The sequence below is a fragment of the Acinetobacter sp. ACNIH2 genome (genome assembly GCF_002934965.1).
In the GTDB taxonomy this organism is placed as follows: domain Bacteria; phylum Pseudomonadota; class Gammaproteobacteria; order Pseudomonadales; family Moraxellaceae; genus Acinetobacter; species Acinetobacter tandoii.
In genome coordinates, this window is record NZ_CP026412.1 from 1,091,359 (window position 1) to 1,206,701 (window position 115,343).

Genomic DNA, 115,343 nt, shown 5'->3' on the forward strand with positions numbered 1-115,343 from the left:
GCATCTGCGCCCTTACCATGCTGTACAAGAATCAAGCCAATCATTAATACGGCAAGAATAATATGCACCACTAGCACAAAAGTATGCATGATGAACTCCTCGTTATTTTGTATGCGCAAAGGCCTGAGCAATTTGATAAAAAGATGCAGCATTCAAAGATGCTCCACCCACTAAGGCGCCATTAATATCTGGACAGGCCGCTAACTCTACTGCATTTTCTGGCTTAACACTACCGCCATATAAAATTGGCATTGTGCTGCCCAGTGTTGTGAGCTGTTTTAAACCTTCACGAATTTTAGCATGCATGCTTTGTGCATCTTCTGGTGATGCAGTTTTACCTGTTCCAATCGCCCAAATTGGTTCATAAGCAATCACGATCTGGTGCCACTGCTCTGCTGTTACACAACTTGCAATATCACAAATCTGTTGTAATACCACTTGATCAGCTTGACCATTCTCGCGCTGCTCAAGGCTTTCACCGACACAATAAATGACCGTTAGACCTTCTGCCAAAGCATGTTTTACTTTTTCACGAATGACGTGTGGCTGATCACCAAAAAATTCACGTCGCTCAGAGTGACCAATCAACACATGTTCAATCGCGCTATCTTTTAATAAAGCCGCACTCACCTCACCCGTATATGCACCAGTCCCTGCCATACGAGAGACATCTTGTGCAACCACATGAACAGTACGATTCGCTTGTTTTAATTCGTCTTTTACTAAATGGAGTGCGATTGAAATCGGTGCAACCGCTAAATGGCATTGCGCTTGAGAAATTTCATTCTTGTTCAATAATTCTTTAAATTCATTTATAAGTTGTTTGGCATTCACCTGCATTGGATTCATTTTCCAATTACCTACAACCCAAGGCGTGATCGTCGAATCCGACATACTTAACCCATTCACAAAACAATTGATTTAAACGGCGACATTCTACACGGAATTCCTGATTGAGAAGATAATTTTCTTGACAGTTTAGTATTAACTTCACTTTTTTATATTTTTTTCAGTCATTAAAATGGCAAAAAAAATCAGTTTCATTAGACTAGTTCATGCTTTTCATGAATAGTTGGCGAAACACGACACTTTCAGATATGGTATTTTTATACAACAAAAGTATAATTTTACGATACCAATTATAAACAATTTAATTGAAGTAGGCATTAAGCGAATGACAGCACTACAAGGTTCTCCACGATTTACAGGTTTTATTCGCCGCTTGGTCGAAGATGGGATTGTTTCTACTGAAAACATGCAGGCTGCAGTTAACAGCGCAAGAAAAACAAACCAAGATATTGTCCCTTATCTAATTGAAAACCTAAAACTCAAACCGATTGTCATTGCCGAAAAAATTTCAGAAGAATTTGGTGAACCCTTATTTGATCTTTCGACTTATGACTCTGCCCATATTTTAAGAGATGTCGTTGAAGACAAATTGATTACTAAATTCCGCGTGTTGCCGATTTTCCGACGTGGACATCAACTCTTTGTAGCCACCAGCAATCCAACGCATATGGATGCCATGGATGCTATGCGCTTCAACAGCAAACTCAGTATTGAAGCGATTATTGTTGAACATGACAAATTAGAAAAAATTATTGAACAAAATTATGCAGAAGAAAGCACTTTCGAGTTTGATGATGACTTTGAATTGCACGTCCATGAAGAGCCTACGGATCAAGAAGACAATGATGAGCAACCTCAAGAAGATGAAGCTCCAATTGTCAAATATATCAATAAATTATTGATTGATGCGATTCGTATGGGCGCATCCGACTTACATTTTGAACCCTATGAAAAAGTCTATCGTGTGCGCTATCGTGTCGATGGGGTTTTACGCCAGATTGCAACTCCTCCTCTACAGTTAGCCAACCGTCTAGCTTCACGCTTAAAAGTCATGTCACAAATGGACATCGCTGAAAAACGTGTGCCACAAGATGGTCGTATTAAGCTAAAAATTTCAAAATCCAAAGCGATTGATTTTCGTGTCAACTCACTACCAACCCTATTTGGGGAAAAAATTGTACTGCGTATTTTAGACCCTTCGAGTGCAATGCTAGGAATTGATGCACTAGGTTATGAACCTGAACAAAAAGCCTTATTTATGGAAGCACTGGAAAAGCCACAAGGGATGCTACTTATCACAGGCCCGACTGGTTCTGGTAAAACGGTTTCTCTCTATACAGGCTTAAATATCCTGAACAAAGAAGATACCAATATTTCAACCGCAGAAGATCCTGTCGAAATTAACTTAGAAGGGATTAATCAGGTTAACGTTAACAATAAAGTTGGCTTGACGTTCTCTGCTGCATTAAAGTCTTTCTTACGTCAAGATCCAGACATTGTTATGGTCGGTGAGATTCGAGATTTAGAAACGGCTGAAATTGCGATTAAAGCCGCGCAAACAGGTCATATGGTGATGTCTACCCTACATACCAACAGCGCACCAGAAACATTGACTCGTTTAAGAAATATGGGTGTCCCTTCCTTTAACATTGCAACCTCTGTAAACTTAGTCATTGCGCAACGACTCGCTCGTCGACTCTGTTCACAATGTAAAGTACCTGCTGAAATACCAAAAAATAGCTTGTTAGAAATGGGCTTCACTGAGCAAGAGATCGAACAACCAGACTTTAAAATTTTTCAGCCTGTCGGTTGTTCAGAATGTCGAGACGGCTATAAAGGGCGTGTGGGGATCTATGAAGTAATGAAAGTTACACCTGAAATATCCAAGATTATTATGGAAGATGGCAATGCAATTCAAATTGCAGAAGCATCGGCAAAATTGGGGTTTAATAATCTACGTATTTCAGGTTTAAAGAAGGTCATGCAAGGGGTAACTTCACTACAAGAAGTCAATCGTGTGACCAGCGAATAAAGTACGTATTTAAAATAAGGATAAACGCATGGCTGTCAAAAAAGCACAGATGATGCCAACCTTCAGTTATGAAGGAGTTGACCGCAAAGGGGCAAAAATTAAAGGGGAACTCCCTGCACGGAATATGGCTTTAGCTAAAGTCACCTTACGCAAGCAAGGGGTTGCGATTAAAACCATTCGAGAAAAACGCAAGAATATTCTTGAAGGTTTGCTAAAAAAGAAAGTCAGTACACTGGACATCACCATTTTCACACGCCAATTGGCAACCATGATGAAAGCGGGTGTACCCTTGGTACAAAGCTTTGAAATTGTGGCTGAGGGTTTAGAAAACCCAGCAATGCGTGAAGTCGTCCTCGGAATTAAGGGTGAAGTCGAAGGTGGTAACACCTTTGCTGGCGCATTAAAAAAATACCCACAATACTTTGACAATTTATTTTGCTCGCTGGTTGAATCTGGTGAACAATCAGGTGCGCTTGAAACCATGCTAGATCGCGTCGCGATTTATAAAGAAAAAAGTGAACTCCTGAAGCAAAAAATCAAAAAAGCCATGAAATATCCAGCAACAGTGATTGTGGTGGCGGTTATTGTCACCATCATTTTGATGGTGAAGGTTGTTCCTGTATTCCAAGATTTATTTAGCTCATTTGGCGCTGATCTTCCAGCTTTCACCAAAATGGTCGTCAATATGTCAGAGTGGATGCAAAAATACTGGTTCATTCTGATTATTGCGATTGGCGTATTGATTGCCGTATTTCTTGAAGCGAAAAAACGGAGTAAAAAATTCCGCGACTTTTTGGATAAAGCAGCATTAAAAGCACCTATTTTTGGTGATCTGGTTTATAAAGCCATTATCGCCCGTTACAGCCGTACTTTAGCCACGACTTTTGCTGCCGGCGTTCCACTGATTGATGCTTTAGAATCGACTGCTGGGGCGACCAATAATGTTGTCTATGAACAAGCAGTACTTAAAATCCGAGATGATGTTGCAACTGGTCAACAATTGCAGTTTGCTATGCGGGTCACTGATAAATTCCCTGCGATGGCAGTACAAATGGTTGCTATTGGTGAAGAATCTGGTGCATTGGATGCTATGTTGGATAAAGTCGCCACACACTATGAAAATGAAGTCGATAACGCCGTTGATGGCTTAACCTCAATGATGGAGCCCCTAATCATGGCGATTCTTGGCGTACTTGTCGGTGGTCTGGTGATTGCCATGTACCTTCCAATCTTCCAAATGGGTTCTGTGGTTTAATGCAAGATTTACTTTATTATTTTATTCAAAACCCAACTGCACTTTATATCGCGGTTGGGATTTTTAGTTTATGCATTGGTAGTTTTTTAAATGTTGTCATCTATCGTACTCCCAAAATGATGGAACAAGAGTGGCGTCAAGACTGTCAACTGCTCCTTCACCCTGAACAAGCCATTTTGGATGAGAAAAAACTCAGTCTCAGCCAGCCAGCTTCCACCTGTCCAAAATGTAAGAAACCTATTCGTTGGTATCAGAATATCCCTGTCATTAGCTGGTTAGTATTACGTGGTAAATGTGGAACCTGTAGTAACCCGATCAGTATCCGCTACCCTTTAGTTGAATTGCTGACTGCCATCTGCGCTTTGACAGTCGTCGTAGTCTATGGTCCAACCCTTCAGATGCTATTTGGTTTAATTCTCACTTATACTCTGATTGCACTGACTTTTATCGATTTCGATACCCAGCTTCTACCTGATCGCTATACCTTACCATTGGCAGCATTAGGACTGGGAATTAACAGCTATTCTATTTATACCTCACCAAGCGTTGCCATCTGGGGCTATATCATTGGTTTTCTTTGTCTTTGGATTGTGTATTACCTGTTTAAAATTATTACAGGTAAAGAAGGCATGGGCTATGGTGACTTTAAATTACTGGCTGCTTTAGGGGCTTGGATGGGTCCTTTACTGCTGCCATTGATCATACTGCTGTCTTCTTTGGTTGGAGCAATCATTGGAATCATTCTTCTCAAAATCCGTAAAGAGAATCAACCTTTTGCTTTTGGCCCCTATATTGCCATTGCAGGTTGGGTTGCCTTTTTATGGGGTGAACAGATTATGAAAGTTTATCTAGGACAATGAGCATGCAAGCGCCATTCATTCTTGGTCTTACAGGTGGAATTGGTAGCGGGAAATCAGCTGCCAGCCATTGGTTTGAAACACAAGGCATTCAAGTGGTTGATGCTGATATTGTCGCGCGTGAAGTGGTCGAACCCGATCAGCCTGCCTTACATGCCATTCAAGCCGCTTTTGGTGACTGGGTACTCGATAAAACAGGTGCACTCAATCGTAAAGCCTTACGTGAACATATCTTTCAACATGCCAATGCACGTAAAGTTTTAGAAGGCATCACCCACCCAGCTATTCGACAATCAATTATTCAGCAACTGCAAGATGCCACAAGTCCTTATGTGATTCTTGTCTCTCCGTTACTGCTAGAGACAAATCAGCATGAGTTGACTGATCGTGTCTTGTTAATTGATGCATCGGAAGACTTACAGATTGAACGCGCCAGCCAAAGAGATCGCCAAAGTATTCAGCAGATCCGACAGATTATTCAAGCACAAATGCCTCGAAAGCAAAAACAACAGTTAGCGCATGATATTGTGCTCAATGATGGTCATCTCAGCCATCTTTATGCACATCTTGAACCTTTACATCAAAAATATTTAAGTATGGCAGAGAAAAAGAAGTCACTTTAAGATGACTTCTTTTGTTGATCGAGTTGCGCTTGTAAGGTGTCTTTACGCAACCAGCGCCACGGCTGCAAAGCTCCAAATCCCATACCTAACAAACCACAGATAATTGCCAAACTTAAGGGTTCATGTAACAAAGGAACTGCCAAAATCGCCGCAATAAATGGTGCTAAAGTCACGATACTGCCTGCTTTGAACGCACCTAAGCGTTTAATTGCCTCCACATAAGTCAGCGTTGCAACAATCACCACAAAAATGCCATGAAATAATGTTTGCAATACCAAATGCATAGGCTCAGGCTGATCCAGATGTTTCGGTAAAAATAATAAATAAATCGGTAAATAGATGATAGCAGACCAAATCGCGACACTCGCCATGGAATGCCAAGCGGAAAGTTTCCATTGCCGCAATAGAACCGTAAAAATCCCCCACCACATTGCACTCAACAGAAACAATAAGTCACCAAAACCAAAAGCAACCCCAGTTTCCTGATACATCAGATAAGACATTGAGCCAATTGCGGTCAGCATAATAGCTAAACTCAACCATGTATGGCGATCAAAAGGATGTTTAAACAGTACATAGGCTGCAATCGCCGTGCATAGTGGTAAACAGCCATTCAAGAAAATCGCGGCATGTGCCGCTGGGACATAATGAAATGCGCTATATGACGTTAAGCAATATGCCACACCACCAATGAGCGCTAAAATAACAGGTTGCTTATGCCACAAAAATGCCGTGTCTTTTTTATAAATTAAAATCGGCATTAAAATGCAAAACGCCAGTGCAAAACGTAGTGCAGTGATATCCCACGCACTGATATGCCATTGCGCACTTAAACGGGAGGTTAAAGTAAAACCGCCCCAAATGCACATTGTTATAGCAACAAATAAATAACCTTGGGAGCGGTGTGAAATCATGATTTAAACAATATTTTAGAAAATAACGGCGAATCAAACACTTTGGCGTTGGCGACAAGCTTCATACAGTGCCATGCCTGTAGCGACACTCACATTTAAACTTTGCAGGTTACCCGCCATCGGAATATACACAGTTTGATCACATTGCGACTGGGTAATTGGGCGTAGACCTGTATCTTCAGCACCCATCACCACACATACCGCGGTTCCAGTAAAATCGAACTGTTGTAATGGAAGTGCTTTCTCATCAAGCATAGTCCCCACCACACGCACATTAAACTCATCTTTAATTTGCGCTAAAGTTCGCGCCAAATTAGTCACTTGGATAAACTTCACCTTCTCCGCACCACCCGCTGCCACTTTACGCGCTGTCGGAGTCAGACTTGCAGAACGATCACGTGGCACAATCACGGCTTCCACCCCCATTGCTGCTGCAGTACGGATACATGCACCCAGATTATGTGGATCCGTCACTTGGTCTAAACCAAGCAACAAACAGTTTGGCGATTGTTTAAGTAAAGCTTCGAGATCTTTTTCATTTAAAGTTGGATGCGGACGTACAGCAGCCACAACTCCCTGATGGAAAGGCAGACCTGCCAATTTTTCCAGACTGTCTCGACTAGCTTTCTGTACGCTGATACCAAAAGGTTCAGCCAATTGCAGAATCTTCTGTAGACGCTGATCATCACGACCTTTTAAGGTGAACAAAGTTAGAACACGTTCAGGCTCCAATTCTAAGAGCGACTCTACTGAATGAACCCCATAATAATATTCAGGTTTTGCCATGAACAACCTCAAGTAAGCAGAAAGACAGGGAGAAAATACAAATAGAAAATCCTGCAAAGTTGCCTTTACAGGATTTTGACTTAAGCTATAGTTTAACTGATTTTGGTTAAAATAGCTTTGCTTATCCGTCCTAGACTTAGCCTTCTAAATGGCAAACATAATCCAAGACTTCATCTGTTTCGATTTTAAAACGGCTATTGCCTGGTACATAGAAAGATTGTCCTGCACGGAACAATTCACTTTCTTCGCTATCCGCAATTTTTACACGGCACTCACCAGAAATAATTTCCATACGCTCAGGCACATGTGTTTCAAACGTTAAGGCTTGTTCAGTTGGAAGAATAACGCCTAGGGTTTTTTTGGTTCCATCTTCAAATTGAACGGTATGGCTAATGCATAACCCACCAAAGTAAACGTTCGATTTTTTGATAACTGATACATGATCAAACTGAGCTGACATGCGTATTCTCCAGATGATGCGCATAAATATCTTAATGATTGATGTAGTTTAAATAGGCAATAGCAACTAATCAATCGGTGTTTATCTGTAAACAGCATTTTTCCTAGAAAACCTAGCGTCACACTTTTACAGCCCCATTTTAACTGAAAAAGTGTATCTGATTGATGTCTTGGACTCAAATTGCTTTAGTCTTAAATCTTTACTATGCAATTGAAAAATTTACGCTAATATAGCATCCAATACAGTTTCAGCATTGTCTGTAACTTGTGATAATTAAAAAACTTGACTATCTTACAGAAACCAAACTTTTCGCAGCTTGGACGCGTTTATGCTGACACATTTAACTCTCATCAATTTTGCCTTAGCTGATCACTTAGCCATTGATATTGATCAAGGTTTTAATGTTCTTACAGGTGAAACTGGCGCAGGAAAATCTTTATTACTGGATGCGCTCTCGGCGAGCTTAGGCGAGCGTACAGACACCAATTACGTCCGCTATGGTGCAGATAAAGCAGATATTACCGCCATATTTAGCTATGAACCGCATAGCCCTGAAGCCTCTTGGTTACAGCAACATGAGTTAGATGATGATACAGGCGAAATTCATTTAAGACGTGTCATTTTTGCAACGGGTCGTAGCAAAGCTTGGATTAATGGCCGCCCAAGTAGCTTGTCCGAACTTAAAGAATTAGGACGACTTTTAGTTCAACTCTACAGTCAGCATAGTCAGCAACAACTTTTAGAGCCACCTTATCCGAAGCACTGGCTTGATCGTTACAGTAATTTTGCGCAACCTGCACAACAGGTCAAAGAAGCCTATTCAAATTGGCAGCAAACCATCCGTCAGCATCAGGCTGCACTCGATGCACAAGCTAGCCGCAAGCAACGTATTGAAACACTTGAGTTACAGCTTGAAGAATTAGAAGAAGTAGTGCAACTGCAATATAAAGAGATTGAACAGGAGTTCGATCGTCTCAGTCATCATGAACACATCATGCAAGATTGTAGTTATGCCTTAAATACTTTAGATGAAGCTGAGCAAAACATTAATCAGGAATTGTCTGTGCTCATTCGTCGCTTAGAGTCCCATGCGGGACGCAGCGAACAATTGGCAGAAATACATAACTCAATTCTGAATGCGCAAAGCGAATTGGAAGATGCAACGGCAAATTTACGTCAGTTTATTGACCGTCAGAGCTATGACCCTGAACGCATGGAAGAATTAAATGCTCAACTTGAAGTTTTTCATCGTTTTGCCCGTAAATATCGCACCCAACCAGAAGCTTTAAATCAGGAATACCAAGGCTGGCAAGCAGAGTTAGCACAGTTGCATGCCCTAGAAGATCCTGAAACTTTAGCCGAACAAGTCGAACTGGCGCATCAGGACTTTTTAAATAAAGCACAACACTTAGATGAAATACGACGTGCAGCCGCAACGCCATTGGCCAAACAATTGACCGAACAGGTGAAGCAACTGGCGCTGCCAGAAGCCCATTTTGAGTTTAAGTTTGAACCGCTGGAACAAGCTTCTGCCGATGGACTAAGCTTTATCCAGCTTTTATTTACGGCCAATAAAGGCATTCCGGCGCAACCTCTGGCTCGTGTGGCTTCGGGTGGTGAATTGTCACGTATTGCCCTCGTGATGCAAGTCATGAATGCAGAGAAAACTGAAGCCGAGGTCTTGGTCTTTGACGAAATTGACGTAGGCATCAGTGGTGGTACTGCCGAAATTGTGGGTCGTCTACTGGCTGATTTAGCACAACATGTGCAAATTCTCTGTATTACTCATCAGGCACAAGTGGCAGCACAGTCAGATCAGCATTTACTGGTGAAAAAACAGCAAACCGATCCTGCAAGCAGCACCATTATTTCACTTGAAGAACAGCAGCGAATTTTGGAATTGGCACGTATGACAGGTGGTGTAGAAATTAGTGAAACTACGCTACAGCACGCAAAACAACTCAGACAATTAAAATTTCAACCCGTATAAATTTAATGTCAAAGCTGTAAAAAAAGATTGGTGAATAGCACAAAGTCTTGTAAGTTGAAAGCATATGGACTGTTGTCTTCACATAAATGACTTTTTTAAGGAGAAATGCTTAGGTGACCAAACAATATCTCACGCATCGTTGCCTGATTGCCCCGCCAGAAATGAAAGATGAGTTTTTTGCTCATACCGTCATTTATTTGGCTCGACATGATGACGAAGGTGCGCAAGGCATTATTATCAATCGACCTTCTGGCATTTCCGTAAAAGAATTACTTAATGATCTAGAAATTGATGCAGATAATGTACATCCGCATGATGTTTTACAGGGCGGACCGTTACGCCCAGAAGCGGGCTTTGTATTGCATACAGGACAACCGACTTGGCATTCCTCGATTGCCGTCGGAGAAAATGTCTGCATTACCACATCTAAAGATATTTTAGATGCGATTGCCCATAACGAAGGTGTAGGACGTTATCAAATTGCTCTAGGTTATGCCAGTTGGGCCAAACATCAACTGGAAGATGAAATTACTCGTGGCGATTGGCTCATTTGCGATGCCGATATGGATCTAATCTTCAACTTGCCTTATGGCGACCGTTGGGACGCAGCGTACAAAAAAATGGGCGTCGACCGTAATTGGTTATCTTCAGAGATTGGTCATGCCTGATTTATCCCCGTCGCAGTTAATCATGGCATTTGACTTTGGTACACAAAAGATGGGCATGGCAGTAGGACAATCTATCATTTCCAGTGCCAACCCATTGCCTTTGTTCCCCATGAAAGATGGTATTCCCAACTGGGACAATTTACTTAAAGTGGTCAAACAGCATCAACCGAACTTATTTTTAGTCGGTTTGCCATTGAATATGGATGATAGTGAATCGGAGCTTTCAACCCGTGCACGCAAATTTGCTCGTCGTTTGCGCCATCAAACTAATATCGAAACCTTGATGGTCGATGAGCGCCTAACCACCCGCGAAGCACGCGATGAACTCGATCATTATCAAGCACAAGGTCGTGGAAAAAAACTTTCTGCCGATAGTCTTGCCGCCGCACTACTGATTGAAAGTTGGTATCGTCACCCCGAAGGTGTACAGCCTTAAAGCTTGATCTGGAAAAGGGTTTTATAATCCTTTTCCATATTTATTACTGCTTGGTCTGGATATGAATAGTGGCTGTTCGCCCTGCAACAAATGCCAATTGGTTTTTCGGCATTTCATCTAACACAATTTTCACAGGTACACGCTGGGCCAAACGCACCCAAGTAAAGGTTGGATTCACATTTGCCAACAAAGTAGAGCTACTCGAACGTTCACGATCTTCAATCCCCGAAGCAATCCCCTGCACATGACCTTTAATTTTCTGATCATCACCCATCAACTGAACTGTTGCAGGATCTCCAATTTGAATATGGTTCAATTTGGTTTCTTCAAAATAGCCCACCACATACAATTGCTGACGATTGACTAAGGCAGCAACGGCATCGCCAGGTTTGACATAATTACCCACCTGTAAACTAAAGTTAGATAAACTTCCATCCGCGGGAGCAACTACCTCGGAACGGGTCAAATTGAGTTGCGCTAAATGTAAATTGCTGTTTGCCACTTCAATTAACGCTTTTTGTTGCACAATATTGGCTTTGGCCTGTTCAATAGCTGCCAACATTTGTTCATGCTCGGCATGTGATTGATCACGTGCTGCAAACATTTGATCCTGTTCTTGTTTAGAAATTGCCCCCTCCATTAAATTGCCATAACGACTGGCATTTTTATCTGCCAAATTGGCATTGGCTTGAGACTTAATCACGTTGGCTTTCGCTTGGGCCAATGCAGCTTCTGCTTCTGCCAAACCTGCATGGGCTTTTGCTAAATCTGATTTTGCCTGCTCTACATCCAGTGCCTGACGTGCGATATCGATTTTAAACAGTACCTGTCCTTTTTTAACAGTTTGGTTATCTTGAACCAAAACCTGAGTGACTAAGCCAGAAACGTCCGAAGATACTTGCATGACATCCCCTCGAACACGACCATCACGTGTCCAAGGCGCTGAATTATAATAATTCCATAAATGTACCACTACGTAGATTGCGGCCAATAACATCACAGTAGTGATAATAGGACGTATGACTTTACGTGTATCTAAGGTATTCATTTCTGTTTCCTCTTCTCTAATTCATTCATCTGTATGGCCTAAATACCCCAAAACAGTAAAAACACTTCATGTACGCCCATTAATAAAATGATATAGAGGCAGATATTGAAGATACCCGGTAATGCAACCCAACCTTTATCCACCCATGGATTGGTCAAGATTGAAACCATTTTAAAGACTAAAAATGCAACAATTGCTTGAATCAAGAAAACAGGAATATAAATTCCATACGCATTTAACTCGCCCATTTCAAGCTCCTGTCTCTGTCGCATGTATCATTTCCGCTGAGGGTGGCTCATGGAAAATACTGCTGCGGATATTATTGATATTCATTTTTACCCGCATACAAAAATCCGCATTCGGTTCGGCTGCTAAGCACTGCTCTACATGCTGCAACTCGGCAAAAACCTGCTGCTTTAAGCCTTCAGGTAAAATCTGTTGCTTTTCTTGCACCAAAAAGGCTTGTTCTAAACTGTGTTGTAAGGCAATAAAAGCCTGCTGTAAGCTCACACTGACGTTCGGGTTCTGGATAAATTCAGCCAACCGACTCAGATTGATGACTGCACTGGTTTCAATCAATGCTAAATTCATAGCCTGCTTAAGCTGCTCAGATTGAACCAATTTGGTATTCAACACCCCAATACGATCAAGCATACTGCGTAAATGGATCCGGAACTGAACCCCATAAGGAATAAACAAAGCCTCACGCATGGCTCGGTAATGCAAAGTCAAAATTCGACTAGCACTGGTTTCTGGCGACATGGCTCGAATAAAATAAATAGCAAAAATTGAGATAATTGGCCCCATGACCCCTGCTAAAGCGGTATCAATGAGTAAAACGGCATCGGTGCTATAACGATTTTGCAAATTTAAACTCATGATGAAGTTAATCAACATTGGCAATGCCAAACCCATTAAAGGCGGATTCGGCAACATACTCAGCAAGTACAACGATAACGGCGCCAGTACAAATGCCAACTGCCAGAATTCATGTACTTCGGGCATAATCACAAATGCATAGAACATGGTAATGATTGCCGCATAGACTGAACCACGAATAAACAAGCGCAACGCAGGTACAGGGTTGTCTAAGCCTGACAAAATACATACCGTAACTGCGGTCAACTGCGCCATCATATAGCCCGCATGCCAACCACTATAAATCCAGAGCAAAAATGCAATCGTCGTCGCAATCACAGCGGCGACAGCACTGCGAACAGCCATACCATGGTCTCGATGCAAACTTGGGTACGAAGTAGTTAAAGTGACAATCTGCTCTGGAATGCGCTTATCGCCTTGCTGAATCAAATCCCATAAACATTTAATGGTCACTACATTTTCTACAAAATGGCGAACGTCCATTTTCAAAGCATGCAGAATAATCTGTTGCTCAGCCACGGCCAATTCTGATAACGCAGTAAAATCTTGTTCAAAGCTCTCTGGTAGTTGTTTGAGTTGATCAACTTGCACATGTTGCTGTGCGCGTAAAAACTGTAATACATGCTCATGTAGCACTGGTAAAACTTGCCGATAACGGGTATCTATTTGATCTAGCTGAGCAACCCGTTCAGACATGGCCACCAGATTAGCCACCGTCATGCTGACTTGGTGCAATAATTCTTGCAGTGACTTAGTCATCCCTTGTAGGGCGCCACGTTCATAACTTAAATGTACCGCCAAACCATGAATATCGGAGGTATCACGGGTAATGGCTGCCAACAATTGAGTATAGCGATGGCTGTGTTCCGGATCGGTTAAAATGCTGTGAAAAACTTGGCGGGTATCATCCAAAGTTTTTTGGACCCGCTTTTGTACCAAAGCCCCTAAATGTACAGGAAATAGAGTGCTCGACACCACTGCACTGCATAATACAGCAACCGAGATTTCTAAAATTCGCCCCAAAGCCATATCGAACACGCTATGGGTACTAATACTATTAATTGAACTGCACACTACCATGACCGTGGTATAACCTGCCAACATAAAGACATAACTACGTGGCGTACGATCCAATAAGGAGATATACAGACACAGCCCCACCCACCCTGCTAAAACCAGTGTAAAAAAGATAGGAAGATCAATAAATTGGGGAGTCAGTACAATCGCAATAATCCCACCGATTAGCGTACCCAAAATACGGTAAACCGCCTTAGACGACACCATACCTGCATACGGATGCGCCACAATAATCACTGTGCCTGCCGCCCACATGGGATAGGTCAGGTCGAGTGAGAATGCAATAAAAAGGGCCAATAGCATTGCAATAAAGGTTTTAACGGCAAAAACCATATCCATACGACTTGGACGAAAGGCCAAAATCGGCTTAATTAACAACATCGCCCCATCCTTTAGACGAAATGAACAGGATCATCTTTTTCAAAGCCACACCAATGTCGACAATATTAATATGCAAACGCTGTCCTATCCGCAGAATTACGGTAACAGAAGATATTCATGCAATAAGAGGGCAGGTTTTGACGTTAGGAAAACGTCACAGCTGCAATTCAAGCGTAAATTTCGCACAACAAAATTTACAGTGAGAAGTTCAATCGCGTTATTTTCATAATAATTACGATAAAAGTCAAACAAAATATCTTATTGTGATAATTTGATTTATATTTATAAAATTATTGGTGTTAAATTTAATCAAATTATCGACGGTTTCTTAATTTAGAATCTGCTATTGTTTTATTACAAAAGCTCTGCATGACCAACAACAATTTGTTATAACATCATTTTAAATGTCTTTTTCTTTTTGACGTTGTGGCTTCTTATGACACTTTCTAGTTTTGGTAAAATTCTCACCGTTTTAGACCTGTTTTCAGTGTCTCGCCCAATCATTAATGTCGATATCATTAGTGAAGAACTTGGCCTTTCTAAACCAACCAGCTATCGCTATTTAAAAGAATTGGTTTCTGCTGAACTGTTACAGCGCCTAAGTGGTACATCTGGTGACTATACGCTTGGCTCAAAAATTGCCGTGTTAGATTATATCTCGCACAAATCTAATCCATTGATTCAAATCAGTATTCCGTTCATGAAAGAAATTGCTGAGCGGACAGAATTTTGCTGCCTCTTAACGCATTTAAATCATGATTCTTGTATCGACTTACATCATGAAGTCACCAAAGGGGTAACATTATTATCCTATGGTCGAGGCTGCCCTCGCCCAGTCTATGTGGGATCCTCTCCAAAAACGATTATTTCGCATTTACCCAAGCAAGGTATTTTAGATTATTACCGACGTTTTTCGGCCCAATTGGCGGAAGTTGGTTTTGCTCAGAATGATCAAGATTTCTTAAATAAAATGAAGAAAATAAAGAAACAGGGCTATTATTTCTCAAATGGTGAAGTCGATCCAAACGTATCAGGATTGTCTGTTCCCATCAAGTTTTCCAGTAAAGAACCTCCTTTGGCGTTGACCGTACTCGGCTCCAGAAACCGTTTTGAATTTGTGAACCTAGATAAACTCATTGAAGTCTTACATAGCAATGCCGCCTTGATTGAACAACAATTTATTGCTTTATCGACGGCACCCGCTGAATTGTAAGTGGTGTCACGTATACAAGAATTGAACAAAGCTATTTAGCTTTTCTGGTTGATAAAATCAACATATTCTCATAATATGATTATAGCTCTTCAGCAGCTTTATGTTTCCATGACGTATTGCATGCGCTATTCTCCTCAAAGTTAAAAAGCTCAAGCAATGTCTTGGGCTTTTTAATCTATAGAGCCTTTTGGCTTACAATTTTCAATTTAAAGACATAAAAAAACTCCATATCTGGAGTTTTTCTAGGACCAATTAAGGCTGCTTTAAATACGGCCATGCCGCTTTTAAATAAATGAACATCGACCATAAAGTCAGTACGACTGCCGTGTACAAAAGTAAATAAGCCAAAGTTTCTAAAGGTTGCCAATTGAGTAAAAACACTGAAATTGCAATCATTTGAAAGGCTGTTTTGTATTTCCCCACGGTAGAAACAGCTACATTGGTTCGTGCTCCAAGCTCCGCCATCCACTCTCTTAATGCGGACACCGTAATCTCACGCGAAATAATAACAATAGCTGCAAAAGCCATTGAAATCGACGGTTGCCATTGCACCAAAACAATTAATGCTGCTGCGACCATCAACTTATCTGCAACAGGATCAAGGAAACGACCAAAGGCAGATGTCTGATTTAAAGTTCGCGCTAAATAGCCATCAAACCAATCTGTCACTGCGGCAAGGACAAAAATAGCAGTCAAAATAAGATGCCGCGTAAAGCCCCCATCATGTCCTGCAACCCCAATAGCTGGTGGCCAATAGGCAATTAATAAAAATACAGGAATCAAGGCGATACGCGCCAAGGTCAAGATATTTGGAATGTTCAGGATTCGACCTGCTGTCATAGACACCGCCAACTTTTCCCCTTTGTGAGCGATGATGCTATGGTTCAAACGACCACATCTAACTCATCGTATTTAGCGCCACTTTATACGAATTGAGATAGAGTGTCACTAGGCAAACACGGTAACTGTCTGTCTGGAAATCGCAATTAAGCGATTTTCTGCATCCCATAAATGTGCATATTCTGTGGCATAACCTTCCGCAGCGTAGTCCGTAAATACTTTATATTTAAACCAATCATGCAAATTTTGCTGTAATGGATTCACATAGGTCACATGCCAGGTTAAAGAGCTGGCGGGTGCAAATGTCTTAAATAGCGGTAAAACCCCCGGTGGCCAAATATCAAAAAGCGTCATTAAATCGGCAACCTCAAAAGGCCGATCGCTATGCTTTTCGGGATGAAACCGACACCAGCCACCAAAGTCACTTTGTGCACTGCCAGTACATGGTGTTTCACCTTCAGCCCAACGCACATCAAACTGCTGATAACATTGCGGAAACTGAGTATTGAATTGCATGCTTTGTAATTGTTGAGGAGCGATATAATTTGGTGCGGTGCGTTCTTGGCGCACTTGAATTTCAGAAGATCGAGCAGCACCAAAGCTGGCAATTAAAATACTTTGTACGGCATCATCTTGCCATAAACGTACCTCAATAGTGGTCACAGACTTACCCTGACGTAAAATCTCGGCGGTCAGTCGTGCCGAGCCCTGTTGAACTGGTCCAACAAAAGTGACACTGGTACTCAATAATCGCTTGGAACGATCGGCAATACTGAGCAACGCCTTTTGCATCATCAGACCTGCAACCATACCACCGTAAATAGTTCGCCCCTGTAACCAGCCTGTCGGTATTTCAATCCATTCATTCTGCTCAAGTGCTTGATACACAGCTAACAGTGTCATGCCTGTCTCTTATTTTATCCTTTGAAAAATATTGTTCACCATGTATCTGCATTTGTGAATGTCATATGACTCACGCGTCACTGAGCATTTTGGCTATTTACGGATCGTTATTCATGTAGAATTTTATAAATGGTGCGCGCCATAACTTCACCCAAACCAGGCACAAGCATCAACTCATTTTCAGAAGCTTTCAGTACCCCTTGAATCCCCCCAAAATGCGTGAGTAAATCACGACGGCGTTTTGGTCCTAGCCCTGGAATCACTTCTAAAATCGAAGAGCCTCGTTTTTTATCACGTTTGGCACGATGCTTGGTAATGGCAAAACGGTGTGCTTCATCACGTACTTGCTGAATCAAATGTAAAGCCTTGTGATCTTCAGGCAATTGGATTTTAGTGCCATCGGTAAAATGCAAGGTTTCTAGTCCAGGTTTACGCCCCTCACCTTTCGATACCCCCACCATAAAAGCATCCAGTCCAAGCTCTTGCATCACATCCATCGCCATATGCAATTGCCCTTTTCCGCCATCAATGAGTAATAAATCAGGCAGCATGGCTTTTTTATAACGGCGGGTTAGTGCTTGGCGCATCGCTGCATAATCATCGCCTTCGGTAATATCCTGAATCGAGAACTGACGATAATCGCATTTTCGGGCGCCTCCTGCATCAAACACGACGCAAGAAGCAACCGTAGCTTCACCCATGGTATGGGAAATATCAAAACATTCAATCCGATCAACAGGACGCCCGACCACCTGCTCAAGTTGATGAAAACGCTCATTGAGTTCTAAATGATTGGCCAATTTACCTTTAATGGCGTGTTGCACATTCATCTGTGCCAACTCTAACCATTCTGCACGCGTTTCACGTACATTATGTTTAATCTGGATTTTTTGTTCAAAATGCTGCTGTAAAGCCTGTTCCAATTCTTTTCGATTGGGAATTTCGACATTCACAATCAATTCATTCGGCACTTCATCCGCCACCTGAAAATAGAAGTTGGCCATAAAGTCTGACAGCATTTCACCCAGATCATCACCTAACATATCGGGGAAATACGCTTTTCCGCCTAGCATTTTGCCATTACGGACATGCATAATTTGCACGCAGGTCACGCCCGCCTGATAGGCAATTGCCAAAATATCGGCTTCGCCCTTAATTTTATAAATGGCTTGCTGCGCCTGCACATCACGTAATAAGGCCATACGATCACGATAAAATACGGCTTTCTCAAACTCCAAAGCTTCAGCCGCAGCCTCCATTTTCTGAATCAATTCCTGATTCAATTCTTTGGTATCACCCTTTAAAAAGCGGATAGAATTATTGACATCTTCCTGATAATCCTCGGGACTAATCAAGCCGACACAAGGGGCCGAACAGCGCTTAATCTGATATTGCAAACATGGACGCTTACGCTGCGAAAAATAGCTATTTTCACACTGCCGAACATTGAACAGTTTCTGAAGCACCAACAGCGTATCACGTGCATTATATGCACTGGGATAAGGTCCAAAAAACTTGCCGATTTGATGTTTCCCTTTCCCGCGTCCACTGGCAATGCGCGGATAAGGTTTGTCTGCCGAAATAAAGATATAGACATAGGATTTATCATCGCGCAGCATAATATTGTACGGCGGACGATGCAGTTTAATCAGGTTTTGCTCAAGCAGAAGTGCTTCGGTTTCAGAACGAACCACCAAAGTTTCAATATCATAAATCCGTGCTACCAGCGCCTGAGTTTTAGGATGCTCAATGGTTTTCACAAAATAACTCGACACCCGATTTTTCAGATTTTTGGCTTTGCCCACATACAGTAATTCCCCCTCTTTACCCAACATCCGATAAACACCGGGCAAGGTGGTCATATTGGCCAGAATCTTTTCGATATGTTCGCGGGCGTTTTCGTTCACAGTGCGTTAAAACCTTGGAAAGTTATTCAATGATGTGGATGTGCAAAGGGGCTTTTTCAAGCCAGTCGATTAAATCGTTTGATCGACAATCTTATTCTGATGATTTTAGAGCAATACAGCGTGCTTAAAGTTACAAATCTCAAGTTGGCTCTACAGCTTGAGATTGTGGCATCACTTGTCCATACAGATCCATGTGCTCATCTCCCCAAGCTTTTAGCGCCAATAAAATTTCACGTAAGCTCATACCCAAAGGCGTCAAACTATATTCCACTTTTGGTGGAACTTGCGGATAAACCTCACGATGAATAATTCCATCCTCTTCCAGCTCACGCAGTTGATTGGTCAGCATGCGTTGGGTGACATTGGGAATCCGGTTACGAATTTCACCAAAACGTAAGGTATGCTCGGTCAACAAATGCCATAGAATGATACTTTTCCACTTACCATCTAAAATGCCAATTGCAGCCTCAACCGCACAGCCTGGACTGCAATTAAAGCGAGAGTGCTTTGCTTTACTCATTTCAATAGTATCCTTTTCTACACTATATGTAGAATTTAACTGTATATACCGAATTTAAAACTACGTTAAGATTTTAATCATAAACCCAATTTGAGATTAAAAATATGAAAGCTGTTGGATATTTACAAGCCGGTACTGCCGAACAATTACAAGATATAGAACTCCCAACGCCCACCCCAAAAAACCGCGAAGTCTTGGTGGCAGTCCAAGCTGTTTCGGTGAATCCTGTCGATTGTAAAATCCGCACTCGCGTTTCACCCGAACAGGGACAATATAAGATTTTAGGTTGGGATGCCGCAGGTGAAGTGGTTGACGTTGGTTCAGAAGTAGAACACTTTAAAGTGGGCGATCAGGTCTGGTATGCAGGTGACTTGACCAAAGCAGGCACCAATGCCGAATTTCATGTGGTCGACGAACGAATTATCAGTTTAAAACCGCAAAATCTATCTTTTGCTGAAGCAGCGGCATTACCGCTCACAGCGATTACTGCTTGGGAAATGTTGTTCGACCGTCTACAAGTGCAACAGCATGATCACCCTCATGAATCCATTTTGATTATTGGCGGTGCAGGTGGTGTGGGTTCTATGGCCATTCAACTGCTCAAAGCCAAAACCCAATTGCAAGTGATTGCCACGGCATCTCGTGCAGAAACACAGGCATGGGTGAAACAGTTAGGTGCAGACATTGTACTTGACCATCGTCAATCCTTGGTTGAGCAACTACAGGCACAAAATATAACGGCACCACGTTACGTATTTTCCACCACGCACACAGGCAATTATCTTAGCCAGATTGCTGAACTGATTGCGCCACAAGGTCGGTTTGGTCTAATTGATGATCCTGAACAGTTAGATATTAATCTGTTTAAACGTAAATCAATTTCAGTACATTGGGAGTTTATGTTTACCCGCTCGATGTTCCAAACGCCTGACATGACAGCACAATCCCATCTTCTGCAACAGGTCGCACAACTGATTGAAACAGGGAAAATTAAAACCACCCTCAATCAGGTCATGGGCAGTATCAATGCGGAGAATATCCGTCAAGCCCACCATGCGATTGAATCAGAACGGATGCAAGGTAAATTGGTGCTTGAAGGTTTTTAAATGCTAAAAAAGCCCGCTGTCTAACTGATGAGAGCGGGCTTTTATGTGATTCAATCAGAGACCGATTTAACTGATCGACTGTTGTGCCTGTTGTAAAGCTAGCGTAAAAGCCTGCTTATCTTTAGGTGAAATGAGAATGAATTTGGCTTTGCCCTGTTTTTGATAATCAATTCGCAAACGATCCAAAGAAAGTGCAGGTGAAGAAACTGAATTACTGCTAGGACTAATTTTCTGGATGGCCGATAAGGGAATTTTCCAAGTCAAAAACATACTGGTAATGACCAATTGCTCTGCTTCAATCCGATATTGTGTGCTCCATACAGGCCACCACAACACCACTATGGTCAGCACATAAGTGAAAGTATGCACTGGATATTGCACCATGTTTCCTTTGGCATACATGGTCAATAACAATTGAAGCAATAAGCCCGTCATGGCAATAATGAAACCGAGAATCCACCAATCTTTTTTTGAACGAAATTTTTGCATATTCTCCCCCATTTGCTCTTATCTTACACAAAAAATAGCAAACTGTAAGAGCAAGTGCCCACGACTTTCAGACCTAAAAAAACGTCCCGCAGGACGTTCTGGTTTAGCAAGGCTTAGAATACATAAGGACGTACAAAAATCAGGAAAAAAATACCTAACATCAGGAACCATTTTAAGAAATAGTACAATTTGCGATTGGTTTTCTTTAAGGCTTTGGCCTTTAACCGCCCTTGATAAACTGTTCCAAAAACCTTATTCAAACCACCCGTTTGATCACCTGTTTCATTGGGTGAACTGGCAGCTGTCATGACATTTTTACCAAACCAATGATTAAACTTTTGCATCAAACGCGTCTTTAAAGGACGTTCAACATCGGCAAAGAAAATAATGCGGTTTTGTTCCGTTTTATTCTCGGCATAATGAATATACGTTTCATCGAACACGACGCTTTCACCATCACGCCATGAATAACGTTGCCCATCAACATCAATAAAACAGCGGTCATCATTCGGGGTGATTAAACCCAAATGATAACGCAGTGAACCTGCATAAGGGTCACGGTGTCTTACCAAACGGCTGTCAGGTGCCAACTCGGTAAACATTGCGGCTTTAATGCTGGGTAAAGTCTTTAATAACTCGGTGGTTTTGGGGCATAGCTCGGCAGCGGACGGATGCGCTGAGTCATACCATTTTAGATAAAAACGCTTCCAACCTGTTTTGAAAAATGAGTTAAAACCAAGGTCATCATAACTGCTGGAGGCTTTAATACCACCACGTGCATATAATGCTTGTGCTTCATCTCGAATCATTTCCCAATTTTCATCCAAGACTTTCAAATCATTAAAATATTGCGTGTCAATATACGGTTGATTAGGCACCTTGGAAAAGAGGTACATTAAAAAGTTGATGGGCGCCAATAAGGTCGAATGGTCAAAAAATTGACGGTAAAAAGAATGACGCACTTTACCGCGATTTTGGATATACAACGCAGAAATCACAAAAATCGCCAAGATAATCCACTTAATCATACAGCACTCTTTTCATTGCTTCTGAGGGTCACGTCATACAACGTGACCATGGGGCTAGACATTAATTTTGGCGAAATTCTATCAAATCTAATTCAAAAATTCATGTCCATATCCGATGATTGCCCTCTAAGCAATCTGCAAAACATATTATCGAATAAAGTTTAAAGTCGACAATTTGTCTGCTGCAACTTGGTTATAGATGAAACAGCCTCGTTCCAAATTGGCAATCGTTAGTTTAGAATTTCTGAGTTGTTCAGGATTATCTTGATAAACACCATAGGCAATGCTGTCTTGTTCAAACTGAATTTGATTCTTTGCCATCCATTCACTGGCACTATTCAAATTGGCAGCATAAACCTGATCATTGAATTGCACTTTGCCTAAACCTGCAATTTCCTGTCCCGTCACACTGCTAATAACAACGCTCCAATTTAAGCGAGTTGCCCATTGTCCCGTAACATGTTCTATTCCCAGCTTAGGCCACTGTTTTTGTGCCAAATTGGTGGTCAACTGGTTTTGTGCTTGAACCTGAGCAAAGGTTTGTGTTTCTGCACGATTAGTTTGAAAGCTAAAATAAGCTTGATTATTCTTCGTGGAGATCAAACGGTAACAGGTACTGCCTTGTGGGAATTTTTCTGCACCATGTGAAGCTAAAAAGATTCGTGCATTGGCATATGGACTTTGCGTATCAAAACGTAAATCGCGATAGCCTGGCATGACTGTATCAAAGATGTTTTTTCCACTTAACGCGACCTTTTCGAATTTCCAGTCTGTTTTCAAATCGGCTATTAAATTTAAAGTCCAGTGTGACATTGAATGCACATCAATGTCCGCTTGATAGCGCTGAGATGGCTCATACACTGCTTGTTGAGTCACAATATATTGATTCAATGGCTGACGACTGTCAGCGGTGACAATTTTTCTATTTTGCAATTCAAAATGGGAAGCAGTGAACGCATCACCTTTATCATCAAAATAATACTGGATGCGATAATATTTGGTGCCATTAGCAGTATCTTCTGGTGCAGGTTTGAAGTTGCTAGCACCATCGCTCCCCCCTCCACAAGCACTGAGCAACAATGAGATTAAAGGTAACAGCAACAAATGTTTATTTTTTAAAGTCATGATATTTTCTTTTTTGAATGGTTGTTAAAATAAAACCCGCACAAATTTTAACTTTTCTTAACAGATAATCAAGTCATATAAAATAAAGTTGTCTTCTTTATTATTAGTGGAAACTTCCAAAATTCAATTGACTTTTTTGACACAAATTGCATAGTGATGAATGGTGATTTTTCATTCTCCATCAAGTACAACAAAAGCATAAGCAGTACATTTTTTTTATAAAAAACAGATGGATCTTATTGAACAATTTTTAGTACGGTTTTTACTTCAATAATTTTTGCTGTAAATGAAATTAAAATTGATGACCATTGCGTCACGGCTTGATACAACTTGTTATGTTCTTTTTGGATATAGTTATCGTAAGATTAGCGAAGCATTTTCGTGCGCAGAACAAGCGAACACGCTTCAAAACATCAACTTAGAAGTCCTCCAAAATAAAGGAGATCAGGCATGATCCACGCTGGCAATGCCATTACCGTCCAAATGCTTTCGGACGGAATTGCAGAATTCCGCTTTGACTTACAAGATGAGTCGGTCAACAAATTTAACCGTGCAACGATTGAAGATTTTAAAGCTGCCATTGCTGCTGTAAAAGCAGACAGCTCAGTAAAAGGCTTGGTCGTTACTTCGGGTAAATCTACATTCATCGTTGGTGCAGACATCACAGAATTTGGTGAAAACTTCGCGCAAGGTGAACAAGCGATTATCGACTGGGCACTGCCTGTTCATGACATCTTCAACAGCTTTGAAGATTTAGACATTCCTAAAGTTGCTGCAATCAATGGTATGGCATTGGGCGGTGGTTTTGAAATGTGTTTGGTGTGTGACTATCGTGTCATATCTGAACAAGCTCAAGTCGGCTTACCAGAAATCAAACTCGGGATCTTCCCTGGTTTCGGTGGTACAGTTCGTTTAAGCCGCGTGATTGGTATCGACAATGCGGTTGAATGGATGGCGATGGCTGCGCCGAAAAAACCTGCTGCTGCATTGAAAGACGGTGCCGTAGATGCGGTTGTGGCTGCGGACAAACTTCAAGAAGCGGCAATTGACTTAGTAAAACAAGCCATTGCTGGCCGCCTAGATTGGAAAGCAAAACGTCAAGAAAAACTTGACCCAGTAAAACTCAACCAACTTGAACAAATGATGGCGTTCAACACGGCGAAAGGTGCGGTTCTTGCAAAAGCAAACCCAGCACAATACCCAGCGCCAAAATTAATGTTGGATTCATTACAAGCAGGTGCAGGCCTTCCACGTAATGATGCATTAAAAGCAGAAGCAGCGGGCTTTGCTAAAGCAGCGATTACACCACAAGCAGGTGCATTGATCGGTTTATTCATCAATGACCAAGTGGTAAAGAAAACTTCGAAGAAATATGAAAAAGGTGCACATCCTGTAAACCAAGCGGCTGTATTGGGCGCGGGTATCATGGGTGGTGGTATTGCTTATCAAGCGGCAAGCAAAGGCACACCAATCATCATGAAGGATATTGGTAATCCGCAACTTGCTTTGGGTATGAAAGAAGCCAATGGCTTACTGACCAAACAAGTTGAACGTAAGAAGATGAAACCTGCACAAATGGGTGAAACTCTTGCGCGCATCCGTCCTACTTTAAGCTATGATGAGTTTAAAGAAGTCGATATCGTGATTGAAGCAGTAACTGAAAACCCTAAAGTGAAGGGTATCGTACTAGCTGAAACCGAGAAAAATGTTCGTGAAAATACGATCATCGCATCAAATACATCTACGATTTCAATCACACGTTTGGCTGAAAACCTACAACGTCCTGAAAACTTTGTCGGGATGCACTTCTTTAACCCTGTACACATGATGCCATTGGTCGAAGTGATTCGTGGTGAGAAGACTTCTGCTGAAGCGATTGCAACGACTGTCGTACTTGCTCAGAAAATGGGTAAAACACCAATCGTGGTGAATGACTGTCCAGGTTTCCTTGTAAACCGTGTATTGTTCCCTTACTTCGGTGCATTCGACCTTCTTCTTAAAGATGGTGCTGATTTCCAACAAGTCGACAAAGTGATGGAAAAATTCGGCTGGCCTATGGGTCCTGCTTACCTTATCGACGTGGTCGGTATCGACACGGGCGTTCATGGTGCAGAAGTCATGGCTGAAGGTTTCCCTGACCGTATGAAGCCAGATTTCAAAGGCGCGACTTTAACCATGTACGAAAACAAACGTCTTGGTCAAAAGAACGATGTTGGTTTCTATAAATACGAACTCGACAAGAAAGGCAAAAAAGCCAAAGTGGTTGATCCAACTGCATACGAGCTGGTTGCTTCTGTGGCGACTGCGGAAAAACATGAATTTGATGCTCAAGAAATCATTGACCGTATGATGCTTGCTTTCTGTAACGAAACTGTTCGTTGCCTAGAAGACAACATCGTAGCGACTGCGTCTGAAGCAGATATGGCGATGATTATGGGTGTAGGTTTCCCTCCATTCCGTGGTGGTCCATGCCGTTACATCGACCAAACAGGTGTTGCTGAATACGTTGCACTTTGCGACAAATATGCACACTTAGGTAAGGCTTATGAAGCGCCACAAATGTTGCGTGACATGGCTGCTAACAACAAAAAATTCTACGGTTAAGGAGCAACGTGAATGGCTACTTTAAATCCACGTGACGTTGTCATCGTTGATGGCGTACGTTCAGCAATGGGTAAAACCAAAAACGGTATGTTCCGCAATGTACGTGCCGACAGCTTATCTGCTGAATTGGTTCGTGCACTCGTTGCTCGTAACCAGTTTGACACCAATGAAGTTGAAGACCTGATCTGGGGCTGTGTAAACCAGACTTTAGAACAAGGGATGAACATTGGTCGTAACATCGGCTTATTGGCTGACCTTCCAAAAACTGTGGCAGGTCAAACGGTAAACCGTCTTTGTGGTTCATCTATGCAAGCGCTTCACACGGCTGCTGCACAGATTGCTACTAACCAAGGTGATATCTTCATTATTGGTGGTGTAGAGCACATGGGTCACGTAGGTATGATGCACGGCATCGATCTGAACCCAGAAGCATCTAAACACTATGCAAAAGCATCTAACATGATGGGCTTAACTGCTGAAATGTTAGGTCGTATGAATGGTATTTCGCGTGAAGAACAAGATGCTTTTGGTGTTGAATCTCACCGCCGCGCTTGGGCTGCAACTCAAGAAGGCCGTTTCAAAAACGAAATCGTGGGTGTTGAAGGCCACGATGCCAATGGTTTTAAAATCCTGTGCGACATCGACGAAGTAATCCGTCCAGATGCCAACCTTGAAGCATTTAAAGCATTAAAACCAGTTTTCGATCCTAAAGGTGGTTCAGTAACAGCAGCAACATCTTCAGCTTTGTCTGACGGTGCATCTGCAATGTTATTGATGTCTGCTGAACGTGCCCTTGCTTTAGGTCTTAAGCCACGTGCTGTAATTCGCTCTATGGCAGTTGCAGGTTGTGATGCTGCGATTATGGGTTACGGTCCTGTTCCTGCAACGCAAAAAGCACTTAAACGTGCTGGTTTAACGATGGCGGATATCCAAACGATCGAGTTAAACGAAGCATTTGCGGCTCAAGGCTTATCAGTCATGAAAGGCTTAGGTGTGTATGACAAGCAAGACATCATTAACTTAAATGGTGGTGCGATTGCGTTAGGTCACCCATTGGGTTGTTCTGGTGCGCGTATTACAACAACATTGTTAAACGTGATGGAACAGCAAGATACGCAAATTGGTCTTGCGACCATGTGTATCGGTTTGGGTCAAGGTATCGCGACAATTATCGAACGTGTTTAATCCACTAATTTGATGAATAAAAATCCTCGCTTTGGCGGGGATTTTTTATTATGGTTCTCTCAAGATTTTGTAAATATTACTTTATTAAAGCTTAACAATAAAATGAGCAGGAGAACTTGATGTTTTCATCACCAGTAAAAACCATCATCAGTGCAGGCATCATAGCGACACTTTTCACAGGCTGTGCCACCAAAACCCTGATGACCAAAGACAATAAAACTTATACCCGTTCCAACAAAGTCACTTTAGTCGAAGACCAAGTGGTGGCATTCGGTAAACCCGCTCAAACGCTCAACACCCTGCCTGCCAATAGTCTAGTGATTGCAGGGCAGAAAAATAGCTATATATTGACCCAAGGCGGGACTCAGTTTGTCTCGCTGATCACCAAACTAGACCCGAAAAATATTCAAATGACCAAAGAACTCAGTTTTTATTCAGAGAAAAATGATGGTCATTTCACAGGTACACTGCCACTATCTTACGTCAAACTCAAAGAAGACATCAGTAAAAAAGACCTCGAATTCTTTATCGAAAATGGCGCAAAAGAGTGTTCAACTTATAGTGATGAACGCATGAAGGCTCAACGCTTCTGTTTCGACATTGCTTTGGCTGGTGTGGTCTACCCTGCTGCAAATAATTTGGCATCGTTAAAAGCACTGAGTAAGCCTTATCAGGTCAGCATTTATACCTATCAAGAGGAAAGTTACAAATCAAAATCAGGACTCAATCCTTTTGAGAAACTGGTGTTACTGCCTTTTGCTGTAGCGATTGATGTGGTCAGCCTGCCGTTCCAAGCAGCCGAAAAAATCTTTGATTAATATTATGAATAACTAGAAGTCCAAACTAAATGGATGGACTTCTAGAACTCGTGTCACCTGTTAAGCCAGTAGCTCTGCCATCAACCATGCCATGTATTTTTCTTGATCCATAAAATCAGGGGCATTGCCTGTATCCAAACTGTAATACTGCTGATTAAACTCAATCACAATTTGTTCAGTATGGTGCCAGTCTTCAATTAAACGGAAATATTGACTAAAGAAGAAACGGTTTTTACCCCAATTACTCAAACTCTCCAGTTTGGGATAGGCTTTATTTTGTAAAAATTCTACATATACCTGTTGAATATCATCAAAGACCTGAATGGTTTTCATTGCTGTACCTGCTTTAAATCTGATGCGTAAAGGTGTTCAACAGTTCTAACTTAACGCAATCATTTTAAAGTTATATGACACTGATCCAGCATTTACTCATGCTTTTGTTCAAGTGCTTGTTGATTTTTCTGCTGAATCTGTTGCATCTGTGCATTCAGTTTTAATACGTCCTGATACAGCGTATTAAATTGTTTTAGGGCCACATCATCATAAAACATGAAGGTATTATTTTTACTCTGCCAACGGTTATTCTTTAACACCAAAAAAATTTGATCCGCTTTTTCAAGCACCTGTTTCTCTATTTCAAATAATGCCAGAGCCTCATTTTGCTTTTCACTTTCCCGCAAATTTTCTGCCAATTGATGGCGATAACGTGATTGAATCGGTAGTTGTTTCGCTTGCTCTAGGGCATTTTGTTGCGCTTGTTCAATCTTGACCTGATATTCCGTTGCCAAGGCATGTGCTTGCTGCAACATTAAATCCGTTTCTTTGTAGTCCTGTTTTTTATCTTTGCTTAAACGGTCAATATTTAAAAATTCATCCCAATGAATCGCTTTTAACTCACGTAAATAAGCATTACGTGCTTCGGCACTTTGAATCATCTGGCTCAAAACAAAACTGGCCATGACTTTATAATCACCCTGTAAGCGTGCATCGGTCACATCGACGTCTATGGGCTTGTTCCAGTCTTTGGCTTGGGCATAAATTAAATCAGTTTTTTCGTAGAGCACCTTTTGATATTGTTCGAGTTGAGTTGCTTCTTTTTGTTGCTCGTAATATTGATAAAATAATCCACCAAACACCACAGTGGTCGCTAATCCTAAAATCAGAAAGATACGTGGCATAGTCCGCTCCGAGTCCCCTTTGTTTCTATCATAGCAAACATCAGAATATGCTGAATATTTCAGCAATTTTTCACATTTAAAAAAATATGCTCCACTATAAATTTATTAAAATTAACAATGAGTTATAATTAAAATACTAAACGTTTTATTTTGTATTTGGTACGCGAGGCACTTGTGTATTGGGTTGGTTACCCTGGATAAAATTATAATCGACTTGTCCAATAGAAATTTGCTCACGGACAATCTGGACATTTTTTGCATTCCGATCAATACCAAAAGGTTGCAACATGATATACAAGCCTTCAGTCGGGTCAGATGACTGTAAACCCGCGGCAATATTTAATATATGTTCACGCAATAATGGAGGTAATGAACCTAGATCGGGTGTCGCAGCTGGCGCTAAAACATCTAAATTGTGAACAAGAGTCGGGTCTACGACAAAAGACTGGGTATCATCCTGTAATTGCATCATCCGATGCTGTAAGGCCTTACGAATATTTTCGTCCTGCTGATAAGGAATGATTCCTGATTCTGCGCGAAGTTCTGACTCAGCCATGACTTTAAATGTCGGCAAACTCACGATTTCACCGTTGGCTTGAACATCAGTTGACAGTAAAACCCCAATAAAAGAAAGTGCTAGAAAATATTTCATCAAATTCATAAAACCATCCCAAAAGTAGAGATATCAACAAGATTATGTATTATATAGCTCAAACTTTATTGTATATTTTTTCAGCTACATCCAGTTTATTTGTCAGATAAGCGGTCAAATATGGATCAACTAACACGATGTCAACAGCATCCAACAACAGGCTTTTTTCATCATATTCGCTTTAAATTCTATAAATCATCCCCATCTTTCGTTCTATTGCTATTTTTACTTTTTGAGAAATCACATGCGTGTTGATATCTGGTCCGATGTCGTTTGTCCATTTTGCTATATCGGAAAAAAACGTTTAGAAGCTGCGGCAGAGCAAGCGGGTGTAGAACTAGAAGTGCATTGGCACAGCTTTGAGCTTGACCCTGAAGCACCGCTACGCCAAGAGATTTCAAACTCTGAACGTTTAGCACAAAAATATGGTCGTACACTTGCAGAAGTTGAAGACATGCAACGTAATATTGCAGCAATGGCCGCAGCAGAAGGTATTGAGTTTAATTGGGAAAATGCCAATTCTGGCAATACATTTAATGCACACCGTATTATCCACTTAGCACAAAGTAAAGGCTTGGGTTCTGAAGCGAAAGAAGCCTTTTTCTACAGCTATATGACCCAAGGTTTGCCAATTGGTGAGCGTGAAACCATTGAAGACGTTGCTGCACGTATTGGACTAAACCCTGTTGAAGTCGATGATGTGTTGAATTCAGATGAATACGCAGACTTTGTTAAATTTGATCAGGAAGTCGCACGCGATCAGCTCAAAGTCACTGGCGTACCTTTCTTTGTGTTTGATCAGCGCGTTGCTTTAGCTGGTGCACAGCCTCGCGAAGTCTTCTTACAAGTCTTAGAAAAAGCGATGGAAACAGCACACGATACAGATACAGCGCCTGACGTAAATCAATGCGATGCCGATGGACAATGTGACTCAACTATAGAGTAATCCAAATAAGCCTCTCATAATTTAATTGCTATCATTTTTAAACCTCCTGAGTACTAACTTTGGAGGTTTTTTCTGTCAACACAATTTAGACATTACCCTGCAAAGCGATATCACCGAATTCATACAGCGACCACATTTTAACCAATAATCACAACAATTCACTTGTATAAAGTCAGCCTAGGCTACACAGGAACCTGACAATCGTTACACAACCTTGCGATAGGCTAGAACAGTACAGTTACTCAGCTAACTTTGACATGAGGTCCATATGAAATATCAAGCTATTCTCGATCAAACTACTGACGCGCCAACCACGCAAGATTTTTCCTGTGCTAGATCAACCCAAACCAAAAAGAAATCTCGTGTTTCACCTGCTTTTGCAGGTGCTGTGATGGGTGCAATTGCAGGGCGTTTCCTTCCTAAACTTAGTCCTTTTTCAGGTGCAGTCATCGGAATTATGAGTGCAAAAATGTATCAAAAGCATCAGTCTAAACACCGTTAAATGTTTTATTTTTCAATGTTTTTCCACCCCTACAAGATTGTCTTAATTGTTAAGACAATCTTAGAGCAATAACTCTATTATATTGATTTACAACAATAATTTGACCAAGCATTCATTCTTTTTTTGGCTGAAATTCGCCCCATTTTGATCATTTTTTGATATTATTAATTCGCTTATTTTTTATCCCTATCCAATTTGGATGTTCTCTCTGTTATCAAGGTGATTTTTATGTCAATCATGAAATCTATTTTGGCTATTGCTGCGTTTGCGATTTCTGCTCAAGTTTCTGCTCAGGTAGTATTTGTACCTAATTTCCCAGTAGAAAAAGAGGTGAAAGCACAAACTTCAACTGCGACACCAACTGAACATATTGCTCAAGATGCGTCAGCGCCTGCAAAAGATGCTGCTTAAGACAAAATATTTTGCGCAATAAAAAAACAGCCCTTAATCGGGCTGTTTTTTTATGATTAAGTTATTGCTACAACACGAAAACCAACAATCACAACGTGGCAGCAATCTGCTATTTTCCATAACGGTTGTCGTTAAGTTTCACTAAAAAATGAATTGTTACGAATATTTTTAATGAAAAATATTAAATAAATGTCATATTCATATAAAAATGCGTCAAATATGACAAAAAATTTCATGTTTTTTTCTTATAAATCCATATAATCAAATCATCTAGATCATTGAATCAAGAGTTAAATTTCATGCAGATGCAAGATATTCAAGCGCTCATTCAAGGAAAAGTTGCACCTCAAACCATCAATCTGGATGAATTGATTGTGATGGCTGAACGCTATCCGCAACACACTTCAACTGAATATAAATTATTAGAAATAGCCGCCAATATTGTTTTGGCCAGTTATTTGGAAAAGGCACAACAGCATCTTTAAAGACAGCCTATGAATGTTTTAGAAAAAGCCCATTTAGCCAAGGAATTACAAGGTCTTATTCATAGCTTAGACCAACGGTCTTTGTCATTTTATGAAATTGCCAAATCCAAATGCCGTCTGAAAGAAATTTTTATTCATTGTGATGAACCGATTTTTAAAAAACAAATTTTAAATTTTAAATCGCATATGCAGCCTGAACTTGCCGCGCAGGAATTTGCTCAACATTCATTATATGTACAAACTTTTCGAGGCGTATTTAAGCAAGATTTAGCCTTGGAGCAGGCGCTTGAGCAACACCCTGAAATGGGTTGGGCAATTCTACATCGTGCTAATTTAGGCTTTCAAATCTGGTATATTCCAGCCCCGAATCGTACCGCACTGTTGAGTGACTGGGATGGACTGGAAAAAAATTATGCATGGATGTTAGAACAACAAGAAATTTATGCAGCATTAAAAACCGATACCGAACTAAACCAAGAAACCTTAGAAACAGGCAAAACTTTTAAAATGAGCCGAAACAGTGTGGTTCCTTTGCAGAATTCAAGTCAATCGATTCCAGAATCTCATAGCATAAATCGTCCATTTTCTTTTGAATCGCTGATACCACAAGGCACATCAACGCAAAATACAGATTGGGATGCAGCAGCTCTTTCAATGGAAAGTCTTTCGCTAAGCCCTAAACAAGAGGATACAAAACCCTCGTTAGCTTCCGCTGAACCCCAAACAACAAGTGGATTACTTCTCAAAACAGCAACTGCAGCACTTGAACCCAATTCTTTACTTCCACAAATTGTTGAACTGGGCGAGTGGAAATGTCGTTTAGCCGCATTACAATTTCCACAAGCACAAGAATTAGAGCTTTGCCACTTAACGTTGGACAATGTTTCCGAGTTAATGCCTTTATTGGAAATCATTGTTTCAGCAAGTCAACTACAACAATATAACAATCAGCCTGTGTATTTAGCTGAACAAATTAATGCTCAAGGACGCTTTGTCAAATATATCGTGATTTTAGGTGCAGAAGATCAGTTACATGCCATACGGCTTGGTAATATTGTCAGCCAACATTATGCTTACGAACTCGTGGCACTCAAATTACTACCAAATGAGCAATTACTTAAGCAATGTAAAAACGCACAGCAATTTTTCGAACTGTATAGTGAACAAGCCGAATTAGGCTGGAACACTGAAAGTTATCAACCATTTATTCCCGCAAACTGCATTCAAAAGCATAAATTAATTGCATTTGAAGAAACTTCAGCCAACTACAGAACCCCAATTATCTTACTCAAAGAACGGCAGAAAATTCGTGTCATTCATGGTCAATCTCGACTACAGTTATTACGCGAAGAAACAGCTTATCCTTATATTCTCTTAGACCGCCATCAAGGGGTATCGTGGCAGTTGATTCAAAAGATTATTCAAACTCTCCCTCAACCCATTTCAGCATCAAAATTGTATGATGCCATTCAAATATACATTGGCAGTTAATTTATTTTATTTTGTAGCAAAAGCTTGATTTTCATCCCTAAAATTTACCAAACTTGAGATGTAAATTTAGAATAAAAGATCATGATAATGCCTACAATGAGAAAAACTTTTACCCAGCCACTTGTGTTGATGGTTGCCTTGGGGATGGTCCACACCTCAAGCTGGGCAAATACGAGTGAACCTCAAGAAGCCTCCCCTGCTTCACCCCCTTATACGATTGAGCAAGCACCCACACCAGAGGATAGCTTGTTCTATACTATTCCACGTTGGATCGATTCAGCCCCAACGGTTCTGCCTGAACAATCCGATGAGCAAATTGTACCTTCAACAGTGGTCACTGAAAATCAAACTTGGGTGGATCGTCAACAAAAGCTCATTCGTAACTGGGCTGATGATACCTCTCAAACCATTGATGGTTGGTTTGGTGCAAAAAATACCGAAACCCCAGCTTCCGCAACCTTAAGGGTATTAATTGATAACCGCTGGAATAAACACGATGAATACGACATTAAGCCGCGTATCCGCGGTAAGATCAGTTTGCCCAACTTAGAAAAAAAACTCAGTCTGGTCTTTGGTGATGACTCTCTAGATAACGAATTAGCCAATAACGTCGCCATCACCAATGAGAACCCACCGAGCCCAGACAATGACAAAGCCTATGATCGGCGTCAAAACCGAGATGCCAACAGTTCATTGGCTTTGCGTTGGTCAGATATTTCCAAGCGCTTACCATTTGAAACCGACTTTGATATCGGGGTTCGTTCAGGCGATGATATCTATCTACGTTTAAAAGCGAAAAAAGATTGGGCGCTAGAAAATGACTTTTTCTTTCACGCGGAACAAATTTACCGTTACGGGGTCGACAGTGAAAATTACTTGCGGACCAACTTAGAGTTGACTCATGCACGTCCTAACGAAGCTTTTTTGAGTGACCAATTCAGCTTAACCTATGCCGATGCACAAAAAGATGATTTAAATTGGGACAACTACGCTTTCCGTCAACATCAATTCTTTCAAGGCAATCGATTTAACTACGGAATCTACACAGGTGGCTATTTGGATAATTCAGATTTACGTCTAAATAGTTGGGGACCATTCATTTCATGGCGGCAGCCTTTATGGCGTGAATGGTTTTATGTGCAAACCGATCTCAATTATTACAATGATCATCGTGCAGACCGTAGTCATTATCTAAGTACTTTATTACGCTTAGAAGCCTTGTTCTAAGTTTTTTGTGGATAACTTTTGCGTTATCCACAAAAATGCTCAATAAAAAAGGCAACCTTTTACAGGTTGCCTTTTTACATCAATTCAGGTTTTATTTAAGTAACAACTGATTAATACGCTTTACATATTCAGCTGGATTTTCAGGTAAACCACCTTCTGCAATTACCGCCTGATCAAAGATCACATTAGCAAGATCTTCAAAATGGGTACTACCATCTAACTTTTTCACCAATGGATGCTCAGGGTTGATTTCCAGAATTGGCTTGCTTTCAGGCACTGCCTGACCTGCTTGTTTCAACATGCGGACGAGTTGAGGTGAAAGTTCACCTTCACTAGTTACCAAGCACGCTGGTGAGTCTACTAAACGCGTAGTCACACGGACTTCTTTGGTTTTTGCTTTTAAAGCATCCGACAATTTATCCACGACAGGTTTAAATTGTTCAGCGGCAGCTTCAAGCGCTTTCTTCTCTTCCGCATCTTGCAAATCACCTAAATCCACTGCACCTTTAGACACATTTTGCATTGGCGTACCATCGAAGTCCTGAACAAAATTCATTGCCCACTCATCTACTCGGTCAGCCATTAATAACACTTCAATGCCTTTTTTCTTGAACAACTCTAATTGTGGTGAGTTCTTCGCAGCATTCAAACTTTCCGCAGTCACATAATAAATAGCTTTCTGCCCTTCCTTCATGCGTGCTTTGTAGTCTGCTAAAGAAGTACTGATCTCATCGTAAGTAGATGTCGCAAAACGTAGTAACTTTAAGATGCGCTCACGATTACCAAAGTCTTCACCCAAGCCTTCTTTCAAGACCGAACCAAATTCAGTATAGAAAGTTTTGAATTTCTCTTGGTCTTTTTCATCTTCCGACTTTGCCAAACTATCCAACACGGTCAAAATACGGCGTGCATTACCTTCGCGAATGGTACGGACATCACGGCTTTCTTGTAACAGTTCACGGCTAACATTCAGCGGTAAATCTGCACTATCCACTACACCTTGCACAAAACGAAGATAATTTGGAATTAAATTATCTGCATCATCCATAATAAACACGCGCTTCACATACAGCTTGATCCCTGCTTTAGCCTCACGCGTGAAAATATCGTGCGGTGCCTTGCTTGGGATGTACAGTAATTGCGTATATTCGGTACTACCTTCGACACGGTTATGTGCCCATGCCAATGGAGCATCAAAATCATGACTCAAGTTCTTATAAAACTCGATGTATTGCTCTTCAGTGACTTCATTTTTACTACGTGTCCATAAAGCACTGGCAGAGTTAATTGCTTCCCATTCATCCGTTTTGACCATCTGACCGCCTTTCGGTGTTTCACCTTCGGCTACTTCTTCTTCCTGCCAAACCTCTTTTTGCATTTCAATTGGCAAGCTAATATGGTCAGAATATTTATTGACAATTTGTTTAACTTTATAGCTTTCTAAATAATCTAAAGCATCTTCACGTAAGTGCAGAATAATGTCTGTACCACGAGTTACTTTTTCAATTTGCTCAACTTCAAAGTCCCCTGTACCACCACTAATCCAGCGTACCGCTTCCTGCTCAGGCACACCTGCATGACGTGATTCTACTGTAATCTTATCCGCGACAATAAAGCCCGAATAAAAACCTACACCAAACTGACCAATCAACTGTGCATCGGCTTTTTGATCACCTGTCAATTTCGACATAAAGTCCTTGGTACCCGACTTGGCAATCGTTCCAAGGTTATCAATTGCTTCTTGTTGCGTCAGACCAATACCATTATCAGAAATAGTCAGTGTTTTTTGTTCTTTATCTAAAATAATCCGTACATGTAAATTCGGGTCATTCTCATAAAATTCAGGATGATTAATACCTTCAAAACGCAGTTTATCGCAGGCATCAGAAGCATTCGAAATTAACTCACGCAAAAAGATCTCTGGGTTTGAATAAAGTGAGTGAGTCACCAAATGGAGTAATTGTGCCACTTCAGCCTGAAAGCTATGTTTTTGTGTATTGTGTTCGCTCATACAACCTTCCTCGAATTCATTCACACAGTGTTTTTATCAGATGCTTAATGAATTGGAGTGACTCGATGATTTTTCAATAGCAATTGTTCTTTTTTTAATCATTTATGTTTTTTAATACGGTCCACGTTGATAAATTTGCTGTAAATATAAATCTATTCGTTGCTGCCGCATGGCATATACATCGTTTAAACAACGTAGATTATCCCGACATTGATCACGTAAACGCAGCCATTTCACTTGCTCATCCTGAATCACTGAACGCGTTCCCATAGGCACCAACCGTTTTAAAATATTATAACTTGTTGCCATTTTCACATCGGCATCATTCAAGCCAAGCTGGTTACAGATCTTATGTTCAGTGACAGTTACTGCACGCGCACAATCAAAACTGGCAGCATAGCTTCCCATTGCAGTGAATGAAGACACTATTAATAAAGTTATTTTTAAAATTCTCATGTTTAAACACTCTATTTTTTGTTCAATTTAAACAAAATCAGTAGGATAAAGTGTAATCTTTTGCGTCTGCATAGTGAAAGATTGTTGAAGATACTCAAACAAAGAACATAAAAAAACCCCATCCAAGGATGAGGTTTTAGCGCTGTTATTATTATTGTTATTTTTATTACTTAGAATTTATAGCTATAGCCGATGGTATAAACCATTGGGTCAATATCTAGATCAAATTTAATTGGTGTATTCTCTACACGCACTTCTGGGCTAAGTTGTGCATAACGTGCATCTACAAATACACCCCAGTTTTTCGCATCTGCTGGTTGGAAATTAAAACCAACTTGACCCGCAAAACCATAATCTTCTTTAACTTTAACCGATGCACCAGAAAGAGCACCTTTAGTTTCCTCATCCCAAGCAATAAATGCTGTTCCACCTACCCCAATGTATGGTGTAAAACGGGTTGAATTTTTAAAATTATATTTAACAGTTAATGTTGGTGGCAAATGCTTAATTTTAACTGCATTCTCACCATTGATTGACACATCATGGTTGACTGGAGCAGCTAATAATAATTCAGCAGAAATAGGAGAATCACCAAAGAAATACTCTACAGAAGGGGTAAATGCCAATTCACTTTCTGCTTTTACAACACCAACACCAGCAACTGTTGTGTCTTGAGTTGGAGCAATTGTAGATCCACCGACTTTGACCTGCCAGCCACCTGCCATCGCAGATGCAGAAACCCCTAATAATGCAATAAGAGCAGCTTGTTTCAACATATTAAACAACCTTTTATAATAAGAAACTTAACACTTAATTAATATTAAACAAGACCATTATTAATATGCAATACCCATTAATTAATATAAATTTAATTTATTTTTAAATACATGATTAATATAATTATTTATTTTAATTTGACCAATACGGTTGGTATTTAAAACCAACCATATTAATCAGATATTTATTATTATATTCAGAGTATATTACTCAGGTTTAATATAAAGTATATTTTAAATATATTTTATATTATAAAATTGAAATATAAAATAAATTAAAACACTCAAAATTATATTAAAGAACCATGGCCGCAATCCAACCAAAGACCAATAAGGGAATATTAAAATGAATAAATGTTGGTACAACCGTATCCCATATATGATCGTGCTGTCCATCTACACCCAAACCGGCAGTTGGACCCAAAGTTGAATCTGATGCAGGTGAACCTGCGTCACCAAGTGCAGCAGCCGTACCAATTAAAGCCACCGTCGCCAAAGGAGAAAAGCCGAACTGTACACAAAGCGGAACATAAATAACGGCCAAAACAGGCACGCTTGAAAAAGATGAACCAATTCCAATCGTTACAAATAGACCAATAAACAACATCAAGAATGCTGCTAATGCGCGGTTGTCACCGATCAGATGCACTACACCATTCACTAACTGATTAATATCACCTGTATGTGTCATCACCGAAGCAAAACCTGCCGCTGAAATCATAATGAATCCAACTAAAGCCATCATGCGCATGCCTTGTACAAAAACATCATCTGCTTCTTGCCATTTGAAAATACCTGCGGCAGATAACACGGAGAAACCAACCAAACCACCCAAGATCATCGAACCCGAATATAATTGTGCAATGAGGGTCAAAATAATCGCTAAAAGTGCCATAAAGATAGTCTTTTTCGCAATTACAGGTACATTCTCCGCTTCACGTTTCAGCTCTTCGGCATCTTGCTCGAAATTCACTTCACCTGCACGAATTGGTTTATCCAAATCAATCGTGGTGACACGTACCACTTCACGATCAACATAATGACGTGGCTTGCGGTAGCTGACAAAGACGGCTACTAATGTCCCAAGCACCATCCCTACCACTGGAATAGCCATACCGACTGGCATCATCCAACGATCAACATGTAAATGATATGCAGCACCAATCTTGTTGATATTACCCATCAAAATTTGTTCTAAGAAAATTGCACCAAAACCCACAGGCAAGAAAATATATGTTCCCACCAAACCTAAAGTTAGGACACAAGCCGCAGCACGGCGGTCCAAATTTAAGTGATTCATGACTTTTAATAAAGGTGGAACCAAAACAGGAATAAATGCGATATGAACTGGAATTAGGTTTTGTGAACAAATTGCCGCGACCAGTAAAATACTCAACAGCAAATATTTCACCTTACGTGCTCGCTGATGTGAAACTTCGGCCCCTAATAAACCAATCAGTTTATGTGCCAATAGGTCTGGTAAACCGGACTTAGACAGTGCTAATGCAAAAGCCCCTAACACAGCATAGGCTAAGGCAACTTCAGCACCATCCCCTAAACCGGCATTAAATGCACTTACGGTATCGGACAAACTGAGCCCTGCAACCAAGCCACCAATAATTGCTGAAATGACCAAAGTCAGAACAACAGAAACTCGTGCCAGTGACAAAAGAAACATCACGGCAATCGCAATTACTACTGCATTCATGAAAAACTGAAGATGATAAAAAAAGCGCTATCTTAGCAGATTCGATACATTGAAACTGTAATTTGATCGGGTTTCTCAGGACTCAATTCTCGATTGAAAGGAACTGCAAACATCGAACTCGTTGTCTGTCATCTTGTCACAACCAACGAGTTCTCTAGCCTGTTCTATGTGCGAGCAAAATTCGCGATTAACTGCGCAATGGCCTCAGGCTGACTTAATATTGCCCAATGGTTTGCTTCTAAATCGACCCGCTGAAAATCAGGACTCCATTTTGGTATTTCATCAATCAATGCAGGACTGACAAAATTATCTTTCTTCAACACAATGGCTTGTACTGCACATTGGGCAAAACGTTGTCGTGGCTGAGTCAGTCTAGGCAGAAAGTTCGCCCGATACAGCCCCACACCATACTGACCATCTTTAGCAATATGCGTATTTAAAGGTAAATCTTGCGCCTGTTCCAACTTTTGTAGCACGCGTCCCCAATACTGAGGCTTAAAGAAACGCCAAACCGTAGGCGCCACGAGTGGTAGATGAAATGCCATGATGTACCATGACTTACCAAGCTGTTTCAAAAACTGTTGTGGTTGTGTCTTAAATTGCTCACGCATCCAAAATGCAGCGTGATCTAAACACGGACCAGAAATGGTGGTATAAGACAAAATCCGCTGCCCAAAGTGCTGATCCGTAACCGACTCCCAAGATTGTATAGATCCCCAATCATGCGCAGCCAGATGAAATTCACGTTCTGGAAGTACCGCATCGACCACCGCCTGCAAATCTGCTGAAAGTTGTGACAATGCGTAAGCTTGAATGGATTTCGGTACAGAAGATTGACCTGCTCCACGGACATCATAGGTAATGATATAAAACTGGTTGGCTAATAAACGAATTACAGGTTCCCAGACTTCCTGATTATCTGGATAACCATGCACCAAGACTAAGGCAGGATTCAGCACCTCTCCCCACGCTTTGACATAAAGGCGCTGTTGATCGGTGGTGGTCACCCATTGAGTTTGGACTTGCATATTATGTTTCCTTTTTGTTTTATCGTATTTTTTCTACAATCAGACGAGTTACCGCTGCTTGATTTGCATTTTTTGGGTGTCAGGTTAAGATGAGGACAAGCTCTTATAAAAATATTTTGCATCATGAGTATTCTCAAAAGATTACAAAGCGTTCCTACCATCACCAAATTTATTCTAAATCGTTATGCTCCATACCGTGGTGCAGGCATTCAGGTCGAAAAGATTGACTTTCCCAACTACCATATTCGGGTCAAAATGCCCCTGACACGCAAGAACCAAAATATTGTTGGGGTACATTTTGGCGGTAGTCTCTATTCGATGATTGATCCATTCTACATGTTGTTGCTGATGCATCACCTTGGCTCAAAATACATCGTCTGGGACAAAGCTGCCAAGATTCAGTTTTTATCTCCTGGGCGTAGCACTGTCTATGCAGATATTCGAATTGATGCAGCAGAAATTAAACAAATTAAAACCTTGGCAGAAGACTATTCTCCAGTAAATCGTACTTATCAGTTAAGTATTTATGATGAGGCTGGGGTGCGCATTGCTGAAGTAGAAAAAACAGTCTACATTCGACGTAAAAAGGCCAAACCGGATTTAAAATAAAAAAGGCGCTATATTCAGCGCCTTTTTCCAATCCTTAAAATCTCAATTGTGATGCAACAGAGATTTAACGTTTATTGTTTTCTATTGCGGCCCCAGCACCACCACCAATCGCCCCGCCAATTGCGGCACCTGCATCGCCACCAAATACCGACTTACCAATTACAGCACCTACACCTGCACCTACACCACTATACGTTGCATTCTTGGTCGAACCACTTTGGGATTTACTTCCTACCGCGGCACCTGCACCTGCACCAAGAGCAGCACCCGTACTGCCACCTACACGGCTACCAACGCTACCACCAACTGCACCACCCAAGGCTGCTGCACCCACACGCTGCTCTGATGCAGACATATTGCTACATCCAGTGAATACGAGTGCAGAAACTGTCGCAATAATGGCTAAATTCATTAACTTTTTCATGAGCGTATCTCCATTTCCCATTGTCCCAGTAGCAACTCTATAAAAGTATTAAGGAGCGAAGATGAAGTTTTATGTAAAAATCCCAATAAAATTACGAGGATTTTGTAACCTGAAAGACTACATCAACTAACTACTTCTCACTCATCTTTAATCACCACCACATCTTTAGTTGTTTTTCCATCATTTTGAATGACTGCATGGGTTGCACTTTTACTATGTTCATGATTTTGAATTTGATTAATCTTCAAATTTTTCTGTACAGGTTCCTGCCCTTTCTTAAACTCAACTCCAGAAGCGTCTAATTGCTTTCCTTCAGCAACGACCTCACCATCTCTGGTCACTTTTGAATCTACTTCAATTTTTGAAGTCGGCACAATTACACTACCCTTTTGCACCATAGGTGCTTTCATTTTTTCATCAGAAAATTGGGCTTTGTCATCCACAATCACGACATCACGTGCAACGACATCCTTACCTTTGTTGGTTACTTCAAAAATGGTGGCATTCACGGTGCGAACAGGCTCTCTACCCGGCATAGTTCGAATCACTTGAGTTTTTACAATAGGTACCACTGCTTTATCTTCAATCACGATAGCATTGGGCATGGGCGCTGCGAATACAGAACCTGCTGCCAGCATCCCCAATACACTTAAAATTAATTTATTGTTAAAATTCATATTCTTAATACCTTATATTTAATTATGGATTTACGTTTAAGCATAGAACTTTATCCATTTAATTATGTGATTTTTTTTAGTCGTTCTGCTTCAGAATGTAAAAAAGCCACCCGAAGGTGGCTTTTCATCATGATTTAAGGACTAATTAAAGACCATTAAACTCATCACTAAATGCTTGGCTAAGCGCTTGGTCTACATCAGAGAAGTCATTATGAAGCTCAAGCTCTGCAGCTTCTGCTTCTTGACGACGACGTTCTAAATGGTAAGCTAAACCTGTACCTGCAGGAATCAAACGACCTACTACTACGTTCTCTTTCAAGCCACGTAAATCATCTTCTTTACCTGTTACAGCCGCTTCAGTTAACACACGTGTTGTTTCCTGGAACGATGCAGCAGAGATGAACGAGTCAGTAGAAAGTGACGCTTTGGTAATACCCATCAACTGACGTTCAAACTTCGCTGGGAACTTGTTTTGTGCAAGCACAGCTTGGTTTTCACCCACAACACGGATGTAATCCACTTGTTCGCCTTTGATGAAGCTCGTATCACCACCATCTGTGATGTCTACTTTACGTAACATTTGACGCACAATGACTTCAATGTGTTTGTCGTTGATTTTTACACCTTGCAGACGGTAAACGTCTTGAACTTCGTTCACGATGTAGTTGGTTAATGCAACTTCACCTTTCAAGCGTAAAATGTCATGTGGGTTTTGTGGACCATCAGAAATGGTTTCACCACGGTTCACATGTTCACCTTCAAACACGTTGATTTGACGCCATTTAGGAATTAATTCTTCGTAAATTTCAGAACCATCATCTGGAGTAATCACCAAACGGTTCTTACCTTTGGTCTCTTTACCGAAGCTCACGATACCTGACACTTCAGCCAAGATTGCATGTTCTTTCGGTTTACGTGCTTCAAACAAGTCCGCAACGCGTGGAAGACCACCGGTAATATCACGAGTACGTGAAGATTCTTGTGGTACACGACCAATAACATCACCCACACCAATTGTTTCGCCATCACGGACAGAAAGAATTGTGTTTTGTGGCAAGAAGTAGAACTGTTCGCCGCCATCAGCTGTATCTAATACCACCGCAGGACGTAAATCTTTACCAGAAGCAGGACGTGCTGTTACAGGTAGGATTTCAACAGTTGTCATCCCTGTTGCATCATCAGTTTTAGAAGTTGCCGTCACACCGTCAGCGATTTGGCTGAAACGGATTTTACCTGCAACTTCGGTAACGAGAGGATGTGTATGCGGATCCCAAGTCGCTACGATACCGCCTGCTTCTACAGCTTCGCCATCTTTCAATAAGATTGACGCACCGTATGGCAGTTTATAACGCTCACGCTCACGACCTAAGTCATCTGCAATACCGATTTCACCTGAACGTGAAACAGAAACTAAGTGACCTTTAGCATGTTGTACAGTTTTCACGTTGTGGAAACGTACAGTACCTTTGTTGCGTACTTGTACACTGTTTGCAGCAGAAGTTCGGCTCGCAGCACCACCCACGTGGAAGGTACGCATCGTTAACTGTGTACCTGGCTCACCAATCGATTGAGCAGCCATTACACCCACAGATTCACCTGGGTTCACCAAGTGACCACGTGCCAAGTCACGGCCGTAACATTTCGCACACACACCAAATGTAGATTCACAGTTTACAACTGAACGAACTTTAACTTCATCGACACCTGCTTCTTCAAGGAAGTTTGCAAGTTTTTCGTCAATTAAAGTGTTACGTGGAAGAATAACTTCGTCAGAACCTGCTTTTTTCACGTCTTCTGCAACTACACGACCCAGTACTCGAGTACCTAAGTTCTCGATTACATCACCGCCTTGAATGAACGGAGTCATGACTAAGCCACCTAAAGTGCCACAATCAGGCTCAGTGATCACCAAGTCTTGTGCTACGTCTACCAGACGACGTGTTAAGTAACCAGAGTTCGCTGTTTTCAATGCAGTATCGGCCAAACCTTTACGTGCACCGTGCGTCGAAATAAAGTACTGAAGTACCGTTAAGCCTTCACGGAAGTTCGCCTTAATTGGCGTTTCAATGATCGAGCCATCTGGTTTTGCCATCAAACCACGCATACCTGCAAGCTGACGAATCTGTGCCGCACTACCACGGGCACCAGAGTCAGACATCATGTAGATACTGTTGAATGATTTTTGCTTCTCATCTTCACCCTGTTTGTTTTTCACAGTGGTGTAAGACAAGTTGTCCATCATCGCTTTCGCAACTTGGTCATTGGTACGTGCCCAGATATCGACAACTTTGTTATAACGCTCGCCCGCAGTTACAAAGCCTTGTTCGAACTGTTGTTCAATTTCACGAACTTCAGTTTCTGCTTTGTCAATAATCACTTGCTTAGTCGGCGGAATAACCATGTCTTCCATACCTACCGATACGCCTGAACGTGTCGCTTGACGGAAACCAAGGTACATCAATTGGTCAGCAAAGATAACTGTATCTTTTAGACCCAATTTACGGTAGCAAGAGTTGATTAACTTCGAGATGTTTTTCTTGGTCATCTCAACGTTAATTTGTTGGAAATCCATACCTTCAGGAACAACTTCCCAAAGTAAGCAACGACCCGGTGTAGTATCTACAACGATGGTTTGCTGTTCACGGTTACCATTTTCATCAATCACAGTTTGGTGTACACGAGCTTTAACGCGAGCGTGTAATGCAACCTGACCTGTCGCCAATGCACGGTTAACTTCATGCGTATCCGCAAATACCATGCCTTCACCTTTGGCATTGATTGCATCACGTGTGATGTAATACAAGCCCAATACAACGTCCTGAGAAGGAACGATGATTGGTTCACCATTTGCAGGTGACAAGATGTTGTTGGTCGACATCATTAACGCACGAGCTTCTAATTGAGCTTCAAGTGTTAATGGTACGTGAACCGCCATTTGGTCACCGTCGAAGTCGGCGTTAAACGCAGCACAGACGAGCGGGTGTAAACGGATTGCCTTACCTTCAATCAGGATCGGTTCAAATGCTTGAAGACCCAAACGGTGAAGTGTTGGCGCACGGTTCAACATCACTGGATGTTGACGAATTACCGATGCAAGAACGTCCCAAACTTCTGGAGTTTCACGCTCAACCATTTTCTTCGCAGCTTTAATGGTTGTTGCCTGACCAGATGCTTGTAATTTCGCGAAAATAAACGGCTTGAATAATTCAAGTGCCATTTTCTTCGGAAGACCACATTGATGTAAACGTAAGTTAGGACCTACCGTAATTACCGAACGACCCGAGTAGTCAACACGCTTACCAAGTAAGTTTTGACGGAAACGACCTTGTTTACCTTTGATCATGTCTGCCAAAGATTTTAATGGACGTTTGTTCGAACCAGTAATTGCACGACCACGACGACCATTATCAAGCAACGCATCTACAGACTCTTGTAACATACGTTTTTCGTTACGTACGATAATGTCTGGCGCAGCAAGATCAAGAAGACGCTTCAAACGGTTGTTACGGTTGATTACACGACGATAAAGATCGTTCAAGTCAGAAGTCGCGAAACGACCACCTTCAAGTGGAACCAACGGACGAAGATCTGGTGGAAGTACTGGAAGTACATTCATCACCATCCATTCTGGCTTGTTGTTCGACTCTTTGAATGCTTCCATCAACTTCAAGCGCTTAGACGCTTTTTTCAACTTCGTTTCAGACGTTGTTTGTGGAATCTCTTCACGAAGACGAGAAATCTCAGCTTCAAGATCGATATCTTTCAGCAAGTCTTGAACCGCTTCCGCACCCATTTTCGCAGTGAATTCATCACCGTGTTCTTCTAACGCATTGAAGTATTCTTCATCGTTAAGAAGTTGATATTTCTCAAATGGAGTCATACCTGGGTCAGTTACTACATAAGATTCGAAATACAATACGCGTTCGATATCACGTAGAGTCATATCAAGAAGCAAACCGATACGGCTTGGTAATGATTTCAAGAACCAGATGTGCGCAACTGGAGAAGCCAATTCGATGTGACCCATACGCTCACGACGAACTTTCGCAGTTGTTACTTCAACGCCACATTTTTCACAAATGACGCCTTTGTATTTCATACGCTTGTATTTACCACACAAGCATTCGTAATCTTTGACTGGACCAAAAATTTTGGCACAGAATAAACCATCACGTTCTGGCTTGAACGTACGATAGTTAATTGTCTCAGGCTTTTTAACTTCACCGTGAGACCATGACTTAATCATTTCTGGTGACGCAAGACCAATACGGATGCGATCAAACTCAACTGGAGCATGACCGTCTGAGTCCGTCTTTTTGCGCATGATATCGAGCAAGTCTTTCAATTTTTTTCTCCGTGTGTCGAGGAGATTTTCACTTCTCGACTGGGTCACAAATATTGTTTTTTCACTGAATAGGGAATCTCAAAAAATCCCCCTAAATCCCCCTTTACTAAGGGGGACTTCTCCCCTCTTTCTTAAAGAGGGATCGGGGGAGATTTCTTAGTCACCATTTTTCAGTTCAATGTTGATACCTAAAGAACGGATCTCTTTGGTCAATACGTTGAACGATTCAGGCATACCTGGGTCCATATAATGGTTACCATCTACAATATTCTTATAGATACGAGTACGACCTTCAACGTCATCCGACTTCACAGTGAGCATTTCTTGAAGTGTATAAGCTGCGCCATAAGCTTCAAGTGCCCAGACCTCCATCTCACCGAAACGCTGACCACCGAACTGAGCTTTACCACCCAATGGTTGTTGCGTTACTAATGAGTAAGAACCTGTAGAACGGGCATGCATCTTGTCGTCAACCAAGTGGTTCAACTTAAGCATGTACATATAGCCTACAGTTACAGGACGGTCGAAACGTTCACCTGTACGTCCATCATACAATACGGTTTGACCCGAACGTGGAATTTCAGCCAGCTCTAGTAACTCTTTGATTTGGCTTTCTTCAGCACCATCAAATACAGGAGTTGCTAAAGGTACACCTGCACGTAAGTTACCTGCCAACACCAAGATTTCATCATCTGTTAAGCTGTCTAAATCTTCTTGCTGACCGCCCACTTTGTTGTAGATTTTGTCTAGGAAAACACGTAGTTCAGCAATTTCACGCTGTTGTTTGAGCATCTTATCAATTTGCTCACCCAAACCTTTCGCAGCCATACCCAAGTGAGTTTCAAGAATCTGCCCCACGTTCATACGTGACGGTACACCCAACGGGTTCAATACGATATCGACTGGAACACCATTGGCATCATGCGGCATGTCTTCGACTGGTAGGATGTTAGACACAACACCTTTGTTACCGTGACGACCCGCCATCTTATCACCAGGCTGGATACGACGTTTAACTGCAAGGTAAACCTTCACAACTTTCAATACGCCAGTTGTTAGTTCATCACCTGTAGAAAGTTTGCGTTTTTTCTCAGCAAATTTCTCGTCAATTTCAAAGCTCTTCTCTTTCAAGAACACTTGAATTTGGGTTAAACGTTCAGCAATCGCTTCATCACTTGGCTGGATTTCAAGTAAATCAACCAACTCTAAGCCAGACAACATATCTTCTGAAAGTTTGTCACCACGCTTCGTGCCGCCACCGCCATTCGATTCTTGACCGCTCAACAAGCGAACAATACGTTCACGTGCTGCTTCTTCGAAGATTTTATATTCTTCTTTCAAGTCTTTACGGTAAGCATCTAATTGCGCTTTTTCAATTGCTTGCGCACGTTCGTCTTTTTCAAGACCATCACGTGTAAACACTTGAACGTCAATTACTGTACCTTTCGTACCAGATGGAACACGTAAAGAAGAATCTTTAACGTCAGCTGCTTTTTCACCAAAAATTGCACGAAGCAGTTTTTCTTCTGGTGTTAATTGCGTTTCACCTTTAGGCGTTACTTTACCAACAAGGATGTCGCCCGCTGCAACTTCAGCACCGATATAAACAATACCTGATTCATCAAGCTTAGAAAGTGCAGCTTCACCCACGTTCGGGATATCCGCAGTAATTTCTTCAGCACCCAATTTAGTATCACGTGCAACACACGATAACTCTTGGATATGGATCGAAGTTAAACGGTCTTCTTGAAGAACACGCTCAGAAAGTAAGATCGAGTCTTCGTAGTTATAACCGTTCCAAGTCATGAACGCGACGCGCATGTTTTGACCAAGCGCAAGTTCACCACCATCAGTCGATGGACCATCAGCCAATACATCACCACGAGCAACTTTGTCACCCATGCGAACTACGACGTTTTGGTTGATACATGTATTTTGGTTAGAACGTGTATATTTGATCAGGTTGTAGATATCTACACCCGCTTCACCCGCCACCATCTCTTCTTCGTTTACACGAATCACGATACGAGAAGCGTCTACGTATTCAATCGCACCACCACGGTTTGCAATGACACACACACCAGAATCACGTGCTACATTTGCTTCCATCCCTGTACCAACAAGCGGTTTATCCGCCAATAATGTCGGAACAGCCTGACGTTGCATGTTCGAACCCATTAATGCACGGTTCGCGTCATCGTGTTCAAGGAACGGAATCAATGATGCTGCAACAGATACAACCTGTTGAGCAGATACATCCATATGCGTCACTTTTTCAGGTGGCATACGCACGAAATCACCTTGGTGACGTACAGAAACAAACTCTTCCGTCAAGTGATTGTCTGCATCGACTGCAGAGTCGGCTTGTGCAATGACAGTGCCTACTTCTTCAATCGCAGATAAGTATTCAACTTCATCCGTTACACGTCCATCAACAACTTTACGGTATGGAGTTTCCAAGAAACCGAAGTTATTACATTTTGCATAAACAGATAGCGAGTTGATCAAACCAATGTTTGGACCTTCAGGCGTTTCAATCGGACATACACGACCATAGTGAGTTTGATGTACGTCACGTACTTCAAAGCCCGCACGTTCACGTGTTAAACCACCAGGACCAAGTGCAGATACACGACGTTTGTGTGTAATCTCAGACAATGGGTTGTTTTGATCCATGAACTGAGATAACTGGCTTGAACCAAAGAATTCTTTGATTGCCGCTGCAACTGGTTTCGCATTGATTAAATCTTGCGGAGACAAGTTATCTGCTTCTGCTTGGCTTAAACGCTCTTTTACAGCACGCTCAACACGAACCAAACCAACACGGAATTGGTTTTCTGTCATTTCACCAACAGAACGAACACGACGGTTACCCAAGTGGTCAATATCATCCACTTCGCCTTTACCGTTACGAATTTCAACCAATGTTTTTAATACATCAGTGATATCGCTGTTCGAAAGGATACCTTCAACTTCACGTGACTTCTGATCAGTACCGACTTCGTAAGGACGACCCAAACGACGGTTAAACTTCATACGACCAACTGGCGATAAATCGTAACGCTCAGAAGAGAAGAATAAGTTATTAAATAAGTTTTCAGCTGCTTCTTTTGTTGGTGGCTCACCTGGACGCATTACTTTGTAGATTTCAACAAGCGCTTCTTCACGACCTGTTGTTGTATCTGCACGTAGAGAATCCGCAATGAACGAACCACGATCGATGTCATTCGTAAACAGAATATTAAACTGCTTCACGCCACCTTCAGCCAGCTTCACCATCACTTCATGGCTTAGCAAGGTATTCGCAGGAATCACTTCGCCATCACGTAAAGTGATATCTTGGGCAGTAATACGCTCATATAAATATTCGTCTGGAACAGAAAGCTTCGTTAAGCCTGAGGCTTCCATTTGACGTACATGACGCGCGTTAATACGCTTACCTTGTTCAACAATCACTTTACCGTCATTATCGGTAATGTCGAATTGAGCCATTTCGCCACGCAGGCGTTCTGGTACAAGGTCAATTTGGTAGCTACCCATGTCTAAATAGACAGGTACTTTCTCGTAGAACAAATCTAGAATTTGTTCATTGCTGTAATCCAATGCACGTAAAACCACAGTCGCAAGCAATTTACGACGACGGTCAATACGGACATAGACTAAATCTTTTGCATCAAATTCAAAGTCTAACCATGAACCACGGTAAGGAATAATACGTGCCGAATAAAGCACTTTACCGCTTGAGTGAGTTTTACCCTTATCATGATCAAAGAACACGCCTGGCGAACGGTGTAAGTGAGATACGATTACACGCTCAGTACCATTAATAACGAATGTCCCGTTATCCGTCATGAGTGGCATTTCACCCATGTACACTTCTTGCTCACGCACGTCTTTGATTGATTTCGTTTCACGATCTTTAATGATCAAACGAATTTTTACACGCATTGGTGCCGCATAAGTTGAGCCACGAAGAATACATTCGCGAACATCAAACTCCGGCTTACCAAGGCTATACTCAACAAATTCTAGAGCAGCATTGCCAGAATAACTTTCTATAGGAAAAACTGAACGAAATGCGGCTTGGAGACCGATATCTTCGCGGTTTTTTGGTGATTTGCCATCTTGCAAGAACGTTCTGTACGAGTCGACTTGAATCGCGAGCAAGTACGGAGCATCCATAACACTAGGCAATTTACCAAAATTCTTACGGATCCGTTTCTTTTCGGTATATGAGTATGCCATCTGGAGTCCTCGGAAAGTAAACTAAACCCGCCTGCAGAACGGGTTTAGAAGGAATTACGCAGGCCGATATGGCCACCACTGTTTACAAATGCTGCAATTTTTAGTGGTATTAAAACGCTTAACAATATTTTTTGAATAGAAAAATATTGGTAAGCGTTTAAAGATTGTCTTTATTGTTTAAATTTGATGATTTTTAAATCAGTCAAATTGGAGTCGAGCCGATTATTGTAACGCAAAAAGGCTGATGACCCAAGAGCCATCAGCCATTTTGTGGAGCCGATTATAAAAAATCGACTCCTCTTAAGATTACTTAAGAGTAACTGTAGCACCAGCTTCTTCAAGTTTCTTCTTAAGTTCTTCGCCTTCTTCTTTAGACACGCCTTCTTTAAGAACAGCAGGAGCACCTTCAACCATATCTTTAGCTTCTTTAAGACCAAGACCAGTAGCTTCACGAACTGCTTTAATTACAGCAACTTTGTTAGCACCAAAAGAAGTCAACTCTACGTTGAATTCAGTTTGTTCTTCAGCAGCAGCAGCAGCGCCAGGAGCAGCAGCAACAGCTACAGCAGCAGCAGATACGTTAAATTTTTCTTCGAAAGCAGAAATTAATTCAACAAGTTCAAGAACTGTTTTTTCAGCAACTGCGTTTAAGATTTCTTCGTTTGTTAAAGCCATGAGAATAACTCCAAATGGATATTGAATGGTGTGGAAATAGGATTAAGCCGCTTCTGACTCGTTTTTCTCTTTGAGCGCTGTAATAAGGCGACCCAATTTCGAAATAGGAGCTTGAAGAACAGACGCAAGCATAGTAAGCGCTTTTTCTTGGTTCGGAAGGTTTGCGATAACGCTAACTTCAGCACCTTGATAAACTTTGCCATCAAAGGCAGCAGCTTTAAGTTCAAATGCTTTGTTAGTTTTTGCAAATTCTTCGAACAAGCGTGCAGCAGCACCCATGTCGTCTTCAGAAGTTGAGAAACCGAGAATGGTTGGGCCAACAAGGTCGTCGTTCAAGATGTCGAATTGAGTATCTTGAAGAGCGCGTTTAGCCAAAGTATTACGCACGATACGTGTAGTAACACCCAACTTACGAGCTTCAACACGAAGTTGTGTTAATTGCTCTACGCTTGAACCTTGATAGTTAGCCACAACAACAGAAAACGCTTTAGCAGCAACTTCGCTTACTTCAGCAACAATCTGTTTTTTGTCTTCGATAAGAAGAGCCATTGTAAAACCTCCTAACGGTGATTTATGCACCTAACAGGTACACCCCAATTCGTAAGCCCTTTCAAGCTTACACGCGGAGGAGGAAATAAATCACACCACCGCGTCTACTCAGACTGGGTTATTAAGAGAGAAGCATAAAACTCCCCTCGCCTGAGGTCTTTGACGCTGATAAATATACATTTATCAATTCAAAGTTTGCCTAAGTTCGTAAGTAGTCCGAAACCGGTCTCTCTTACGTAATATTTAAAGCAGTGCTTCAAATATTACTCAGGGCTTTAAAATTCTGTCTAAGTAAAACTTAGTTAGAAACGTTGTTTACATCAATAGTAAGACCAGGACCCATAGTTGAGCTCAAAGTGATCTTTTTGATGTATACACCTTTAGAAGTTGCAGGCTTTAACTTTTTCAAGTCTGCAATCAAAGTTTCAACATTTTGACGAACAGCTTCAGCAGAGAAGTCTACTTGACCGATCGCAGCGTGGATAATACCTGCTTTGTCAACACGGTAACGTGCTTGACCAGCTTTCGCATTTTTAACTGCACCAGCAACGTCTGGAGTTACAGTACCCACTTTCGGGTTTGGCATCAAACCACGTGGACCAAGGATTGTACCTAACTTACCTACAACGCGCATTGCATCTGGAGCAGCAATTACTACGTCAAAGTCAAGGTTACCTTGTTGGATGCTTTCAGCTAAGTCATCAAAACCAACAATGTCAGCGCCTTCAGCTTTAGCAGCTTCAGCAGCCGCGCCTTGAGCAAACACAGCAACACGTACAGTTTTACCAGTACCTGCAGGAAGTGTAGTCGCACCACGAACAACTTGGTCAGATTTACGAGGGTCAACACCTAGGTTTACCGCAACATCCAAAGATTCTTTGAATTTCGCAGCAGGAAGACCAGCTAGAACAGCAACTGCTTCTTCCAAAGTGTAAACTTTGTTAGCTTCAATAGCAGCAGCGATGGCTTTTTGACGTTTAGTTAACTTTGCCATGTCTTATAGCTCCACTTCCAAGCCCATAGAACGTGCAGAACCAGCAATGGTACGAACACGTGCGTCTAAATCAGCACCAGTTAAATCTGGTTCTTTAGTAGTCGCAATTTCTTCTAATTGAGCACGAGTCAACTTACCAACTTTAGTTTTGTTAGGTACAGATGAACCCTTTTGAATACCTGCAGCTTTCTTAAGAAGAATAGATGCAGGTGGAGTTTTCATGATAAATGTGAACGACTTGTCGTTGTACACAGTAATCACTACAGGAATTGGAAGACCTGGTTCAACTTTTTGTGTAGCAGCATTGAATTCTTTACAGAATGCCATGATGTTAACACCACGTTGACCTAGTGCTGGACCAATCGGTGGAGATGGATTCGCTTTACCAGCTGGAACTTGCAGCTTGATATAGCCGTCAATCTTCTTAGCCATTTCAAATTACCTCTGGGTACAAACGCCTTTTACAGCTCCCCAATATTTCATGCAGTGACAATCACTACAACAACAATGCCCGATTGAATAAATCGGGCGTTTTTAACCAATCCAGATTAAATTGTTTTTTCGACTTGGCGAAATTCCAATTCAACTTGAGTTGGTCGATTAAATACATTAATCGTCAATGTTAAACGTGACTTATCGTATAGAACTTCTTCCACCACGCCTTTAAAGTCGGTGAATGGACCGTCAATTACGAGTAATTCTTCGCCTGGTTCAAACATCGTCTTCGGACGAGGTGCTTCACCAGTATTGCGTACACGAGCAAGAATCGCATCTGCTTCTTTTTGCGTAATCGGTGCAGGTTTTTCTGCTGTACCACCGATAAAACCTAAAACTTTAGGACACTCTTTTACAATGTGCCAAGTTTCATCATTCATTTCCATTTCAACTAACACATAGCCAGGAAAGAACTTACGCTCAGACTTACGTTTCTTACCATCCTTCATTTCTACCACTTCTTCGGTAGGAACAAGGACTTCACCAAAGCTATCGGCTACAGCGCTACGCTGGATTCGATCATTAAGTGAACGCATCACCTGTTTTTCATAGCCTGAGTAGGCATGAATAATGTACCAACGTTTCATAGCTCTCTTACCCGATAATAAACTTCATAAACCAGCCTAAAATATAGTCAAAACACCACAATAAAATGGATGCTACAACGACTACAGCAAGAACCTGCCACGAGGTGGTCACAGTCTCTTGCTTGGTTGGCCATGTGACACGACGCAATTCAATACGCGCATCTTTTAGCAAACGAACAAAGCCTTTGCCTTGATGGGTGGCGTATAATAAACCTAAAGCCACAATGATACAAGACAAAATTACACCAACACGCACCCAAATATCATTCGCTGGTGCCCAATATGCTGGCAAGTGCTGATTTACCATGGTTGCACCAATGATTAAAATCAATGCAATAATCCATAGCACAACATCTAATGGTGAGCCAGAACCGACAACTTCAGCAGAGGTATTTCTTTGAGGGATAGGCGCGTCGCTTAATGCGTCACGCGATTTATCATTCGACATTTTTTTACTCGTCGTAGAATTCGCGATTTATTATATGACTAGTTTAGCCAGCATCAAGCTCTTTTACGAAAAAAGTGGCAGGCCAGGAGGGACTCGAACCCCCAACATTCGGTTTTGGAGACCGACGCTCTACCAATTGAACTACTAGCCTGCAGAGTAAGTCGAGAATCGAAATTCTCGACTTAAATTTTGTATACTTAATTATGCAGTTACTTTCGCAACAACACCAGCACCTACTGTACGACCACCTTCACGGATCGCAAAACGTAGACCTGGGTCCATTGCGATTGGGTGGATTAATTCTACTGACATTTCAACGTTGTCACCTGGCATTACCATTTCAACGCCTTCTTGTAATTGGATTGCGCCAGTTACATCAGTCGTACGGAAATAGAATTGTGGACGGTAACCGTTAAGGAATGGAGTATGACGACCACCTTCTTCTTTAGAAAGTACGTATACTTCTGCGTCGAATTTAGTGTGCGGCTTGATTGTACCTGGTTTAGCAAGTACTTGACCACGTTGTACGTCTTCACGCTTAGTACCACGTAGAAGAATACCACAGTTCTCGCCCGCACGGCCTTCGTCAAGAAGTTTACGGAACATTTCAACGCCAGTTACAGTTGTTTTAACTGTATCTTTGATACCAACGATTTCAACTTCTTCGCCTACTTTCACGATACCAGCTTCTACACGACCTGTTACTACTGTACCACGGCCTGAGATAGAGAATACGTCTTCGATTGGCATCAAGAATGCTTTGTCGATCGCACGTTCTGGTTCTGGAATGTAAGTGTCAAGCGCTTCAACAAGAGCAAGAACTGAAGACTCACCATACTGACCAGCGTCGCCATTAAGCGCAGCAAGAGCAGAACCACGGATAACTGGAGTGTCATCACCTGGGAAGTCATAAGTAGAAAGAAGTTCACGAACTTCCATCTCTACTAATTCAAGTAACTCTTCGTCGTCAACAAGGTCGCATTTGTTTAAGAATACGATGATGTAAGGTACACCAACCTGACGTGAAAGAAGGATGTGTTCACGAGTTTGTGGCATTGGACCATCAGTCGCAGCACATACAAGGATCGCGCCATCCATCTGAGCAGCACCAGTAATCATGTTTTTAACATAATCGGCGTGGCCCGGGCAGTCTACGTGAGCGTAGTGACGGATTGGAGAATCGTATTCTACGTGTGAAGTATTAATTGTAATACCACGTGCTTTTTCTTCAGGAGCAGAGTCGATTTGTGAGTAATCTTTCGCTTCACCGCCGTAAGTTTTTGCACAAATAGTTGCAATCGCAGCAGTTAAAGTAGTTTTACCATGGTCAACGTGACCGATTGTGCCCACGTTTACGTGTGGCTTATTACGTTCAAACTTAGCCTTAGCCATGTTTATATTCCTCGTTTACGTCGAACACAATTCTGAGAAAAGCTCAGCATCGACATATCGCCTAAAAAAGCAGACACCCAATACTTGAAAAGCAGACTAATAAGCCTGCTTTTTAAAATCTTTGTAGAACATCTACTAAACTGTATCTGGAGCTCTTATCGAGATTTGAACTCGAGACCTCTCCCTTACCAAGGGAGTGCTCTACCACTGAGCTATAAGAGCAATCATCTTCGATGGAGCGGGAGACGAGGGTCGAACTCGCGACATGTAGCTTGGAAGGCTACCGCTCTACCAACTGAGCTACTCCCGCTTAATGTTGGTAATTAACCACTTCAATCGAAGTTAATGGTGGTGAGGGAAGGATTCGAACCTTCGAAACTTTCGTAGCGGAGTTACAGTCCGCCCCCTTTGACCGCTCGGGAACCTCACCATTTCACACTTATTTCAGTGTTGTTCTTTACTTCACAACTACACACCTTTAAGATGGTGCCGGCACACGGATTCGAACTGTGGACCTACTGATTACAAGTCAGTTGCTCTACCAACTGAGCTATGCCGGCTCTTTCTTAGTGTTTCGTACGTTTCGTATCGGAACGGTGTGCAGTTTAGCAAAACTTGAAATCCATGCAAGTGTTTTTTTCAAAAAAAACGCTAAAAACTCATAAAATCAATCCATTTGATGATAATTCAACCGCCTTGATCACTGCGCGAGCTTTTATTTGGGTTTCATTCCACTCAGATTCAGGATTTGAGTCCACAACGAGACCCGCACCAGCCTGAACAAAGACCTTATTTTCACGAATAACACAGGTTCGAATCGCAATCGACATGTCCATTTCGCCATGCCAGCCTAAATAACCAACAGCACCACCAAAAACACCACGTTTTACAGGCTCTACTTCATCAATAATTTCCATAGCGCGGATTTTTGGGGCTCCAGATAAAGTACCTGCTGGAAAAGTTGCTTTAAAAACATCCAAAGCATCTACATCATCACGAACTTCGCCTTGCACATTGGAGACAATATGCATCACATGCGAATAACGTTCGATCACCATTTGATCAGTCACTTGCACTTTGCCAATTTTAGAAACGCGCCCCACATCATTGCGTCCTAAATCAATCAGCATTAAATGTTCGGCAATTTCTTTTTCATCTGAAAGTAAATCTTTTTCTAAGGCCAAATCTTCTTCTTTAGTTTTGCCACGAGGACGTGTGCCCGCCAAAGGGCGCACCGTAGCAATGCCATTTTCTAAACGCGACAAGATTTCTGGAGATGATCCCACAATATGAAATGGCTTTTGATCTTGCAAAGTTTGACCTTGCACCAAGAATAAATACGGTGATGGATTTAAATGACGCAAGGCACGATAAACCTGCAAGGCTTCTCCATCAAAATCTGAAACCATACGATGCCCAGGAACCACCTGCATCACATCCCCTGCACGGATATATTCTTTAACCGTTTCAATTGACTCTAGGAATTTCTGTTTGCCCGTGAGTGACTCAAAATGCGGTGCACTGTGTTTTTTTGCTTGTAAACTCACTGGTGTAGCAAGTAACTGCTCCAAAGCATCTAACTGGAGCTGTGCGTTAAAATACGCCTCTGCATCGTTGACATCGGCGTGCACAATCAAGAATAAAGTATCTTTTAAATTGTCAAATACAATCACTGTTTTAGATAGCATCATCCAGATATCAGGTAAACCGACTGGATCTGCTTCTGGCACATTGTTTAAACGTGGTTCAATATAACGTACAGCATCATAACCAAAATACCCCACCAATCCGCCAGTAAAGCTTGGCAAGTCTGGTAAATCCGCTTGTGTCGGAACTTTAAACTGCGCTAGAAAGGTTCGAATATATTCAAAAGGATCGGCACAATCTTTCTGTTCATGCGTGCCATCTACATGTTGAATGGTGAGCTTGCCCGCATTGCAAGAAAATACGGTAGATTCACCCAAACCAATGATGGAATAGCGCGCCCAATTTTCACCACCTTCTACCGATTCAAATAAATAGGCTTGTTGATGGTCTTTTAATCGTGCAAAAACCGAAAGTGGTGTTTCTGTATCTGCCAGACGTTGTCGATAAACAGGAATCAGGTTATAGCCTTGGGCTTTTAGTTGCTCATATTGCACTTGAGTCGTCATGAGGTTCTCTCTAAATTTCGATTGGGGTCAATTCAATTTTTCGTTACATCAGACTGAGCGACGCCATCGAAAAGCTTTACAACGACTCATGTGTCATGATTCCTTATCTACAAATTACGTTTTGATTAATTCTCTTAAATCATCGACCACTTGCTGTGGTTGGCAATCCTGTATGTCTTCACCATGATTATAACCATAGCTAACGACAATACAATCAATACCCGCACGTCGTGCCGCCTCGACATCATTACTCGAATCACCAAACATTAAGGTCTGGGATTTTTCAATCTGATATTCCTCAACACAGTGCAGTAACTGACGTGGATGTGGTTTGCGCTCTTCGAAACGGTCACCGCCAATCACATCAATAAAGTATTTAGACATATCCAAGGCTTCAACAATTAAGCGAGCAGGCTGTTCAGGCTTATTGGTGACACACACCATTTTCTTGTTGTGCTGCAAACCCCATTCTAGAAACTCCAGAATGCCATGAAATGGTCGGGTTTCAATACAAGGTTCCGCATTGTAAATTTCTAAAAAAGTATCGAGCAGTTGTTTGTGCTGCGCAGGATCAACCTCACCTGTAAGATATTGCAAAGTACTATGACAAAAGATAGAGGTTCCCTTACCCACCCAAACACGCACTTGCTGTTCGGTCACCAAAGGAAGCTGCAAGACATTAAGACTCATATTCATGGCACGATATAAATCAGTCGCTGAATCGACTAAAGTTCCATCCAAATCAAATAGCATTAATTCACGGCGATCTAATTGTGCAATATTCATAAGCAACTCGCATTATTCAGATATAAAAAAGGCATGCCAGAGCATGCCCTTATTCTAGGCAACTCCCAGATTATTTAAACATCACCCAAGCAAGGATAGACAAAATAACCAAGACTATAATGGTGATTAAACCCAGTGAAGCATTCTTCTGTTGAGTTCGTTCTTCTTCAACACGAGAAACAGGTTGCTCAACTGGAATCGGGGCTGGGTTTGGCGTAGCTTTAGATACATCTACACCTTCAGGAATTGGTGCGGGCTTAGGAATAGATACATTCTGTGGCATCCCATCACGACTTAACTGAACACTACTATCACGCTCAGTCAGGCTTGGCATCCCCTGTTCATTCATATGATGCGCTGCTGATTTCTCTGCTTCTGTTTCAGACGGAGCAACGGCTTCAGCAGGCTGTTGAACTTCAACTACATCTTCCTCAACTGTATTTGCCAAAGGAGCTGGAGCAAAGACTGTAAATTTAAAGCTTGCAAACTGAACAATATCGCCATCCTTCAGTTGGCTTTCATCTACAATTTTCAAGTCGTTCACAAAAGTGCCATTCGATGAATTTAAATCTTGCACCCATAACGCTTGCTCTTTTAACAACAGCGCTGCGTGTTTACGTGACACTTCTGCAGATTGCAACAATACATCTGCATCTTGATGGCGCCCAACCAACATATCACGGTCAACACTGATCTCTTGCCCCGTAAATTCGCCTGTAATTGCCTGTATCTTCCAAGTCATCACATTATCTCTTTATGATTTTGCTTCATCATACCATGCAACTTATAGATTTCAATTTGGCTACTTTGGCATTACGAAGCTGGACGCACACGAATGGTGGTTACTGTATTTTTGGTTTTTTCCACTTCTGATTTTGGAAATGGTGTACTGCTGATTGGTGGCTCAATCGCTACAGGCGTAGTCACAACCGCAGCATTGGATGACTGCGCCGCAGAAGGTACAGCTTGATAAGGGCTAGTCCGTGGCGCACCAGGTTGCACAGGCAAACGCTGCATGTAAACATCATCCACCTGCTCAGGCAATTTAGCAAAACTGCCATCTTTATCGAGCGCCAATTGCAAACTATATAACTGACTATAACGCTGTTGAGATAAACGACGAACATCATCGCCACTACCCACAATCGTTGGATGAATAAAGACCAATAAATTGCGCTTCTGATTCGTCTTTGCATCCGATCTAAATAAGCGCCCTAGACCAGGGATCGCACCCAGCCCCGGAACCGATTGACGACTATAAATCGAGTTATCTGAAATTAAGCCACCGAGAACTACAGTTTGTCCATGCTCTGCCAAAATAGCTGTTTTAATGGCACGTTTACTGGTGACCAGATCTGACGCCTGACCTTTGCTGTTTTTAACCCCAGAAACTTCCTGCTCAACCTCCAAGCGAACCGTACCATTTTCACCAATGTGCGGAATCACCTTTAGCGTCACACCGACATCTTTGCGTTCAATGGTGGTATAAGGATTTACTGTGCCATTGTTGGTACTCACCGATCCTGTCACAAAAGGAACGTTTTCACCCACCACAATGTAGGCTTCTTCATTGTCCATCGTGACAATCGAAGGTGTTGAAAGCAAATTAGATTTGGTGTTTTCTTTGAGTGCCTGAATCAATGCACCATAAAGTCGACGTGAACCATCACTGCCCTCTTTATAATCACCCAACACCACTGAGCTACCCGCACCCGTCAAGGCCTGCCCCAGACCTGAAGCCCCGCCAATCAAATAACCCGCAGCGAGGCTGGCTAGGCTTGAACCTACGTTATCAAAACTGATTAAACCTACACCACTGCTAATATCACCCAAAGCCCATTGCACACCCAATTGATCTGCATCAGAGCCTTCAACTTCAATAATTGCAGCCTCGATTAACACTTGTTCGCGACGAACATCAAGTTGTTGAATCGCAGACTCAATTTCTCGCATCAGCTGTGGATCTGCTTTGACCACCAATGCATTTTGTGAACTATCAGCAATAATACTGATCCCATTTGCATTAAAACTGGTGATGTTGTTCTGATTATTCCCAGTAGAACTGCCCCCCAAATTAATTGCTGGTGTCGAAATACTTGAGGATGAGCCATTGCTTGTCGTCGTATTCGCACTTCCCATCATATTATTATTGGCATTCGATGTACTATTGGCGCGACTATCCGATCCTGAAACTGCCTGCCCTGTGACCAAGCCTTGTAAAATTTCGGCCAAGTTTTTTGCACTGGCATACTTTAAACGGAAGACCTTCAAACCACCCAGACGGTCTGCCGCAGGCACATCCAACATTTCAATCAATTGACGCAACCGTTTACGTGTTGCCGTATCGCCTTTAATTAAAATGCGATTGGTACGATTGTCCGCAATCACACGCACTCGTGCACCTTTTAAATCTTTGGCTGCCCCAGTCGCCGTCATAGAATCTAATAAGCCAATCATTTCTTCAGCTTGACTAGATTGCAACGTAATCGCTTCAATATCGTGCTGATCAGTACCATCTAAATTACGAATGATAGTTTCCAGTTGATAAATATTACTGGCACGATCTGACACAATCAGCGCATTCGCCCCGGGTACTGCCGACAAATTTGCAAACTGCGGCATGAGTGGGCGTAAGGCAGGAATTAGATCATTGGCATTGGTATTTTCCAGCCAAATCACGCGCGTAACAATTTGATCACCTGTAGCACGATTTTTAGCATCATAGGGAATGCCTGAACTTTTTACATTGCTGTCTGGAACAATTTTCACAGTATTGCCCGAAGGAATAGCCACCACCCCATTCACATTGAGCACGCCTAAAAATAAATCGTAAACTTCACTTTTATTGAGCGGCTTATTGGAAATAACCGTCACATTGCCACGTACGCGCGGATCAACTGCAAAATTTTTCCCTGTAATATCGGCCACTTCATTAATAAACGCCGTTAAGTCCGCATCACGTAAATTGATTTTCCATGTTTGCGCATAGGTACTGCTACTCACGGCAGCAATCAGAGGTGCACTTGCGAGCAAAGCCCAAACTGGACGATTATTATGAAATAAAGCCATATACTTCTGTGTTTCCTAACCCTACGGGCGATTTCTCATCATTTAAAAATTTTGTTGTATGGTCATCACCTGATCACCACGTTTTATTTCAAGTTTGACTTGGCCTGCTTGTTTAGCTTGTTCAAGTAATTGTGCATCATTTTGTCCCTGCCCCACAGCTTGACCATTTAAGGACAAAATTCGGTCTCCAGGTTGTAATCCAAGGGTATTCCGTAAAGCTGAAGGTGTTTTACTGGTGACTTCATACCCTTCACCTGTCGCCGCACCAACCCCCATATCGGCCAAAAACTGGTCACGATTTTGATGCATTTGTTGTACTGCCTGCCCCAAAGCATTTTGAGTCGATTGCGATATATTCCCTGTTGGTAATGAAGCCACATCCGCAGGTGGAACCATCGGTTGATTTAGACCATTGGCAATTCGATTAAATGCAACTTGCTGGCTTTGTCCCGTAGAGTCTCGCAACACCACATGATCCCAATACACCTCGACCAATTGATAAGCTGTACCTGCCAATGTTTCTCCAACCTTATAACGGTCAGCGACTTCATTAACTTTAATCACTGCTGAGGAATATTGACTCGGATAGGACACCACTACCCCTTGCAAAACAAAATTGGCGAGGTTCGCACCACTCGAAGCATTATTTTCCTGAAATAAAGAAAATGCCGATATATTGGGAACTTGAGGTTGCTGTGAACCTAACTCTACACGTTCTAATTGCATAGGCATTGGCGGAGCAACCCACAACCAAAATATACTGGCCAATTTCCAACTTAAATAGGCCACTAACACAGCCAATAACCACGGTGCAAAACGGTTGAACTGAGCGCCGTTCAAATGCTGTAACTTATCTTTGACCAATCTCATTACATACCACCTTGGAACAGGGGCTGACGAGAGCTGACGACATAAGTATCTAAACCCGCTTTACCTTGATACGAAGGCACATTCATCAACATACGCTGAGTAATCTGTACATCAAGCATCAGGTTTTTATCCAAAAGTAGATTAATCATTTTCTGGTCGCGCTGATCCCGCACATCAATCATCAATACTTGATCTCGATCACTTAAACTCCCTTTTAAGGAAGGAATACTCATTTGCTCTTGACGTTGTGCAAAGCGATATATCAGTTCACCACCTAACCACTGCACAGTACCTTCTGCTTGTTGAAAGCCTTGTTCTTTTTGATATTTAAACTGTAAGTCTTGGACTTGAATCGGATTACTCGGCCATTGCCAATCGGCAACCCGCTTTAATGTTTCTGGGGCAATTTCCCCAGATAATGCTTTAACTGTCCAACGCTGCCCCAAACCATAACCCACAGTACCTTGTAACTGAGTACGCCCACTATGGATATCTACTTCAGCACCTAAACGAAGCAACAATAAATCTAAGGGACGTACCTTCCAATTCAATGAACCTTTTAAAGCTCCCTGATGCCAGTCCGCCTGCCCTTGCCAGATATTGCCACTGACATTCTGTAAAACTTGGTTATTCTTATAAAATTTAGAAATAAGCCATGCTGCTGGAATTTGCAGCACTACAAAAAATAAAAATGTACTTAACGCAAAAATCCACCATGCAAGGTGTTTATTCTTTTTCGTCATCCCAACACAACCAACATCACTATTTTTCTTCCTTGGATATATATTTTATCTTTGCCACCCATTATGCACACTTTTTTCACATCGCCAATTCATCACTATAAAAAAACCAAGCAGTTTTGCTTGGTTTAAATAATTTAATCAGATTGGATGACAATCTAATGAAGATTAGATAAGAAAATCTTCAAGTTTTGCACCTTTTTCCAATTCAGCCACTAGCCAGCGAGGTTGTTTACCACGGCCTGTCCAAGTTTCTGATGCATCTGATTTATTGCGATAACGTGGTTCTACAGATTTACGAGTCGTTTTCTTACGTTTAGTTGCGCCAAACTCTAAGATTTGCTCAATACTCAAACCCACTTTATCAGCAATATCCATAATCTGAGTATATGCATCTTCAATTGCCTGATCTTTTTTAGAAACGATTAAGGCTTCCGCTTCTACTTGTAAACGCTTTAACTCTTCTACAGATAAATTACTAATGTCTGGCATCATATTAACTCCATTAAATACGATTTAATTTCTTACACAGGATTATCATATTTTTATTAACTCGATTATTCAATACTTATATTTAAATTTGCTACAAGATTCGAACAGTTAATATATGTTTTAATAATCAAACATTAAAATAATGATCAAAAATTAAATTAAATGTCCAACATCTCGTTCCATTTTGAGAATTTTCTCACGAATATCATCAGGGATTGCGGTTTTTTGCATATTGTCTTTATCAACACAAACTATCACCGCCTCTGCCATTGCAACCACCGCATTTTGTGCAGTACTGAATAATAGATAACTCATACGGATTGCACTATTACGTAATTCATCAACACGAACAGCTACTTTTAATTGATCTGGATAAAATACAGGTCGTAAATATTTGCACTGATTTGATGCAACAACCGTCAATACACTTTGCTCAAATATATTTAACGCATCAAAATATTGAATACGTGCGCTTTCAATATATCGATAATACATGACATTATTTACATGGCCAAAAGCATCCATATCTCCCCATGCTACATTTTGCTCATGTACAATTGGATATTCATTAAATAATGACATATATTCCCTTAAATCTTGATTTTCATAAAATTCGCATTATTTTCAAAGATCAAATTTAACTGCTGAATCAAATCTTCTCGATTTTTCAGTGTTGCTTTAATCCTTAAATAATTCATGAGCACATTATCTGGATATAAAGTTAATAATGCATCTGCTTTATTTAACCGGTCAGTCGCTTCGTAGACATGCCATTTAGCAAAGGTCAAAACAGGTAAAGATGGATATTTCAACTCCCAATCCTGAATATGTTGCTCTACATCGCTATAATTTGGGACCTGTTTCAACAATTGTTGCTGAAACCAAAGATAAAACACCTCAGCATTAAATTGTTGATCAAGCAAATGTAGGGCCAAGCTCTCATGTTGCTGACTTAAATCAGGTAAGCGTGACAATAGTTTTAACCACAACATTTTGATGTGATAGCTGCGAGTTTCAATTTCAGTCGATAAATCTAGATAACGTTGTTGCAAATCTTGTAGGTTTTCAGCACTAGCATGATCAAACTGTTGCAAAAGTTGCTCTAACCATGCCTGTTTGGTGACTTCATCTAAATGCCCATATTGCATAGAGCGCAAATATAACCAAGGAAATTGCACAGCAAACTCGCCCCACAGTTCGGTTAAACGTTGCTCATAGGCGACTTGCACATCCTTTAGCCAAGGTGATAATTCATGCTGAGTTAAAAACTCAAGATGTGTCAGGGCTTGCTCACCATCGTGCTGCGCCAGATAAACCTGAATGCGTTGAATCTCTGCCAATTCAAATGCCATGGCATGGCTGTGATTTAAAACAGATAACGCTTGTGGATATTCCTGTTGCATCAAATACAGTCTTGAGTCAATTACACCGCGTAATAAACCAGACTGAGCAAATGCATTTTGAATAAATTGCTGTTGTTCCCGACCCGCATCTAATAACCAAATGACAGCCAACTGCTCATAAGGGTGCAAGGTCTTGAAGTCGTAGATTTCGATTTGTTTTCGTTGTGCACGCGTAAAATAGCGTTTCAGCAACAACCAAACTAACTGAAAAATAAAGCCCAGCACAGCCAAAAGCACGAACATGAACCAGACATTACTCTGTAACTGCCATTCACGCCAATACACATAAACATAGCCTGCACCATAACCGTAACTCAACACACTAATCACAGCAATCACAAGCAGGCATATAAAAGCATAGGCTAAAAGAATCTGTTTCATATTAAGATCCTAGCAATGCACGGATATTTAAAACAGGCATCGGAATAATACTAAATCCTTTAATCTTCTCCACTTGCTTACGCAGTTTTTGTGCTTGTGCATCAGGCAAAGTCGATAATATCTGCAAAATCTCCGCCAAATCCTTTTGATATTCGACATACTGACCATGATTCAATGCTTCTCGAGCAACCAATAGGCGCAACTGCACTTCTTTCAAAATGATTGCACGCTGCATCAGTTGTGTAGCAGGTTGCTTAGCAGGCTGTAACTCAAACCAACGCTGCCAGAAAGGACGATCTTCTGCTCGGACAGGTTTCATTTGAGCCTGTTTAATTTCTTGTGTTAATACCACATCTACTTGTTGTAATAGTTGTTGAATTTGTTGCTGCTGCTCGGTACGCGCTTGCACAGTTTGCTGTATCAATTGTTGATCTTTACCCATCACCTGATGCAAGCTTTGTTTCAAACTCGGCGCCAAAGCATATTGCTCAATATTGATATTCAGTTGTGCTAACTTTTCCAAAGCAAAATGGTATTGCTGTTGCTGCAAAGCAAAATCGACCAAGTCCAGTTGCTGACGGATCAAGACTATAGGGTTAATCTGTACTGGGGTAGTCGCTGCCTGCACACTTGTGCCCGTAGCTGGGACATTCGATGCACTTGGCTCAGACGCTGTTGGGGTTTGACGCTGCCAAGCAACAATTTGATCATTCAAATTGGCACTATTGGCTTCCAGCCGTTGTAACGTATCCTGCATTGCAACTTGCTTTTGATTGAACTGAAAAATGTCATAACTTAATTTGGCAATCCATGCCACACAGACCAAAATTAAAACAATTAAAAACTTTTTCATGCATTTCTCGGCATCGCTCGAAGGCATTGCAATATTGTTGCTGTATTTAAATCAGGTAATTGATAGAGATGAAATGATAAACGCTGTTGTCGCTGTGTATTTAACAACAATTGATAAAGTCGCTCACCCAATACCATAAAATGTCCTCGTGCCAGCAACCCCATATCGGCTCGCATCAATTCCAACCAGTTTAGCCAACTGGCTTCACTGCTAATCAGTACACTATAGTGCTGATGTTGTTGCAACTGTACGACAACTTGATCAAAATTTTGAATCGTCTGCGCTGGGCAATGTCGTTGGTACAAAATAAAATTTAAAACAGAGATCCCTTGCTGCTGCAAAGTCTCCATCATAAATTGGCGTCCACCCTGACCACGCCAAAAAGCCACACAAGCGGAAGGGGTCAGGTCTTGCAACAAGGGAATCTGCAACATCCCCTCTGATGTTTCAACCTTAGGCACATAGCTAGATATGCCATATTGAGCCAATGCTTGTGCGGTTTTTTCACCTACCGCAACCCATTGCACCTTGCTCAAAGCTTGTAGCGACACACCACTTTGCTTTAAGCCCTGCATTCCAAATTCAACAGCCGAAGGACTGACCACCACAATACAGGTCACCCTCGGTAACTGCTGATACAAATCCTGCAACTCAGATGACCATGCACACGGCTCCAACACCAACAATGGAAGATCCAAAACTGGAAAACCAGCTTGTTGAATGTTTAAGCTGAGTTCGGTCGCACGAGTATTCGGGCGGGTATTAATAAATAACATGAATTAATGCAAAGCTTGGAGCAGCTCTCCTGCACCTAATTCAAGTAGTTGTTGTGCCAATGCTTCACCTAACTGTTCTGCTTGAACCACTGGTCCACGCAATTCAGCGACCAATAAAGTTGCTCCATCGACACTGCCTACACGCCCTTCAATGTGTAACTCATCTGCATGTAAAGTGGCATAACCTGCAATCGGTACCTGACAACCACCTTCCAAATAAGCATTAAAGGCACGTTCAGCACGAACACAAGCCGAAGTTTCCATATGCAACAAAGGTTGGATTAAATCTAAAACCTGCTGATCATTTTCACGGCATTCCAACCCCAATGCCCCTTGTCCAACTGCTGGCAAACTAACACTGGCTGGTAAGGTATGACGAATACGCTCTGAAAGTCCTAAACGCTTAAGTCCTGCACTCGCTAGAATAATGGCATCATATAAACCTGCATCTAATTTTGACAGGCGGGTTCCGACGTTACCGCGTAAATCAATAATTTCAAGATCTGGGCGTTGCTTCAGAATTTGGCATTTACGACGCAAGCTTGATGTTCCCACTTTAGCACCCTGTGGCAAATCGTTAAAATTTGCATAGTGGTTTGAAACAAAAGCATCAAATGGATCTTCACGCTCACAAATCACCGCTAAGCTTAAACCCTCTGGAAGTGCCATAGGGACATCCTTCATAGAATGTACAGCCAGATCAGCTCGACCATCCAACAACGCAGCTTCCAGCTCTTTGACAAACAAACCTTTACCGCCAATTTTCGCCAACGGTGTATCTAAAATTTTATCTCCTTGAGTGACAAACGTAACCAACTCCACCTTTAAATCAGCATTGCGTTCTTCCAGACAGGAACGAATAAATTCTGCCTGCCATAAAGCAAGGGGACTTTGGCGTGTTGCGATCTTCAAAGTTTTCATAAATTTTAAATACATTGAATAAGGTCAGTTATTCTAAACTTAACTGGCTGACTTTAAAATGCAAGTAGAATTCACACCGCACCACATGAAATCATACATTTGACTTCAAAGTTTCTGAATTCGCTCGCGTAAATTGGGTAAATGTCGTCGGCTCACAGATAAACGTTCATCCAGTTCACGGCAACGCACTTGATATTGCCCAGAGTTAATCACCTCTAACCCTTCAAGATAATGCACTGAAACCAAAGCATTGCGATGAATACGAATAAACTGCTCACCAAATTCTAATTCTAAGTCCTTTAAAGTTTCATCAATGAGTACACTGCCATTTTTATGACGTACCGTGACATATTTTTGATCCGCTAAAAAATAATAAATATTTTCTACAGGGACCAGTTCTACCCCACGATAGGTCTTCGCAGCAATTTGATGACGTTGTGTTTGATTATCCATATCTTCTTTTTGTTTTAAGTTACTCATTTGCGCTTGCGTGAGTTTGGTCAGTTGGTCTAAAACCTGTTGCAATTCCTGTTGCATAATCGGTTTTAGCAAGTAGCCCTCGGCATGCGATTTAAACGCATCCAAGGCATGCTGGTCGTAAGCCGTACAAAATACGATAGCTGGGGATGGTTCCAACTGACGCAAATATTGCGCGCAGGTTAAACCATCCATTTCTGGCATTTGTATATCTAAAAGCACCACATCGGGTTGATAAAATTGCACCATTTCAATTGCTTGCTGACCATAAGCCGCCGTTGCAATAACCTGATGCCCCATTTGCGTGACCAATCTGGATAAACGCTCTACTGCAAGAGGCTCATCATCACAAATCAGGATGTCCATTATTCCTCCTTCGTTCAGTTAACGTGGATTATTTTTATAAGTTAACCGCCACTGTTTTATTTATACGGGTATTGCACCACAGTGGTATACATCCCATCTCCAGCAAAAGTTCGGAAGATGACTGCGCGCCCATAATACGCCATGAGACGCTGTTTTACATTATCAATGGCAATACCGTGTCCTTGTCGTAAATTTATTTTATCCTGTGTGTACGGGTTTGTAATGACGATATTGACTTGATGTTGTGTAATTTCGACCAATACGCTCACTATACTGGTTGATAAATTTTTCTCAACCCCATGAAAAATACTATTTTCTAGTAAAGGTTGCAAAGTGAGCAACGGAATTTGCGCCTGTGAAAATAATTCAGGATGCACAAATTTCCATTCAACCTGTAACCGATTTCCTAGGCGAATCTGCTCAATCGCCAAATAACGTTGGCACAATTCAATTTCATCTTGCAATTTCACCAACTTTAACTCTTGGAAACTGGCACGAAATAAACGCGATAAATCTAATAGCATTTGTTCAGCTTTATCAGGATCAACAACAATTAAACTGATGGCACTATTTAAACTATTGAATAAAAAATGTGGATGAATTCGGGCTTGCATCGCCTGAATACGTGCATTCAGTTCACTGTGTTGCTGCCGCATCCATTGTTCTCGGATATAGAGATATCGAAAACAAAATGCCCCCAGTAGACCACCATAACTTAAATGCAATACCACACCCTGCAAGGCAGTCGTAAGATCTAAACCTTTAAAGCTAAAGTTTTGCCCAAAAAAGACAAAAATATTGAGAATCAAGCTGGTAAAAAAAATGGTGCTTTGTAAGATCACAAAGCCCAACAGCAACATCGAAACCAAACCCCAATGCTCTAGGCGTGGCTGTAGGCGCTCAACAATTGCCGTAAAACACAACAAGACCCAATTGATATACAGCATAAACAACAGCACTTGTGTTCCACTCAGGGCTTGCCATGAATGTGCTTCTGCCAAAGCCAACAAAATGGCTAAAATATTGCCCGCAATACACAACTCGACTAAATTTTGCCACCGTCCCACAGTACTAAAAAAATAAGAATAGGATGCTGGGGCTTCGGCAACTGCTTTTGAATTTGCTATACTCTGTTTAATTTGCCGATTTTTTATTTTACTGAGCCGACATGACCACATCTTCTAATTCCTCTAATCCGTCACAAGCCCAGACTTCTGGCATGTGGGGCGGTCGTTTTACTGAAGCGACTGACGCTTTTGTTGCAGAATTTACCGCATCTGTACAATTTGACCAACGCTTTTATAAACAAGATATTGCAGGCTCAATTGCCCACGCAACTATGTTAGCAAAAGTTGGCGTACTAACCGAATCTGAACGTGATGCCATTACCGAAGGTCTCCGCACCATTCAGGCTGAAATTGAAGCAGGTAATTTCGAATGGCGTATCGACTTAGAAGATGTGCATATGAACATTGAGTCGCGTTTGACTCAACGTATCGGCATTGCAGGTAAAAAATTACATACAGGTCGTAGCCGTAATGACCAAGTCGCAACGGATATTCGTCTCTATGTACGTGATGAAATTGATGCCATTTTAGAACTCTTGGCGAAACTGCAAAAAGGCATTTTATCGTTAGCAGCAAAGAATACCAGCACAATTATGCCGGGCTTTACTCACCTACAAACAGCTCAACCTGTAACCTTTGGTCACCACTTATTGGCATGGTTTGAAATGCTGGTGCGTGACTCTGAACGTTTAATTGACTGTCGTAAACGTGTGAATCGTATGCCGTTGGGTTCTGCTGCCCTTGCAGGGACAACTTACCCAATCGACCGTGCTTATACAGCTGAGCTTCTTGGTTTTGAAGCTGTTTCTGAAAACTCACTCGATGCAGTATCGGATCGTGATTTCGGCATTGAATTCAACGCCGCAGCATCACTGATTATGATGCACTTATCTCGTATGTCAGAAGAACTCATTCTATGGACTTCTGCTCAGTTTAAATTCGTTAATATTCCAGACCGCTTCTGCACTGGTTCGTCCATTATGCCGCAGAAGAAAAACCCAGATGTACCTGAATTGGTTCGTGGAAAAACAGGTCGTGTTTATGGCGACTTAATGAGTTTACTGACCCTCATGAAAGGTCAACCCTTGGCATACAACAAAGACAATCAAGAAGATAAAGAACCTTTATTTGATGCGATTGATACTGTACGTGCTTCGCTCATGGCATTTGCCGACATGATTCCTGCATTGGTTCCAAACATTGAAATTATGCGCGAAGCAGCACTTCGTGGTTTCTCAACCGCGACTGACTTGGCAGATTACCTTGTGAAGAATGGTGTGGCATTCCGTGATGCACACGAAATTGTGGGTAAAGCCGTTGCACTAGGGGTTCAAGAAGGAAAAGATTTATCTGAACTAACACTTGAGCAACTTCAACAGTTCTCTGACTTGATTCAAGCCGATGTATTTGAAAAAGCACTCACTTTAGAAGCATCAGTGAATGCACGTAACCACATTGGTGGTACTGCACCTGCACAAGTCGAAGCGGCTATTGCACGTGCCTATGTTCGTTTAGAAAAACTTTACGCTTAAGGGGTTTCACCATGTCTCGACAAGTATTCTGCCGTAAATATCAAAAAGAGATGGAAGGCTTAGACTTTGCTCCATTCCCTGGTGCCAAAGGCGAAGAGTTCTTCAACAACATTTCTAAGCAAGCTTGGCAAGAATGGTTAAAACACCAAACCACACTGATCAATGAAAAGCGTTTAAATGTGTTTGAACCTGAATCAAAAAAATTTTTAGAAGAGCAACGTGAGAAGTTTTTTAGCAATGACAGCAGTATTGAAACTGCCGAAGGTTGGAAACCAGAAGCTTAAGTTTGTTTGAATGCTAAAAATGAAAAGACCAGTCAAACAGGCTGGTCTTTTTTCATGTATGTTTTTGAATTTTATTAAATCGAGTCTGGCTTAAGGCAAGCATTGGGGTGGTTCATTCAATTTCAAGGCTTGAGATATAAAAAGCTACATATCCATAAATAAGGCTACATTTGCACACAATATCCTACATGAGTCATGTGCAGCACCTCACTATAATGACAATTAAGGAGATGGAGACATCTCTGAATACTAAAATAATATCCCCCTATTTATTTTATTCCCAGATTTCCCCCAAAATCTGGGATTTTTTTTAACTTGCTCTACAACTTCGGTCACTATCAATACAATAAAAAAGACTTATGTAGGTTCTACATAAGTCTTTAGCAACATTTAATCAAATCATTTGAATTGTTCTAATATGAAGTAATTCTTAACGCTCTTGAACTTTTTCTTCAATTTCAGCCACGCTGGTATGTCGAACATCCAAACCTTTTACCATATAGATGACTTGTTCGGAAATATTGCGGGCATGATCACCAATACGCTCCAATGAACGTAAAACCCACATCACGTTAATGACACGAGAAATATGACGTGGATCTTCAATCATATAAGTCATTAAAGTACGGGTTGCCGACTGGTATTCACGGTCAATATCCGCATCTGCCAACATAACTCGTAGCGCCTGATCCACATCTAAACGTGCAAAAGCATCCAAAGCATCATGAATCATCACACGGACTTGATTGCCGATATGACGAGTTTCCATATAACCACGCGGGGAACCGCCTTCTTCACAAAGACTTTGTGCAATACGAGCAATTTTAGCTGCTTCATCACCAATACGTTCTAAATCAGTGTTGGCTTTACTCATGGCAATCACCATACGTAAATCAATCGCCGCAGGATGACGACGCGCTAAAATTAACGTGAGCGCTTCGTCAATTTCACGCTCATAACGATTGACAGTATTGTCCTGATATTGCACATCAATGGCTAAGTTGGCATCAGTATCGAGTAAAGCGTGGATTGCATTCGCCACTTGTTGTTCAACCAAACCACCCATGGTCATAAATTTGGTATTTACAGCCTGTAAATCTTCATTAAATTGCGAAGAAATATGATGGTTTAAAACAGGGTTACTTGGACTCAAAATCAACACTCCACAACAGCGGTTAAAGACAAACGCTTTCGCTCAATATTAAAGCATACCTATTATGAATATTTGATGACAACAGAAAATCAACACCAGTATTTCACTTTATTTTTCGACCAACCAAACATTCATTTGTTGTAACGCTTGTTCATTTAATTGACCAACGGCTGCTTTTAAACGCAATACATTCAAAACATAGTCATATTTGGCATTTACATAATCTTGCTTAGTTGAAAATGCATTGCGCTGTGCCAGCAACACGTCGACCATGGTTTTTAAACCTTCCTGATATTGTGCCTGAGAAGCCTCTGACACCACTTGAGAAGATTGCATGGCAGCCTGACGAGCTTCGAGTTTGGTTTGATCAGTTTCCACCTGATAAAACGCTTTCTTCACCTCAGTTTGCGCTTTACGAATGGTAGCATCGAGTTGTGCTTCAGATTTACGCACATTCACCGCTGCTTTTTGAATAGAACGCTGTGTTCGTCCACCTGTAAAAGCATTCCAATTCATTTCAATGCCAATCTGGTCAAATTGACCATCATTTGACAGCACACTTGAAGGCTGCTGCTGATTATAACCATAGATCCCGACTGCTTCGAGCTGCGGATAGAGCGCAGCTTTCTCCACCCGTTTTTGATCTTCGGCATAGCGTTGTTGTAATCGTGCTTGTTGTATTTCTAAATTATGGTTGCGGGCCAAATCTTCCCATGCTGTCAATTGGGCGGGTTGAGGCTTTTGATAGACAAAATCATCCCGAATGACCGCAAGCTTATCCCGATAAGGACCAATTAACTGCTGTAATTGCTCTTGTGCCAATAACAATTGCACTTGGGTTGCAATACGGTTTGCTCGTGCATTCTGATACTGCGCTTGTGCTTCACTGACATCACTTTTAGCCACCAAACCTTCTCGTAACTTGGCATTCATCATATTCAATTGCTGCAACAGGGCTTGTTCTTCTTGTAAATATGCTTGCGTTAAACTTTGCTGACGCAACACATCAAAATAACTTTCTGCCACCGTTAAAATATGCTGCTGTTGCTGTAATTTTAAGGTCACTTCACTTAAGTTGACTGAAGTCTCAACTTGTTTAAAACCTTCCCATGCATCCCAACGAAACAAGGGTTGTCGGGCAGTGACTGCAACCTGATGAGTTGTGGTGGCCGAAGGAATCTCTAAGGAAGATTGTGATGTATCTGAATTCTGCTGTGATTTTCGGGTGCTACTGGCTGAAACCGTGATCGTTGGCAATAAGTTCCCTTTGGCAATACCTAAATTGAGCTGGTCTGCTTCGTATTGCAGCTTATTTGCTTGCCAATTTGGATCGGTCTGTTGCGCCCTTGCATACACCTGTACCAAATCCAAAGCATGTGCTTCAGCCATGTGAAAACTTAAAGACAAACCGAGCAACCAAAGTTTCTTCATTCTTATCCCTGATTCAAACCGTTTCATATTGTATGTAACGTCATAAGCCCCTACAAACTCTGCTAAATTAACGTGATCAGTGCAATTTTGCACGGGTTTTAACCACAATCACCTACTAAAACAGCTCAGGTTTAGTAACCAAACTCCCTCACAATAGTACAAACCTACTGCAAGATTTCGGCTTAAAATAAAGCCGTACTCCCTGCTCCTGCTTATCTTTTAGGTTTACATTCTTAACGGCTGTGAAATTCAAGTTTATGCTTTCATTAAAACCCTGTTTTCTCTTGTTGTGTGGCATGTTGCTGAGTGCTTGCCAGCAACCAGAATCTCAAGTTGCTCAGGAACAACCTCCCAAACAGCAACAACAAGAAATTACAGTTGATTTAACTGAAATGTGCAAAAACCTAAAAAAGAATATGTTGGAAATTAATAACCAACGAACCACCTTTGCCCTTGAAGAAATTAATCAAGATCTCAAAGTCTGTCTTCCGCTCGTAAAACTGGCTGAACAGAAAGATTTACTAAAACTTTCTGGCATCATGTACGATAATTTTTTACAAGTAGAACGCACCCCACAGCAACAATTGGCTTTTGAGCAATATGCGTTTGACATGGCGCAGCATCCCACCATTCAACAAAGTCATTTTGAACAATTTTCCCTGCGTGACCAATATCTGATTAAGCATCAGGGACAGGCCTATATTGAACTGATCGACCAAGGCGAAGGAATGCTCGCTTACCGCCGTAGCCCACAGTATCTCGCGATTGTGTTTGCACCCTACATGCCTGAAGCTGAAAAAGTCTTTATTACTGAATTGGCACAGCAAAACATGCAAGCCCCATTTCTGGATGGTGCCTTAACTATTGACCCGCAAGTCATTGTGGCACGTGCTTTATTCTGGGAAAATTATTTACAGCAATATCCACGTAGTAGCTATCGACATGACGCAGAGTATCTCTTAGAAATGTATACGCATTTCTTATTTAAAGGCATGAATAACTCTCCAGTCTCAGAAAGTTATAACGATCAAAATGCCATTAACAGTAGCAGTCTCTTTGAGATTGAAAAACTGGCAAAATTGCAACATTCCCATCTGGCGTGGCAAGCACGACGTTTTTTGCAATTCTTAGAATTATCAGAACAACAACGTCACACCCAAATTCCTGTACAACTCAGTCCTCAGCAAAAACAATCTGGGCAAAGCAATCTACTGACTTTAAAACAATTAGATCAATTTTTAGGGCTACCTGAGCTGAATACACGTTCGCCTCGTGACTGTTTCAGTGATGCGATTTGTCTTCCATCAGCAAAATAATCTGCGCTATTTTTCATTCTTTTTCATACAACCCACAGCAACAATAAGTCCTTTTTCTTCGCTGACGAATGTCATGAAATATACATGGGCATTTCCCTGATTGCATGCTACCATTTGCTCTAGCTTGACGGAGCGCGAGTAATCCCTCGCTGAGATTGTGTAGTTCTAAACATGAGCACAAGTACCGTTGAACCTGATCAGGTTAACACCTGCGTAGGAATCAAGCGCTCCCTAAAAACTGCCGCCCTCCGTCTATCTGGTGAATTTATTACTAGAATTTAAACCAGAAGACCAGCCAAGTTTTGGTCGTGCTTGATTCGTTGATGTCATTCATAAGGATCATGCTATGAACCAATTAACGAATCTTTCCCCTGCTGAAGTTTCAGCTCAACATGAGCAAGATGCAAAAGATTTAACTCGAATTCTACCTGCTTCAAACAAAGTCTATATTGAAGGCTCACGCCCTGATATTCGTGTACCCTTCCGTGAAATTAGCCTCACTGATACCCCAACAGGTTTAGGTGGCGAACAAAATCTGCCTTTACGTGTCTATGACACCTCTGGGGTTTATACTGACCCGAATGTTTCGATTGATCTGAACAAAGGTTTACCTTGGGTACGCCAAACTTGGATTGAAGAACGTGACGACACAGAAGTCCTTACAGGTCTGACTTCAAAATTTGGGCAAGAACGCCTGAAAGACATTCGCACGGCTGACATTCGTTTTGCACATATTCAAAACCCACGTCGCGCTAAAGCGGGTAAAAATGTCACGCAAATGCATTATGCCAAGCAAGGCATTATTACCCCAGAAATGGAATATATTGCGATTCGTGAAAACCAACGCCAACGTGAAGGCGTGGATATGCGTCAACATGCAGGTCAAAATTTCGGGGCACAAAATTTACGTGAAATTACCCCTGAGTTTGTCCGTCAAGAAATTGCTGCAGGCCGTGCCATTATTCCTGCCAATATTAACCATCCTGAAATTGAACCCATGATTATTGGACGTAATTTCTTGGTGAAAATTAATGCCAATATTGGGAACTCGGCACTAGGTTCTAGCATTGATGAAGAAGTGGCAAAAATGACATGGGCAACCCGTTGGGGTGCTGACACCATCATGGACTTATCAACGGGTAAAAATATTCATGAAACACGTGAATGGATTATTCGTAACTCACCCGTTCCTATCGGCACCGTACCAATTTATCAAGCACTGGAAAAAGTTGATGGTGTCGCTGAAGATCTCACTTGGGAAATCTTCAAAGACACACTGATTGAACAAGCTGAACAAGGCGTTGACTACTTCACGATTCACGCAGGTGTATTGCTTCGTTATGTACCAATGACTGCCAATCGTTTAACGGGTATTGTGTCGCGCGGTGGTTCAATCATGGCGCAGTGGTGTCTAGCCCATCATCAAGAAAATTTCTTGTACACGCATTTTGATGAAATCTGCGAAATCATGAAAGCCTATGATGTTTCATTCAGTTTAGGCGATGGTTTACGTCCAGGTTGTGTGCAAGATGCCAATGACGAAGCACAGTTCAGTGAACTGAAAACTTTAGGTGAACTGACACACCGCGCTTGGGAACACGATGTTCAAGTCATGATTGAAGGTCCGGGTCATGTACCAATGCACATGATCAAAGAAAATATGGACCTCCAGTTAGAAGTATGTAAAGAAGCACCATTCTATACACTTGGGCCTTTAACAACTGATATCGCTCCGGGTTATGACCACATTACCTCTGCAATTGGTGCAGCCATGATCGGTTGGTACGGCACCGCCATGCTGTGCTACGTCACCCCGAAAGAGCATTTGGGCTTACCCAATAAGAAAGATGTGAAAGATGGCATTATCACATATAAAATTGCTGCACATGCTGCGGATTTGGCTAAGGGTCATCCTGGTGCCCAAGCCCGTGACAATGCTTTGTCTAAAGCACGTTTTGAATTCCGCTGGGAAGATCAATTCAACTTGGCCTTAGACCCTGACACAGCACGTAGCATGCATGATGAAACCATGCCAAAAGAAGCGCATAAATCTGCCCATTTCTGCTCAATGTGCGGACCAAAATTCTGCTCCATGAAAATTACTCAGAATGTTCGAGATTATGCGCAAAATCAGAAAAATGCGTCAGCATCAGAAGAAGTCGATTCAGAAGTAGAATCAGGTCTACAAGCAATGAAAAATGCCTACCACGAACATGGTCAAAAATTGTACCACAAAGTGTAATTGGCTAAAAAAATATTGGTGTTCAGAAAAAACTCCGTTAGGATGAAATAGTCATTTTCATCCTGACCGAGCTTTATGAATATTATTAAACGAGCAACGTATAACAGCGACGAAGTAGACGTTCTTTCTCGAGAATATTTATTTCGTGGCTTTATTCAGGTTGAAAAAGTCAGCCTCAAACATCGTTTATTTCAGCAAAGCGAATATACCTCTATTATTCATCGGGAATTAGTTCAGCGTCCCGAAGCGGCAGGGGTTTTAATTTATAATGACCATCAACAAAAATTCGCTTTAATTGAACAGTTTCGTATTGGCGCAATGGATGATCAAGATTCGCCATGGCAACTGGAAGTCATTGCTGGCGTACTCGATGATGATGAGTCACCTGAAAGCTGTATCCGCCGAGAAAGCCTAGAAGAGTCAGGTTGTGAGTTGCAAGATTTGCAGCATCTATTCAGTTTTTATCCTTCTGCCGGAGCATGTGCAGAGCTTTTTCATCTATATAGTGCAGAAGCAGTACTCCCTGAACAAGGCGGAATATTCGGAGTTGCTGACGAAGGCGAGAATATTCAATTGCATATTCTTGATTATGCCGACATACGTAATCTACTGACCAATGGTCGGCTCAGAAATGCGCCTGTCATCATGGCATTGCAATGGTTAGAACAACACATTAAAACTATAAGGAATGTCTAAGGGGAAGGACATGACTTTAAAACAACCACATGAACAGCCACAAAGCTGGACCATTATACAAATTTCAGATACACATTTAATGAATCAGGATGATTTAGAATTTGTGCATATGAATCCTGAGCAAAGTTTTCATCGGGTGATGGCGCAAATTCAACATGAATATCCACATGCCCACGCGCTGATTCATACGGGTGATTTGGCGCAGGTTCCTGTGTCTGAAACCTATCAGCGCTACCTCGCTTTTATGCAAACCACAGGTTTTCAATACTACCAAGTGCCTGGCAACCATGATAGTGAGGAATTCTTTCCATTTCATGACCAGCAAAATAAAGTCCATGCCATTCCTATAGGAAATTGGTGTTTAGTGCTGCTCAATAGTGCCGTCAAAGGCAAAATTGATGGCTGGATTAATACCGAACAACTCAAACAACTGGATCAAATTCTTAACCTACATGCTGAGCAATCCATTTTAATTGCCTGCCACCACCACCCTTTTGAAATGCAGTCCCGTTGGATTGATCAACATATTCTGAAAAACACTGAGCATCTGACCGATGTTTTGGCTAAACACTCGAATGTCAAATTGGTATTATGTGGTCATGTCCATCAAGCCTCGGAAAATCAATGGCATGGCATACATTTCCTATCCACCCCATCAACCTGCGTACAATTTAAACCACATAGTGATGATTTTGCGCTGGATGATGAAGCACCTGGCTATCGCGTCGTACAATTAAAAGCCAATGGTGAGTTTACAACTCAAGTGCATCGCACACAGCCCATACAAAAAAAATAAATATTGAAATTACAGGCTACTAACTTTTCATTTCATTTTATTTCCATTATGTTATGGCTGCTAAATAAAAGGTGATAGCTTAAATCGAAACATCAAAGACTATCCAGAACTGAAAAAAGTCTATATGATGACGACCCCTGTGGAACAATCTCCGCATGGGCGGTAGATAAAAACACTTGCATATCACCATATTTTTTGCGTATAGATGTACGTATATGATGAGGAATGCCCTATATGGCGAATGATAACCAAACCCAAGTCTTGGATGAACATACAGATGTTGTAGATGACAAATCTACCAAGCGCGTACGTAAAGCAAAGCCGAAGGCAACAGAAGGTGGTTCTACTGCGAGCTTATTTGGTATTGAACCTTATCAGCCAAAAAAGAATGAAGAATACATGTCTGAAGGACAGCTTGAGCACTTCCGTCAGATTTTACTGGCATGGAAAGCAGAGCTCATGTCTGAAGTGGATCGCACCCTCAACACCATGCAAGACGAAAATACTGCATTGCCTGACGTAAACGACCGTGCAACGCAAGAAGAAGAATTTGCAATTGAATTAAGAACACGTGACCGTGAACGTAAATTGATTCGTAAAATTGAACAATCGATTGAAGCCATCAAAAATGATGATTACGGTTTCTGTGAAACTTGTGGTATCGAAATTGGTTTACGCCGTTTAGAAGCACGTCCAACTGCGACTCTATGTATTGATTGCAAAACCTTGGCGGAAATCAAAGAGAAACAAAATAACGGTTAAGCATGTTATTCAATAATCCTCCCCTAACCCTTGCCTTACAGAAGGAAGGGGACAATAGGATGGCTTATGTGGGTCGGTTTGCGCCATCGCCAACCGGCCCTTTGCATTTTGGCTCCTTACTCACCGCCGTTGCGAGTTATTGCGATGCCAAAGCACAACAAGGGCAATGGCTGGTTCGTGTAGAAGATACCGATATTCCGCGTATTTATCCTGGCAGTGAACAGCATATTCTACAATGTCTAGAAGCCTTTCAACTTTATCCCGATGCTGAGATTATCTTCCAGAAAGATCGTCTAGCCCTTTATGAAACAGTCATTGAGCAGTTACATGCTATAGGTCAAGTCTATGCCTGTGCCTGTACCCGTAAAATGCTGGGCTCTAATCATATCTATGCAGGAACTTGTCGTGATTTAGGTCTGGCGTTTGAACATCAAGCCATTCGTGTTAAGGTGCAAGATCAACGTATTTGCTTTCAAGATCGCTTGCAAGGGCTACACTGTTGCAATTTAAAACAGGATTTGGGGGACTTCGTACTCAAACGTCGAGACGGCATTATCAATTATCAACTCGCTGTTGTTGTAGATGATTATTTACAAGGCATCACCCATGTAGTACGTGGTGCAGACCTGCTGGATAATACTGAACGTCAAATTTGGCTGGCGCAACTTTTGGGCTACCCCACCCTGAGTTACATGCATTTACCACTCGCCATGAATGATCAGGGACAAAAACTTTCGAAACAAAACCTTGCAAAAGCCTTAGACCCGAAGCAAGCACCTGAACTATTACAACAGGCGCTACACGCTCTGCATCAACCCGAAGTAGATATAGACCGACCTGAAATCATGCTGCAACAGGCTGTGGCGCAGTGGAATACCGATCTCATTCCTCACTGTATCGAATTGGAAGGACACTATCTCTAATGCTAGAGAAAATAAAAAACCTCTCATCTGATTAGACAAGAGGTTTTCAAATAGAATATATGTGCTTAATTAGCCACATACCCAATAGGCTTAGAAACTTGATTCTTCCTTACTTGGGTTAATGTCTTGCGTGGTTGCATCAATTTTAAGAATTAAGCTGATCATCACTGCACACATAATTAAAGATGAACCACCATAACTAATAAAAGGCAAAGTTAAACCTTTGGTCGGTAACATCCCCATATTCATACCCGCATTGACCAGAATTTGCAGCAAGAAAATAATGCTGATGCCATAAGCCAAATAACCTGCGCGCAAGTATTGATTGCGTAGCGCACGATGACCAATTTTAATACAGCACACCAACATCCCAAAAGACAAAAGCAATACCACAGTAATGCCTAAAAAGCCGAATTCCTCTCCTAACACTGCCAACATAAAGTCGGTATGTGCTTCAGGTAAATACGACATTTTTTGGATACTGTGACCCAGACCTACACCGACCCACTCACCACGACCAAAGGCCATCAATGCGTTCGACAACTGATAACCTGCCCCCAAAGGATCGTTCCAAGGGTTAGAGAACGACATCAGACGCTCAAAACGGTAAGGCTCAAATACAATCAGGAAAAAGAATGCAGTTAGAATCGCACCAAGCGCAATACCAAACTGAATTACGGGTGCGCCTGCTAAAAAGAACACACCCAACATCATCAGCACAATCACCACTGTTGCACCTAAATCGGGTTCAGCAATAATCAAACCAACCGTTAAAATCATGATTGCAGCAAGCCGTACCAAACCTTTAACGTTGTTCCTGACTTCCGCAGCGCGGCGCACAACATAATCGGCTGTAAAGATGGCCATCATGACCTTAGCAACTTCCGTGGCTTGCAAGGTAAAGCCAGCTATACGAATCCATCGTGTGGAACCATTCACCTCTGTCCCGATCACCAAGACAGCAGCGAGCAAGGCAATGGTGATGAGCCACAACGAAAAAGTATTATTGAACCATACGTTCAGCGAAACCCGATAAGCCAAAAATGCGGCAATGCCAGCCACTACAATGGAAATAGCATGGCGTACAACATAATGGAATGGATTCTCCAACATTCGATCTGCATAAGGCATGGAAGCCGAAGCCACCATGATAGAACCTAAACACAGCAAAGCAATCACACAAAAAATCAGCACATTTCTTGCCGTAAATTCCGCTGGAATTCGCGGACTGACACGGTCATAAAATTGTTGAAATTTATTGATCGTTGTCTGAGCTAAACCTGCCATACAACTCTCTCCTTATCATTCTTTTAAGTTAGAGCATTCACACAATCGACAAACTGATGACCACGATCACCATAACTTTTAAACATATCAAAACTTGCACATGCTGGAGACAATAGCACCACATCATGTGGCTGGGTATGTACTTGGCACAATGCTACTGCTTCTTTTAATGTTGCAGCATGCAAGATGGTCGTAGTTCCTGCAATCGCGTGTTCGATCAGGTTCGCATCTTCACCGATCAACACCGCAAGTTTAGCGTATTTGACTAGTGAATCTTTCAAAGCAGTAAAATCTTGTCCTTTTCCTTGTCCACCCAAGATAATCGCTACCTTGCCTTGCTGAGCTTCAATCGCAGCCCCCAACCCATCAATCGCAGCCAATGTTGCGCCAATGTTGGTGCCTTTAGAATCATTATAGTAACGGACTTGGTTCACCTCTTTCACAAATTCACAGCGATGTTCCAAACCTTTAAAATGCTTCAAAGTATTCAGCATCGACTCAAGTGGTAAGCCAATCGCCTCACCTAAAGCCAAACATGCTAAGGCATTTGCGACATTGTGCGTACCTTGAATGTACATGTCCGAACTTTTCAATAAACGCTCACGACCACGTGCCAACCAAATGGTACCATCATCATCTTTTAAAATGCCGTATTGATTCAGATCTGGTGCATTTAAGCCAAAACTTTGTAATGGCGTCACATCAGGTACCAAAGGACGAGTTAACGAATCATCACGGTTGTACACCACTTTTTTCACACCTTGGAAAATACGGTGTTTGGCTTGATGATAGCCCCACATATCTCCATGACGGTCTAAATGGTCTTCACTCATATTCAGAACTACTGCAACCGCTGCATTCAAGTTCGAAGTCGTTTCAAGCTGAAAGCTCGATAATTCAAGAATATACAGTTCTGGATCATCCTTGGTTAAATCTAGCGCTGGTCGTCCTAAATTACCGCCTACAGCAACTTTCTTACCTGCTTCTTGAGCCATGAGACCAAATAACGTGGTCACGGTACTTTTTGCATTTGAACCTGTAATTGCCACAATCGGTTTGTCCGTGGCACGGCGTAATACCTGAATTTCACTGACAACTGGAATTTGCTGTGCAATCGCAGCTTGCAATTCGGGTAATTTCAAATCCAGTCCTGGACTGACAATAATTTCTTCAGCTTGTAATAAAAGTTCTCGATCTAATTGACCAAAACTGGTTTGTACCTCGGCAGGAATTTGATCATGCCCTGGCGGAGTTGCTCGTGAATCTGTTACTGCAACGCGGTAGCCCTTCTCATGTAAGAAATTTACTGCTGCAACACCTGAAATTCCAAGTCCAGCAACGACTTTTAATCCACCACGCTGTATTAACATTTTTGCCCCATGTTTTGGTTGATTGGTAAAACTGACAAAATGTTAGCACTTTGCTGTTTTGAATGCTTTTTCTGTTTTGACTTTCTCTCTGTTTTTTTGTGTCAGCGCGTAAAAAAGCCGTCAAATTTGACGGCTTTTTTGTGAATTAAGCAAAATGGATTATTTCCACTTCACTGCTTGAATCTCAGTAGTTTTATTCGCATTGGGTGCATCCTCTTGGCTACAGCCACAACCGCCACCACAACCGGCAACAGGCGCAGGCTTCAACCATTTAGATAGCGTGTTCCAACCCTGCTTTTGCGTAAATCCTGCCAATGCGCCAAAGGTTTTATTGGACGTTTTCGGAAACACTTTCTTAAACACCACCAGTGCACTCCACAGCACCAAGGCTGCAACAATCAGAATTTCAACCATGTTCAGAGTCTCCTTGCAGATTAACCTAAATAGTGCGAGGCAATTTGATAAGTCAGGAATGACATCAAATATGCCAAACCAAACAAATATGCGGTCATAAAGCTCACGGTTTTCCATGAACCTGTTTCACGACGTACAGTCGCTAAAGTCGCTAAACAATGTGGTGCATAAACAAACCAGACTAATAAAGACAAACCTGTGGCCAAAGACCAACCTAAGTCACTGTTACCACCAATGATTGCCGCCAATCCTTGCGACATGGCATCATCATTGACAGCAGATAAAGCATAGACTGTGCCCAAAGCCGCAACAACAACCTCACGTGCCGCCATAGCTGGAATCAAGGCAATACAAATCTGCCAGTTAAAACCCAAGGGTGCAAAGATAGGCTGCATGATATGCCCCAACATTCCTGCGAAGGAATAATCGATATCCGGCAGAGTCGCGCCCGCAGGCGGCTGAGGGAAAGTACACAAGAACCACAGCAAAATAGAAAGCGCGAAAATAATCCCACCAACACGTTTCATAAAGATTTTGGTACGATCCAACAAACCAATACCGACACTTTTTAGGTCAGGAAAACGGTAACTTGGCAGCTCCATCAGCAACGCATGTTGCGATTTATCTTTTTGGAAAAATTTCAATACAAATGAAACAACCAACGCACTGAAAATACCCGCCATATACAAAGCAAATAGCACCAAGCCTTGCAAATTAAAAATTCCCCACACGGTTTGCGCAGGAATAAATGCCGCAATTAATAAAGCATATACAGGTAGACGTGCCGAACAGGTCATTAGTGGGGCCACAAAAATTGTGGTTAAACGATCACGTGGGTCACTGATACTACGGGTTGCCATAATTCCAGGAACTGCACAGGCAAAGCTAGACAGCAATGGAATAAATGCACGTCCACTCAAGCCTGCTTTAAACATTAATTTATCCAGTAAAAATGCAGCACGCGGTAGATAGCCCGATTCTTCCAAGACCAAAATAAAGAAGAACAGAATAATAATCTGAGGCAAAAACACTACGACACCGCCCGCACCCGCAATAATTCCGTCAACCACCAAACTATGCAATAAAGGTTGCGAGATGGATGCGCCAATCACTTCACCCAGCCAGCCAAATAAACTTTCAATCCCATCCATAAACGGAGCGGCCCAAGCAAAAACCGCTTGGAAAACCACAAACATCATCACCGCAAGTGTGACTAAGCCAAGTACGGGATGTAAAAAAATACGATCAAGGAAATCAGAACGTTTATCTTCTTGGTCCGCATACTGAACGACGTCATGCAAAATTGTGGCGATTTTTTGGTGATGTGAACCTTTTAGACCACTCAATTCTGTATGAGGTACGGCATATTTGGCCTGATCTAAAGCATTCAATAAGTTTTCGATGCCTGCATTACGCACCGCAACGGTTTCAGCAACAGGAATCCCCAAACGTTCAGACAATTTCTGGGTATTGATCTGCATGCCACGACGGCGTGCTTCATCCATCATGTTTAGAACTAGTAGAATTGGACGGCCCAATTCAATCATTTCTAGAACTAGACCTAAATGCAGTTTTAAGTTGGTGGCATCTACCACACATAAAAATGCATCCTGATGCCCTTCTTCTACAATTTTACCTTGTACTACATCACGGGTGATGGCTTCGTCGGGGCTAGTTGCATCTAAGCTGTAAGTTCCAGGCAAGTCCAAGACTCGAACGGCTTTCCCTGAAGGTAAAGAGAACTGACCCATTTTACGTTCAACCGTCACGCCCGCATAGTTCGCGACCTTTTGACGAGTTCCTGTTAAATGGTTAAATAATGAGGTTTTACCACAGTTAGGATTCCCGACAAGGGCAATACGCAACGCATCACTCATGCAGGTGCTCCTTCCATTTCAACTTCAATTTTTGCAGCTTCAACTTTTCTTAGTGCGAAACGGGTAAATCCAACCTGAATTAAAATCGGATCGCCACCAAAAATACCTTTTGTCACCACCTGAACGGAAGTACCAGGCACAAAACCTAAAGTCTCTAAACGACTTGCTATCAGGTCAGTCTGAACTGCATCGCCATCCACATGACGTTTAACATTCCGGATGATGGCCGTTTGCTTGACTTTCAAATCAGATAAAAGCACCGCACTAAACCCTAAAATATTTTACTGTAGTATACACGCAAATGAGAATAATTACCAAATAAGGTTAGATTCCTATTCGCATTCACTTTATACCACAAGGTCCACTCAGAAAAATGTTGTAAAATTAGTTAAGATAAACAATCTAAATCGGTTTCCTGAATTCTAAGCACGAATGTTAAATAAAAAACCTAGAATACCTACACCTATCCAAATTCCAGAAAAACTCAGCTTTCTTCAGGGTTTCCGTGACTATTTAATTGCACAAACCGTTAGCCCCCATACACGCAATGCCTATCTTTCCGACCTGATTCAATGCAGCGAATGCCACAACAAAGCCTTGATTGATTGGCAAAGTGAAGACATTGCAGATGTATTGCTGAGCCTCACTCAACAAGGAAAAAGCCCGCGTTCTATCGCCCGTTGCCTTTCAGCCCTACGTTCTTTTTTTAAATTTTTAAGAGAACAAAAACTACGAAGTGACAACCCTGTTGCTAGTCATCGCACCCCGAAAATTGGACGTGCCTTACCTAAAGATCTTTCAGAACAAGACGTAGAAGCCCTAATTCTTGCACCAGATACCAGTACTGCATTGGGCTTACGCGACCGTGCTATGTTTGAAGTCTTATACGCCTGTGGCTTACGTGTATCAGAATTGTTAAATTTACGTTTAGAACTGATCAATTTAAAACAAGGTTATCTACGGATTGTCGGTAAAGGCAACAAAGAACGTTTGGTGCCTTTAGGACAAGTGGCTTCTGAATGGATTGAACGCTATCTGGCACAAGCCCGACCAAGTCTGTATAAATCGGCAACTGACTATGTGTTCCTCACCCAACAAGGTGGGATTATGAGTCGGCAAAATTTCTGGTATGCCATTAAGCGCTATGCCCTACAGGCTGGCATTCAAGCAGAACTTTCACCGCATACCATGCGTCATGCATTTGCCACCCATTTACTCAACCATGGTGCGGATTTACGTGTGGTACAAGTATTATTGGGACATAGTGATTTATCGACCACACAAATTTATACCCATGTGGCACAAGTTCGTATGCAGCAACTACATGCCGAGTTCCATCCACGAGCCTAGACCATAAATTAAATACGCTCACAGAGTCCACACCAAGAAATACCACGCTACAAAGATTTTTTTGTTATGCTAGCTTCCTGTTTTTATACCTAAAAGAAAGGGTTTTATATGTCATTTACCCGCACAAAATTATTTATTGCATGTACCTTGGCAGGCAGTTTAGCTCTCACGGCATGTTCAAATTCAAATAATGATGACAAAAAGCAAAATACGCTCACAGCGAGTGCACCTGCCACTGGAGAAGCATCAAATCTCTCTGAACGCAATGCACAACAACGCCTGATTAAAACTTTAGAGCAACATTTTAAAACTGCGGGTATTCAGGCCAAAATTATTGATATCAAACCCACCGAAGTCCCTAATCTATATTGGGTGAACTTGGAAGGTATGAGTTCAGTCTATGCCACCAGTGACGGTAAATTCTTAATTCAAGGCGATGTCATTCGCTTAGGTGATAAAAAGCTACATAATGTCAGTGAGAACTTGCAAGCCGCAGCCAATAAAAAGCATTTAGCCAGCTTAAAAACAGAAGATCTCTTGGTTTATCCAGCGCAAGGTAAAACGAAACATGTAGTTTATGTGTTTACCGATGCAAGCTGCCCGTATTGCCACAAATTGCACGAACATATTCCTGAAATTACCGCTAAGGGTATCGAAGTCCGTTACATTGCTTGGCCACGTGGCGAACAGTTTATGCCTGCCATGGAAAGCGTATGGTGTAGTGCAGATCGTCGTGCAGCATTTGACCAAGCGATTGCAGGTGCTCAATTACCTGCTGCTACCTGTAAAAACCCTGTCCGCGATCAATATCAACTGGGCTTGAATATGGGCGTGAATGGTACACCTGCGATCTATAATACCGAAGGTGTTTATTTAGGCGGATACCTCAGTCCTGAAGAATTAGAGCAGCGTTTAAATAACTAATTTTTATTTGTTATTTTACTATTAGTTATAGGTGGAGATTATCTTCTCTCCACCCTAGAGTCTGAGCGTTTTTTTAGCTATGATCTAGATTCGCGTAAAATTGAAGAAATAAATGGAGTGTGACGTGAAACCAGTTCGTCTGGCAATCCTCGGTCTTGGAACTGTGGGTGGTGGTGCCCTTAAACTACTAAAAGAAAACGCTGCTGAAATTAAACGTCGCACCGGTCGAGGAATTGAAATTACCCATGTCGGTACTCGTCGTCCGCGTCCAGACCTTGATCTTCCAGCTTCTGTAAAACAAAGTGCAGACCTGATGGACATCGTACGTCAACCCGATGTCGATGTTGTTGTAGAGGTTATGGGCGGGATTCATCCTGCCTATGAAGTCATCATGGAAGCCATCAAGCATGGCAAACAAGTCGTAACCGCCAACAAGGCTTTATTGGCTGAACATGGCAATGAATTATTTAAAGCGGCAGAAGACAATGCCGTACAAATCGCCTATGAAGCTGCCGTTGCAGGCGGTATTCCCATTATTAAAGTTATTCGTGAAGGTTTGGCTGCCAATAAAATTGATTGGTTGGCAGGCATCATTAACGGTACAGGCAACTTCATCCTGACTGAAATGCGTGACAAAGGTCGTGCCTTTGAAGATGTATTACAAGAAGCGCAAGAATTAGGTTATGCAGAAGCTGATCCAACCTTCGACGTTGAAGGAATTGATGCCGCACATAAACTGACGATTTTGGCTTCTTGTGCATTTGGTATTCCTTTACAGTTTGACAAGGTCTATACCGAAGGCATCAGTAAAGTCACCGCACAAGATGTCAAATATGCTGAAGAACTCGGTTTCCGCATCAAACATTTGGGGATTGCACGTCGTGCAGAAAAAGGCATTGAACTACGCGTTCATCCGACCCTTATTCCAGCCGAAGAACTGATTGCCAATGTGAATGGTGTAAAAAATGCCGTTCTGGTTCAAGCCAATGCCGTAGGTCCAACCTTGTATTACGGTGCGGGTGCAGGTGCAGGTCCAACAGCGTCTGCTGTTGTTGCCGATGTAGTAGATATCGTTCGCGATATTTCCTATACCGAAGATGGTGCAGGGACTATTCCTCAATTGGCATTTGAAGCATTAACCGATATGCCAATCTTAAGCCGTGAAGAAATGACCACAGGATACTACATTCGTTTGAATGCCGAAGATCAAACTGGTGTGCTCGCTGACGTCACAACGATTTTAAGCCGTGCAGGTATCAGCATTGATGCCATCATGCAACAATCACGCTTAAAAGACCTGATTCCAATCGTGATTCTGACCGATCCAGTGGTTGAATCGAAGATGGATGAAGCATTGAAGCAAATCCAAGCCTTGCCAGCTATTCATGGCGAAATTGTGCGAATTCGTTTAGAATCGCTTGATAATTAATCGGGTCAAGGGGGCGATTCCCCCTTGCCAAGCTCTACCCATAATTGGAACATCATCATGTCGAATGCCAATCGTTATACTGGTTTAGTTGACCGTTATCGTGACCGTTTACCAGTGTCTGCTACTACTCGTGGAATCTCTTTAGGCGAAGGTAATACCCCGCTCATTAAGTTGGAGAATATTCCACGTATTATTGGTAAAGATGTTGAAATTTATGTGAAGTACGAAGGCTTGAACCCGACAGGCTCATTCAAAGACCGCGGCATGACTATGGCTGTGACCAAAGCGGTTGAAGACGGTTCAAAAGCAATTATCTGTGCATCTACAGGTAATACTTCTGCTGCGGCTGCTGCCTATGCAGCGCGTGCTGGCATCAAAGCATTTGTGTTAATTCCTGAAGGCAAAATTGCCATGGGTAAAATGGCGCAAGCAATGATGTATGGTGCAATCACCATGCAAATTCGCGGAAACTTTGACGATGGTATGCGCCTAGTGAAAGAAGTTGCGGATCAAGCACCTGTGACGATTGTTAACTCAATCAACCCGTATCGTTTACAAGGTCAAAAAACTATTGCTTACGAAATCGTTGAAGCTTTAGGCCGTGCGCCAGACTATCACTGCTTACCTGTAGGTAACGCGGGCAACATTACTGCGCACTGGATGGGTTATACCGAAGCCGTAGCAAACCAACCTGCTGATCAGTTTGAACAAGTGGTTTATGATGCTACGACAGATCAATTCACAGGTCCGAAACCTGAAGGCCTACCAACCATGGTGGGTTATCAAGCTGCGGGGGCTGCTCCATTCTTGCGCGGTGCGCCAGTTGAACATCCTGAAACAGTTGCAACCGCAATTCGTATTGGTAACCCACAAAGCTGGAACCATGCGAAAGCTGTAGTACGTGACTCTAAAGGCTGGTTTGATGAGCTACAAGATGCTGAAATTCTAGAAGCACAACGTTTGCTTTCTATGTATGAGGGCGTATTTGTAGAGCCTGCTTCTGCTGCTTCTATCGGTGGTGCAATTCGTGATATTAAAGCGGGTAAAATTGCTGAAGGTTCAGTCATTGTATGTACAGTAACGGGTAATGGTCTAAAAGATCCAGATACAGCCATCAAACAATGTGCTGATGCAGTTATGTTGTCAATTGATGCAACCATGTCTCAAGTAAAAGATTCTATTCTTTCAAATATGTAAGTTTCCACTTGCACTAAAAAAAAACCAGTTGCGAGCAACTGGTTTTTTTATTTCATGTCAAAGATTATTCTTCATCACATTCATAATCTTCATCATAACTATGCATTTTTGCGAGTTCTTTTTCCAAACGCTGAATTTCTTCTAACTCAATTTGCTTAACCTCAAATAAAGGTTGTTTGAGCAATGCATTCACTGCATATAAAGCTTCATTCTGCCACAGGCCAATATTTAAAATTTGTTTATCTTCATCATAGCTTAAAGCATAATCTGTCTGAATGAGTGCTTTTAACAAAATAGGCTGATCCGATAAGGACTCCAATGAACCTTCTAATTCAATATCTGAATAATCGTAATCCTTAAAGATAGATTCAATTTTATCCTTGAGTAATTCTGGGCTTTCAGCATAAATGAGCCCTGCAAAAAACTCGTCATGCTCTTCAAGCCATTGCTGTTTCTTGGTCGACCACAAACCATAAAACTTCACTTCATGATCAAAATGGACCAATTGAAATTTTTGCATTTCAGCCATTTGTACAAAACTAAACGTATCAGCATCACTCAAACTGCTTGGTAGCACATCTCGAGAAATCTCTCCATCTTGGTAAATGTGCTCACCACAACGTGAAAAAACAAATTCATCCAATTGTTTTAACGTGGCTTCATCTGCATCAAATAAAGATTCTACTTCGTATAGCGCAAAATCTCGTGCACCCTCAACCTCCAGCTTCTGATAAGCCGCTTCGGCTTCAGCCTGATCTTGAAAAACATTGCTAATACGATTGCCTGCAACATAAAAAACTTCATCGTTATAGCCGAAGTATTTTGCACGAATAACGTAGGTGGTCATAGCCATCTCCTGATTTTTTAGCTACGCTTAAACGAAGCTTTGTTGTTTTCTTTGATGTAATGCTTGCGCACTTTGCGGAATTGCCATGCCATTATCCATCCACAGTTCAAAGTGCATCGCGTGGAAGATGTCATCTGGACTATAGACAATATTCTGTAAATTCGGTAATACGCCTATTCGCGGTAAAATATCGTAAATAAACCAACTGTTATGGGTAAAAAGTAAAGAATGCAACTTCCCTGTTTGTGCCAAAGGTGAAAGCATTAATTGGGATGCAATTGGGTTTTGGGCGTAGACTTGATGTAATTGTTCTAAATGTCGTTCTAAATTTTGAGGTAATCGGCTTGTATCAATGGCGTGAACAAAGTCACTTAAAGTAGGAATAAAGCGCTGCTGATAATCTACCAATAAATGATCACGTTCACATAGGTCTTTTATATCAATCGATTTGCCCGCACTGTTCTGAACACTATGACCAAATATCGGGATCACAACTGAATTTATTCCCCACAGAGTATGTAAAATTCGATGTCGAGCATCACTACATAAACTTTTGGTACTATCAATAAATGCATGTAATTCATAATAATCTTCTGGCTCACCACCCCAACGTTTCGCTGAAATTCGAGCATGTTGCATCGCATTCATAGTCAGACTCAGTCATGATCTTGTTATTTCGCTATCATACGCATTCTACATACAAAAAATAGTCAAAAACTCATCTTTAAGACAAGCTGTGTCGCAGTTCATAGGCATAAAAAAACTCTTCATTAAGAAGAGTCTTTTTAAAGATAGAAATTAAATTCGTTTTGGTAACTGACTTGCCCACGTCATTAAACGGGTTGCATCTTCAGTTCGACTTTGAGATGAACTCGCGCCTAAAATCACCACAACTGCTGGACGAGAATTCAAGGTGGTATGCATCACGACACAACGCCCTGCCTCATTGATATAACCTGTTTTGGACAGGTTGATATTCCAACCACCGTTACGCACTAAAGCATTGGTATTGTTTGATTTTAAGACACGATATCCCAAGTTAAAATCGTAACTTGCCGTGGTTGAAAACTGACGAATTAAACCATATTGCGATGCAGTACTCACCAAAATTCCCAAATCACGTGCTGATGCGACATTGTGTGGATCAAGTCCTGTAGATTCAACATAATGGGTTGAATTCATGCCCAATGCACGCGCTTTGGCATTCATTGCCGCAATGAAAGCACTACGTCCTCCTGGATACGTTCGCGCTAACGCTGCTGCCGCTGGATTTTCCGATTTCATTAAAGCAAAAAGCAACGCTTCTGCACGGTTCATGCTATCCCCTGCACGTAGCGTTGAACTCGAATTTTTACCACCTGCTCCTGCAAAATCGACCGACTGTAAGGTAATTTCCTCAGACATGTCTAAACGTGCATCAGCAATAACAACTGCTGTCATTAATTTAGTAATTGAAGCAATTGGTAATGCAGCATTGGTATTTTTACTATAAAGCACCTCACCTGTTTGCGCATCCATGACCAGCGCTGCACGGGCACTTACAGAAGGTTGACTGCTATAACCCGCAGAGGTATCAATAATATGAACCGTTTTCGGCGCAGAATAGGTTGGTACCCCATTTGAGCTGCGAACCGTCGTGGTGACTTTGGTTGATCCTTGCGGAGACACTTCCTCAGCAAGTGAAGAAACATCACTATTTAATAATTGACTCGCTTCCTCTGAAGACCAGTTCATTGAAGCCTGACCAACACTCCCCGAGGAAGGATTAATGACGAGTTCAGCAAAGCTGGTTGAACTCAGGCTGAGTAGAATAGACATACTCAACACATGCATGAATGACTTCTTAGAATTTTTCACAATCGTTTACTCAACTCAGGGAGGTAAGATACATTTGCGTATTACCTCAAATATGCCTTACATTTACACAGCAACGGGAATTTTCTGTTCGCGCTATTGTGCAAAACTTTTAATTTCGGAATAAGAATAGGATTGCTAATTTTGTCGTTTCATTGCAAGCTTATTTTGCTTTATGTAACAAAAATGATGTAATTTTTTTAGCCAGAGGGAGAAATCGGTGATTACAGTTTTAGTGGTGGATGACCATGAATTAGTCCGTACTGGTATTTGCCGTATGCTAGAAGATCATGCCGATGTACAAGTGATTGGTCAGGCGGAATCTGGTGAAGAAGCTATTAATCTGGTTCGCCAACATCACCCCAACGTTGTCTTACTCGATGTTAATATGCCTGGCATTGGTGGCGTAGAAACTACTCGCCGCTTGTTACAGACTGCGCCTGAGACTAAAGTTTTGGCCGTGAGTGGTCTAGCCGAAGAACCTTACCCTTCTTTACTCCTTAAAGCGGGTGCTAAAGGCTATATCACCAAAGGTGCTCCTGTCAGTGAAATGGTCCGTGCCATTAATAAAGTCATGCAAGGTGGCAAATACTTCAGCGCCGATATAGCAGAGCAACTCGCAAGCTCTTATTTATCCGACACGCAACAATCACCGTTTGACGCTCTGTCTGAGCGTGAAATGCAAGTCGCCATGATGGTGGTAAACTGTATTAGCGCGCAAGAAATTGCAGATAAACTTTTCGTGAGTGTAAAAACAGTCAATACCTATCGTTACCGTATTTTTGAAAAACTAAATATCGATAGCGATGTAAAACTCACACATCTAGCGATTCGTTACGGTCTCATCAAACCTTAAAATAAAACTATAACTTTCAATATCATAATCGGTTTGCAGCATGCAACATTCCCAATATTTCGAATTAAATCAATACTTTTTCGGGCTGTGGTATGCCGCTTACCGCTTATTAATCACCAGTTGTCTGGTCCTGATTTTTATTTTGACCCAAGATGAACTAGCAAACAACTACGAATTTCCTCAACTGTATTTTTATGTACTCTGGGGTTATTTTTTCATTAACTGCGTACAATTTTTTAATCTCAAACATTTTAAACAGCATATTCCGCAGCAGTTTGCATTCATTTTTATTGTCGATGTTATTGCCTTAAGCCTACTCACCATCGCCACCAATGGTCCAAGTTTAAGTATCAGTATTCTGTTCTTAACCACCATTTTTGCCGCTTCATTACTCCTCAAGACACAAAAAGCCTTAATTATTACCCTCATTGCGGTGATTGCGGTTATCTATCAACAATTCTTGATCAGCTTTCTAACCCAACACTCGTTTCATAATTTGGGTAATAGTGTCATCTTGGCGGTTTTATTTTTTGTCTTTTATGCTTGTGGGCAAATTGCAGTTCGACGTTTTCAGCTGCTCGATCATGTCAACTTTTCCCAATCACAGGAATTAAAACGCCTGCAAAATATTAATCGCTATATCTTAGAGCAAATTGAAACAGGCTATCTGGTCTTAGATGAAAACTGCCATATTGTTTTAAGTAACCCTGCCGCCTGTGCTTTATTAGGCATTGCGCCATTTTATGCTTTTGATAAATATCCACTGTATAAATTACAACCTGATTTGTTTGAGTTACTGAACTTTGATCAGGTACAAAACGGAGAGAAATTTCAGTTTGAATCTCAGCTGAGCCGCTACCATTTGCATATTGAAGTGCAGAAACTGATTGTCCCACAGCAGATACTGACACTTTTGGTGATTCAAGATGGGCAGAAGATGAATCAGCAGGTACAACAATTAAAATTAGCTGCGCTGGGGCAGCTCTCTGCCAGTATTGCACATGAAATTCGTAATCCATTAGCCGCTATTGTTCAAGCCAATGAGCTATTGCCACACAGTACAGTTGATCAGCAGCAAACACTGAGCCAAATGATTAGCAAGCAGACCAAACGTATTGATAAAATTGTGCAAGACACCTTAAGTATGGTACGTAATCAAGCCACTCAACCCATTACCATTCAGCTTGATCATTTTATTCCTCTTTTTATTCAGGAAGATCTGCCCGATCTTAAAACCAAAATTTTATGTCACATTGCTCCTCAACTCAGCTTAAATTTTGATGAGGCACAATTTAGGCAGGTATTAATTAATTTAATTCGCAACGCAATCCGACATAATTCACCTGAACGCAGTACAATAGAGCTCCACTGCTATACGCAGGATAAAAACATTCACATTGATGTGTGTGATTTTGGGGAAGGCGTGGCGATTCAGGATCAAGCCCACCTGTTTCAACCGTTCTTTAGTACTGCAATTACAGGAACAGGTTTAGGATTATATCTATCACATAGCTTTTGTGAGGCCAATCAAGCCCTCTTAAGCTATGTAGAACAACAACAGGGAGCTTGCTTTCGCATTCAATGCCGACAGCTGATTTAATAATTCAATTTTTACTGGGGTGTTATAGTGGCGCAACAACCACTCGTTTTATTTGTAGATGACGAAGAAGACCTATGTACGCTGATGCAAATGATGCTCAGCCGTATGGGGATCGAAACGCATGTGGCTTATCGTATAGCACAGGCCAAAAAAATGTTGTCTGAACATCATTATGATATTTGTTTTACGGATTTAAATCTTCCTGACGGAAGTGGCTTGGAATTGGTTGAAGAAATTTCTCAACAATATCCGCAGTTACCTGTCGCAGTGCTAACAGCCTACGGCAATATGGATATTGCGATCGCCGCACTCAAAGCAGGTGCTTTTGACTTTGTCAGTAAACCGATTAAACAAACTCATCTTGAACAGCTCTTACAGAAAGCTCTGAACAATCCAGTTCAGCAACAAGCTGCTAGTGAAGATGCACTTGAACAACGCATGTTGATTGGTCAGTCTGCACCCATCGAACAACTCCGCGTGACTTTAAAAAAAATCGCTCGCTCACAAGCTCCCGTGTTTATTACAGGTGAATCTGGTACAGGCAAAGAAGTTGTGGCGAACTTGGTACATCGCCTCAGTAATCGCAACGAAGGCCCTTTTATTGCCATTAACTGTGGTGCGATTCCTTCTGACCTACTCGAAAGCGAGTTGTTTGGACACAAAAAAGGCAGCTTTACAGGTGCAACTCAAGACAAACAAGGTTTGATTCAATCGGCACATGGCGGAAGTTTATTTCTAGATGAAATTGCCGAACTACCACTGAATATGCAGGTCAAATTACTCCGTGCAGTTCAAGAAAAAGCCATTCGTCCAATTGGCTCAGATACTGAAATTGATGTCGATTTTCGAGTGATCAGTGCCAGCCATCAAGACTTAGAATCACTGGTGCAACAGGGTAAATTCCGACAAGACCTGTTTTTCCGCATCCATGTGATGGATCTGGTTCTACCCCCTTTACGCGAGCGTGGTCAGGATATTTTAATTCTCGCGCAGCATTTTATTCAGAAAGTCTGCCGTGAATGGGAAATTGAAGTCAAAGCACTCACCACACGTGCGAAAGATTTCTTACTGGCACAGTACTATCCAGGCAATGTTCGTGAACTGCGTAATATTATCGAGCGGGCCATTACTTTAAGTGATGATGACTATATTGATGTACAGCATTTACAAAGTGCCCCGTTGCGCCGTAGCGTCAACACCCCAGTATTATCAATCGATCAAATGTTGACAGCACCTTCAGAATTAACGCTCGCGCCACGGAAACTGCCTGATGAAGGTTTGGAACTTTATCTAGAAAATATTGAGAAAGAGATTCTGCTCAATGCATTGAATATTACCCATTGGAATCGTACTTTAGCAGCCAAAAAACTAGGGATGTCCTTCCGCTCTTTGCGTTATCGCCTGAAAAAGTTTGGGCTGGATACAGATGAATAATTAACGGCGATTCGCGATAATCTCTGCAACATGCTCTAGATAAGTCTCTTCTTTCATATCATGTTGCAAGGGATATAGCTGATCGGGCTGAATGCCAATCCCTTCAATCATTTTGCCCGATGGGGTGTAATAATGCGATACCGTCATTTGTAGCGCAGCACCATTCGACAATGGGAACAGTTTCTGTACCACACCTTTCCCATAACTTTTTTCCCCAATCACCCACGCGCGACGATGCTCTTTCATCGCCGCCGTAAATACTTCCGCTGCTGATGCTGAGCGGGCATTAATTAACACACCCACTTTTAAATTCTGGAATTCTGAACTCGGTAAGGCTTGAAATTGTTGATTGCCTTCAGAACGGCTTTTGGTGGTGACAATAATGCCCTGATTTAAAAATAGGTCTGCCGTTTCCACTGCTGCAGACAATAAACCACCAGGGTTATTTCGCAGATCAATCAGCACGGCCTTAAGACGAGATGGGTTATTTTCTTCAATTAAACGCTTAATTTCATTGGCTGTATCTTGTTGGAATACCCGAACTTTAAGCAGTAGCACTTGGTTATGTAGCAGTTGTGCCTCAATGTCTGTTTCAATTTTCTTGGTCCGAACCAAGCTAATTGGCTTGGTGGTCTGCCCCAATTGCACACTCAAAGTCGAGCCAATCGAACCATACAACAACGCATTGACCTGTTCACGGTTCAACTTTCTTAATTCTTGATCATCAATTTTGAAAACAGAAACACCATTACGTAAGCCTTGCTTATAGGCATCGGCTTCTGGTTTGAGTCCTTGAATCGTCCACTGTCGTTGATTGTCATAACTTAAGTTAAAATCGACTGAAGCTAAGTCACCATCGGTATATTGCACCAACTGCTTATAATCTTCGGGTGATAAATAACGAGAATAGCGATCTAAACCACTTACCAAGCCTTGAATGGCTTGTTGGAAGAGTTGTTCATCATTTTTATTATCGACGTAATTGTCTTTGACAATGCCATAAATCTGGACAAACTGCTGAATCGATTCAACAGGGACTTCGGGATAACTTTGTTCGACTTCATCAAAATCTGGAGCAGTGTCAGTCTCATTCACTGCCCCAATTGCAGGTCCACAACACATGAATACCGCTGTTAAGGAAATAGCAAATTTCAAGTGTTGTGTCATTGATTCACCTATAAAAAGCCGAATTAGGCTTGTAGGGTAATAAGGTTACGACCTTGCATTTCTGCTGGAACAGGTAAGTGCATCAAGTTTAACAAGGTTGGCGCTACGTCAGCCAATACACCACCTTCCGCGATTGTAGCTTGCGTTGGCCCCACATAAATAAACGGCACCAATTCCGTTGTATGTTGAGTATGCACTTGACCGCTCACGTAGTCCTGCATTTGCTCTACATTACCGTGATCGGCAGTAATCAACATATGGCCTTTTTTAGCCATAACTGCATCGTAGACACGACCTAAACAGGTATCCACAGCTTCTACAGCTTTCACTGCTGCTTGGAATACACCTGTATGTCCGACCATGTCACCATTGGCATAGTTCACCACCAACAGATCATATTCACCCGAATTAATCGCCGCGACCAACTCATCAGTCACTTCATAAGCGCTCATTTCTGGTTTTAAATCATAGGTGGCAACATTCGGTGATGGAATTAGGATACGTTTTTCACCAGGATATTCATCTTCACGGCCACCGCTAAAGAAGAACGTTACATGCGCGTATTTCTCAGTTTCCGCAATACGCAACTGTGTTTTACCTAAAGTCGAAAGGTATTCACCCAATGAATTATGCAATGCCTCAGGCATATAAGCCACAGGGGCATCAATAGTTGCTTGATAACGTGTCAACATGACGAACATCGACAAGTTCGGCACAACTTTACGTTCGAAGCCAGCAAAATCTTGCTCTACAAAAGCTTTGGTAATTTCACGCGCACGGTCAGCACGGAAGTTCATAAAGACAATGCTGTCACCATCTTGAACTTTAGCCACATCACCAATGCGTGTTGCTTTGACAAATTCGTCAGATTCATCTGCTGCGTATGCTTGCTCCAAGCCTTCAACTGCCGTTGCTGCTGTACGAACGGCCTCACCTTCTGTCAATAAACGATAGGCCTGTTCCACGCGATCCCAGCGATTGTCACGGTCCATAGCATAGTAACGACCAATTAGGGTGGCAATACGTCCTTGATTTGGATATTGTGCAAATAAAGCATCGAGTTTTTCTAATGAAGGTTGTGCACTTTTTGGTGGTGTGTCACGGCCATCTAAGAAGGCGTGTAAATACACCTTCGCACCACGTTTCAGTGCAAGCTCTGCCATCGCGACAATATGGTCTTCGTGTGAATGTACACCACCTTCCGAGAGCAAACCCATAATATGAACTGCACCTTGAGCAGCTTTGGCTTTTTCAACCGCATCAATCAAAACTTGCTGTTCAAAGAAAGCGCCTGTACGAATGTCTTTGGTAATTCGAGTAAAGTCTTGATACAACACACGACCAGCACCCAAATTCATATGACCGACTTCAGAGTTGCCCATTTGTCCATCTGGCAAGCCAACGTCTTCACCAGAACCAGAGATTAATCCATGCGGATGCTTTTGTTGCATAGCAGTCAAGTTTGGTCGTTGTGCTGCAAGGAAGGCATTATCTTTAACCGCTTCACGGTGTCCAATACCATCCATAATTACCAATACGTGGGGGACTTTGCCAGCAATTGCATCCGTCATGATTTACACTCTTGTCTATAAATTGGTCGCTATATCTTACCGAATTTTCGTGCAAGACTCCATGTATGCAACAGGGTTAAACTCGCTTGTACAGATTGTTTTCGTCAATCTGTACAAATTCCTAGCGAGCACGGCGCAATAAATAACCACCAACCACAAACATAATGACAATCGGGACAAAGACGAACCAAGCGGGCGATGGACTATAGACCAAACTGGCATAACCCAGAAAATCTTGTAAATAGAAGAATCCTAAGCCAATAAATAAGGCAATCACCAAACGGAAACCCATGGATTGTTGGCGCAGAGGTCCGAAAATAAAAGAACAGGCGATTAAAACCAGTGCAATTAAAGCAAATGGCGAACCGACTTTTTGCCAGAATGCCAACTGATAGGTTTTTGGGACTTGGCTATATTCATGCATATACCGCATAAAACTCACCAGTTGGCTTGGTGATAAATCTTCAGGATCAATGGTCACCATGTGGACATATTTCGGTTGCAATGCCAAAGCCAAAGGTTGTTGCGCTGCATCACGTTTGATTGCATTGCCCGCATCCTGAATTGCCATTTGTTCGGTATCTTGCAAATTCCAACGACCATCCTGAACAAATTGTCCCTGTTCAGCATTCAGTACGCTATTCAAACGATATTCTTGGTCAAAATCAACCACTTGAATATTCCGCAATTGACCTTGTGAGTTGGCATAATCAATATAAATAAAGCGCTGCCCTTCTCGAGTCCAATAGCCTTTGACCTCACCTAACGCCGCAACGCTACGGTGACTTTTCACACTCTTGGCCTGTTCATTGGTATAAGGAATCACCCACTCACTTAAGATGAAGGATAAAATCACTAAAATTAAAGCTGAACGAATCACCCAGCCGACAATACGCCACAGGCTAATCCCGATGGAACGCATCACAATCAATTCACTGTTGGATGCCATTGTTCCCAAACCTAATACTGCTCCAATCAAAGCAGCAATCGGCAAAATCTCATATAAGTACCGTGGTGCGCCCCATAAGACATAAATCAGCGCCTGCCAAGCAGTATAGGTATCGTTCAGTTCACTCAATTCGCCTAAATAGGTAAATAGAATCTGTAATACCGACAAGACCGCTGTCGCCCCCAACATGGCATAGGCTGTGGTCTTAGTCACATGTTTCGCGACAATACGACGTGCAAACATTTTAAGACCTCACTCGCTGAATCTGCTTCTTAATTTTTGGAGCTAGTTTTTGCTTACGCGAGAAAATCGCGGCTGCAATTGCATAGACAAAAAGCACCAATGGGTAGGCCCAAATTCCAATTTCCTGTTTGCTGACACGCGTTTTAATCGCCATCATCGCGACAATTAAACTGGCAAAAATTAACAGTGCAGGAAATAGTTTTAAATAACGTCCCTGACGTGGACTCACTTCAGATAAAGCTACGGCTAATCCTAATGCTACAATCATGACCAGTGGAACGAACATCCGCCAACCCAACTCGCTGGCCACAATTGGATCATTACGGTTTTGCCATAACTTACCCGTGGTTAAGGCCTCAACTTCTGAGCTTTCGAATTTAGCTTCTTTATCATTTTCTAAACGTAAGCGATAACTTTGAAATTCGGCTTGGGTATATTTTGGCTGACCTGGATAAATTTCATAACGACGACCTTGTACCAAATCGACCACATTGGCAGTGTCATTCGCGACTTCAACCCGTGTTGCCTCTTTGGCCAAAATCATGACATCAGGCTTACCTTCTTTTTCTGCACGCTGATAAAAGAAAATATCTTTTAGATTTCGCCGATCTTCTGATAAATCGCCAGCATAGATGGTATAAGGACCTGAAGAAATGAATTCTTTCGGGCGCACCAAATCAAAACCTGTACGGACCGCCTGACTGGTGGTGAGCTGTTCAAATTGACGTAAGCCCCAAGGTGACATCCACAGCATTAACACACCCTGTAACAGCATAAACACCAAGGTCAAGGGAATAAGCATACGTGCCAATTGATGTCTACTGATACCACTGCCATTTAGCACAGCCATTTCATGGTCGACATATAAACGACCAAACACCAGCATGAGACCAATGAAGAAACCCAAGGGAAAAATCAGCGTTAAAAACTCAGGCAAACGATAACCGATGATGCTAAATAAAATGCCTGCATCTAAACGACCTTGAGCAGCTACGCCGAAATACTTGATTAATCGGCCACCCATCATGATTAAGGTCAACAAGCCAATCACAACCAATGAATTAGACACCACTTGCTTGACTAAATAACGCCGAATAATCAAATTGATTCTTCCAATTTCAAAAAGAGTAAAAACTACCGTTAGTTTACCCGAATGTTAAAAATATAAAACCTATTCCCCTGCTTCTGCATTGAAACTCGAACCATAAAAATGTTTCAATGGCTGAATAACTTAAAACCCTCAAAGGCGTGAAGACCCCCTATGAAACTCAGCTTGAATACCGCTCTACCCGCTCCCGCTAACAATCAGGCTTTATTCATTTTAGCCGACAATACTCAGCTTGCTCAGATCACATCAACATATCAAATCAATAACTTAGAGCAAATTGCACAAGCTACGCAATTTAAAGCTGGATTCAACGAAACTTTACCACTCTTGGCAAAGATTCCTGAATTTGCCCATGCCACTCTGATTGGACTCGACAAAGTTGAAGATTTGCAACCTGCAAAATTAGCAAAAATTGCACAAACTATTATCAAATCTTCACAAAAAAAATATCAGCAGATTCAAGTTGATCTGAATGCTTTGCCTGAAGCCTTGCATTATTTATTTGCCTTAAGCCTAACCCAAGCGGCTTATGGTTATGATGAGTTTAAATCGAAAAAGAACGAATTTTTACTCAATGAAATCGGACTCATTGCTGCGCAAAGTCCTTTAAATAATTCACAATTAAGCCTGATTCAAGCCATTCAATCGGGTCAGGATTATGCACGTGACTTAGGCAACCGTCCGGGCAATATCTGTTTCCCTGAATATTTAGCCGATCAAGCTTTGGCTTTGGCGCAGCAATACCCAGAACAACTCAAAGTCACCATCATTAATGAACAGGAAATGGCAGATCTAGGCATGTTTGCCTTTTTAGCGGTCAGCCGTGGTTCAGACCGCCCAGGTCGTATTATTACTCTCGAATATAAAGGTCAGCCAGATCAAGCACCTATCGTTTTGGTTGGCAAAGGCATCACTTTCGACACAGGTGGCATTTCACTGAAACCTGGTCTAGGCATGGACGAAATGAAATTCGATATGTGTGGTGCCGCCTCTGTACTTGGCACCTTACGTGCTTTATGTGAAGCGAAGTTACCAATTCATGTGGTGGGTGCAATTGCCGCCGCAGAAAATATGCCTTCTGGTCATGCAACCCGCCCAGGGGATATTGTCACCAGTATGAGTGGTCAAACGGTTGAAATCTTAAATACAGACGCCGAAGGCCGTTTGGTGCTCTGTGATACCCTGACCTACATCAAACGTTTTAACCCTGAATTGGTGATTGATATTGCGACCTTAACAGGTGCATGTGTGGTGGCTTTAGGTTCTGTCTTAACAGGCATGTTTACTCCAGACGATGAACTCGCTGCTGAATTAAATGCCGCAGGTCAGACCAGCTTTGACCGTGTATGGCGTATGCCTGTGATTGATGATTATCAAGAGCAGCTTGATTCACCTTTTGCTGATATTGGTAACATTGGTGGTCCTAAAGCAGGTGCAGTGACCGCTGCATGCTTCTTGCAACGCTTTACCCGTGAATACCGTTGGGCACATTTGGATATTGCGGGTACAGCGTGGCTTTCTGGCAGTAGCAAAGGTGCAACAGGCCGTCCAGTACCGTTATTAATGCAATTCTTAGCCAACCGTGTTAATACGAATGGCTAAAGTTAGCTTTTATCTGTTTGAAAAAAGTCCAGAACGGCAAGTCGAAAGTACTTGCCGTTTGTGTCGTAAAATTCTGCGTCAACCCAAACGGATTTGGCTCTATTGCCCCGATGCTGCATTACAGCAGCAATTGGATGAACGCTTATGGAGTTTCGATGCAGCCAGCTTTATTGGACATGGTATTGACCAAGAACATGCAAATGTCTGCATCTCGGCACGCTTACCCACAGAAAATGATTGGATTGTGTTTAATTTTAACAATCAGGCACTTGATCAATTTCATGAATTTAGCCAAATTATAGAAATTATTGAAAATAATGATTCTGCTAAACAGCTCGGTCGTGAAAAATTTAAACAATATCGACGTTTAGGCATTGAACCTCAAACTTTCAAGCTTTAACTGTTCAACCTTAGGGAGAAATATGGTGGCATTAAATGTCGGTCCAGATTTTAAACAGCGCTGGCTAGAAGCGCCTGAAGCTGTACGTCAGACATTTATGGATGATCTGAATCATATTTGTGATTTATTACAACCCGAGACACAGACTCAACTCTGGCTTGCAGCAGATCAGAAAGCTCAAGCACAAGCCCAGCAGGTTATAGAACAAGCTTATGCAGATTTAAAAGCACGTCTGATAGAAGAAGCACGAATTCGTCGTCAATTGGCTTTAGAACAATCCTTAGCCAATAAGCGGGCTGCAACTGAACAATATGCCCAACAATTATTTGAGGATGAAAAACGTCAATATGCTGAACAAACACATACTTTAGACAGCTTGCGCCAGCATATTGAACAAGAAACGCTACGCTATACCGAACGCTATCATGTCAATGATAGTCACCAAAATCTGAACTTTGCCCCAGGCATGGTGCATGTTTCAGATCAACAAATTTTGTCTGAATTAGAAACTGTGCGCTTACGCTTAGAACTCGAGGCCGAAGCTCACATTGAACAAGCTGTGAGTAAATTCCGTAATAAATTACGTTCCGCAGCGCAAGAAGAAATTGAATACATATTACATAATTCTAATTTTTCTGATGTAAAACCAACCGTTTAATTTTTCTACTTCAATTTGATGGGTGTCATGAAAATGACACATAAATGTCACAATATAGTCATCACTTTAAAATAAACACTTTAAAGTGTTGACGCCAAAAATTGACATATCAATAAATTAGGAAGAAAAAATGGACCTACTGAACCACGTTTCTCACCGCATTGCTGCTCTCGATTCAGGCGAACAATGGATTGTGTCTGCTCAAAAACTACTGATCAGCCGCACCGATTTTCAATCACTTTCGATCTTTCTTTCCCGCGAGTCAGAAAAAGGCCATTTCAGTATTTCCCCACAAGGACTCAACGCAAGCTACCATGCTGAACCCGTTGTGACGATTATTAAACATTAATTATTGACCATGAATCTTTAAATATTCGCTCTGCAAAGTTGAGTGACTTGTTTGAGCAAGTCACTCGATAAACTCAAGGGTTGCGAAAAAGATATTGCCCGCGCCATAACCAATACTGAGTAGAACACCAATCCAGATTACACTTCCGATGGTGTTGTACCACATAAAACTAGAAAACTTCATCTCTCCTGCACCCGCCGCAAAAGGAGCAAATGAGCGCACAAAAGGGATAAAACGTGCCAGAATAATGGTTTTGCCACCATGTTTAACAAAGTAATGGTTGGTTTTACTCAGATATTCGGGCTTCATCCAACGTGAATGACGATGTAAATACTTAAAGCCTAATTTTTTACCCGTATAATAATTTACGGTATAACCTAATATCGCGGCAATTATGAGTAATATTCCCATACTATGCAGCTGAATAATCGCAGAGGATGAGCATAAAGCACCTACGGCGATCAATAAACTATCGCCAGGCAGAAAAAACATAAAGACAAAGCCTGTTTCTGCAAAAATCACCAGAAACAAAATGGCATAAATCCATATGCCATACTGCGACAGTAAAAGCGGCAGCATTTGTTCTAGATTCAGAAAAAAATCAAGCATTACATAAATCTAGGCTAATCAATTTAAGTATCACGTGCTTTATTTCACTCGAATAAAAAGAAAACAGCCTTATATTTTAGGCTGTTTTCAAATGCGATATATACTTTTTATTTTAAAAAGCCATTTTCCGCCAAGAAATCCATGCTGATTTTGGACTGTGCTTGGGTCTCTGCTGCTTTATCACCTAGCAATAAACGTTCTATATAACGTGCTAAAACATCGACTTCCAAATTCACTTTCGAACCCGCTTTCCACGTGCCAATATTGGTACGTTCTGCCGTATGTGGAATTAAGTTCAGGCTAATAATATTACCGCGCAAATGGTTAATCGTTAAACTGATACCATCTACTGTCACCGACCCTTTCTCGGCCAAATATTTGGCAATTTCTACAGGTGCCGTCACTTCAAAATAAAGTGAACGCGCATCCTCACGGACCAAGGTAATCTCACCGACAGCATCAACATGACCACTAACAATATGTCCACCAAACCGTGTGGTCGGCAACATGGCTTTTTCTACATTGACAGGTTGTCCGACCTTCCAGTGACCCAACGTCGTTCGATTTAAACTTTCACGTGACACATCTGCGGCGTACCAATTGTCGCCCCATTCAATCACTGTTAAGCAAATCCCATTGGTTGCAATTGAGTCACCTAAGTGAACATCTGACATGTCCAAATCCGTTTGAATACGTAAACGTACATCACCACCCACACTTTGCAAGCTTTCGACTCGACCAAGGCTTTCAATAATTCCTGTAAACATAATCTTTCTCTTTTTTTGAATTTGGACTTACCACAATGCCAATTGGGTACTCACACCTGAGGTATCGACGCCACCCAATTCTGCGAAATGATACAGTTGACCGAGTAACTGACGTAATGGCGGACCTGGCTTCGCATGAGTATCGGTAATCACAATAAACTCCAATACACGTGCACGTTCCGACTGGCGTTGCTTACTCACGCGATAACGTGGGACATCTTGGGTTAACAACGTGACACGTCCACGCTCAAGATTGGCTTTAAGCAAATCAGCGGCTTCAATATTACCATCAGTCGAATAGCTGGTCAGAATATAGCGTGCATTGATGGTCGACAATAACTTTTCGTAGGCTTCCTTGGCATACTTAGAAGAATTGTACGGACTCGGGCGCTCTTTACGCCATGCGCGATCAATTCCGCTCTTAAAACCTTTGGTGTCTGGACTAGGCAAATCCACCTGATCCCATAAGGTCAAGGCATTCAATACATGGTAGTTACTGCTATAAGCATGCTGATTATAAGGTGGATCTAAATACGCCACATCCACTTCAAAACCACTCATCTGATTGGCCAAATGCTGTGCATCGACACACCACATTTCTGCGGCAGGCCGTTTTGGATCGCCTATTTCACAAAAACGGCTTGGGGTCAGCCAAAGCAAGGATTCAATACGCTCCAGGGCTGTTTGGGTTTTACCACCCCAACCATGATGAAAACTTTTAAAGACACCACTGGTATTGCTGACAAAACTGGCTGAATACAATAATGGCGCCAATAAAGCACTCATTTCCACATCATCAATCGCACCTTGCGCTTGCCAAGTGGCAATTTGCTGACGAATTGCATCTATCCGCATGCCATTGCGACGTTTAAAGAACAATCGGTCACGGGCAGGATCGTAAATTTCATCGTTACGTGGGCATAGGTTATGTGTCACCCAACCCTTGACTTCTGGCAGGCGGTTTAAATAGTCAATTGCCTTTTGATAGCCACCCAATTCTTTAAATGCAGGTGCATCCACACAGGCCAAAATGGCATGGTTCAAGGCATGACTATAAGGTTCCCAGTCATTGGCAATCACACGATAACCATTTTGACGGGCCAAACGGGAGACCACACCACTACCCGCAAAAAAGTCAGCAAAAATAGGCGAACGACCTTTAGCATTCAAGGTTCCCGTCTGTTCAAGTGCCTCTAAAATCAGATGTAATAAACGACGCTTGTTTCCTAAGTAAGGAACCAATTGATGGAATAAGTATTCGTCTGTGGTCCGTGCCGCGTGACGTCGTTTATGATAAACCGTAGACTCTTGATTCATATAGACTCTTGAAGGGGAGTTAGTCTTAAGCGCACATCATTTCCAACTTGGGAAACATCGATGAGCTTAAATCGAAGTTGCTCTGCCAAATGCTCAAACTCTGCATTAAACATCGCGCGTGCGGATTGACCTAATAAGGTGGGTGCAACATAACTGATCAGCTCATCCACCAAACCCTGCTGTAGGAAAGCACTGGATAAAGTCGCACCTGCTTCTACCAACACATCGTAAATTTGAAAATCTTTTAAGGTTCTTAATAAACTTTCTAAAGATTGAATTTCTAACTGTATCACACCCAACTGCGCCAGTTCAGGACGGAAGGGTCCCATGACCATGACCGTATCGGGTTGTTGTAAAATTTGGGCATCTAAAGGTAGTCGGCCTTGTCGATCTAAAATAACGCGTTTGGGCTGAACCACGGTATTGATATCTTCAACATCTGGCAGTTGACGCACATTTAATAAACAGTCATCTGCTAAAACCGTATCAATGCCTGTAATCACTGCGCCTGAAATGGCACGCCAATGCTGAACATCCAATCGAGCCTCTGCGCCAGTAATCCATTTCGATTCCCCTGATGCCATTGCAGTTCGACCATCTAAACTGGAAGCAACTTTCAAGCGCACATAAGGCAAACCTATTGCCATCGCCTTAAGAAAGCCACGGTTCAATGTCGCAGCTTCAGCCTCACACACCCCAGTCCTGACTTGAATACCGGCTTCCTGAAGAATATGAATACCTTTACCTGCCACTAAAGGATTAGGGTCGGAACAAGCAACGACAACTTGGGCTATTCCCGCTTCAACCAAGCCTTTGGCACAAGGCGGAGTCCGACCATAATGTGCACAAGGTTCTAAAGTAACATAAGCCGTTGCACCATGTGTTAAATCACCTGCTTGCCGCATGGCAAATACTTCTGCGTGAGGTTGTCCCGCACGTGGATGAAACCCCTCACCCACTAACTGTCCATCTTTGACAATCACACAACCCACATTTGGATTTGGCTTAGTGGAATACTGCCCCTGTTGTGCCAAACGGATAGCACGTTGCATCCACATTTGGTCTTGGTTTAACTCAGACATGGGCATACTCATTCATGTTCACGTTGCTGCATCTGTTCAATTTGACGACGAAAAGCTTCTACATCCTGAAAGTCCTGATAGACCGAAGCAAAACGCACATAAGCGACATGATCCAAAGCAAATAAAGCTTGCATGACAATTTCACCGATGGTGCGTGACTTCACATCACGTTCTCCTAAACGACGAATATGCAGTTGAATATCGCTCAACACAGCTTCAATTTGTTCTTGTGTGACGGGACGCTTTTGTAAAGCATGCATTAACGAACGACGTAGCTTTGCTTCGTCAAAAGGCTCATTTTTACCGTCTGATTTAATCACACGTGGCATGACTACTTCAAAACTTTCAAATGTGGTAAAACGCTCACCGCAACTAATACATTCACGGCGACGTCTAATTTGACAGCCTTCAGCGGCTAAGCGCGAGTCAATAACTTTACTGTCTGCGGCGTTGCAAAAAGGACAATGCATGGCGGTTGAATTAAACATAACATTCTTGAATTCTGAGTGTAGCAAAAATTCTGGTTTTTGTAGAGCATTACGCTAGATATGGAAAAAAAACAGCCCTTTCGGGCTGTTTTACACAATATATTGATTATATCGTAAGAAAATTATTCAATGCGTTCGCCATGTTGACTTAAGTCAAGACCCATACGTTCATCATCAGCTTCAACACGGATACCAATCACAACATCAATTACTTTTAGGATTACGAAAGTTAACACTGCAGAGTAAGCAATAGTAGCAAGTACACCTTCAATTTGAACCCACAATTGGCCCATCATATTTGCAGGTGCTTTATCTCCCATGATGAATTCACTGGCAAAGACTGCTGTGAGAATCGCGCCCACAATACCGCCAACACCGTGTAAGCCGAAAGCATCTAATGAGTCATCTGCTTTAAGGGCACGTTTCAGACCTGTAATCCCCCAGAAGCAGACCACACCACCAATTAGACCCATCGCCAAGGCACCACCAACGGTCACGAAACCAGCCGCAGGAGTAATCACAACCAGACCAGCTACCGCACCAGATGCGCCACCCAGTACAGATGCTTTACCGCGTACCACTTTTTCAGTAATTAACCATGCAATTGCCGCTGCTGCCGCTGCAACTTGTGTGGTGACCAGTGCATAACCTGCGGAACCATTTGCACCCAATGCTGAACCGCCGTTAAAACCAAACCAGCCAACCCAAACAAGGCTTGCACCAATCACCGTTAATGTCAGGTTATGCGGTGCCATAGATTCACGACCTAGCCCCATACGTTTACCTAACATATATGCTGCAACTAGACCCGCAACACCTGAGTTAATATGTACGACTGTACCACCCGCAAAATCAAGTGCGCCATCGTTAAATAACCAGCCACCACCCCAGACCCAGTGGGTAATTGGTGCATACACCACAACCACCCAGATCGCGATAAATGCGACAAAGGCTCCAAATTTCATTCGTTCTGCAATTGAACCACTGATAATAGCAACTGTAATAATCGCAAAAGTCATTTGGAAAATAACAAACAGAATTTCAGGAATTGTGCCTGTTAATGCGGTTGTGGTAATCCCTGACAACATGATCTTGTCAAACCCACCAATAAAGGCATTTCCTTCAGTAAATGCAAGTGTATAACCTACAATTACCCAAGCAAGGCTCACTACTGCTGCTGCAACAAAACTATGTGCCATGGTGCTTAATACGTTTTTCTTACGAACCATCCCGCCGTAGAAAAGCGCCAAGCCAGGAATGGTCATTAACAAGACCAATGCTGTGGAAACTAGAATCCAAGCTGTATCACCCGTATCGAGGGTTGGTTCTTCAGCCGCAGGAGCTGCAGCTTCTTCAACTGGAGCAGGTGTCGCAACTGCTTGTACATCTGGCGATGCCGCTGCAGTCGTTTCAACTGTTGTTGTGACTTCTTCTGATGGAGCAGATGCGGTTACGTCTTCAGCCCAAGCAACAGAACCACCTAAAAGTGCGCCTGATAGACTCAGCGCGAGTAGCATTTTTTTCATTCGTGTCCCCCAACCTAATTTTGCGAGTTACTCGATACTCTGCAAACTTTATGCCAAATTAAACAGCATCTGGACCTGTTTCACCTGTACGAATACGGATTACTTGCTCTAAGTTAGTTACAAAGATTTTTCCGTCACCAATTTTTCCAGTGCTCGCAACACGAGTGACCGATTCAATCACTGCATCAACCATTTCATCGCTAATCGCGATTTCAATTTTAACTTTTGGAAGAAAATCAACGACATACTCTGCACCACGATACAGCTCAGTATGACCTTTTTGACGGCCAAAACCTTTGACCTCTGTCACAGTGATCCCTTGGACACCAATTTCTGACAATGCTTCACGCACATCATCTAATTTAAAGGGTTTTACAATTGCAGTTACTAGCTTCATGTTTGTTTTTCCTTCGGCTTTTTTCACCAGTAAGGTTTTATGTTCAATTTTCGTGCCAAGATTTCTAAGGTTGAGGGAAATAAAAACCTGATACACAACTCTATTTATACCTTATTTTTATCTTTTAATCGAAGCTTAGGTCTTTAATATTCGAGATTTTTAGCCAAAAGTCGGCTATTTTCGCCAGATCATGTTCAGGATTATTGAGATAGCACTATAGTCTCTGTCGAAGCAGTGCTACACTGCTCCCGCTCTTCTTCAGCAATGTGGATACAACAATGATTGAAACTTTATTACAAGCCATTCTAGAACAAATAGAACAACCAAAAACCGATTTGGAACATAATTTAAGAGCCCTATTAAATGAGGCCGTGACGAAAATGGATTTGGTTTCTCGTGACGAAATTGAACGTCAGAAAACTGCGCTTAACAATGCCAATCAACGCTTAACCGAATTACTCCTCCAAGTCGAAGCTCTTGAACAAAAAATTCAGAACAAAAAATAAGCACATTATTAGTGCAATAAAAAACCAATAACGATCAAAAATAATGCACCAAAATGGAACAATAAGATGTCTTTTGCCAAAATAAATACGCGAGGGCTATTGGGTCTGCACGCCCCACTGATTGAAGTCGAAGTTCATTTAAGTCAAGGATTACCATCACTTACTATTGTAGGATTAGCAGAAGCTGCTGTTCGGGAAAGTAAAGATCGGGTTCGTTCAGCCATTATTAATAGTGGCTTTCAATTCCCAAGTAAGCGACTCACGATTAATCTCGCACCCGCAGATTTGCCCAAAGATGGTTCACGCCTAGATTTACCCATAGCGTTGGGTATTTTAATTGCATCTGGGCAACTCCCAGAACAAAATATCGATCATCTTGAATTTATTGGAGAATTGGCACTAGATGGTCAATTACGTCCAACCACTGGGACTTTAAGTATTGCCATCGCGTGTCAGCAAGCTCAGCACCAATTGGTTTTGCCCGAACAAAATGCATTTGAAGCAGCACAACTACCCCATTTTGATGTGTATGCAGCAAAAAATCTCAAAGAAGTTTGTGAACACTTAAGCCAACACAAACCGTTATCTCCAGTGCAAAAGTCTGTCGACTCGCCTTTACATCGCTATAAATTTGATCTGGCTGATGTGAAAGGACAACTTCGTCCACGGCGTGCTTTAGAAATTGCAGCAGCAGGTGGTCACTCCTTACTGTTTCGCGGCCCCCCTGGCACAGGCAAAACCTTATTGGCATCGCGTCTACCTAGTATTCTTCCACCGCTCAGTTCTAGTGAAAATTTAGAAGTAGCCAGTATTTATTCTGTTGCCAATACGCAGCATCATTTTGGACACCGCCCTTTTTGCTCGCCACATCATACTGCTTCAGCCATTGCATTGGTGGGTGGCGGTTCACATCCTAAACCAGGCGAAATTACTTTAGCCCATTTAGGCGTTCTATTTTTAGATGAACTTCCTGAATTTGATCGTAAAGTCTTGGAAGTACTTAGACAGCCTTTAGAATCTAAAGAAATTGTGATTTCTCGGGCATCCCGTCAAATGACTTATCCTGCCAATTTTCAGTTAATCGCGGCCATGAATCCTTGTCCATGTGGCTATGCGTTTAATCAGGATCAACGTTGTCAATGTTCCACAGAGGCCATCAAACGTTATCAAAATCGAATTTCTGGTCCCCTATTAGATCGGATAGATTTGCATATTGATGTACCACCGCTTACGGTACATGAATTACAAGAACATGCACCTGCTGAAAACTCTGATCAAGTGCGTCATCGTGTGACTCAAGCCTATGAGCAACAAATTCAACGACAAAATTGTTTAAATCATGCTTTGAATCCACAACAACTGGAACAATTTGCAGGATTGAATGAACAAACCAAAAAAATGCTTGAATTGGCTCAACAACGTTTAAATTTATCTGCACGGGCCTATCATCGGGTATTAAGAGTTGCCAGAACCATTGCTGACCTAGCAAATTCTGTTGAAATTCAAACTGGACATTTAAGTGAAGCTCTATCGTATCGGCAGCAAAGCCTTTATACGGTTAAATTCCAAATAAAAAACCTCTAGTCCTAAGAACTAGAGGTTTTTTTTAACACCCTTAAATTTAGAATGTTTTGGTTAAGGTAAACACTGCGCCTGTTTCTACACCACGAGCTGTTGCATCATCCATAGCATCTGTATCTATATTTGTACCTACTGCTGCTAATTCAGCCGTTGCCCCAGAAATTGATTTAAATGCATAGTTAACACCGACTTTCCAGTCTACATAGTTATCGTCGCCACCAAACGAATATTTGTCTTCATCATCCACAACAGTATAGCCCACACTTGCTACACCGCCAAAACCTGTTGAACCAAATGGAACAGAATAACCTGCATTCACATTCCAGCTATTTGTATCTGCACCTGCATAATCATTGGTAAAGTTCACATTGGTCAGAATGCTGTCCCCTTCAGCCAACACACTTGCGAAAGTCAATTTGCCATAAAATTCAACCCAACTTAAGCCAGATGCACTTGGATAGTTGTAATATACAACACCCACATCCAATAAAGGTTTGCTGGCAAAGCTATCCAACGTGGTTGCAAAACCAAGCGATGGATCTAACTCTAAACTTGGCGTCCCTGAACCAAAGTTTACATTTGAACCCCAAAGCCCAAAATACACGCCTGAATCATGTGCAAGTGTGAAACCTGCTTGTACTGCTGGATCATTTTGAGTTTGAGACAGTCCACGGAAACGGTAGTCTGTTGTTACTGCTGCATTGCCGCTAAAAGAAAGACCAAATGGTGATGCTGCTTGATCATCCGCAAAGGTAAATGTTGAAGCCGCTGCAACAACCGCCATAGATAAT

The 115,343-nt window shown here is 41.9% G+C and carries 109 protein-coding genes, 5 tRNA genes, 1 pseudogene and 1 riboswitch (2 of these 116 only partly in view); of the genes and pseudogenes, 40 read left to right on the forward strand and 75 right to left on the reverse strand.

Going from position 1 to position 115,343, the window contains the following annotated elements:
• A protein-coding gene (gene secG / locus C3F34_RS05090; protein ID WP_016168397.1) for a preprotein translocase subunit SecG crosses the window boundary here: on the reverse strand, window positions 1–89 show its start. Its footprint begins 241 nt before the window's first position; the window shows 89 of its 330 coding nt (coding positions 1–89); the start codon lies at window positions 87–89; its stop codon lies off the left edge, out of view.
• Window positions 90–102: 13 nt separating this feature from the next.
• Window positions 103–894: a triose-phosphate isomerase gene (gene tpiA / locus C3F34_RS05095; protein WP_104441191.1), complete on the reverse strand. Its 792-nt coding sequence runs from the start codon at window positions 892–894 to the stop codon at window positions 103–105.
• Between the two features lie 280 nt (window positions 895–1,174).
• On the opposite strand from tpiA, the gene pilB reads away from it, so the two are divergent.
• The 4 genes from pilB to coaE are packed head-to-tail and all read left to right on the forward strand — an operon-like array spanning window position 1,175 to window position 5,616.
• On the forward strand, window positions 1,175–2,881 hold the full coding sequence (gene pilB / locus C3F34_RS05100; RefSeq protein ID WP_104441192.1) for a type IV-A pilus assembly ATPase PilB: 1,707 nt from the start codon (window positions 1,175–1,177) through the stop codon (window positions 2,879–2,881).
• A 28-nt stretch (window positions 2,882–2,909) separates the two neighbouring features.
• Window positions 2,910–4,136, forward strand: a complete 1,227-nt coding sequence (locus C3F34_RS05105; protein WP_044739185.1) for a type II secretion system F family protein — start codon at window positions 2,910–2,912, stop codon at window positions 4,134–4,136.
• Window positions 4,136–4,996, forward strand: a complete 861-nt coding sequence (locus C3F34_RS20695) for a prepilin peptidase (RefSeq protein ID WP_044739184.1) — start codon at window positions 4,136–4,138, stop codon at window positions 4,994–4,996. The genes C3F34_RS05105 and C3F34_RS20695 overlap by 1 nt, the downstream gene beginning before the upstream one ends.
• A gap of 2 nt (window positions 4,997–4,998) precedes the next feature.
• Window positions 4,999–5,616, forward strand: coding sequence for a dephospho-CoA kinase (gene coaE / locus C3F34_RS05115; protein ID WP_044739183.1), 618 nt, complete (start codon window positions 4,999–5,001; stop codon window positions 5,614–5,616).
• On the opposite strand, the gene C3F34_RS05120 is transcribed toward coaE, so the two are convergent.
• The 3 genes from C3F34_RS05120 to C3F34_RS05130 all read right to left on the reverse strand — a co-directional run bounded on the left by C3F34_RS05120 (window position 5,613) and on the right by C3F34_RS05130 (window position 7,776).
• Complete coding sequence (locus C3F34_RS05120; RefSeq protein ID WP_044739182.1) at window positions 5,613–6,530, reverse strand: DMT family transporter; 918 nt, start codon at window positions 6,528–6,530, stop codon at window positions 5,613–5,615. The genes coaE and C3F34_RS05120 overlap by 4 nt on opposite strands.
• Window positions 6,531–6,563: 33 nt before the next feature.
• Window positions 6,564–7,316, reverse strand: a complete 753-nt coding sequence (gene rlmB, locus C3F34_RS05125; protein ID WP_044739181.1) for a 23S rRNA (guanosine(2251)-2'-O)-methyltransferase RlmB — start codon at window positions 7,314–7,316, stop codon at window positions 6,564–6,566.
• 136 nt (window positions 7,317–7,452) lie between these two features.
• Window positions 7,453–7,776: a pyrimidine/purine nucleoside phosphorylase gene (locus C3F34_RS05130; protein ID WP_016168405.1), complete on the reverse strand. Its 324-nt coding sequence runs from the start codon at window positions 7,774–7,776 to the stop codon at window positions 7,453–7,455.
• Window positions 7,777–8,104: 328 nt separating this feature from the next.
• Between C3F34_RS05130 and recN the strand changes: the two genes are divergently transcribed.
• The 3 genes from recN (at window position 8,105) to ruvX (ending at window position 10,870) form a co-directional block, all read left to right on the forward strand.
• Entirely contained in the window at window positions 8,105–9,766 is a 1,662-nt protein-coding gene (gene recN / locus C3F34_RS05135; RefSeq protein ID WP_104441193.1) for a DNA repair protein RecN, read from the forward strand.
• Between the two features lie 113 nt (window positions 9,767–9,879).
• Window positions 9,880–10,434, forward strand: coding sequence for a YqgE/AlgH family protein (locus C3F34_RS05140; RefSeq protein ID WP_104441194.1), 555 nt, complete (start codon window positions 9,880–9,882; stop codon window positions 10,432–10,434).
• Entirely contained in the window at window positions 10,427–10,870 is a 444-nt protein-coding gene (ruvX, locus tag C3F34_RS05145) for a Holliday junction resolvase RuvX (RefSeq protein WP_016168408.1), read from the forward strand. The genes C3F34_RS05140 and ruvX overlap by 8 nt, the downstream gene beginning before the upstream one ends.
• 43 nt (window positions 10,871–10,913) lie before the next feature.
• On the opposite strand, the gene C3F34_RS05150 is transcribed toward ruvX, so the two are convergent.
• From C3F34_RS05150 to C3F34_RS05160, 3 genes are read right to left on the reverse strand one after another with little or no spacing between them, the layout of a single operon-like run.
• Window positions 10,914–11,918 carry an HlyD family secretion protein gene (locus tag C3F34_RS05150; RefSeq protein ID WP_104441195.1) on the reverse strand — a complete coding sequence of 335 codons (1,005 nt, stop codon included), beginning with the start codon at window positions 11,916–11,918 and terminating at the stop codon, window positions 10,914–10,916.
• Between the two features lie 38 nt (window positions 11,919–11,956).
• A complete protein-coding gene (locus C3F34_RS05155; protein WP_044739178.1) occupies window positions 11,957–12,166 on the reverse strand; it encodes a DUF1656 domain-containing protein in 210 nt (69 codons plus the stop codon).
• A 1-nt stretch (window position 12,167) separates the two neighbouring features.
• Entirely contained in the window at window positions 12,168–14,255 is a 2,088-nt protein-coding gene (locus C3F34_RS05160; RefSeq protein WP_171284951.1) for an FUSC family protein, read from the reverse strand.
• 436 nt (window positions 14,256–14,691) lie between these two features.
• Here C3F34_RS05160 and C3F34_RS05165 point away from each other — a divergent pair, with 436 nt between their 5' ends.
• Window positions 14,692–15,468 (forward strand): IclR family transcriptional regulator, encoded by a 777-nt coding sequence (locus C3F34_RS05165; protein ID WP_044739176.1) that lies wholly within the window; start codon window positions 14,692–14,694, stop codon window positions 15,466–15,468.
• Window positions 15,469–15,720: 252 nt separating this feature from the next.
• Here C3F34_RS05165 and pgsA read toward each other — a convergent pair whose 3' ends face one another.
• From pgsA to C3F34_RS05185, 4 genes are all read right to left on the reverse strand, one after another.
• On the reverse strand, window positions 15,721–16,308 hold the full coding sequence (pgsA, locus tag C3F34_RS05170; RefSeq protein WP_016168414.1) for a CDP-diacylglycerol--glycerol-3-phosphate 3-phosphatidyltransferase: 588 nt from the start codon (window positions 16,306–16,308) through the stop codon (window positions 15,721–15,723).
• 108 nt (window positions 16,309–16,416) lie between these two features.
• A complete protein-coding gene (locus C3F34_RS05175; RefSeq protein WP_016168415.1) occupies window positions 16,417–17,211 on the reverse strand; it encodes a thioesterase family protein in 795 nt (264 codons plus the stop codon).
• Between the two features lie 107 nt (window positions 17,212–17,318).
• Window positions 17,319–19,118: an excinuclease ABC subunit UvrC gene (uvrC, locus tag C3F34_RS05180; protein WP_104441196.1), complete on the reverse strand. Its 1,800-nt coding sequence runs from the start codon at window positions 19,116–19,118 to the stop codon at window positions 17,319–17,321.
• A gap of 139 nt (window positions 19,119–19,257) precedes the next feature.
• On the reverse strand, window positions 19,258–19,638 hold the full coding sequence (locus C3F34_RS05185) for a winged helix-turn-helix transcriptional regulator (RefSeq protein WP_044739175.1): 381 nt from the start codon (window positions 19,636–19,638) through the stop codon (window positions 19,258–19,260).
• A 104-nt stretch (window positions 19,639–19,742) separates the two neighbouring features.
• Here C3F34_RS05185 and C3F34_RS05190 point away from each other — a divergent pair, with 104 nt between their 5' ends.
• A complete protein-coding gene (locus C3F34_RS05190; protein ID WP_044739174.1) occupies window positions 19,743–20,744 on the forward strand; it encodes a zinc-binding alcohol dehydrogenase family protein in 1,002 nt (333 codons plus the stop codon).
• Between the two features lie 66 nt (window positions 20,745–20,810).
• Here C3F34_RS05190 and C3F34_RS05195 read toward each other — a convergent pair whose 3' ends face one another.
• The 3 genes from C3F34_RS05195 to C3F34_RS05205 all read right to left on the reverse strand — a co-directional run bounded on the left by C3F34_RS05195 (window position 20,811) and on the right by C3F34_RS05205 (window position 23,386).
• On the reverse strand, window positions 20,811–21,233 hold the full coding sequence (locus tag C3F34_RS05195; protein ID WP_044739173.1) for a PH domain-containing protein: 423 nt from the start codon (window positions 21,231–21,233) through the stop codon (window positions 20,811–20,813).
• A 113-nt stretch (window positions 21,234–21,346) separates the two neighbouring features.
• On the reverse strand, window positions 21,347–22,261 hold the full coding sequence (gene lpxO, locus C3F34_RS05200) for a lipid A hydroxylase LpxO (protein ID WP_044739172.1): 915 nt from the start codon (window positions 22,259–22,261) through the stop codon (window positions 21,347–21,349).
• 147 nt (window positions 22,262–22,408) lie between these two features.
• Window positions 22,409–23,386 (reverse strand): hypothetical protein, encoded by a 978-nt coding sequence (locus C3F34_RS05205; RefSeq protein ID WP_044739171.1) that lies wholly within the window; start codon window positions 23,384–23,386, stop codon window positions 22,409–22,411.
• Between the two features lie 450 nt (window positions 23,387–23,836).
• Between C3F34_RS05205 and fadB the strand changes: the two genes are divergently transcribed.
• The 3 genes from fadB (at window position 23,837) to C3F34_RS05220 (ending at window position 27,993) form a co-directional block, all read left to right on the forward strand.
• A complete protein-coding gene (gene fadB, locus C3F34_RS05210) occupies window positions 23,837–25,990 on the forward strand; it encodes a fatty acid oxidation complex subunit alpha FadB (RefSeq protein WP_104441197.1) in 2,154 nt (717 codons plus the stop codon).
• Between the two features lie 12 nt (window positions 25,991–26,002).
• Complete coding sequence (gene fadA, locus C3F34_RS05215; RefSeq protein ID WP_016168423.1) at window positions 26,003–27,175, forward strand: acetyl-CoA C-acyltransferase FadA; 1,173 nt, start codon at window positions 26,003–26,005, stop codon at window positions 27,173–27,175.
• Window positions 27,176–27,294: 119 nt separating this feature from the next.
• On the forward strand, window positions 27,295–27,993 hold the full coding sequence (locus C3F34_RS05220; RefSeq protein WP_016168424.1) for a hypothetical protein: 699 nt from the start codon (window positions 27,295–27,297) through the stop codon (window positions 27,991–27,993).
• Between the two features lie 60 nt (window positions 27,994–28,053).
• On the opposite strand, the gene C3F34_RS05225 is transcribed toward C3F34_RS05220, so the two are convergent.
• The 3 genes from C3F34_RS05225 to C3F34_RS05235 form a co-directional block, all read right to left on the reverse strand.
• A complete protein-coding gene (locus C3F34_RS05225; protein ID WP_016168425.1) occupies window positions 28,054–28,326 on the reverse strand; it encodes a hypothetical protein in 273 nt (90 codons plus the stop codon).
• Between the two features lie 92 nt (window positions 28,327–28,418).
• A complete protein-coding gene (locus C3F34_RS05230) occupies window positions 28,419–29,171 on the reverse strand; it encodes a hypothetical protein (protein WP_044739168.1) in 753 nt (250 codons plus the stop codon).
• 145 nt (window positions 29,172–29,316) lie between these two features.
• Complete coding sequence (locus C3F34_RS05235; RefSeq protein WP_416333159.1) at window positions 29,317–29,823, reverse strand: hypothetical protein; 507 nt, start codon at window positions 29,821–29,823, stop codon at window positions 29,317–29,319.
• 244 nt (window positions 29,824–30,067) lie between these two features.
• Here C3F34_RS05235 and C3F34_RS05240 point away from each other — a divergent pair, with 244 nt between their 5' ends.
• The 6 genes from C3F34_RS05240 (at window position 30,068) to C3F34_RS05265 (ending at window position 34,885) form a co-directional block, all read left to right on the forward strand.
• On the forward strand, window positions 30,068–30,769 hold the full coding sequence (locus C3F34_RS05240; protein WP_104441199.1) for a DsbA family oxidoreductase: 702 nt from the start codon (window positions 30,068–30,070) through the stop codon (window positions 30,767–30,769).
• A gap of 268 nt (window positions 30,770–31,037) precedes the next feature.
• A complete protein-coding gene (locus tag C3F34_RS05245) occupies window positions 31,038–31,271 on the forward strand; it encodes a hypothetical protein (RefSeq protein WP_104441200.1) in 234 nt (77 codons plus the stop codon).
• Between the two features lie 228 nt (window positions 31,272–31,499).
• Entirely contained in the window at window positions 31,500–31,682 is a 183-nt protein-coding gene (locus C3F34_RS05250) for a hypothetical protein (protein WP_104441201.1), read from the forward strand.
• A gap of 305 nt (window positions 31,683–31,987) precedes the next feature.
• The gene (locus tag C3F34_RS05255) at window positions 31,988–32,167 is read left to right on the forward strand and encodes a hypothetical protein (RefSeq protein ID WP_026440885.1); all 180 of its coding nucleotides are present in this window, start codon (window positions 31,988–31,990) and stop codon (window positions 32,165–32,167) included.
• Between the two features lie 9 nt (window positions 32,168–32,176).
• Window positions 32,177–33,658 (forward strand): hypothetical protein, encoded by a 1,482-nt coding sequence (locus tag C3F34_RS05260; protein ID WP_104441202.1) that lies wholly within the window; start codon window positions 32,177–32,179, stop codon window positions 33,656–33,658.
• An 87-nt stretch (window positions 33,659–33,745) separates the two neighbouring features.
• Window positions 33,746–34,885 (forward strand): hypothetical protein, encoded by a 1,140-nt coding sequence (locus C3F34_RS05265; protein WP_016168433.1) that lies wholly within the window; start codon window positions 33,746–33,748, stop codon window positions 34,883–34,885.
• A 91-nt stretch (window positions 34,886–34,976) separates the two neighbouring features.
• Here C3F34_RS05265 and htpG read toward each other — a convergent pair whose 3' ends face one another.
• From htpG to C3F34_RS05290, 5 genes are all read right to left on the reverse strand, one after another.
• Window positions 34,977–36,896 (reverse strand): molecular chaperone HtpG, encoded by a 1,920-nt coding sequence (htpG, locus tag C3F34_RS05270; RefSeq protein WP_104441203.1) that lies wholly within the window; start codon window positions 36,894–36,896, stop codon window positions 34,977–34,979.
• 111 nt (window positions 36,897–37,007) lie between these two features.
• Window positions 37,008–37,352 (reverse strand): lysozyme inhibitor LprI family protein, encoded by a 345-nt coding sequence (locus tag C3F34_RS05275; RefSeq protein ID WP_016168435.1) that lies wholly within the window; start codon window positions 37,350–37,352, stop codon window positions 37,008–37,010.
• 170 nt (window positions 37,353–37,522) lie between these two features.
• On the reverse strand, window positions 37,523–38,128 hold the full coding sequence (locus C3F34_RS05280) for an OmpW/AlkL family protein (RefSeq protein WP_016168436.1): 606 nt from the start codon (window positions 38,126–38,128) through the stop codon (window positions 37,523–37,525).
• 295 nt (window positions 38,129–38,423) lie between these two features.
• Entirely contained in the window at window positions 38,424–39,836 is a 1,413-nt protein-coding gene (locus C3F34_RS05285; RefSeq protein ID WP_016168437.1) for a Na+/H+ antiporter family protein, read from the reverse strand.
• Window positions 39,837–40,000: 164 nt separating this feature from the next.
• Window positions 40,001–40,864, reverse strand: coding sequence for an alpha/beta fold hydrolase (locus C3F34_RS05290; RefSeq protein ID WP_044739161.1), 864 nt, complete (start codon window positions 40,862–40,864; stop codon window positions 40,001–40,003).
• Between the two features lie 123 nt (window positions 40,865–40,987).
• On the opposite strand from C3F34_RS05290, the gene C3F34_RS05295 reads away from it, so the two are divergent.
• Window positions 40,988–41,473 (forward strand): DUF4442 domain-containing protein, encoded by a 486-nt coding sequence (locus tag C3F34_RS05295; RefSeq protein WP_044739160.1) that lies wholly within the window; start codon window positions 40,988–40,990, stop codon window positions 41,471–41,473.
• Between the two features lie 64 nt (window positions 41,474–41,537).
• On the opposite strand, the gene C3F34_RS05300 is transcribed toward C3F34_RS05295, so the two are convergent.
• The 30 genes from C3F34_RS05300 to C3F34_RS05445 form a co-directional block, all read right to left on the reverse strand.
• Window positions 41,538–41,897: a DNA transfer protein p32 gene (locus C3F34_RS05300; protein WP_044739159.1), complete on the reverse strand. Its 360-nt coding sequence runs from the start codon at window positions 41,895–41,897 to the stop codon at window positions 41,538–41,540.
• A 137-nt stretch (window positions 41,898–42,034) separates the two neighbouring features.
• Entirely contained in the window at window positions 42,035–42,574 is a 540-nt protein-coding gene (locus tag C3F34_RS05305; RefSeq protein ID WP_044739158.1) for a hypothetical protein, read from the reverse strand.
• A gap of 145 nt (window positions 42,575–42,719) precedes the next feature.
• Window positions 42,720–46,919 (reverse strand): DNA-directed RNA polymerase subunit beta', encoded by a 4,200-nt coding sequence (gene rpoC, locus C3F34_RS05310; protein ID WP_016168442.1) that lies wholly within the window; start codon window positions 46,917–46,919, stop codon window positions 42,720–42,722.
• Between the two features lie 156 nt (window positions 46,920–47,075).
• Complete coding sequence (gene rpoB, locus C3F34_RS05315) at window positions 47,076–51,164, reverse strand: DNA-directed RNA polymerase subunit beta (protein ID WP_104441204.1); 4,089 nt, start codon at window positions 51,162–51,164, stop codon at window positions 47,076–47,078.
• A 306-nt stretch (window positions 51,165–51,470) separates the two neighbouring features.
• On the reverse strand, window positions 51,471–51,839 hold the full coding sequence (gene rplL / locus C3F34_RS05320; protein ID WP_016168444.1) for a 50S ribosomal protein L7/L12: 369 nt from the start codon (window positions 51,837–51,839) through the stop codon (window positions 51,471–51,473).
• A gap of 42 nt (window positions 51,840–51,881) precedes the next feature.
• On the reverse strand, window positions 51,882–52,388 hold the full coding sequence (gene rplJ, locus C3F34_RS05325) for a 50S ribosomal protein L10 (protein WP_016168445.1): 507 nt from the start codon (window positions 52,386–52,388) through the stop codon (window positions 51,882–51,884).
• A 298-nt stretch (window positions 52,389–52,686) separates the two neighbouring features.
• Window positions 52,687–53,382: a 50S ribosomal protein L1 gene (gene rplA / locus C3F34_RS05330; protein WP_016168446.1), complete on the reverse strand. Its 696-nt coding sequence runs from the start codon at window positions 53,380–53,382 to the stop codon at window positions 52,687–52,689.
• Between the two features lie 3 nt (window positions 53,383–53,385).
• A complete protein-coding gene (gene rplK / locus C3F34_RS05335; RefSeq protein WP_001074682.1) occupies window positions 53,386–53,814 on the reverse strand; it encodes a 50S ribosomal protein L11 in 429 nt (142 codons plus the stop codon).
• Between the two features lie 116 nt (window positions 53,815–53,930).
• On the reverse strand, window positions 53,931–54,464 hold the full coding sequence (nusG, locus tag C3F34_RS05340) for a transcription termination/antitermination protein NusG (protein ID WP_016168447.1): 534 nt from the start codon (window positions 54,462–54,464) through the stop codon (window positions 53,931–53,933).
• 7 nt (window positions 54,465–54,471) lie between these two features.
• Entirely contained in the window at window positions 54,472–54,912 is a 441-nt protein-coding gene (secE, locus tag C3F34_RS05345) for a preprotein translocase subunit SecE (RefSeq protein ID WP_044739157.1), read from the reverse strand.
• Between the two features lie 75 nt (window positions 54,913–54,987).
• A tRNA-Trp gene (locus C3F34_RS05350) sits at window positions 54,988–55,063 on the reverse strand.
• Between the two features lie 50 nt (window positions 55,064–55,113).
• Window positions 55,114–56,304 carry an elongation factor Tu gene (tuf, locus tag C3F34_RS05355; RefSeq protein ID WP_016167280.1) on the reverse strand — a complete coding sequence of 397 codons (1,191 nt, stop codon included), beginning with the start codon at window positions 56,302–56,304 and terminating at the stop codon, window positions 55,114–55,116.
• A gap of 147 nt (window positions 56,305–56,451) precedes the next feature.
• Window positions 56,452–56,526: transfer RNA gene (locus C3F34_RS05360), tRNA-Thr, on the reverse strand.
• A 12-nt stretch (window positions 56,527–56,538) separates the two neighbouring features.
• Window positions 56,539–56,614: transfer RNA gene (locus C3F34_RS05365), tRNA-Gly, on the reverse strand.
• A gap of 36 nt (window positions 56,615–56,650) precedes the next feature.
• Window positions 56,651–56,734 (reverse strand) — tRNA-Tyr (locus tag C3F34_RS05370).
• A gap of 54 nt (window positions 56,735–56,788) precedes the next feature.
• Window positions 56,789–56,864, reverse strand: a tRNA-Thr gene (locus C3F34_RS05375).
• 99 nt (window positions 56,865–56,963) lie between these two features.
• Window positions 56,964–58,457 (reverse strand): anthranilate synthase component I, encoded by a 1,494-nt coding sequence (gene trpE / locus C3F34_RS05380; RefSeq protein WP_044738806.1) that lies wholly within the window; start codon window positions 58,455–58,457, stop codon window positions 56,964–56,966.
• A 114-nt stretch (window positions 58,458–58,571) separates the two neighbouring features.
• Window positions 58,572–59,243, reverse strand: coding sequence for a phosphoglycolate phosphatase (locus C3F34_RS05385; RefSeq protein WP_016168450.1), 672 nt, complete (start codon window positions 59,241–59,243; stop codon window positions 58,572–58,574).
• A gap of 70 nt (window positions 59,244–59,313) precedes the next feature.
• A complete protein-coding gene (locus tag C3F34_RS05390) occupies window positions 59,314–59,985 on the reverse strand; it encodes an FHA domain-containing protein (protein ID WP_044738805.1) in 672 nt (223 codons plus the stop codon).
• A 71-nt stretch (window positions 59,986–60,056) separates the two neighbouring features.
• Window positions 60,057–62,312, reverse strand: a complete 2,256-nt coding sequence (gene gspD, locus C3F34_RS05395; protein ID WP_104441205.1) for a type II secretion system secretin GspD — start codon at window positions 62,310–62,312, stop codon at window positions 60,057–60,059.
• A 42-nt stretch (window positions 62,313–62,354) separates the two neighbouring features.
• Entirely contained in the window at window positions 62,355–63,182 is an 828-nt protein-coding gene (locus C3F34_RS05400) for a type II secretion system protein N (protein ID WP_044738803.1), read from the reverse strand.
• A complete protein-coding gene (gene gspN, locus C3F34_RS05405; protein WP_104441206.1) occupies window positions 63,182–63,925 on the reverse strand; it encodes a type II secretion system protein N in 744 nt (247 codons plus the stop codon). Before gspN ends, C3F34_RS05400 begins: the two co-directional genes overlap by 1 nt.
• 165 nt (window positions 63,926–64,090) lie before the next feature.
• Window positions 64,091–64,417 carry an H-NS family nucleoid-associated regulatory protein gene (locus C3F34_RS05410; RefSeq protein WP_016168455.1) on the reverse strand — a complete coding sequence of 109 codons (327 nt, stop codon included), beginning with the start codon at window positions 64,415–64,417 and terminating at the stop codon, window positions 64,091–64,093.
• A 150-nt stretch (window positions 64,418–64,567) separates the two neighbouring features.
• Window positions 64,568–64,996 carry an acyl-CoA thioesterase gene (locus C3F34_RS05415; protein ID WP_016168456.1) on the reverse strand — a complete coding sequence of 143 codons (429 nt, stop codon included), beginning with the start codon at window positions 64,994–64,996 and terminating at the stop codon, window positions 64,568–64,570.
• A gap of 8 nt (window positions 64,997–65,004) precedes the next feature.
• The gene (locus C3F34_RS05420; protein ID WP_104441207.1) at window positions 65,005–66,198 is read right to left on the reverse strand and encodes a heme biosynthesis protein HemY; all 1,194 of its coding nucleotides are present in this window, start codon (window positions 66,196–66,198) and stop codon (window positions 65,005–65,007) included.
• 1 nt (window position 66,199) lies between these two features.
• Window positions 66,200–67,051, reverse strand: coding sequence for a hypothetical protein (locus C3F34_RS05425; protein ID WP_104441208.1), 852 nt, complete (start codon window positions 67,049–67,051; stop codon window positions 66,200–66,202).
• Window positions 67,048–67,827 carry a uroporphyrinogen-III synthase gene (locus C3F34_RS05430; RefSeq protein ID WP_044738798.1) on the reverse strand — a complete coding sequence of 260 codons (780 nt, stop codon included), beginning with the start codon at window positions 67,825–67,827 and terminating at the stop codon, window positions 67,048–67,050. The genes C3F34_RS05425 and C3F34_RS05430 overlap by 4 nt, the downstream gene beginning before the upstream one ends.
• A gap of 3 nt (window positions 67,828–67,830) precedes the next feature.
• Complete coding sequence (gene hemC / locus C3F34_RS05435; RefSeq protein ID WP_026441111.1) at window positions 67,831–68,748, reverse strand: hydroxymethylbilane synthase; 918 nt, start codon at window positions 68,746–68,748, stop codon at window positions 67,831–67,833.
• 105 nt (window positions 68,749–68,853) lie between these two features.
• On the reverse strand, window positions 68,854–69,591 hold the full coding sequence (locus tag C3F34_RS05440; protein ID WP_044738797.1) for a LytR/AlgR family response regulator transcription factor: 738 nt from the start codon (window positions 69,589–69,591) through the stop codon (window positions 68,854–68,856).
• A gap of 56 nt (window positions 69,592–69,647) precedes the next feature.
• A complete protein-coding gene (locus C3F34_RS05445) occupies window positions 69,648–70,769 on the reverse strand; it encodes a sensor histidine kinase (protein WP_044738796.1) in 1,122 nt (373 codons plus the stop codon).
• Between C3F34_RS05445 and argH the strand changes: the two genes are divergently transcribed.
• Window positions 70,760–72,190: an argininosuccinate lyase gene (argH, locus tag C3F34_RS05450; protein WP_171284952.1), complete on the forward strand. Its 1,431-nt coding sequence runs from the start codon at window positions 70,760–70,762 to the stop codon at window positions 72,188–72,190. The two genes, C3F34_RS05445 and argH, sit on opposite strands and share 10 nt — an antisense overlap.
• An 11-nt stretch (window positions 72,191–72,201) precedes the next feature.
• Window positions 72,202–72,474, forward strand: a complete 273-nt coding sequence (locus C3F34_RS05455) for an oxidative damage protection protein (protein WP_016168464.1) — start codon at window positions 72,202–72,204, stop codon at window positions 72,472–72,474.
• Between the two features lie 430 nt (window positions 72,475–72,904).
• On the opposite strand, the gene phoU is transcribed toward C3F34_RS05455, so the two are convergent.
• Together phoU and C3F34_RS05465 are read right to left on the reverse strand one after the other, a co-directional pair.
• Window positions 72,905–73,627, reverse strand: coding sequence for a phosphate signaling complex protein PhoU (phoU, locus tag C3F34_RS05460; RefSeq protein ID WP_016168465.1), 723 nt, complete (start codon window positions 73,625–73,627; stop codon window positions 72,905–72,907).
• A gap of 108 nt (window positions 73,628–73,735) precedes the next feature.
• The gene (locus C3F34_RS05465; RefSeq protein WP_104441209.1) at window positions 73,736–75,058 is read right to left on the reverse strand and encodes a TolC family outer membrane protein; all 1,323 of its coding nucleotides are present in this window, start codon (window positions 75,056–75,058) and stop codon (window positions 73,736–73,738) included.
• A gap of 257 nt (window positions 75,059–75,315) precedes the next feature.
• On the opposite strand from C3F34_RS05465, the gene C3F34_RS05470 reads away from it, so the two are divergent.
• From C3F34_RS05470 to gluQRS, 6 genes and pseudogenes are all read left to right on the forward strand, one after another.
• Complete coding sequence (locus C3F34_RS05470) at window positions 75,316–76,374, forward strand: hypothetical protein (RefSeq protein WP_213064795.1); 1,059 nt, start codon at window positions 75,316–75,318, stop codon at window positions 76,372–76,374.
• A gap of 118 nt (window positions 76,375–76,492) precedes the next feature.
• Window positions 76,493–76,611: riboswitch (TPP riboswitch) on the forward strand.
• Window positions 76,612–76,720: 109 nt separating this feature from the next.
• The gene (gene thiC, locus C3F34_RS05475) at window positions 76,721–78,616 is read left to right on the forward strand and encodes a phosphomethylpyrimidine synthase ThiC (protein ID WP_044738793.1); all 1,896 of its coding nucleotides are present in this window, start codon (window positions 76,721–76,723) and stop codon (window positions 78,614–78,616) included.
• A gap of 75 nt (window positions 78,617–78,691) precedes the next feature.
• Window positions 78,692–79,312 carry an NUDIX domain-containing protein gene (locus C3F34_RS05480; RefSeq protein WP_044738792.1) on the forward strand — a complete coding sequence of 207 codons (621 nt, stop codon included), beginning with the start codon at window positions 78,692–78,694 and terminating at the stop codon, window positions 79,310–79,312.
• Between the two features lie 10 nt (window positions 79,313–79,322).
• Window positions 79,323–80,131 (forward strand): annotated as a pseudogene (cpdA, locus tag C3F34_RS05485) (3',5'-cyclic-AMP phosphodiesterase).
• 211 nt (window positions 80,132–80,342) lie between these two features.
• Window positions 80,343–80,870, forward strand: a complete 528-nt coding sequence (gene dksA / locus C3F34_RS05490; RefSeq protein WP_016168471.1) for an RNA polymerase-binding protein DksA — start codon at window positions 80,343–80,345, stop codon at window positions 80,868–80,870.
• A 2-nt stretch (window positions 80,871–80,872) separates the two neighbouring features.
• Entirely contained in the window at window positions 80,873–81,793 is a 921-nt protein-coding gene (gluQRS, locus tag C3F34_RS05495) for a tRNA glutamyl-Q(34) synthetase GluQRS (protein WP_016168472.1), read from the forward strand.
• A gap of 90 nt (window positions 81,794–81,883) precedes the next feature.
• Here gluQRS and ftsW read toward each other — a convergent pair whose 3' ends face one another.
• The 5 genes from ftsW to C3F34_RS05520 all read right to left on the reverse strand — a co-directional run bounded on the left by ftsW (window position 81,884) and on the right by C3F34_RS05520 (window position 87,001).
• Window positions 81,884–83,080 (reverse strand): putative lipid II flippase FtsW, encoded by a 1,197-nt coding sequence (gene ftsW / locus C3F34_RS05500; RefSeq protein ID WP_016168473.1) that lies wholly within the window; start codon window positions 83,078–83,080, stop codon window positions 81,884–81,886.
• Between the two features lie 23 nt (window positions 83,081–83,103).
• Entirely contained in the window at window positions 83,104–84,450 is a 1,347-nt protein-coding gene (murD, locus tag C3F34_RS05505; protein WP_104441211.1) for a UDP-N-acetylmuramoyl-L-alanine--D-glutamate ligase, read from the reverse strand.
• Window positions 84,451–84,609: 159 nt separating this feature from the next.
• The gene (locus C3F34_RS05510; protein WP_104441212.1) at window positions 84,610–84,864 is read right to left on the reverse strand and encodes a DUF6587 family protein; all 255 of its coding nucleotides are present in this window, start codon (window positions 84,862–84,864) and stop codon (window positions 84,610–84,612) included.
• A gap of 20 nt (window positions 84,865–84,884) precedes the next feature.
• The gene (feoB, locus tag C3F34_RS05515) at window positions 84,885–86,741 is read right to left on the reverse strand and encodes a ferrous iron transporter B (RefSeq protein WP_104441213.1); all 1,857 of its coding nucleotides are present in this window, start codon (window positions 86,739–86,741) and stop codon (window positions 84,885–84,887) included.
• The gene (locus C3F34_RS05520) at window positions 86,738–87,001 is read right to left on the reverse strand and encodes a FeoA family protein (protein ID WP_016168477.1); all 264 of its coding nucleotides are present in this window, start codon (window positions 86,999–87,001) and stop codon (window positions 86,738–86,740) included. The genes feoB and C3F34_RS05520 overlap by 4 nt, the downstream gene beginning before the upstream one ends.
• Before the next feature lie 172 nt (window positions 87,002–87,173).
• Here C3F34_RS05520 and xerD point away from each other — a divergent pair, with 172 nt between their 5' ends.
• From xerD to thrC, 4 genes are all read left to right on the forward strand, one after another.
• Window positions 87,174–88,091, forward strand: coding sequence for a site-specific tyrosine recombinase XerD (xerD, locus tag C3F34_RS05525; protein ID WP_016168478.1), 918 nt, complete (start codon window positions 87,174–87,176; stop codon window positions 88,089–88,091).
• 108 nt (window positions 88,092–88,199) lie between these two features.
• Complete coding sequence (locus C3F34_RS05530; protein WP_044738788.1) at window positions 88,200–89,015, forward strand: DsbC family protein; 816 nt, start codon at window positions 88,200–88,202, stop codon at window positions 89,013–89,015.
• Between the two features lie 124 nt (window positions 89,016–89,139).
• A complete protein-coding gene (locus tag C3F34_RS05535) occupies window positions 89,140–90,444 on the forward strand; it encodes a homoserine dehydrogenase (RefSeq protein ID WP_016168480.1) in 1,305 nt (434 codons plus the stop codon).
• A 57-nt stretch (window positions 90,445–90,501) separates the two neighbouring features.
• Window positions 90,502–91,641: a threonine synthase gene (gene thrC, locus C3F34_RS05540; protein WP_044738787.1), complete on the forward strand. Its 1,140-nt coding sequence runs from the start codon at window positions 90,502–90,504 to the stop codon at window positions 91,639–91,641.
• Window positions 91,642–91,705: 64 nt separating this feature from the next.
• Here the strand turns inward: thrC and C3F34_RS05545 are convergent, their stop codons facing one another.
• From C3F34_RS05545 to pbpG, 3 genes are all read right to left on the reverse strand, one after another.
• Window positions 91,706–92,488 carry a hypothetical protein gene (locus C3F34_RS05545; RefSeq protein WP_104441214.1) on the reverse strand — a complete coding sequence of 261 codons (783 nt, stop codon included), beginning with the start codon at window positions 92,486–92,488 and terminating at the stop codon, window positions 91,706–91,708.
• Window positions 92,489–92,515: 27 nt separating this feature from the next.
• Complete coding sequence (locus C3F34_RS05550) at window positions 92,516–93,136, reverse strand: DUF6915 family protein (RefSeq protein WP_016168483.1); 621 nt, start codon at window positions 93,134–93,136, stop codon at window positions 92,516–92,518.
• A 150-nt stretch (window positions 93,137–93,286) separates the two neighbouring features.
• Window positions 93,287–94,345, reverse strand: a complete 1,059-nt coding sequence (gene pbpG / locus C3F34_RS05555) for a D-alanyl-D-alanine endopeptidase PBP7/8 (protein WP_104441215.1) — start codon at window positions 94,343–94,345, stop codon at window positions 93,287–93,289.
• A 217-nt stretch (window positions 94,346–94,562) separates the two neighbouring features.
• On the opposite strand from pbpG, the gene C3F34_RS05560 reads away from it, so the two are divergent.
• From C3F34_RS05560 to C3F34_RS05570, 3 genes are read left to right on the forward strand one after another with little or no spacing between them, the layout of a single operon-like run.
• Window positions 94,563–95,198 carry a response regulator gene (locus C3F34_RS05560; protein ID WP_016168485.1) on the forward strand — a complete coding sequence of 212 codons (636 nt, stop codon included), beginning with the start codon at window positions 94,563–94,565 and terminating at the stop codon, window positions 95,196–95,198.
• 40 nt (window positions 95,199–95,238) lie between these two features.
• Window positions 95,239–96,798, forward strand: a complete 1,560-nt coding sequence (locus C3F34_RS05565; protein ID WP_104441216.1) for a sensor histidine kinase — start codon at window positions 95,239–95,241, stop codon at window positions 96,796–96,798.
• Window positions 96,799–96,822: 24 nt separating this feature from the next.
• Complete coding sequence (locus C3F34_RS05570) at window positions 96,823–98,232, forward strand: sigma-54-dependent transcriptional regulator (RefSeq protein WP_104441217.1); 1,410 nt, start codon at window positions 96,823–96,825, stop codon at window positions 98,230–98,232.
• Here the strand turns inward: C3F34_RS05570 and C3F34_RS05575 are convergent, their stop codons facing one another.
• From C3F34_RS05575 to lptF, 4 genes are all read right to left on the reverse strand, one after another.
• A complete protein-coding gene (locus C3F34_RS05575; protein ID WP_104441218.1) occupies window positions 98,233–99,399 on the reverse strand; it encodes a S41 family peptidase in 1,167 nt (388 codons plus the stop codon).
• Between the two features lie 23 nt (window positions 99,400–99,422).
• Complete coding sequence (gene gpmI, locus C3F34_RS05580; protein WP_016168489.1) at window positions 99,423–100,970, reverse strand: 2,3-bisphosphoglycerate-independent phosphoglycerate mutase; 1,548 nt, start codon at window positions 100,968–100,970, stop codon at window positions 99,423–99,425.
• A 121-nt stretch (window positions 100,971–101,091) separates the two neighbouring features.
• A complete protein-coding gene (lptG, locus tag C3F34_RS05585; protein WP_104441219.1) occupies window positions 101,092–102,162 on the reverse strand; it encodes an LPS export ABC transporter permease LptG in 1,071 nt (356 codons plus the stop codon).
• Between the two features lies 1 nt (window position 102,163).
• Entirely contained in the window at window positions 102,164–103,264 is a 1,101-nt protein-coding gene (gene lptF, locus C3F34_RS05590; protein WP_044738780.1) for an LPS export ABC transporter permease LptF, read from the reverse strand.
• Window positions 103,265–103,423: 159 nt separating this feature from the next.
• Here lptF and C3F34_RS05595 point away from each other — a divergent pair, with 159 nt between their 5' ends.
• From C3F34_RS05595 to C3F34_RS05610, 4 genes are all read left to right on the forward strand, one after another.
• The gene (locus C3F34_RS05595) at window positions 103,424–104,872 is read left to right on the forward strand and encodes a leucyl aminopeptidase (protein ID WP_104441220.1); all 1,449 of its coding nucleotides are present in this window, start codon (window positions 103,424–103,426) and stop codon (window positions 104,870–104,872) included.
• Window positions 104,865–105,272 carry a DNA polymerase III subunit chi gene (locus C3F34_RS05600; RefSeq protein WP_016168493.1) on the forward strand — a complete coding sequence of 136 codons (408 nt, stop codon included), beginning with the start codon at window positions 104,865–104,867 and terminating at the stop codon, window positions 105,270–105,272. Before C3F34_RS05595 ends, C3F34_RS05600 begins: the two co-directional genes overlap by 8 nt.
• Before the next feature lie 22 nt (window positions 105,273–105,294).
• A complete protein-coding gene (locus C3F34_RS05605) occupies window positions 105,295–105,930 on the forward strand; it encodes a hypothetical protein (RefSeq protein ID WP_228155331.1) in 636 nt (211 codons plus the stop codon).
• A 130-nt stretch (window positions 105,931–106,060) separates the two neighbouring features.
• Complete coding sequence (locus tag C3F34_RS05610) at window positions 106,061–106,279, forward strand: hypothetical protein (RefSeq protein ID WP_016168495.1); 219 nt, start codon at window positions 106,061–106,063, stop codon at window positions 106,277–106,279.
• Window positions 106,280–106,339: 60 nt separating this feature from the next.
• On the opposite strand, the gene C3F34_RS05615 is transcribed toward C3F34_RS05610, so the two are convergent.
• From C3F34_RS05615 to glnK, 7 genes are all read right to left on the reverse strand, one after another.
• Window positions 106,340–106,888, reverse strand: a complete 549-nt coding sequence (locus C3F34_RS05615; protein ID WP_104441221.1) for a VTT domain-containing protein — start codon at window positions 106,886–106,888, stop codon at window positions 106,340–106,342.
• Window positions 106,889–106,995: 107 nt separating this feature from the next.
• Window positions 106,996–107,655: a riboflavin synthase gene (locus C3F34_RS05620; protein ID WP_104441222.1), complete on the reverse strand. Its 660-nt coding sequence runs from the start codon at window positions 107,653–107,655 to the stop codon at window positions 106,996–106,998.
• Between the two features lie 27 nt (window positions 107,656–107,682).
• Window positions 107,683–108,972, reverse strand: a complete 1,290-nt coding sequence (locus C3F34_RS05625) for a DNA adenine methylase (protein WP_016168498.1) — start codon at window positions 108,970–108,972, stop codon at window positions 107,683–107,685.
• Window positions 108,969–110,054 carry a bifunctional diaminohydroxyphosphoribosylaminopyrimidine deaminase/5-amino-6-(5-phosphoribosylamino)uracil reductase RibD gene (gene ribD / locus C3F34_RS05630; RefSeq protein ID WP_016168499.1) on the reverse strand — a complete coding sequence of 362 codons (1,086 nt, stop codon included), beginning with the start codon at window positions 110,052–110,054 and terminating at the stop codon, window positions 108,969–108,971. Before ribD ends, C3F34_RS05625 begins: the two co-directional genes overlap by 4 nt.
• 8 nt (window positions 110,055–110,062) lie before the next feature.
• The gene (gene nrdR / locus C3F34_RS05635) at window positions 110,063–110,524 is read right to left on the reverse strand and encodes a transcriptional regulator NrdR (protein ID WP_026441105.1); all 462 of its coding nucleotides are present in this window, start codon (window positions 110,522–110,524) and stop codon (window positions 110,063–110,065) included.
• A 140-nt stretch (window positions 110,525–110,664) separates the two neighbouring features.
• The gene (locus tag C3F34_RS05640) at window positions 110,665–112,068 is read right to left on the reverse strand and encodes an ammonium transporter (RefSeq protein WP_104441223.1); all 1,404 of its coding nucleotides are present in this window, start codon (window positions 112,066–112,068) and stop codon (window positions 110,665–110,667) included.
• A gap of 58 nt (window positions 112,069–112,126) precedes the next feature.
• Complete coding sequence (glnK, locus tag C3F34_RS05645; protein WP_016168502.1) at window positions 112,127–112,465, reverse strand: P-II family nitrogen regulator; 339 nt, start codon at window positions 112,463–112,465, stop codon at window positions 112,127–112,129.
• 278 nt (window positions 112,466–112,743) lie between these two features.
• Between glnK and C3F34_RS05650 the strand changes: the two genes are divergently transcribed.
• Together C3F34_RS05650 and C3F34_RS05655 are read left to right on the forward strand one after the other, a co-directional pair.
• The gene (locus C3F34_RS05650) at window positions 112,744–112,971 is read left to right on the forward strand and encodes an accessory factor UbiK family protein (RefSeq protein ID WP_016168503.1); all 228 of its coding nucleotides are present in this window, start codon (window positions 112,744–112,746) and stop codon (window positions 112,969–112,971) included.
• A gap of 66 nt (window positions 112,972–113,037) precedes the next feature.
• Window positions 113,038–114,555, forward strand: coding sequence for a YifB family Mg chelatase-like AAA ATPase (locus C3F34_RS05655; protein WP_104441224.1), 1,518 nt, complete (start codon window positions 113,038–113,040; stop codon window positions 114,553–114,555).
• A gap of 37 nt (window positions 114,556–114,592) precedes the next feature.
• On the opposite strand, the gene C3F34_RS05660 is transcribed toward C3F34_RS05655, so the two are convergent.
• Window positions 114,593–115,343: the 3' portion of a TorF family putative porin gene (locus C3F34_RS05660; RefSeq protein WP_104442297.1), read on the reverse strand. 20 nt of this gene lie beyond the right edge of the window; only the last 751 of its 771 coding nucleotides appear in the window; the start codon falls outside the window, past its right edge; it ends in the stop codon at window positions 114,593–114,595.

Bases quoted from the DNA above. Each gene is read 5' to 3' on its own strand.
- tpiA (WP_104441191.1), bottom strand. From the start codon at position 894: ATGTCGGATTCGACGATCACGCCTTGGGTTGTAGGTAATTGGAAAATG.
- pilB (WP_104441192.1), top strand. From the start codon at position 1,175: ATGACAGCACTACAAGGTTCTCCACGATTTACAGGTTTTATTCGCCGC.
- C3F34_RS05105 (WP_044739185.1), top strand. From the start codon at position 2,910: ATGGCTGTCAAAAAAGCACAGATGATGCCAACCTTCAGTTATGAAGGA.
- C3F34_RS20695 (WP_044739184.1), top strand. From the start codon at position 4,136: ATGCAAGATTTACTTTATTATTTTATTCAAAACCCAACTGCACTTTAT.
- coaE (WP_044739183.1), top strand. From the start codon at position 4,999: ATGCAAGCGCCATTCATTCTTGGTCTTACAGGTGGAATTGGTAGCGGG.
- C3F34_RS05120 (WP_044739182.1), bottom strand. From the start codon at position 6,530: ATGATTTCACACCGCTCCCAAGGTTATTTATTTGTTGCTATAACAATG.
- rlmB (WP_044739181.1), bottom strand. From the start codon at position 7,316: ATGGCAAAACCTGAATATTATTATGGGGTTCATTCAGTAGAGTCGCTC.
- C3F34_RS05130 (WP_016168405.1), bottom strand. From the start codon at position 7,776: ATGTCAGCTCAGTTTGATCATGTATCAGTTATCAAAAAATCGAACGTT.
- recN (WP_104441193.1), top strand. From the start codon at position 8,105: ATGCTGACACATTTAACTCTCATCAATTTTGCCTTAGCTGATCACTTA.
- ruvX (WP_016168408.1), top strand. From the start codon at position 10,427: ATGCCTGATTTATCCCCGTCGCAGTTAATCATGGCATTTGACTTTGGT.
- C3F34_RS05150 (WP_104441195.1), bottom strand. From the start codon at position 11,918: ATGAATACCTTAGATACACGTAAAGTCATACGTCCTATTATCACTACT.
- C3F34_RS05155 (WP_044739178.1), bottom strand. From the start codon at position 12,166: ATGGGCGAGTTAAATGCGTATGGAATTTATATTCCTGTTTTCTTGATT.
- C3F34_RS05160 (WP_171284951.1), bottom strand. From the start codon at position 14,255: ATGTTGTTAATTAAGCCGATTTTGGCCTTTCGTCCAAGTCGTATGGAT.
- C3F34_RS05165 (WP_044739176.1), top strand. From the start codon at position 14,692: ATGACACTTTCTAGTTTTGGTAAAATTCTCACCGTTTTAGACCTGTTT.
- pgsA (WP_016168414.1), bottom strand. From the start codon at position 16,308: ATGACAGCAGGTCGAATCCTGAACATTCCAAATATCTTGACCTTGGCG.
- C3F34_RS05175 (WP_016168415.1), bottom strand. From the start codon at position 17,211: ATGACACTGTTAGCTGTGTATCAAGCACTTGAGCAGAATGAATGGATT.
- C3F34_RS05185 (WP_044739175.1), bottom strand. From the start codon at position 19,638: ATGAGTAAAGCAAAGCACTCTCGCTTTAATTGCAGTCCAGGCTGTGCG.
- C3F34_RS05190 (WP_044739174.1), top strand. From the start codon at position 19,743: ATGAAAGCTGTTGGATATTTACAAGCCGGTACTGCCGAACAATTACAA.
- C3F34_RS05195 (WP_044739173.1), bottom strand. From the start codon at position 21,233: ATGCAAAAATTTCGTTCAAAAAAAGATTGGTGGATTCTCGGTTTCATT.
- lpxO (WP_044739172.1), bottom strand. From the start codon at position 22,261: ATGATTAAGTGGATTATCTTGGCGATTTTTGTGATTTCTGCGTTGTAT.
- C3F34_RS05205 (WP_044739171.1), bottom strand. From the start codon at position 23,386: ATGACTTTAAAAAATAAACATTTGTTGCTGTTACCTTTAATCTCATTG.
- fadB (WP_104441197.1), top strand. From the start codon at position 23,837: ATGATCCACGCTGGCAATGCCATTACCGTCCAAATGCTTTCGGACGGA.
- fadA (WP_016168423.1), top strand. From the start codon at position 26,003: ATGGCTACTTTAAATCCACGTGACGTTGTCATCGTTGATGGCGTACGT.
- C3F34_RS05220 (WP_016168424.1), top strand. From the start codon at position 27,295: ATGTTTTCATCACCAGTAAAAACCATCATCAGTGCAGGCATCATAGCG.
- C3F34_RS05225 (WP_016168425.1), bottom strand. From the start codon at position 28,326: ATGAAAACCATTCAGGTCTTTGATGATATTCAACAGGTATATGTAGAA.
- C3F34_RS05230 (WP_044739168.1), bottom strand. From the start codon at position 29,171: ATGCCACGTATCTTTCTGATTTTAGGATTAGCGACCACTGTGGTGTTT.
- C3F34_RS05235 (WP_416333159.1), bottom strand. From the start codon at position 29,823: ATGAAATATTTTCTAGCACTTTCTTTTATTGGGGTTTTACTGTCAACT.
- C3F34_RS05240 (WP_104441199.1), top strand. From the start codon at position 30,068: ATGCGTGTTGATATCTGGTCCGATGTCGTTTGTCCATTTTGCTATATC.
- C3F34_RS05245 (WP_104441200.1), top strand. From the start codon at position 31,038: ATGAAATATCAAGCTATTCTCGATCAAACTACTGACGCGCCAACCACG.
- C3F34_RS05250 (WP_104441201.1), top strand. From the start codon at position 31,500: ATGTCAATCATGAAATCTATTTTGGCTATTGCTGCGTTTGCGATTTCT.
- C3F34_RS05255 (WP_026440885.1), top strand. From the start codon at position 31,988: ATGCAAGATATTCAAGCGCTCATTCAAGGAAAAGTTGCACCTCAAACC.
- C3F34_RS05260 (WP_104441202.1), top strand. From the start codon at position 32,177: ATGAATGTTTTAGAAAAAGCCCATTTAGCCAAGGAATTACAAGGTCTT.
- C3F34_RS05265 (WP_016168433.1), top strand. From the start codon at position 33,746: ATGCCTACAATGAGAAAAACTTTTACCCAGCCACTTGTGTTGATGGTT.
- htpG (WP_104441203.1), bottom strand. From the start codon at position 36,896: ATGAGCGAACACAATACACAAAAACATAGCTTTCAGGCTGAAGTGGCA.
- C3F34_RS05275 (WP_016168435.1), bottom strand. From the start codon at position 37,352: ATGAGAATTTTAAAAATAACTTTATTAATAGTGTCTTCATTCACTGCA.
- C3F34_RS05280 (WP_016168436.1), bottom strand. From the start codon at position 38,128: ATGTTGAAACAAGCTGCTCTTATTGCATTATTAGGGGTTTCTGCATCT.
- C3F34_RS05285 (WP_016168437.1), bottom strand. From the start codon at position 39,836: ATGAATGCAGTAGTAATTGCGATTGCCGTGATGTTTCTTTTGTCACTG.
- C3F34_RS05290 (WP_044739161.1), bottom strand. From the start codon at position 40,864: ATGCAAGTCCAAACTCAATGGGTGACCACCACCGATCAACAGCGCCTT.
- C3F34_RS05295 (WP_044739160.1), top strand. From the start codon at position 40,988: ATGAGTATTCTCAAAAGATTACAAAGCGTTCCTACCATCACCAAATTT.
- C3F34_RS05300 (WP_044739159.1), bottom strand. From the start codon at position 41,897: ATGAAAAAGTTAATGAATTTAGCCATTATTGCGACAGTTTCTGCACTC.
- C3F34_RS05305 (WP_044739158.1), bottom strand. From the start codon at position 42,574: ATGAATTTTAACAATAAATTAATTTTAAGTGTATTGGGGATGCTGGCA.
- rpoB (WP_104441204.1), bottom strand. From the start codon at position 51,164: ATGGCATACTCATATACCGAAAAGAAACGGATCCGTAAGAATTTTGGT.
- rplL (WP_016168444.1), bottom strand. From the start codon at position 51,839: ATGGCTTTAACAAACGAAGAAATCTTAAACGCAGTTGCTGAAAAAACA.
- rplJ (WP_016168445.1), bottom strand. From the start codon at position 52,388: ATGGCTCTTCTTATCGAAGACAAAAAACAGATTGTTGCTGAAGTAAGC.
- rplA (WP_016168446.1), bottom strand. From the start codon at position 53,382: ATGGCAAAGTTAACTAAACGTCAAAAAGCCATCGCTGCTGCTATTGAA.
- rplK (WP_001074682.1), bottom strand. From the start codon at position 53,814: ATGGCTAAGAAGATTGACGGCTATATCAAGCTGCAAGTTCCAGCTGGT.
- nusG (WP_016168447.1), bottom strand. From the start codon at position 54,464: ATGAAACGTTGGTACATTATTCATGCCTACTCAGGCTATGAAAAACAG.
- secE (WP_044739157.1), bottom strand. From the start codon at position 54,912: ATGTCGAATGATAAATCGCGTGACGCATTAAGCGACGCGCCTATCCCT.
- tuf (WP_016167280.1), bottom strand. From the start codon at position 56,304: ATGGCTAAGGCTAAGTTTGAACGTAATAAGCCACACGTAAACGTGGGC.
- trpE (WP_044738806.1), bottom strand. From the start codon at position 58,457: ATGACGACTCAAGTGCAATATGAGCAACTAAAAGCCCAAGGCTATAAC.
- C3F34_RS05385 (WP_016168450.1), bottom strand. From the start codon at position 59,243: ATGAATATTGCACAATTAGATCGCCGTGAATTAATGCTATTTGATTTG.
- C3F34_RS05390 (WP_044738805.1), bottom strand. From the start codon at position 59,985: ATGACTTGGAAGATACAGGCAATTACAGGCGAATTTACGGGGCAAGAG.
- gspD (WP_104441205.1), bottom strand. From the start codon at position 62,312: ATGGCTTTATTTCATAATAATCGTCCAGTTTGGGCTTTGCTCGCAAGT.
- C3F34_RS05400 (WP_044738803.1), bottom strand. From the start codon at position 63,182: ATGAGATTGGTCAAAGATAAGTTACAGCATTTGAACGGCGCTCAGTTC.
- gspN (WP_104441206.1), bottom strand. From the start codon at position 63,925: ATGACGAAAAAGAATAAACACCTTGCATGGTGGATTTTTGCGTTAAGT.
- C3F34_RS05410 (WP_016168455.1), bottom strand. From the start codon at position 64,417: ATGATGCCAGACATTAGTAATTTATCTGTAGAAGAGTTAAAGCGTTTA.
- C3F34_RS05415 (WP_016168456.1), bottom strand. From the start codon at position 64,996: ATGTCATTATTTAATGAATATCCAATTGTACATGAGCAAAATGTAGCA.
- C3F34_RS05420 (WP_104441207.1), bottom strand. From the start codon at position 66,198: ATGAAACAGATTCTTTTAGCCTATGCTTTTATATGCCTGCTTGTGATT.
- C3F34_RS05425 (WP_104441208.1), bottom strand. From the start codon at position 67,051: ATGAAAAAGTTTTTAATTGTTTTAATTTTGGTCTGTGTGGCATGGATT.
- C3F34_RS05430 (WP_044738798.1), bottom strand. From the start codon at position 67,827: ATGTTATTTATTAATACCCGCCCGAATACTCGTGCGACCGAACTCAGC.
- hemC (WP_026441111.1), bottom strand. From the start codon at position 68,748: ATGAAAACTTTGAAGATCGCAACACGCCAAAGTCCCCTTGCTTTATGG.
- C3F34_RS05440 (WP_044738797.1), bottom strand. From the start codon at position 69,591: ATGGACATCCTGATTTGTGATGATGAGCCTCTTGCAGTAGAGCGTTTA.
- argH (WP_171284952.1), top strand. From the start codon at position 70,760: ATGACCACATCTTCTAATTCCTCTAATCCGTCACAAGCCCAGACTTCT.
- C3F34_RS05445 (WP_044738796.1), bottom strand. From the start codon at position 70,769: ATGTGGTCATGTCGGCTCAGTAAAATAAAAAATCGGCAAATTAAACAG.
- C3F34_RS05455 (WP_016168464.1), top strand. From the start codon at position 72,202: ATGTCTCGACAAGTATTCTGCCGTAAATATCAAAAAGAGATGGAAGGC.
- C3F34_RS05465 (WP_104441209.1), bottom strand. From the start codon at position 75,058: ATGAAGAAACTTTGGTTGCTCGGTTTGTCTTTAAGTTTTCACATGGCT.
- C3F34_RS05470 (WP_213064795.1), top strand. From the start codon at position 75,316: ATGCTTTCATTAAAACCCTGTTTTCTCTTGTTGTGTGGCATGTTGCTG.
- thiC (WP_044738793.1), top strand. From the start codon at position 76,721: ATGAACCAATTAACGAATCTTTCCCCTGCTGAAGTTTCAGCTCAACAT.
- C3F34_RS05480 (WP_044738792.1), top strand. From the start codon at position 78,692: ATGAATATTATTAAACGAGCAACGTATAACAGCGACGAAGTAGACGTT.
- dksA (WP_016168471.1), top strand. From the start codon at position 80,343: ATGGCGAATGATAACCAAACCCAAGTCTTGGATGAACATACAGATGTT.
- gluQRS (WP_016168472.1), top strand. From the start codon at position 80,873: ATGTTATTCAATAATCCTCCCCTAACCCTTGCCTTACAGAAGGAAGGG.
- ftsW (WP_016168473.1), bottom strand. From the start codon at position 83,080: ATGGCAGGTTTAGCTCAGACAACGATCAATAAATTTCAACAATTTTAT.
- murD (WP_104441211.1), bottom strand. From the start codon at position 84,450: ATGTTAATACAGCGTGGTGGATTAAAAGTCGTTGCTGGACTTGGAATT.
- C3F34_RS05510 (WP_104441212.1), bottom strand. From the start codon at position 84,864: ATGGTTGAAATTCTGATTGTTGCAGCCTTGGTGCTGTGGAGTGCACTG.
- feoB (WP_104441213.1), bottom strand. From the start codon at position 86,741: ATGAGTGATGCGTTGCGTATTGCCCTTGTCGGGAATCCTAACTGTGGT.
- xerD (WP_016168478.1), top strand. From the start codon at position 87,174: ATGTTAAATAAAAAACCTAGAATACCTACACCTATCCAAATTCCAGAA.
- C3F34_RS05530 (WP_044738788.1), top strand. From the start codon at position 88,200: ATGTCATTTACCCGCACAAAATTATTTATTGCATGTACCTTGGCAGGC.
- thrC (WP_044738787.1), top strand. From the start codon at position 90,502: ATGTCGAATGCCAATCGTTATACTGGTTTAGTTGACCGTTATCGTGAC.
- C3F34_RS05545 (WP_104441214.1), bottom strand. From the start codon at position 92,488: ATGACCACCTACGTTATTCGTGCAAAATACTTCGGCTATAACGATGAA.
- C3F34_RS05550 (WP_016168483.1), bottom strand. From the start codon at position 93,136: ATGAATGCGATGCAACATGCTCGAATTTCAGCGAAACGTTGGGGTGGT.
- C3F34_RS05565 (WP_104441216.1), top strand. From the start codon at position 95,239: ATGCAACATTCCCAATATTTCGAATTAAATCAATACTTTTTCGGGCTG.
- C3F34_RS05575 (WP_104441218.1), bottom strand. From the start codon at position 99,399: ATGACACAACACTTGAAATTTGCTATTTCCTTAACAGCGGTATTCATG.
- gpmI (WP_016168489.1), bottom strand. From the start codon at position 100,970: ATGACGGATGCAATTGCTGGCAAAGTCCCCCACGTATTGGTAATTATG.
- lptG (WP_104441219.1), bottom strand. From the start codon at position 102,162: ATGTTTGCACGTCGTATTGTCGCGAAACATGTGACTAAGACCACAGCC.
- C3F34_RS05595 (WP_104441220.1), top strand. From the start codon at position 103,424: ATGAAACTCAGCTTGAATACCGCTCTACCCGCTCCCGCTAACAATCAG.
- C3F34_RS05600 (WP_016168493.1), top strand. From the start codon at position 104,865: ATGGCTAAAGTTAGCTTTTATCTGTTTGAAAAAAGTCCAGAACGGCAA.
- C3F34_RS05605 (WP_228155331.1), top strand. From the start codon at position 105,295: ATGGTGGCATTAAATGTCGGTCCAGATTTTAAACAGCGCTGGCTAGAA.
- C3F34_RS05610 (WP_016168495.1), top strand. From the start codon at position 106,061: ATGGACCTACTGAACCACGTTTCTCACCGCATTGCTGCTCTCGATTCA.
- C3F34_RS05615 (WP_104441221.1), bottom strand. From the start codon at position 106,888: ATGCTTGATTTTTTTCTGAATCTAGAACAAATGCTGCCGCTTTTACTG.
- C3F34_RS05620 (WP_104441222.1), bottom strand. From the start codon at position 107,655: ATGTTTACAGGAATTATTGAAAGCCTTGGTCGAGTCGAAAGCTTGCAA.
- C3F34_RS05625 (WP_016168498.1), bottom strand. From the start codon at position 108,972: ATGAATCAAGAGTCTACGGTTTATCATAAACGACGTCACGCGGCACGG.
- ribD (WP_016168499.1), bottom strand. From the start codon at position 110,054: ATGTCTGAGTTAAACCAAGACCAAATGTGGATGCAACGTGCTATCCGT.
- nrdR (WP_026441105.1), bottom strand. From the start codon at position 110,524: ATGCATTGTCCTTTTTGCAACGCCGCAGACAGTAAAGTTATTGACTCG.
- C3F34_RS05640 (WP_104441223.1), bottom strand. From the start codon at position 112,068: ATGAAAAAAATGCTACTCGCGCTGAGTCTATCAGGCGCACTTTTAGGT.
- glnK (WP_016168502.1), bottom strand. From the start codon at position 112,465: ATGAAGCTAGTAACTGCAATTGTAAAACCCTTTAAATTAGATGATGTG.
- C3F34_RS05650 (WP_016168503.1), top strand. From the start codon at position 112,744: ATGATTGAAACTTTATTACAAGCCATTCTAGAACAAATAGAACAACCA.
- C3F34_RS05655 (WP_104441224.1), top strand. From the start codon at position 113,038: ATGTCTTTTGCCAAAATAAATACGCGAGGGCTATTGGGTCTGCACGCC.